The organism is Helicobacter pylori, from assembly GCA_008032955.1.
In the GTDB taxonomy this organism is placed as follows: domain Bacteria; phylum Campylobacterota; class Campylobacteria; order Campylobacterales; family Helicobacteraceae; genus Helicobacter; species Helicobacter pylori_DC.
Window position 1 is genome coordinate 1438245 of sequence record CP032046.1, and the last position, 115343, is coordinate 1553587.

At 39.8% G+C, this 115343-nt stretch carries 100 protein-coding genes, 6 tRNA genes, 1 other RNA gene and 19 pseudogenes (1 of these 126 only partly in view); 56 read left to right on the top strand and 70 right to left on the bottom strand.

What is annotated here, in order from left to right; all coding sequences use genetic code 11:
• Window position 1: 1 nt before the first annotated feature.
• The 4 genes and pseudogenes from secD to D2C72_07025 all read right to left on the bottom strand — a co-directional run bounded on the left by secD (window position 2) and on the right by D2C72_07025 (window position 6097).
• Window positions 2-1579, bottom strand: a complete 1578-nt coding sequence (secD, locus tag D2C72_07010; GenBank protein QEF43984.1) for a protein translocase subunit SecD — start codon at window positions 1577-1579, stop codon at window positions 2-4.
• Complete coding sequence (gene yajC, locus D2C72_07015) at window positions 1580-1873, bottom strand: preprotein translocase subunit YajC (GenBank protein ID QEF43985.1); 294 nt, start codon at window positions 1871-1873, stop codon at window positions 1580-1582.
• Between the two features lie 47 nt (window positions 1874-1920).
• The gene (gene nhaA, locus D2C72_07020) at window positions 1921-3237 is read right to left on the bottom strand and encodes a sodium/proton antiporter NhaA (protein QEF43986.1); all 1317 of its coding nucleotides are present in this window, start codon (window positions 3235-3237) and stop codon (window positions 1921-1923) included.
• A gap of 23 nt (window positions 3238-3260) precedes the next feature.
• Window positions 3261-6097 (bottom strand): annotated as a pseudogene (locus D2C72_07025) (RecB-like helicase).
• 250 nt (window positions 6098-6347) lie between these two features.
• Between D2C72_07025 and rpsB the strand changes: the two are divergent.
• Together rpsB and D2C72_07035 are read left to right on the top strand one after the other, a co-directional pair.
• Window positions 6348-7142, top strand: coding sequence for a 30S ribosomal protein S2 (rpsB, locus tag D2C72_07030; protein QEF44203.1), 795 nt, complete (start codon window positions 6348-6350; stop codon window positions 7140-7142).
• A complete protein-coding gene (locus D2C72_07035; GenBank protein QEF43987.1) occupies window positions 7142-8209 on the top strand; it encodes an elongation factor Ts in 1068 nt (355 codons plus the stop codon). Before rpsB ends, D2C72_07035 begins: the two co-directional genes overlap by 1 nt.
• Window positions 8210-8658: 449 nt before the next feature.
• On the opposite strand, the pseudogene D2C72_07040 reads toward D2C72_07035, so the two are convergent.
• The 5 genes and pseudogenes from D2C72_07040 to flgB all read right to left on the bottom strand — a co-directional run bounded on the left by D2C72_07040 (window position 8659) and on the right by flgB (window position 12040).
• A pseudogene (locus D2C72_07040) lies at window positions 8659-10505 on the bottom strand (penicillin-binding protein 2).
• 6 nt (window positions 10506-10511) lie between these two features.
• Window positions 10512-10638: pseudogene (locus D2C72_07045) on the bottom strand (transcriptional regulator).
• A gap of 24 nt (window positions 10639-10662) precedes the next feature.
• Complete coding sequence (gene fliE, locus D2C72_07050; protein QEF43988.1) at window positions 10663-10992, bottom strand: flagellar hook-basal body complex protein FliE; 330 nt, start codon at window positions 10990-10992, stop codon at window positions 10663-10665.
• A 127-nt stretch (window positions 10993-11119) separates the two neighbouring features.
• Window positions 11120-11605, bottom strand: a complete 486-nt coding sequence (gene flgC / locus D2C72_07055) for a flagellar basal body rod protein FlgC (protein ID QEF43989.1) — start codon at window positions 11603-11605, stop codon at window positions 11120-11122.
• 12 nt (window positions 11606-11617) lie between these two features.
• Window positions 11618-12040, bottom strand: coding sequence for a flagellar basal body rod protein FlgB (gene flgB, locus D2C72_07060; GenBank protein QEF43990.1), 423 nt, complete (start codon window positions 12038-12040; stop codon window positions 11618-11620).
• A 255-nt stretch (window positions 12041-12295) separates the two neighbouring features.
• On the opposite strand from flgB, the gene D2C72_07065 reads away from it, so the two are divergent.
• Complete coding sequence (locus D2C72_07065) at window positions 12296-13423, top strand: cell division protein FtsW (GenBank protein QEF44204.1); 1128 nt, start codon at window positions 12296-12298, stop codon at window positions 13421-13423.
• 24 nt (window positions 13424-13447) lie between these two features.
• Here the strand turns inward: D2C72_07065 and D2C72_07070 are convergent, their stop codons facing one another.
• Entirely contained in the window at window positions 13448-14455 is a 1008-nt protein-coding gene (locus D2C72_07070) for an ABC transporter substrate-binding protein (protein ID QEF43991.1), read from the bottom strand.
• Window positions 14456-14696: 241 nt separating this feature from the next.
• Between D2C72_07070 and D2C72_07075 the strand changes: the two genes are divergently transcribed.
• Together D2C72_07075 and D2C72_07080 are read left to right on the top strand one after the other, a co-directional pair.
• Window positions 14697-15293, top strand: coding sequence for a peroxiredoxin (locus tag D2C72_07075; GenBank protein ID QEF43992.1), 597 nt, complete (start codon window positions 14697-14699; stop codon window positions 15291-15293).
• A 139-nt stretch (window positions 15294-15432) separates the two neighbouring features.
• On the top strand, window positions 15433-16248 hold the full coding sequence (locus D2C72_07080; GenBank protein ID QEF44205.1) for an ABC transporter substrate-binding protein: 816 nt from the start codon (window positions 15433-15435) through the stop codon (window positions 16246-16248).
• A gap of 488 nt (window positions 16249-16736) precedes the next feature.
• On the opposite strand, the gene mrdA is transcribed toward D2C72_07080, so the two are convergent.
• The 9 genes and pseudogenes from mrdA to D2C72_07125 form a co-directional block, all read right to left on the bottom strand.
• Window positions 16737-18503 (bottom strand): penicillin-binding protein 2, encoded by a 1767-nt coding sequence (gene mrdA / locus D2C72_07085; GenBank protein QEF43993.1) that lies wholly within the window; start codon window positions 18501-18503, stop codon window positions 16737-16739.
• On the bottom strand, window positions 18484-18927 hold the full coding sequence (locus D2C72_07090; GenBank protein ID QEF43994.1) for a hypothetical protein: 444 nt from the start codon (window positions 18925-18927) through the stop codon (window positions 18484-18486). The genes mrdA and D2C72_07090 overlap by 20 nt, the downstream gene beginning before the upstream one ends.
• 11 nt (window positions 18928-18938) lie before the next feature.
• Window positions 18939-19565 carry a YihA family ribosome biogenesis GTP-binding protein gene (locus D2C72_07095; protein ID QEF43995.1) on the bottom strand — a complete coding sequence of 209 codons (627 nt, stop codon included), beginning with the start codon at window positions 19563-19565 and terminating at the stop codon, window positions 18939-18941.
• Complete coding sequence (lptA, locus tag D2C72_07100; GenBank protein ID QEF43996.1) at window positions 19562-20119, bottom strand: lipopolysaccharide transport periplasmic protein LptA; 558 nt, start codon at window positions 20117-20119, stop codon at window positions 19562-19564. Before lptA ends, D2C72_07095 begins: the two co-directional genes overlap by 4 nt.
• Window positions 20119-20712 (bottom strand): hypothetical protein, encoded by a 594-nt coding sequence (locus D2C72_07105; GenBank protein ID QEF43997.1) that lies wholly within the window; start codon window positions 20710-20712, stop codon window positions 20119-20121. Before D2C72_07105 ends, lptA begins: the two co-directional genes overlap by 1 nt.
• Entirely contained in the window at window positions 20687-21181 is a 495-nt protein-coding gene (locus tag D2C72_07110) for an HAD family hydrolase (GenBank protein QEF43998.1), read from the bottom strand. The genes D2C72_07105 and D2C72_07110 overlap by 26 nt, the downstream gene beginning before the upstream one ends.
• Window positions 21178-22125, bottom strand: a complete 948-nt coding sequence (locus tag D2C72_07115; GenBank protein ID QEF43999.1) for a septal ring lytic transglycosylase RlpA family protein — start codon at window positions 22123-22125, stop codon at window positions 21178-21180. Before D2C72_07115 ends, D2C72_07110 begins: the two co-directional genes overlap by 4 nt.
• A pseudogene (locus D2C72_07120) lies at window positions 22125-23248 on the bottom strand (LysM peptidoglycan-binding domain-containing protein). The gene D2C72_07115 and the pseudogene D2C72_07120 overlap by 1 nt, the downstream one beginning before the upstream one ends.
• 83 nt (window positions 23249-23331) lie before the next feature.
• Entirely contained in the window at window positions 23332-24096 is a 765-nt protein-coding gene (locus D2C72_07125) for a YchF/TatD family DNA exonuclease (GenBank protein QEF44000.1), read from the bottom strand.
• A gap of 74 nt (window positions 24097-24170) precedes the next feature.
• Between D2C72_07125 and ribE the strand changes: the two genes are divergently transcribed.
• From ribE to D2C72_07145, 4 genes are read left to right on the top strand one after another with little or no spacing between them, the layout of a single operon-like run.
• Complete coding sequence (ribE, locus tag D2C72_07130) at window positions 24171-24791, top strand: riboflavin synthase (GenBank protein ID QEF44001.1); 621 nt, start codon at window positions 24171-24173, stop codon at window positions 24789-24791.
• Window positions 24792-25064: a FlhB-like flagellar biosynthesis protein gene (locus D2C72_07135; GenBank protein ID QEF44002.1), complete on the top strand. Its 273-nt coding sequence runs from the start codon at window positions 24792-24794 to the stop codon at window positions 25062-25064.
• Window positions 25065-25082: 18 nt separating this feature from the next.
• A complete protein-coding gene (locus D2C72_07140) occupies window positions 25083-26066 on the top strand; it encodes a methionine ABC transporter ATP-binding protein (protein QEF44003.1) in 984 nt (327 codons plus the stop codon).
• 1 nt (window position 26067) lies between these two features.
• A complete protein-coding gene (locus D2C72_07145; protein QEF44004.1) occupies window positions 26068-26715 on the top strand; it encodes an ABC transporter permease in 648 nt (215 codons plus the stop codon).
• A gap of 190 nt (window positions 26716-26905) precedes the next feature.
• On the opposite strand, the gene D2C72_07150 is transcribed toward D2C72_07145, so the two are convergent.
• The 3 genes and pseudogenes from D2C72_07150 to D2C72_07160 all read right to left on the bottom strand — a co-directional run bounded on the left by D2C72_07150 (window position 26906) and on the right by D2C72_07160 (window position 28948).
• Window positions 26906-27337 carry a hypothetical protein gene (locus D2C72_07150; protein ID QEF44005.1) on the bottom strand — a complete coding sequence of 144 codons (432 nt, stop codon included), beginning with the start codon at window positions 27335-27337 and terminating at the stop codon, window positions 26906-26908.
• Between the two features lie 9 nt (window positions 27338-27346).
• A pseudogene (locus D2C72_07155) lies at window positions 27347-28008 on the bottom strand (PAP2 family protein).
• Window positions 27939-28948, bottom strand: a pseudogene (locus D2C72_07160) (undecaprenyl/decaprenyl-phosphate alpha-N-acetylglucosaminyl 1-phosphate transferase). The pseudogenes D2C72_07155 and D2C72_07160 overlap by 70 nt, the downstream one beginning before the upstream one ends.
• Here D2C72_07160 and D2C72_07165 point away from each other — a divergent pair.
• From D2C72_07165 to flgG, 5 genes and pseudogenes are all read left to right on the top strand, one after another.
• Window positions 28875-29072, top strand: a pseudogene (locus D2C72_07165) (hypothetical protein). The pseudogenes D2C72_07160 and D2C72_07165 sit on opposite strands and share 74 nt — an antisense overlap.
• A 14-nt stretch (window positions 29073-29086) precedes the next feature.
• Window positions 29087-29875, top strand: a complete 789-nt coding sequence (gene pdxJ / locus D2C72_07170; protein ID QEF44006.1) for a pyridoxine 5'-phosphate synthase — start codon at window positions 29087-29089, stop codon at window positions 29873-29875.
• A gap of 1 nt (window position 29876) precedes the next feature.
• Window positions 29877-30800 carry a 4-hydroxythreonine-4-phosphate dehydrogenase gene (locus D2C72_07175; protein QEF44007.1) on the top strand — a complete coding sequence of 308 codons (924 nt, stop codon included), beginning with the start codon at window positions 29877-29879 and terminating at the stop codon, window positions 30798-30800.
• 63 nt (window positions 30801-30863) lie between these two features.
• Entirely contained in the window at window positions 30864-31886 is a 1023-nt protein-coding gene (gene tsaD, locus D2C72_07180) for a tRNA (adenosine(37)-N6)-threonylcarbamoyltransferase complex transferase subunit TsaD (GenBank protein ID QEF44008.1), read from the top strand.
• Window positions 31887-32723: 837 nt separating this feature from the next.
• Window positions 32724-33512, top strand: coding sequence for a flagellar basal-body rod protein FlgG (gene flgG, locus D2C72_07185; protein ID QEF44009.1), 789 nt, complete (start codon window positions 32724-32726; stop codon window positions 33510-33512).
• On the opposite strand, the gene D2C72_07190 is transcribed toward flgG, so the two are convergent.
• From D2C72_07190 to D2C72_07240, 11 genes and pseudogenes are all read right to left on the bottom strand, one after another.
• Window positions 33509-33607: a flagellar biosynthesis protein FlgG gene (locus D2C72_07190; protein ID QEF44010.1), complete on the bottom strand. Its 99-nt coding sequence runs from the start codon at window positions 33605-33607 to the stop codon at window positions 33509-33511. The genes flgG and D2C72_07190 overlap by 4 nt on opposite strands.
• Before the next feature lie 3 nt (window positions 33608-33610).
• A complete protein-coding gene (locus tag D2C72_07195; GenBank protein QEF44011.1) occupies window positions 33611-33910 on the bottom strand; it encodes a flagellar biosynthesis protein FlgG in 300 nt (99 codons plus the stop codon).
• Window positions 33911-33963: 53 nt separating this feature from the next.
• Window positions 33964-34247 (bottom strand): annotated as a pseudogene (locus D2C72_07200) (ubiquinol-cytochrome C chaperone).
• 141 nt (window positions 34248-34388) lie between these two features.
• Complete coding sequence (locus D2C72_07205; protein QEF44012.1) at window positions 34389-34508, bottom strand: DUF3944 domain-containing protein; 120 nt, start codon at window positions 34506-34508, stop codon at window positions 34389-34391.
• Window positions 34509-35092: 584 nt separating this feature from the next.
• Window positions 35093-35854, bottom strand: a complete 762-nt coding sequence (locus D2C72_07210; protein QEF44013.1) for a DUF3944 domain-containing protein — start codon at window positions 35852-35854, stop codon at window positions 35093-35095.
• Between the two features lie 259 nt (window positions 35855-36113).
• On the bottom strand, window positions 36114-36383 hold the full coding sequence (locus D2C72_07215; protein ID QEF44014.1) for a hypothetical protein: 270 nt from the start codon (window positions 36381-36383) through the stop codon (window positions 36114-36116).
• A 143-nt stretch (window positions 36384-36526) separates the two neighbouring features.
• The gene (locus D2C72_07220; protein ID QEF44015.1) at window positions 36527-36856 is read right to left on the bottom strand and encodes a DUF3944 domain-containing protein; all 330 of its coding nucleotides are present in this window, start codon (window positions 36854-36856) and stop codon (window positions 36527-36529) included.
• Between the two features lie 129 nt (window positions 36857-36985).
• Window positions 36986-37402: a N utilization substance protein B gene (locus tag D2C72_07225; protein QEF44016.1), complete on the bottom strand. Its 417-nt coding sequence runs from the start codon at window positions 37400-37402 to the stop codon at window positions 36986-36988.
• Window position 37403: 1 nt separating this feature from the next.
• Complete coding sequence (locus D2C72_07230) at window positions 37404-37874, bottom strand: 6,7-dimethyl-8-ribityllumazine synthase (GenBank protein QEF44017.1); 471 nt, start codon at window positions 37872-37874, stop codon at window positions 37404-37406.
• A gap of 9 nt (window positions 37875-37883) precedes the next feature.
• Window positions 37884-38714 (bottom strand): 3-deoxy-8-phosphooctulonate synthase, encoded by an 831-nt coding sequence (gene kdsA, locus D2C72_07235; protein ID QEF44018.1) that lies wholly within the window; start codon window positions 38712-38714, stop codon window positions 37884-37886.
• Window positions 38701-39366 carry a carbonic anhydrase gene (locus D2C72_07240; GenBank protein QEF44019.1) on the bottom strand — a complete coding sequence of 222 codons (666 nt, stop codon included), beginning with the start codon at window positions 39364-39366 and terminating at the stop codon, window positions 38701-38703. Before D2C72_07240 ends, kdsA begins: the two co-directional genes overlap by 14 nt.
• A 118-nt stretch (window positions 39367-39484) precedes the next feature.
• Between D2C72_07240 and D2C72_07245 the strand changes: the two genes are divergently transcribed.
• A complete protein-coding gene (locus D2C72_07245; GenBank protein ID QEF44020.1) occupies window positions 39485-40168 on the top strand; it encodes an orotidine-5'-phosphate decarboxylase in 684 nt (227 codons plus the stop codon).
• Window positions 40169-40999 carry a pantoate--beta-alanine ligase gene (gene panC / locus D2C72_07250; GenBank protein QEF44021.1) on the top strand — a complete coding sequence of 277 codons (831 nt, stop codon included), beginning with the start codon at window positions 40169-40171 and terminating at the stop codon, window positions 40997-40999.
• 13 nt (window positions 41000-41012) lie between these two features.
• Here the strand turns inward: panC and D2C72_07255 are convergent.
• From D2C72_07255 to D2C72_07295, 9 genes and pseudogenes are all read right to left on the bottom strand, one after another.
• A tRNA-Glu gene (locus D2C72_07255) sits at window positions 41013-41088 on the bottom strand.
• A gap of 59 nt (window positions 41089-41147) precedes the next feature.
• A tRNA-Asp gene (locus tag D2C72_07260) sits at window positions 41148-41224 on the bottom strand.
• Window positions 41225-41273: 49 nt separating this feature from the next.
• Window positions 41274-41349, bottom strand: a tRNA-Val gene (locus D2C72_07265).
• A 42-nt stretch (window positions 41350-41391) separates the two neighbouring features.
• Window positions 41392-41466 (bottom strand) — tRNA-Glu (locus tag D2C72_07270).
• 12 nt (window positions 41467-41478) lie between these two features.
• Window positions 41479-41554, bottom strand: a tRNA-Lys gene (locus tag D2C72_07275).
• 699 nt (window positions 41555-42253) lie between these two features.
• Complete coding sequence (locus tag D2C72_07280; protein QEF44022.1) at window positions 42254-44356, bottom strand: outer membrane protein; 2103 nt, start codon at window positions 44354-44356, stop codon at window positions 42254-42256.
• A 322-nt stretch (window positions 44357-44678) separates the two neighbouring features.
• A complete protein-coding gene (locus D2C72_07285) occupies window positions 44679-46319 on the bottom strand; it encodes a molecular chaperone GroEL (protein ID QEF44023.1) in 1641 nt (546 codons plus the stop codon).
• Window positions 46320-46343: 24 nt separating this feature from the next.
• On the bottom strand, window positions 46344-46700 hold the full coding sequence (locus D2C72_07290) for a co-chaperone GroES (GenBank protein ID QEF44024.1): 357 nt from the start codon (window positions 46698-46700) through the stop codon (window positions 46344-46346).
• Window positions 46701-46790: 90 nt separating this feature from the next.
• A pseudogene (locus D2C72_07295) lies at window positions 46791-46995 on the bottom strand (hypothetical protein).
• On the opposite strand from D2C72_07295, the gene D2C72_07300 reads away from it, so the two are divergent.
• From D2C72_07300 to D2C72_07325, 6 genes are all read left to right on the top strand, one after another.
• Entirely contained in the window at window positions 46976-48655 is a 1680-nt protein-coding gene (locus tag D2C72_07300) for a DNA primase (GenBank protein ID QEF44025.1), read from the top strand. The pseudogene D2C72_07295 and the gene D2C72_07300 sit on opposite strands and share 20 nt — an antisense overlap.
• Window positions 48652-49704 carry an ATP-binding protein gene (locus D2C72_07305; protein ID QEF44026.1) on the top strand — a complete coding sequence of 351 codons (1053 nt, stop codon included), beginning with the start codon at window positions 48652-48654 and terminating at the stop codon, window positions 49702-49704. The genes D2C72_07300 and D2C72_07305 overlap by 4 nt, the downstream gene beginning before the upstream one ends.
• Window positions 49705-50064: 360 nt before the next feature.
• On the top strand, window positions 50065-50892 hold the full coding sequence (locus D2C72_07310; protein QEF44027.1) for a hypothetical protein: 828 nt from the start codon (window positions 50065-50067) through the stop codon (window positions 50890-50892).
• Window positions 50893-51038: 146 nt separating this feature from the next.
• Window positions 51039-51320: a competence protein ComB gene (locus D2C72_07315; GenBank protein ID QEF44028.1), complete on the top strand. Its 282-nt coding sequence runs from the start codon at window positions 51039-51041 to the stop codon at window positions 51318-51320.
• A complete protein-coding gene (locus D2C72_07320) occupies window positions 51320-51583 on the top strand; it encodes a competence protein ComB (GenBank protein ID QEF44029.1) in 264 nt (87 codons plus the stop codon). The genes D2C72_07315 and D2C72_07320 overlap by 1 nt, the downstream gene beginning before the upstream one ends.
• Before the next feature lies 1 nt (window position 51584).
• Window positions 51585-53948, top strand: coding sequence for a VirB4 family type IV secretion/conjugal transfer ATPase (locus D2C72_07325; protein QEF44030.1), 2364 nt, complete (start codon window positions 51585-51587; stop codon window positions 53946-53948).
• 30 nt (window positions 53949-53978) lie between these two features.
• Here D2C72_07325 and ffs read toward each other — a convergent pair.
• Window positions 53979-54076: signal recognition particle sRNA small type (gene ffs / locus D2C72_07330), an RNA gene on the bottom strand.
• Between the two features lie 104 nt (window positions 54077-54180).
• On the opposite strand from ffs, the gene D2C72_07335 reads away from it, so the two are divergent.
• From D2C72_07335 to nspC, 3 genes are all read left to right on the top strand, one after another.
• Window positions 54181-55590 carry a hypothetical protein gene (locus D2C72_07335; GenBank protein QEF44031.1) on the top strand — a complete coding sequence of 470 codons (1410 nt, stop codon included), beginning with the start codon at window positions 54181-54183 and terminating at the stop codon, window positions 55588-55590.
• Window positions 55591-55689: 99 nt separating this feature from the next.
• Window positions 55690-56655: a chemotaxis signal transduction protein CheV gene (locus tag D2C72_07340; GenBank protein ID QEF44032.1), complete on the top strand. Its 966-nt coding sequence runs from the start codon at window positions 55690-55692 to the stop codon at window positions 56653-56655.
• Entirely contained in the window at window positions 56652-57869 is a 1218-nt protein-coding gene (gene nspC / locus D2C72_07345; protein QEF44033.1) for a carboxynorspermidine decarboxylase, read from the top strand. The genes D2C72_07340 and nspC overlap by 4 nt, the downstream gene beginning before the upstream one ends.
• A 32-nt stretch (window positions 57870-57901) precedes the next feature.
• On the opposite strand, the gene lpxE is transcribed toward nspC, so the two are convergent.
• Both lpxE and eptA read right to left on the bottom strand, forming a co-directional pair.
• Window positions 57902-58477, bottom strand: a complete 576-nt coding sequence (lpxE, locus tag D2C72_07350; protein ID QEF44034.1) for a lipid A 1-phosphatase LpxE — start codon at window positions 58475-58477, stop codon at window positions 57902-57904.
• A 10-nt stretch (window positions 58478-58487) separates the two neighbouring features.
• Window positions 58488-60053: a phosphoethanolamine--lipid A transferase EptA gene (gene eptA / locus D2C72_07355; protein ID QEF44035.1), complete on the bottom strand. Its 1566-nt coding sequence runs from the start codon at window positions 60051-60053 to the stop codon at window positions 58488-58490.
• 180 nt (window positions 60054-60233) lie between these two features.
• Between eptA and D2C72_07360 the strand changes: the two genes are divergently transcribed.
• A complete protein-coding gene (locus D2C72_07360) occupies window positions 60234-60326 on the top strand; it encodes a hypothetical protein (GenBank protein QEF44036.1) in 93 nt (30 codons plus the stop codon).
• Here D2C72_07360 and D2C72_07365 read toward each other — a convergent pair.
• The 3 genes and pseudogenes from D2C72_07365 to D2C72_07375 form a co-directional block, all read right to left on the bottom strand.
• Window positions 60298-60506 (bottom strand): annotated as a pseudogene (locus tag D2C72_07365) (hypothetical protein). The gene D2C72_07360 and the pseudogene D2C72_07365 sit on opposite strands and share 29 nt — an antisense overlap.
• A 166-nt stretch (window positions 60507-60672) precedes the next feature.
• Window positions 60673-62745 carry an outer membrane protein gene (locus D2C72_07370; protein QEF44037.1) on the bottom strand — a complete coding sequence of 691 codons (2073 nt, stop codon included), beginning with the start codon at window positions 62743-62745 and terminating at the stop codon, window positions 60673-60675.
• Window positions 62746-63282: 537 nt separating this feature from the next.
• Complete coding sequence (locus D2C72_07375; GenBank protein ID QEF44038.1) at window positions 63283-64563, bottom strand: citrate synthase; 1281 nt, start codon at window positions 64561-64563, stop codon at window positions 63283-63285.
• Between the two features lie 204 nt (window positions 64564-64767).
• On the opposite strand from D2C72_07375, the gene icd reads away from it, so the two are divergent.
• Complete coding sequence (gene icd, locus D2C72_07380) at window positions 64768-66045, top strand: isocitrate dehydrogenase (NADP(+)) (protein ID QEF44039.1); 1278 nt, start codon at window positions 64768-64770, stop codon at window positions 66043-66045.
• Between the two features lie 61 nt (window positions 66046-66106).
• The gene (locus D2C72_07385) at window positions 66107-66640 is read left to right on the top strand and encodes a DUF1523 family protein (GenBank protein ID QEF44040.1); all 534 of its coding nucleotides are present in this window, start codon (window positions 66107-66109) and stop codon (window positions 66638-66640) included.
• Here the strand turns inward: D2C72_07385 and bioD are convergent.
• Together bioD and D2C72_07395 are read right to left on the bottom strand one after the other, a co-directional pair.
• Entirely contained in the window at window positions 66617-67273 is a 657-nt protein-coding gene (gene bioD / locus D2C72_07390) for a dethiobiotin synthase (GenBank protein QEF44041.1), read from the bottom strand. The genes D2C72_07385 and bioD overlap by 24 nt on opposite strands.
• A 3-nt stretch (window positions 67274-67276) precedes the next feature.
• On the bottom strand, window positions 67277-68977 hold the full coding sequence (locus D2C72_07395) for a hypothetical protein (protein QEF44042.1): 1701 nt from the start codon (window positions 68975-68977) through the stop codon (window positions 67277-67279).
• A 109-nt stretch (window positions 68978-69086) separates the two neighbouring features.
• Between D2C72_07395 and D2C72_07400 the strand changes: the two genes are divergently transcribed.
• The 14 genes and pseudogenes from D2C72_07400 (at window position 69087) to D2C72_07465 (ending at window position 81308) form a co-directional block, all read left to right on the top strand.
• A complete protein-coding gene (locus D2C72_07400; GenBank protein ID QEF44043.1) occupies window positions 69087-69500 on the top strand; it encodes a universal stress protein in 414 nt (137 codons plus the stop codon).
• Window positions 69501-69523: 23 nt separating this feature from the next.
• Window positions 69524-69799 (top strand): ATP-dependent Clp protease adaptor ClpS, encoded by a 276-nt coding sequence (locus D2C72_07405; protein ID QEF44206.1) that lies wholly within the window; start codon window positions 69524-69526, stop codon window positions 69797-69799.
• Window positions 69799-72023 (top strand): annotated as a pseudogene (locus D2C72_07410) (ATP-dependent Clp protease ATP-binding subunit). Before D2C72_07405 ends, D2C72_07410 begins: the two are co-directional and overlap by 1 nt.
• Entirely contained in the window at window positions 72013-72366 is a 354-nt protein-coding gene (gene panD, locus D2C72_07415; GenBank protein ID QEF44044.1) for an aspartate 1-decarboxylase, read from the top strand. The pseudogene D2C72_07410 and the gene panD overlap by 11 nt, the downstream one beginning before the upstream one ends.
• A gap of 2 nt (window positions 72367-72368) precedes the next feature.
• On the top strand, window positions 72369-72671 hold the full coding sequence (locus D2C72_07420) for a nucleoid-associated protein, YbaB/EbfC family (protein QEF44045.1): 303 nt from the start codon (window positions 72369-72371) through the stop codon (window positions 72669-72671).
• Entirely contained in the window at window positions 72671-73666 is a 996-nt protein-coding gene (locus D2C72_07425; GenBank protein QEF44046.1) for a PDZ domain-containing protein, read from the top strand. Before D2C72_07420 ends, D2C72_07425 begins: the two co-directional genes overlap by 1 nt.
• Before the next feature lie 7 nt (window positions 73667-73673).
• Window positions 73674-74729: a P-type conjugative transfer protein TrbL gene (locus tag D2C72_07430; protein ID QEF44047.1), complete on the top strand. Its 1056-nt coding sequence runs from the start codon at window positions 73674-73676 to the stop codon at window positions 74727-74729.
• Between the two features lie 35 nt (window positions 74730-74764).
• Complete coding sequence (locus D2C72_07435) at window positions 74765-74857, top strand: comB7 lipoprotein (GenBank protein ID QEF44048.1); 93 nt, start codon at window positions 74765-74767, stop codon at window positions 74855-74857.
• Window positions 74854-75597, top strand: coding sequence for a virB8 family protein (locus tag D2C72_07440; GenBank protein ID QEF44049.1), 744 nt, complete (start codon window positions 74854-74856; stop codon window positions 75595-75597). The genes D2C72_07435 and D2C72_07440 overlap by 4 nt, the downstream gene beginning before the upstream one ends.
• Window positions 75597-76589, top strand: coding sequence for a conjugal transfer protein (locus D2C72_07445; protein ID QEF44050.1), 993 nt, complete (start codon window positions 75597-75599; stop codon window positions 76587-76589). Before D2C72_07440 ends, D2C72_07445 begins: the two co-directional genes overlap by 1 nt.
• Window positions 76582-77717, top strand: a pseudogene (locus D2C72_07450) (TrbI/VirB10 family protein). Before D2C72_07445 ends, D2C72_07450 begins: the two are co-directional and overlap by 8 nt.
• Window positions 77718-77786: 69 nt before the next feature.
• Window positions 77787-79199, top strand: a complete 1413-nt coding sequence (locus D2C72_07455; protein ID QEF44051.1) for a mannose-1-phosphate guanylyltransferase/mannose-6-phosphate isomerase — start codon at window positions 77787-77789, stop codon at window positions 79197-79199.
• Between the two features lie 40 nt (window positions 79200-79239).
• Window positions 79240-80385, top strand: a complete 1146-nt coding sequence (gene gmd / locus D2C72_07460; GenBank protein QEF44052.1) for a GDP-mannose 4,6-dehydratase — start codon at window positions 79240-79242, stop codon at window positions 80383-80385.
• Window positions 80378-81308 (top strand): annotated as a pseudogene (locus tag D2C72_07465) (GDP-L-fucose synthase). The gene gmd and the pseudogene D2C72_07465 overlap by 8 nt, the downstream one beginning before the upstream one ends.
• A 55-nt stretch (window positions 81309-81363) precedes the next feature.
• On the opposite strand, the pseudogene D2C72_07470 reads toward D2C72_07465, so the two are convergent.
• The 9 genes and pseudogenes from D2C72_07470 to D2C72_07510 all read right to left on the bottom strand — a co-directional run bounded on the left by D2C72_07470 (window position 81364) and on the right by D2C72_07510 (window position 93688).
• A pseudogene (locus D2C72_07470) lies at window positions 81364-81496 on the bottom strand (anthranilate synthase component I).
• Window positions 81497-81694: 198 nt separating this feature from the next.
• Window positions 81695-81937, bottom strand: a complete 243-nt coding sequence (locus D2C72_07475; GenBank protein ID QEF44053.1) for a hypothetical protein — start codon at window positions 81935-81937, stop codon at window positions 81695-81697.
• A 351-nt stretch (window positions 81938-82288) separates the two neighbouring features.
• A complete protein-coding gene (gene hypE, locus D2C72_07480) occupies window positions 82289-83287 on the bottom strand; it encodes a hydrogenase expression/formation protein HypE (GenBank protein ID QEF44054.1) in 999 nt (332 codons plus the stop codon).
• A gap of 11 nt (window positions 83288-83298) precedes the next feature.
• A complete protein-coding gene (gene hypF / locus D2C72_07485) occupies window positions 83299-85551 on the bottom strand; it encodes a carbamoyltransferase HypF (GenBank protein QEF44055.1) in 2253 nt (750 codons plus the stop codon).
• Entirely contained in the window at window positions 85548-86540 is a 993-nt protein-coding gene (locus tag D2C72_07490; GenBank protein ID QEF44056.1) for an agmatine deiminase, read from the bottom strand. Before D2C72_07490 ends, hypF begins: the two co-directional genes overlap by 4 nt.
• A gap of 58 nt (window positions 86541-86598) precedes the next feature.
• Window positions 86599-87291 carry a site-specific DNA-methyltransferase gene (locus D2C72_07495; protein ID QEF44057.1) on the bottom strand — a complete coding sequence of 231 codons (693 nt, stop codon included), beginning with the start codon at window positions 87289-87291 and terminating at the stop codon, window positions 86599-86601.
• Entirely contained in the window at window positions 87269-88573 is a 1305-nt protein-coding gene (locus D2C72_07500; GenBank protein ID QEF44058.1) for a DNA cytosine methyltransferase, read from the bottom strand. Before D2C72_07500 ends, D2C72_07495 begins: the two co-directional genes overlap by 23 nt.
• 41 nt (window positions 88574-88614) lie before the next feature.
• Window positions 88615-90104, bottom strand: a pseudogene (putP, locus tag D2C72_07505) (sodium/proline symporter PutP).
• A 26-nt stretch (window positions 90105-90130) separates the two neighbouring features.
• Complete coding sequence (locus tag D2C72_07510) at window positions 90131-93688, bottom strand: aldehyde dehydrogenase family protein (GenBank protein ID QEF44059.1); 3558 nt, start codon at window positions 93686-93688, stop codon at window positions 90131-90133.
• Between the two features lie 328 nt (window positions 93689-94016).
• On the opposite strand from D2C72_07510, the gene D2C72_07515 reads away from it, so the two are divergent.
• From D2C72_07515 to D2C72_07560, 10 genes and pseudogenes are all read left to right on the top strand, one after another.
• Window positions 94017-94226, top strand: a complete 210-nt coding sequence (locus tag D2C72_07515; protein QEF44060.1) for a hypothetical protein — start codon at window positions 94017-94019, stop codon at window positions 94224-94226.
• A 301-nt stretch (window positions 94227-94527) separates the two neighbouring features.
• Complete coding sequence (locus D2C72_07520) at window positions 94528-95565, top strand: hypothetical protein (GenBank protein ID QEF44061.1); 1038 nt, start codon at window positions 94528-94530, stop codon at window positions 95563-95565.
• Entirely contained in the window at window positions 95566-96279 is a 714-nt protein-coding gene (locus D2C72_07525; protein QEF44062.1) for a hypothetical protein, read from the top strand. It abuts the gene before it with no gap.
• 10 nt (window positions 96280-96289) lie between these two features.
• Window positions 96290-98711 (top strand): annotated as a pseudogene (locus D2C72_07530) (hypothetical protein).
• Entirely contained in the window at window positions 98708-99277 is a 570-nt protein-coding gene (locus D2C72_07535; protein QEF44063.1) for a hypothetical protein, read from the top strand. Before D2C72_07530 ends, D2C72_07535 begins: the two are co-directional and overlap by 4 nt.
• A gap of 15 nt (window positions 99278-99292) precedes the next feature.
• A complete protein-coding gene (locus tag D2C72_07540; protein QEF44064.1) occupies window positions 99293-99553 on the top strand; it encodes a type VII secretion protein in 261 nt (86 codons plus the stop codon).
• Window positions 99554-99562: 9 nt separating this feature from the next.
• Window positions 99563-100948 (top strand): HNH endonuclease, encoded by a 1386-nt coding sequence (locus D2C72_07545; protein QEF44065.1) that lies wholly within the window; start codon window positions 99563-99565, stop codon window positions 100946-100948.
• Window positions 100918-101338, top strand: a pseudogene (locus tag D2C72_07550) (SMI1/KNR4 family protein). Before D2C72_07545 ends, D2C72_07550 begins: the two are co-directional and overlap by 31 nt.
• Window position 101339: 1 nt before the next feature.
• Entirely contained in the window at window positions 101340-101687 is a 348-nt protein-coding gene (locus tag D2C72_07555; GenBank protein ID QEF44066.1) for a hypothetical protein, read from the top strand.
• A pseudogene (locus tag D2C72_07560) lies at window positions 101617-104114 on the top strand (DNA translocase FtsK). The gene D2C72_07555 and the pseudogene D2C72_07560 overlap by 71 nt, the downstream one beginning before the upstream one ends.
• 95 nt (window positions 104115-104209) lie before the next feature.
• On the opposite strand, the gene D2C72_07565 reads toward D2C72_07560, so the two are convergent.
• The 10 genes from D2C72_07565 to D2C72_07610 all read right to left on the bottom strand — a co-directional run bounded on the left by D2C72_07565 (window position 104210) and on the right by D2C72_07610 (window position 112273).
• Window positions 104210-105007: an urease accessory protein UreD gene (locus tag D2C72_07565; GenBank protein QEF44067.1), complete on the bottom strand. Its 798-nt coding sequence runs from the start codon at window positions 105005-105007 to the stop codon at window positions 104210-104212.
• Window positions 105007-105606: an urease accessory protein UreG gene (gene ureG / locus D2C72_07570; GenBank protein QEF44068.1), complete on the bottom strand. Its 600-nt coding sequence runs from the start codon at window positions 105604-105606 to the stop codon at window positions 105007-105009. Before ureG ends, D2C72_07565 begins: the two co-directional genes overlap by 1 nt.
• A gap of 28 nt (window positions 105607-105634) precedes the next feature.
• On the bottom strand, window positions 105635-106399 hold the full coding sequence (locus tag D2C72_07575; protein QEF44069.1) for an urease accessory protein UreF: 765 nt from the start codon (window positions 106397-106399) through the stop codon (window positions 105635-105637).
• 23 nt (window positions 106400-106422) lie between these two features.
• Window positions 106423-106935 carry an urease accessory protein UreE gene (gene ureE, locus D2C72_07580; GenBank protein QEF44070.1) on the bottom strand — a complete coding sequence of 171 codons (513 nt, stop codon included), beginning with the start codon at window positions 106933-106935 and terminating at the stop codon, window positions 106423-106425.
• Between the two features lies 1 nt (window position 106936).
• Window positions 106937-107524 carry an acid-activated urea channel gene (locus tag D2C72_07585; GenBank protein QEF44071.1) on the bottom strand — a complete coding sequence of 196 codons (588 nt, stop codon included), beginning with the start codon at window positions 107522-107524 and terminating at the stop codon, window positions 106937-106939.
• 191 nt (window positions 107525-107715) lie between these two features.
• The gene (locus tag D2C72_07590) at window positions 107716-109425 is read right to left on the bottom strand and encodes an urease subunit beta (protein QEF44072.1); all 1710 of its coding nucleotides are present in this window, start codon (window positions 109423-109425) and stop codon (window positions 107716-107718) included.
• 3 nt (window positions 109426-109428) lie between these two features.
• A complete protein-coding gene (locus D2C72_07595) occupies window positions 109429-110145 on the bottom strand; it encodes an urease subunit alpha (protein ID QEF44073.1) in 717 nt (238 codons plus the stop codon).
• A 252-nt stretch (window positions 110146-110397) separates the two neighbouring features.
• A tRNA-Val gene (locus D2C72_07600) sits at window positions 110398-110473 on the bottom strand.
• Window positions 110474-110493: 20 nt separating this feature from the next.
• A complete protein-coding gene (locus tag D2C72_07605) occupies window positions 110494-110913 on the bottom strand; it encodes a lipoprotein signal peptidase (protein ID QEF44074.1) in 420 nt (139 codons plus the stop codon).
• A gap of 46 nt (window positions 110914-110959) precedes the next feature.
• Window positions 110960-112273 carry a phosphoglucosamine mutase gene (locus D2C72_07610; GenBank protein QEF44075.1) on the bottom strand — a complete coding sequence of 438 codons (1314 nt, stop codon included), beginning with the start codon at window positions 112271-112273 and terminating at the stop codon, window positions 110960-110962.
• A 112-nt stretch (window positions 112274-112385) separates the two neighbouring features.
• Here D2C72_07610 and D2C72_07615 point away from each other — a divergent pair, with 112 nt between their 5' ends.
• Window positions 112386-112655, top strand: a complete 270-nt coding sequence (locus D2C72_07615; protein ID QEF44076.1) for a 30S ribosomal protein S20 — start codon at window positions 112386-112388, stop codon at window positions 112653-112655.
• A gap of 123 nt (window positions 112656-112778) precedes the next feature.
• Window positions 112779-113837, top strand: coding sequence for a peptide chain release factor 1 (gene prfA, locus D2C72_07620; protein QEF44077.1), 1059 nt, complete (start codon window positions 112779-112781; stop codon window positions 113835-113837).
• 155 nt (window positions 113838-113992) lie between these two features.
• On the opposite strand, the pseudogene D2C72_07625 reads toward prfA, so the two are convergent.
• Window positions 113993-114177 (bottom strand): annotated as a pseudogene (locus D2C72_07625) (hypothetical protein).
• 57 nt (window positions 114178-114234) lie between these two features.
• Here D2C72_07625 and D2C72_07630 point away from each other — a divergent pair.
• Together D2C72_07630 and D2C72_07635 are read left to right on the top strand one after the other, a co-directional pair.
• Window positions 114235-115035, top strand: coding sequence for an outer membrane protein (locus tag D2C72_07630; GenBank protein ID QEF44078.1), 801 nt, complete (start codon window positions 114235-114237; stop codon window positions 115033-115035).
• A gap of 168 nt (window positions 115036-115203) precedes the next feature.
• Window positions 115204-115343 carry the beginning of a dentin sialophosphopreproprotein gene (locus D2C72_07635; protein ID QEF44079.1) on the top strand. 1633 nt of this gene lie beyond the right edge of the window, so 140 of the gene's 1773 nt are visible here — the first part of the coding sequence; it begins with the start codon at window positions 115204-115206; the stop codon falls past the right edge of the window.

The window sequence follows — 115343 nt, forward strand, 5'->3', positions numbered from 1 at the left end:
CCTAAGCTCTTTTATTCACGCCAAACCAAAAGTAAAGGCTTTTTGTTTGAGTGAGTTTAGGTAAAAGGGCTTGATAAATCCCTTGCGTGCCTATAATAGCGGTGATAATAGAGGCTAAAATCCCAATGCCTGTGGTTAGGGCAAAGCCTTTAATCGCTCCTGTGCCATAAGCGTATAATAACACCGAAGCGATCAAGGAAGTGATATTGGAATCAAAAATCGCCCGACTCGCATTGATATAGCCTAAATGGATCGCCTTAACAACACCCTCTCCTTCTCTTAACACTTCTCTAATGCGTTCGTTGATAATGATATTAGCATCCACGGCAATCCCCACGGTTAAAACAATCCCTGCCATTCCCGGTAAAGTCAGAGTCGCTCCAAAAATCGCCATGACCGCCACAATCAAAAAAAGATTGACCACTAACGCCATGCAAGCGATCACCCCAGCCATGGAGTAATAAAGCGCCATAAAGCCCATCACCAAAATAAAACCCCCAATAAGGGCGATAATGGAGGTTTTAATGCTGTCTTTCCCTAAACTCGGGCCTACAATCCTTTTTTCTAAAACTTGAATGGGTGCGCTCATCGCCCCACTCCTTAAAGCGATCGCTAAATCGCTCGCTTGAGCCACGCTAAAATTCCCGCTAATCTGCCCGCTCCCCCCGCCAATGCGTTCTCTGATCACCGGGGCTGAATAAACCTTATTGTCTAAAACGATCGCCATGCGTTTGCCCACATTCGCGCCTGAAAAATCCCCAAAAATCTTGGCCCCTTGCGCATCAAGCGTGAAGCTCACCACCGGCTGGTTGTTTTGATCATACACCACTTTCGCATCCGTAAGCATTTCGCCATCTAAAATAGGGATCGCTTTGAGTAAGATTTTACCCCCCATTTCCGCATCAGACAACAACACGCTGCCTAATTTTTGAGCCTCTAAATCCGTCATTGTCATCGCATCTTTATTATGCTCTTCATCCACTGCCATCATTTGCAAATGAGCGGATTTAGAAATCAAGTCTTTAGCGCGCCGTTCTTCTTCTAAAGTCTTAATGCCGGGCAATTGCACCGAAATTTCTTCTTTACCTTGCTGAATGACTACAGGCTCTGCCAAACCAAATTGATCCAAGCGGTTACGAATGATCCCTATCACTTGCAAAATCGTGTTTTTACGCAATTCTTCTTGCTCTAAAGGGGTGAGCTTCACGCTATAAAACTCCGCTTCTTTTTTGATTTCAAACTGGCTATGGCCTTGCAACTCCACTAAAAGCGCGTCTAATTTTTTCGCTTCATCTTCATCTAAAAGCTCAAAACTGATCCCTTCTAAACTGGATTTAATGTCTTTAAGCAAGATATTTTGCTTTTTAGCGTTGTATTCTAAAGCGGACGCTAGGCTTAAATACTTGTTTTTTAAAGCTTCATCGGTTTGTACCCATAAAAGCATGTTCAACCCCCCCCTTAAATCCAACCCTAAAGTGATTTTAGGGCCTTTAGTTTCTAGTAAAGAAGGCACAGAAAACCCTACCCCTAAAAGAAGCGCGCAAATAAAAACGATTAAACGAGGGTTAAAAAGTTTCATTCAGTTGTTATTTGGCGTTGTTTCTTCATCTAATTTGAACGCTACATAGTTTTTAGAAAGTTTAGCGGTGGTGTCATCATTGAGCTTCACGCTAAAAAAATTCGCTTCCGCCTTAAGCACCTCAACAATCAGCCCTCCTTGAGTAACGATTTTATCGCCCTTAGTCAAACCCTCTATCATTTCTTTATGCTTTTTTTGCTGTTGGCGTTGCGGACGAACAATCAAAAAATAAAAAATAAGAAACAACACCACAAGGGGTAAAAGCGTCGTTAGAATTTCTTTAGTTTGTCCCATTAAATTTCCTTAAAAGATGTTTTAATCTCAAATTATAGCATTTTTCACTATTTCTTTAAAGCCGCTCTTTTGTCTAGCGCGAATAAATACAAAGCCCCTATGATCCCAGAAATCAAAGATCCGAGTAAAATCGCAATTTTTGCCACTTCCATAGCGTCCTCATGCTCGCTCGTGAAAGCCAGATTAGAAATAAACATAGACATGGTAAAGCCAATCCCTGCTAAAAGCCCAGCCCCTAAAATATGCCACCAGCTGATGCCTTTAGGGCGCGCGGTGATTTTAAGCTTTTCGCCTATGAAAGTGATTAGGAAAATCCCTAAAGGCTTGCCCAAGCAAAGCCCTAAAATAACCCCTAAAAGCACCTTATCCACTTCTAAATTGATGCTAGAATCAACGCTCACCCCTGCGTTTGCAAACGCAAATAAGGGCATGATGAAATACCCGCTAATGGGGGCTAAAAAATGCTCCAATCTTTCTAAGGGGCTTTGTAAAGCGCTCGCTTTTTCTTCAATAGAATGCAAGATTTCTTGTTGCTCTTTGGTTAAAAGCGCTCCTGAACTCGTTTCTGCGTATCGTTTGCCTAATTCCAAAAGCTCTACATTTTTAGAATCTTTAGGGATTTTCACCGGTATCATAAAAGCTAGAACCACCGCAGCGATCGTCGCATGGATACCGCTTTGATGCACGCAAAACCAAAGCAACACCCCTAAAAGCAAGTAAGGGATGAGCGATCGGATATTCAGGCGGTTTAATACGGCTAAAACAAGAACCACCCCTAAAGCCCCTAAAAGCCATGCGAATTTTAAATTCGTGGTATAAAAGAGCGCGATCACCACAATAGCCCCCAAGTCATCAGCCACCGCTAGAGTGATTAAAAAAACCTTTAAGGCGGTTGGCACCCTCTTGCCTAAAAGCATGATCACGCCTAAAGCGAACGCAATATCCGTCGCCATAGGGATCCCAAAACCATGCTGAGAAGGCGTATTAGCGTTAAGAAAAAAATAAATCAATCCTGGAGCTATCATGCCCCCTATGGCTGCGATCACAGGGAAAGAAGCTTTTTTGAAACTGGATAATTCCCCAAACAACAATTCTCGCTTGATTTCTAAACCTATCATTAAAAAAAATAACGCCATTAAGACATCATCAATCCAGTTGTGCAAACTAAAGCCGATGAAAAAATCCCCTATTTGGAACCCAAAAGGGGTGTGCCATAGCGCAAAATAACTTTCTTTCAAAAACGAATTAGCCACCACCATCGCTAAAACAGCGTTCAAAAAGAGGAAAATCCCTCCAAAAGACTCGCTTTTAATGAAGTTTTTAAGCGTCAAACTGAGCGCGTTTTCTGTTTTTTTGAGATTCATAGACAACCTTAAAATTTTTATTTTCAAACCCATAACTTTTCAAGCAGTCTTTTATGAGCGTAAATGATGCCCGCTTGTATCTTAAAATGGGGGGCTTGAGTTTGCAAAAACGCAGCGTAATGAGACACTTGCGCTTTATGGCTTTGCTGGTAATTTTGAGAGCTTTTATAATCTAAAACATACAAATTTTGCCCCTTATCCCACAACAAAACATCAATCCTAGACACAACCCCTTCAAATAAAAAAGCCGCTTCACCCCTTAAGGCATAATTTTTAAAAAGAGCTTGTATCTCTGTATCGTTTTCAAAAAGCTCTAAACTCTCTTCTAACGCTTGATGATCCAAACCATAAAAACCATGATGGTAGTTTAAATATTCTAAAACGCTTTTTTTAGGAATGTTGTAAGCGTATTGGTATTCTAATCCCTTGTGCAAAGCGATACCAAAATTGATCGCTTCTTGGTCGTTATTCTTTTCATAATCGCTAGGCTCTTCTTCTATCTCTTGGACTTGCTCGCCATAGGCATGGGGCTTGATGAGAGTGCTTGTAATTAAAGGCTCTTTTCTATGAGAAACAACCGGCGTAATTTCTCCCTCTTCTAAAGGCGCAAGATCCAATTTTTCGTGCATTGTTTTGTTTTTGCTTTCTTTTTTGCTTTCTTTTTTGTCTTTGGCCACGACAATCAGCCCTAACTCAGCCCTAGTGAATGCGACATAATACACATTAATTTCTTCATGATCTTTAGCCGCTTCTTCTTTGTCTAAAGCCCTAGCGTAATCTTTATCCACGACCTCACGATTTTTCATTCTGTAATAAAGGCGAAGAAGCTCTGCGCCGTCATATTCTTCAAGGAGTTGATTGGAATGGCTTGAATTAGGCTTGCCCAAGCGTTCGCACACGATCACATAAGGGAATTGCATGCCTTTAGATTTGTGAATGGTCATGATCTGCGCGCCTTTTGAATGGGAAGAAGCGATCGCTTTAGCCTCTAATTTTTCTAAAAATCCATCGGCGTCTTCGCACCCAACCGCTAATTCCAAGCAGATTTGCGCACACTCTCCATAAAGCTCAAACAATTCCATCACCTTCCACACAAAGCCCGCAACGCTCTCTTTTTTAGGGTTAAAACTAGGTAAAGCGATCGCATCATCATGCAAGTATCCAGCGAGTTTTAAAACGCTGTGTTTATAAAAGGGCTTGTAAGGTTCTTCCGCTAAAGCGTATTCTAAAGCGTTCTTAATGATTTTAGATTCTACAAATTGAGACAATTTTGCACTAGATTCCGTGCTTGGGCAAATTTCGCTCAAATACTCTTGCAAATAATTTTTGATTTCTAAAGCGTCCTTATTGGTGGCGCATAAAATGGTAATGTCTTTAGGATCAATACGATGCTCTAAAAGGTTTTGGGCTTCTTGTAAGACCTGATCTAATAGCAATTCTCTTTCATCAGCCACTAAAGAGACTTTAACATAGCCGTCTGTAACATGTTTATTTTGAGAAGTTTTAGGGTATTTTTGCTCCAAATAAGCGGTGGGGGAATTTTGATAAGCCTTTTTAAAAATGGTATTCACATAATTAATGATCAAAGGCACACTGCGGTGGTTGAATTGTAAATTATCGTGGTAAAAATCCTTAGAAACGCTTTCAAACAAGGAGCTAAAACTCCCCCTAAAGGCATAAATGCTCTGCTTGACATCGCCCACAAAAAACACGCTCCTGTGCCATTTTGCTTGCCCTATCCCGGCTTTAATCTCATCAATAAAAGGGGCTAAAATCTTATAATCGTTCAAGCTCGTGTCTTGAAATTCATCAATCAAAATGTGCGCGATCTTGCTGTCCAACCTGAAATAAAAAAACTCCGCCGGCATTTCTTCATAACCATTCAATAAGGCATGAACCTTATCTTTAATCGCATCAAAATCTAAGGCTTGGATTTTAGAAGTGGCGTTACTATAAAGCTGGATGAATTTAGGGAATTTTTTAAATATTGCGGTTTCTTTGGCTTCATAATAGCGTTTTAAATCGTTTTCAATCTCTTCGCATTCGCTCTCTAAAGTGGGGATTTCACTTTTAAGTTTTTTGAAAGATTGATATTCGCTCTTTTTTTTAAGCCAGGTTAAAGAGCTGTTTAAAAATCCCCTAAAACTATCGCATTTAATGGCTGTTTTAGCCCTATCTGACGCTGTTTCTATGCTTTGAATTTGGTTGTTTAAACTTCTTAGTTTTTCTAAAAAACCCTCTTCATCAAATGCAGGCTCTTTCTTGTTAGGATCAAATAAATAGAGCTTGTTTTTTAAAAAACGCAACCGCTCTAAAATAGAATCGCTTGTGTAATTATCATAGCTTAAGCATTGAGCGATAAAAACGCTCAATTCTTCAAGCTGTTCGTTATTTAAAGTGCTCAAAAAACCCTCATTAAGCTGTCGTTGGTGCGCTTTGGTGTCTTCATTGACTTCAAAATTCGCGCTCAACCCCACAAACCAGCAAAATTTCCTTAAAATGCTTTGAAAAAACGCGTCAATGGTGCTAATCCTGATTCCAGCGTTTAAAAAGCGTTGGTAGATTTTTTGAGCGCTATTTCGCACCAAGCTAGGGTCTAAATGGTATTTTTCTTCTAATTCTTTTAGGATATTTTGGGATTTTTCTTTTCCGCTCTCAAGGTTTTCTTTTTGCAAGATTTTAAATAGTCTAAAATGCGCTCTTTCATTTCGGCGGTGGCTTTTTTAGTGAAAGTGAGCGTTAAAATCTCGCTAGGATTAGCCCCCTTAAACAATAGGGCTAAAAACCGCACGCTCAAAGCGAAAGTCTTCCCGCTTCCTGCTGAAGCCTTTAAAGCCATGCATTGTCTTTTTGTATCCATTGAGTTCTATCCTAAAATTCTGTTTTGTCTTTATTATAACCTAAAAGCCTTTTTTACTTAAGCTAAAAAACCCTAATCTTTTGCTATAATCATAGGGTTTTGTCGTTTTTTCTATCATTTTAATAGGAACAAGGCAAAGACAGCGTCAAATTCACACATGCTAATCCTTGTATTTAGGTGTTCTTAAGAATTTAAGAATCAAATGAGCATGGAGGAAGAGAACCAAAATAACTTTAAGGAGAATATTCTCATGGTAACCATGAAAGATTTATTAGAATGCGGTGTGCATTTTGGACACCAAACAAGGCGTTGGAACCCTAAAACCAAGAAATTCATTTTTGGCGTTAGGAAAAATATCTATATTATTGATTTGCAAAAAACCTTGCGCTATTTTAGATACACCTATAATATCGTGCGCGATGCGAGCGCTCAAGGCAAGAGCATCATGTTTGTAGGCACTAAAAAACAAGCCAATGAGACTTTGAAAGAATTTGCTGAAAGCATTCAAGTCCCTTATGTCAATTACCGCTGGCTTGGTGGCATGCTGACTAATTTTAGCACCATTAGAAAGTCGGTGAGGAAATTAGAAATCATTGAAGAAATGGAAAATAGCGGTCAAATTGATCTATTGACTAAAAAAGAAAAACTCATGATTTTAAGGAAAAAAGAAAAGCTAGACAAGTATCTTGGTGGGGTACGCCACATGAAAAAAATCCCTGATATGATTTTTGTGATTGATGTGGCTAAAGAAAAAATCGCTGTCGCTGAAGCGAGGAAACTCCATATCCCTATCGTGGCCCCCTTAGACACTAACTGCGACCCTGATTTAGTGGATTACCCCATTCCTGGAAATGACGATGCGATCCGCTCTATTAGATTGTTCTGTAAAGAAATGAGCGAGGCGATTTTAGAGGGGCGAGAACTCATGCAAGAAGAAATCGTCCATGCGGATGAAAATAGCGAAGAAATAGAGTTCGTGAGCAATGAAGAAAAAGAAGAAATGCTCGCTGAAATCCAAAAAGAAATCACTCAAGGAGCCGAATAATGTCAGGAATTAGCGCTCAACTAGTCAAAAAATTAAGGGATTTAACCGATGCGGGCATGATGGATTGCAAAAAAGCCCTTGTGGAAGTGGCTGGGGATTTGCAAAAGGCCATTGATTTCTTGCGCGAAAAAGGCTTGAGTAAAGCTGCTAAAAAAGCCGATAGGATCGCTGCTGAGGGCGTGGTCGCTTTAGAAGTAGCGCCTGATTTTAAAAGCGCGATGATGGTAGAAATCAATAGCGAAACGGATTTTGTGGCTAAAAATGAGGGCTTTAAGGAATTGGTTAAAAAAACTTTAGAAACGATCAAAACCCATAATATCCACACCACAGAAGAATTGCTTAAAAGCCCGTTAGACAACAAGCCTTTTGAAGAGTATTTGCACTCTCAAATCGCTGTGATTGGTGAAAACATTTTAGTGAGGAAAATCGCTCATTTAAAAGCCCCTAGCTCTCATATTGTCAATGGTTATGCGCATTCTAACGCCAGAGTGGGCGTGTTAATCGGTATAAAATACAATAATGAGAAAAACGCTCCAAAAGTGGTGGAACTGGCCCGAAACATCGCTATGCATGCCGCAGCGATGAAGCCTCAAGTATTAGATTGCAAAGACTTTAGCCTTGATTTTGTCAAAAAAGAAACTTTAGCCTTGATCGCTGAAATTGAAAAAGACAATGAAGAGGCTAAACGATTGGGCAAACCTTTAAAAAACATCCCCACTTTTGGGAGCCGCATTGAATTGAGCGATGAAGTTTTAGCCCATCAAAAAAAGACTTTTGAAGACGAATTAAAAGAGCAGGGCAAACCTGAAAAAATCTGGGATAAAATCGTTCCTGGAAAAATGGAAAGATTCATCGCCGATAACACCCTTATTGATCAACGCCTAACCCTTTTAGGGCAATTCTATGTCATGGACGATAAAAAAACTATCGCTCAAGTCATCGCTGATTGTTCCAAAGAATGGAATGATGATTTAAAAATCACTGAGTATGTGCGTTTTGAATTGGGCGAAGGCATTGAGAAAAAGACAGAGAATTTCGCTGAAGAAGTGGCTTTGCAAATGAAGTGAGATTTTAGGAAACGACCTTTAAAGGTTGTTTTCTTTTAATTTTTTAACTTTCTTTATTTAAAATTTTCCATTTTAAGGTGTTTGAAATTTTTGTAATTTTCAATCTCTATGCTTTTAATCATTTGAATTTCGCCTTTTAGTTAGCTTGAATTGATGCCACTAGACATCGGTATAGTTGCTCTAATTTTACATTATTTTGATTAAATTTTGAATACTCACCTGTTGCAAACCTGCGTTTAAATTATAATAGCAAGCTAATCCGCATTCTTTTTGATTTAAGGGTTAGTTTTGATTATTTTTCTAGGGATCATGCAGATCTCATTTTATTTAATTGGGATCAATCTAACTTAAACAGACTTTTTCTAATCTGTCCTCTAAATTTGGCGTTAATGCCACAGAGCCGGCAACTTAAGACTCCTTTTTTGGAGTTTGGATTGAAAAAGAGCCTTTTATTTTATTTTAAAGCGGTTTTTTTCCAACGCGTTTTGAATCGCAATAGAGGGCGATAGATAATTGTAACGCACTAAAATTTCGGTGATTTCTTTAAAAATAGGGGCTGCAATCTTGCTAGCGTAATATTCTTCCTTGCCGTGCGAGCCTAAGATAACCACGCCGATAGTAAAAACCTGCCTTTCATCTTCAGCGAACCCAAAAAAAGAGCTGTTGTAGGATTCTGCGCTATAACTCCCGTTTTTAGCAACCCTAGCCGTGCCGGTTTTGCCCCCTATGTATAGCCCTTCAAATTGAGCGTTTTTGCCTGTGCCATAACGCACCACTTTGATTAAAGTTTCTTTCATTTTCCTAGCACTTTTTGGGCTAATGACTTGAAAAGTGGGTTTGGGGCTAGGGATGTAAATATCGCCATTAGGAGCGGTTTCTCGTTGCACTAAATAGGGGTAGTCAATTTGCCTTCATTAGAAAACACCGCATAAGCCCTTAAAAGTTGCAAAAAAGTCGCGTTCAGCCCATAGCCATAAGAAACGCTCCCCTTTAACACTTCACGCTTGAAAGCGGACAAAGGAGGGATCTTTCCTGTGGTTTCTAAGGATAAGTCAATGCCGGTTTTTTGAGAAAATCCATAGCCTAAAAGTCCGTTATAGAAATCCTCTGGGTTTAAGTTTTTACTGATTTTTATCATGCCCACATTGCTAGATTGGATCAAAATGTCTTCCACAACGGCTTTTTTACTAGGGATAAAGTCGTCTTTAATGGTGTATTTTCCTAATTGGTAATAGCCATGGTTTAAATCAATGCGTTCTTTAGGGTTGATCAAATTCTTATCCAACAGCAAGGAATAAACAATGGGTTTAATCGTGCTGCCTGGCTCAAAAACCTTTTCAGCAACGCTCAAATTCAAGCTTTCATAATCGCTGGTTTTAATGGCGTTAGGATTGAAGCGCTTGCTTGAAGCCAGCGATAAGATTTCCCCGCTTTTAGGGTTGATAATGCCCACCAGGATTTCTTTAGCCTTGAGTTTGTCTTTGGTTTTATCCAATAGGGTTTCAATTTCTCTTTGGAGTTTTAAAGGAATGCTCAAATACACCTCATAGCCATCAAGCCTTTCAACCTCTGTGTAAGAGTGGTTTTGAATAAAGTTAAAACTCACATCTCTTTTGCCTGTTCTTATGCCATTTTGTTGGGCTTTAAGCAAGTGATCTTGAGATTTTTCAACGCCTTTTTTACCGGTAGTTAAAGTGAGCTTGTCTTCTTCTTGTTTTTGCACATAGCCAATGATTGGCTCTAGGCTATTTTGATAAGGGTAATGCCTAGAAACGCCGCTCACTTCAATGTTTAGCCCTTGCTTTTGCCACACCTTATCGTGCGCGTCTTTGAAATTTTGAAAAACCCCAAAGGCTAAAAACTTCTTATTCAAGTCCCTAATATTAGCGGCCATATTGGGCGTGAGATCATAGGCTAGAATAATATAGCCTTTCGTATTGATGGCGTCTTTTAAGGACTTTTTAGGGATATTGCTATAAATAGAAAGGAAATCAATGAAAAAATCTTCTTTATCCGGGTTTAAAAACCTTGTATCAAAGCCCAGTTTGAAAAGGGTTTGCGAAGCGGCCAGGCTGTAGTTGTCTTGACTATAGATAGTCCCCCTAGCCGCAGTGTCTTGTTTGCTCATCACTAGATTAGGCATGTTGGCTTGGGCAAAAAAAGCTTTTTTAAAAGCCACCATTAAAAAAATAAAAAAAAGCAATAAAAAGATTAGCGCCGTAACCACACCCTTGTCTCTTTGGATTTTTAGAAATTGCTCTGGGTTGAAGTAAGGATCAATATTCTTATTATCCATAAGCGCTTACTTGAAAATGGCGTGGCGTTGGATTTTCACAATGCATGGGAGTGCAAATTTTTGATGATAAAATCTATTAAAATGGGGTGCAATAATAACAAACCCTTCTCTTTAAAAAGGACCAAGCGATCATTTAAAGAGACGCCACTTTAAGAGACTAGATCTGCGTTCTCAAAAGCTCTTTATAAGTGCTGATCGCTTTGTTACGCACTTCAAGCATGAGTTTCATGCTCGTTTCGGCCTTCCCTATGGCGATAGCCGCTTGATGTAAATCCTTGATCTGCCCTGTCGCCATGTCGGCTAAGGCTTTATCAGACTGCTCTTGAGTGTTGTTAAGCTCATTGATAGATTGTTTTAAGAGTTTAGAAAACTCCCCACCTTTTTGTTCTTTAAAGGCGTTACCCGATTCTTCTCTTTTAGTCCTGTTGTCCGTGTTAAGCTCAGAGAAAGGACTCAATAAGCTTTTATCATTGTGTATGGCTTGCATAGAACCTCCTTAAGCTCTTTTTTAAAAATTTAACTCTATTAAATATCCTATTCATTTCTGTATTCTACGAATCTTTGGCTAATACTACCTAAATTTCCTTATACTACCATAAATTGTTACAAATCATTCAAGTTTGTAACATGCCAATCGCGTTTTGCGCCATGTTTTTAGCGCTTTGGAAAGCTGCGACATTAGCCTGATAGGCTCTAGTCGCTTCCACTAAGTCCGCCATTTCAACCACCGCATTCACATTGGGGTAAGCCACATAGCCTTGAGCGTTAGCGTCAGGGTGGCTCGGGTCGTATTTCATCAACGGCTCGCTATCATCGCGCGCAATCTTATCCACCACCACGCTTGTAATGGGGATTAAGGGGTTGTCATCGCCTTCATCTAAGGGGTCTTCATAGGGGGTGATTTGATGGTTTTGGGCGATTTTTTGGTTTAAAATCTCGTTGAAATCAAAAGCCCTAAACACCGCTTCTTGCCTCCTATAAGGGCCTCCTTCGCTCGTGCGCGTGGTGTTAGCGTTAGCGATATTAGAAGAAATCAAATTAGCCCTTAAGCGTTGAGCGGACAAGCCATAACCGCTAATATCAAAAGAAGATAAAAACATGCTTTCCCTTAACTATAAATTCTTACTGGAATCAATGGCGTAATTGATCACGCCTCGATACTTTTTTAAGGCCGAACTCAAGGCTAAATACATGGTAGAGTTCTTGCCCATTTCACTCGTCTCTATGTCTAAATCCACGCTGTTGCCATCATTTTTAGCCAAATGCCCGTCTCTAAAAAAAAGGCTCGCCCCATCTTTAACGCTATTTTCAAAGTCTAAATGCCTAGGGTTAGTGTGGGCTAAAGGCAAAACTTTACTGGTTTGGTTTTCAAAAATTTCTGCTTTTTTCTCCGCTAAAACGCTTTCAAAATCCAAATCCTTTGGCCTGTAAAAGGGGGTGTCCACATTAGCGATGTTAGAAGCGATCATATCTTGCCTTAAAGCCCTATAATCCAACGCTTTATAAACCAATCCAAACGCTTTAGAAAAATCCATACAAAACCCCTTTTTTAAACCCTTGCGAATTAATAACATGCAAAAAGCATTCCAAAATCGGCTCGCTTTTTTCTCGCTTTTTCATCAAAGAATGCGATGAATTTCACAGCATGCTTAAAGTTGGAGTGCTAAGCCAATTCAGAGCCATTATAGTGTAAAATACCCCTAAAATACCTTAAAATAACGCCTATTCAAAAACCAAAATAAGGAAATCCTAATGACCACAGACAGAAACCTGTTTTTTTGCGCTTCGCTATTGATTTTTTGGGGGTATTGATGAGCTATTCGCTCTCAACTTACACCACAGTGGTGCTGTATCATTATGGGGAATTCCATTTTTTCATACGCCAGCTTTTAAGTGCGATCATAGGGATTGTTATCATGTGGGGGTTGTCTAGGGTTGATCCTAGCAAGTGGTTTAGCCGTTTGGGGTTTTTTCTCCTTTTTGTCCCATCACTACTCATTATTGGCATGTTTTTTTTGCCAGAAAGCCTTTCCAGTAGCGCTGGGGGGGCGAAGCGATGGATTCGTTTGGGGTTTTTCTCTCTAGCGCCTTTGGAGTTTTTAAAGATTGGTTTCACTTTTTTTCTTGCGTGGAGTTTGTCTCGCACCTTTGTGGCAAAAGAAAAGACTAGTGTTAAAGAAGAACTGATCATTTTTGGGCCTTATTCAGTGGTGTTTGTGGTATTAGCGGTTGGGGTGGGGTTTTTGCAAAACGATTTGGGGCAGATCGTTCTTTTGGGGGCAGTTTTAATCATGCTGTTAGTCTTTTCTGGAGGGAGTGCGCATTTGTTTGGCTTGATTGTTTTAGGGGCGCTTGCGATCAGCGTTTTAGCGATTGTTACAAGCCCTCATAGGATTTTACGCGTGAAATTGTGGTGGTCTAATTTGCAAAATTCGCTTTTCACGCTTTTGCCGGATAAATTAGCGAACGCTCTTAGAATAAGCGACTTGCCCGAATCTTATCAAGTCTTTCATGCAGGCAATGCCATGCATAATGGGGGGTTGTTTGGGCAAGGGCTTGGGCTAGGGCAAATCAAGCTTGGGTTTTTGAGCGAAGTGCATACGGACATGGTCTTAGCTGGGATCGCCGAAGAATGGGGGTTTTTGGGGCTATGCGTTTGTTTTATTTTGTTTTCTGTTTTGATTGTTTTGATTTTTAGGATCGCTAACCGCTTGAAAGAGCCAAAATATTCGCTATTTTGCGTGGGCGTGGTGCTGCTCATCAGTTTTTCTTTGGTGATCAACGCCTTTGGGGTGGGCGGGATTTTTCCGGTTAAGGGCCTAGCGGTGCCGTTTTTGAGCTATGGAGGGAGTTCGCTTTTAGCGAATTGTATCGCTATAGGGCTTGTTCTAAGCCTAGCGCGATACACGAAGGGCTAAAAAATATCGCCCTTTTTTTAAAAATTAATGCCATAAAAAGGGTTCAACTTCTGCATCATTCAAATCAAAAACCACCTTATAATAATCTTTCACCATCGCATTAATATCCACGCCCTTAAACGCTTCAGGGTGGGCTTTTAAAGCGATAAAAAGGCTAATGAGCGGGGCTCTTGGCCCGCCAATATCCATTGTGGGGAGTTTATAAACTTGCTTGTTTTTAATGGCCTTAATAGTGGAAAACTTGGGGTTGTTTAACACGTCTTCAGGCGTGAGCGGACTTACCCACCAAATGAAAATGATTTCAGGGTTTTCTTTAACGATTTTTTCCACGCTAATGTCAGCGCGCCCAAATTTAACATATTTCAAGCCAAAATTGTCTATGCCCCCTTTTTCTAAAATGTCTGAGCTAATGGCCTGATGACCGCTGATTTTATTGGCTTTATGGAAAAGCTCCACGCCCTTTTTCTTTTTAACATTTTTCAAACGCTCAGCAATAAAATCCAAAGTTTCTTGCATTTTGGCGAATTTTTTGGAAGCGTCAATCTCTAAGACCGTGGCTTGAGCTTGCATAGCTTGCATGGCCTCTGCGATCGTTGTTTCTTGGAAAGAAAGGAATGAAATCCCAAATTTTTTCGCATGCTCTACCGCTTTAGGGTTACCCACAAAGGTTACCACAAGATCAGGGCTAAGCTTTTTTAATAATTCCACATTCAATGCGGCTGTGTGATCAGTGCTCATGTGTTTGACTCGTTTAAGATCCTCGCCTTTGAGAGTGGCTTTAACAATGTCATCTTTAAAAGCGTAATCCGAAACGCCCACGACCCTATTCCAAACATTAAGCATGGCAGGCACTTCTACATAGCTCCCTATATAGGCTATTTTAGAAACAGGAAGCTTTATAGTTTGCTCCCCGAAATAATCCTTGACTTTGACTTCTTGCATTGAAGCGTTGCACACATTCAACAATAATGAAGCGACAAGCGTGCCTAAAGAATAAGAGATTAAAGCTTTTTTAAAGCGAGCGATCAGCATGACAATTCCTTTTGTATGATTTATGAAGCGATTATAACACTATTTCAAGGAAATACAAGCAGTAAAAATGAAACTATTTTTCACAAAATCTTAAAATTTAAAAGGAAATATCCTTTCATTAACTTTTTAAGATTATACTCCACCATGTTTCCACTGATTGAGTGGAAAGCATAATTAAATTAAATCTATTTTAGGTTTAATTTTGATCCAACAAAATTTTAAAACACTTAAGGAGTTGTATATGTTAGTTACAAAACTTGCCCCAGACTTTAAAGCACCTGCCGTTTTAGGAAACAATGAGGTTGATGAACACTTTGAGCTTTCTAAAAATTTAGGTAAGAATGGTGCGATTCTTTTCTTTTGGCCAAAAGATTTTACTTTTGTATGCCCTACAGAAATCATTGCGTTTGACAAAAGAGTGAAAGACTTCCAAGAAAAAGGCTTTAATGTGATTGGCGTGTCTATTGACAGCGAACAAGTGCATTTTGCATGGAAAAACACCCCTGTAGAAAAAGGCGGTATTGGTCAAGTAACTTTCCCTATGGTAGCTGATATTACCAAAAGCATTTCTAGAGACTATGATGTGCTGTTTGAAGAAGCGATCGCTTTGAGAGGTGCTTTTTTGATTGACAAAAACATGAAAGTAAGGCATGCGGTGATCAATGACTTGCCATTGGGTAGGAATGCAGATGAAATGCTTCGCATGGTAGACGCTCTCTTACACTTTGAAGAACATGGTGAAGTTTGCCCAGCAGGTTGGAGAAAAGGCGATAAAGGCATGAAAGCAACTCACCAAGGCGTTGCAGAGTATCTTAAGGAAAATTCCATTAAGCTTTAATCGGCTTAATTCTTTTAACCAAGAGAGTTCTTTCTTGGTTAAATCCTTTCTTTTTGATTCTTCGCTTAGTTTTAAAGTTTTCATATCGTTTTATCTTTTTATCATTTTTGAATTAATTTTTTTTAATAAAGGGGTTTTTATGAATATATTCAAGCGTATTATTTGCGTAACCGCTATTGTTTTAGGTTTTTTTAATCTTTTAGACGCCAAACACCACAAAGAAAAAAAAGAAGACCGCAAAATCACTCGTGAGCTTAAAGTGGGCGCTAACCCTGTGCCGCATGCGCAAATCTTGCAATCAGTCGTGGACGATTTGAAGGAGAAAGGGATCAAATTAGTGATCGTGTCTTTTACCGATTATGTGTTGCCTAATTTAGCGCTCAATGACGGCTCTTTAGACGCGAATTACTTCCAGCACCGCCCTTATTTGGATCGGTTTAATTTGGACAGAAAAATGCACCTTGTTGGTTTGGCCAATATCCATGTGGAGCCTTTAAGATTTTATTCTCAAAAAATCACAGACATTAAAAACCTTAAAAAAGGCTCAGTGATTGCTGTACCAAACGATCCGGCCAATCAAGGCAGGGCGTTGATTTTATTGCATAAGCAAGGCCTTATCGCTCTCAAAGATCCAAGCAATCTATACGCTACGGAGTTTGATATTGTCAAAAATCCTTACAACATCAAAATCAAGCCTTTAGAAGCCGCGCTATTGCCTAAGGTTTTAGGGGATGTGGATGGGGCTATTGTAACAGGGAATTATGCCTTGCAAGCAAAACTCACCGGAGCCTTATTTTCAGAAGACAAGGACTCGCCTTATGCCAATCTTGTAGCCTCTCGTGAGGATAACGCGCAAGATGAAGCCATAAAAGCGCTGATTGAAGCCTTACAAAGCGAAAAGACCAGGAAATTCATTTTGGATACCTATAAGGGGGCGATTATCCCGGCTTTTTAAGCCATTTAGGCAAAATTCACCTTTAGTTTGAATGGCGCTTTATAGGCGCTAATAAAAAACTCTTTTCTCATTGAGCATTAAAAACGCTAAAAGTCTTTTTAAAACAAAACGAAAAGAGCTTGCGTTAATCAAGCAACAATTTCTTAAAAAGCGTTATTTCTTAAGGGGGAAATGGCGCAAAATAACCCTCTCTATCCCTTTAAGAAAATCATGATAAAATCTAAAACGATGAAGCCAAATAACTAAAACCCCATTTTTAAAAAGATTAAATAAGATTTTAGCCATCAATATGCGATTAGAATAAAGCCAAAAATACAGCAAGCCTAAATCTCATTAAAGTTTTACGCTTTTAGAGTGTTCTTTAATAAAGGCCAGTTTTTAAACCACCCGTTAGACTGGGTTATAGAGCGATAGAATCAGTTGAAAACAAGTTGGCTGATTGTCTTTAGCGTTTGAGTTAATGCGTTTTTGAAAAGATTTGGAGCTTATTAAAGATAGCCAAGCTCATAGAGTTTATTACTCATTTTCACTAACAAGCCCCCTAGTTTTGATCCCCCTTCCCCATGTTCTACTAGAATAGTGATAGCGTATTTGGGTTTTTCATAAGGCAAAAATGCCGTAATCCACGCATGGGATCGATGGAAATATTCCATATCCTTTTCTTTCATGCGATTGACGATGTTTTGAGCGATTTCTACGACTTGCGCGGTGCCGGTTTTACACGCTAAAGTAACCTTAGAACCTCTTGTGGAATGATAAGCGGTGCCGTCTTTATGGTTGCACACTTCATACATTCCAACGCGCAAGGCTTGGAGCTTCTTTTTTTGAAAGCTATTTAGGGGGTCTTTGAGCGGTTGTTTGTTGTTGATAGCAAAATGAGGCGTCGCCAGTTTGCCTGTCGCAATGAGTCCCGTGTAGGCTAGCACTTGTAAGGGCGTGGCTAAGAAAGAGCCTTGCCCAATAGCGGTAATGAGCGTGTCCCCAACGTGCCAGTCTTGATTGAAGCGTTTGAGTTTCCACAAATTATCCGGCACAATCCCCACAAATTCATTCGGCAAATCAACGCCCGTTTTTTCCCCAAAGCCCACTTCCCTTAAGGTTTTAGAGAGTTTTTCTATAGAGATTTCAAGCCCAAACTTATAAAAATACACATCCACGGACTCCCTAATGGCTTTATACAAATTGGAATTGCCATGCCCTGTTTTTTTCCAGTCCCTGAATTTGCGCTTACCCACTTCAATAAAAGGCGGTGTGGGTATGGTGGTGTTTTCTGTGATATGAAGGTTTTCTAAAAAGCTTAACCCCACGCCCATTTTAACCACAGATCCCGGCGGATACAAGGCGTTAGCGAAGCGGTTTAATAAGGGGTTATAAATATCATCTTGAAGTTTTTGCCATTTGTCTTGACTGATCCCGCCTACAAAATCGTTCAAATTGTATTCAGGGTAACTTCCTGCAACGAGCAATTCCCCATTTTCTGCATCCATCACTAAAATCGCCCCCCTTTTATTTTCAAAGAGTTTGTCCGCTTCTTTTTGCAAGCGTTTGTCTAAACTCAATTGCAAGTGGTTATTGGTGCTTGGCGGCACTACTTCTAAAGTGGCTAATTCCTGATTGAGCGCATTGACACGCATGATTTTATAGCCCACCCTGCCTTGTAAAAGCTTGTTGTATTCTTTTTCAATGCCGGTTTTGCCCACAATCTGGCTGTATTGATTCTCTTCATCGTCTTTTAAATCTTGCAAGCTTGCCACCCCCACATAGCCTAAAACATGCGAAGCTAAAGCGTTATTAGGGTAGTAGCGCTTGTCTAAAGGCAGCACAAAAATGCCTTGAGTTTGGATGAGTTTGGTATAAAGAGGTTGCATGGTGGCATAAGGAATGAGACCTACCACTTTAATGAGGTTATGGTTATAAAGCGAATTTTCTTTTTGGTAATCGTTTAAAAGCGTTTCTTTGGAAAAGTTAGGAAAAAACTTTTGGATGATTTCAATTTTTTCTAAAAGCTCTTTTTGTTTCAATCCGCTAGGCAAAAACACGCCAAACACCAATTCGTTAGTGGCTAAAAACTCATCATTTCTGTCTGTAATATTGCCCCTTGTAGGGACTAAAAATTCCTTTTTGGTCATGTTGCGTTCGGCCAGTTTTTCATAGTATTCTTGATTTTTAACGCTTAAAATAAATAAATTTAAAACCAATAACCCCCAAAACCCTATAAAAACAAAGAGTAAAAGCTTATAGCGAAGATTTTTCATACAAACCCCACAAAGCGCTCTCTATGAACGCAAAAAGAGCGAGAAAACCGAGTATCTTCAAATCCAAAGACACCGAAAAAAAGCGCGATAAATAGAGGTAATAAACCAAAAAGACATGCAAAGTTTTGAATAAAAAGCCGTCATTAAAAAGCTTTAAAGAGTTTTTATAGATGATTTGATGGTAGATTAAAAACAATAAAGCCAAAACGCCTAAAGTCTTTAAATGCATGCTTTCAAACCAAAACAAACAACCAAATACGCTTAGGCTTGGCAGAAAATGGTCATATTTTTTCGCATAAAACAAGAATAAAAACCCAATCATCGGGGGTAAAAAAGGCATTAAGTCTCTTAAAAGGCTATAAAAATAAAAACCAAAAATCCCTAAACATAAGAAAAAAAAGGAATCTTGTTTTAAAGAGAGCATGGTTTTGTGGCTTATAAGGGGTTAGTGAGCAAGTATTTCAAAAGGGTTTGGCGCACTATTTCAAGGGTTGGGTATTTTGAAGAAAGAGCGTTAAAATGGGTGGTATTGATTAAAAAAGGTTTAGGAGCGTTTAAAAAAAGGCGGTGTTGCTCGTTTTTATTCAACTTGTCAAATTTCGTAAAAAGAGAAAGGTAGGCTTGATCGGGCCTTAGAAGGGCTTGAATGTTTTCTTTAGCGTTTTTATCAATTCCTAAATCCAAATGGCGCGCATCCACTAAATGGATAAAAAGTTTGATAGAAACCCTAACGCTCAACAATTCCCATAAAAACCCCTCCCATTCTTTTTTCAAGCTTTTAGAAACTTTAGCGTAGCCAAACCCGGGCAAATCAATCACATTAAAAGTAGTCGTTAAGGCGTTTTCTTTATCTTCCCAAGTGGTGGAAAAAAAATTCGCTAAACGGGTTTTTCCAGGCGTTGCTGAACTTTTGGCGAGATTTTTTCCTAACAAGGTATTAATAAACGAGCTTTTACCTACATTGCTACGCCCTAAAATGACCATTTCAGAAGTCAAGCTCGCAGGGCATTGCGAAAGTTGACCAGAAGAAGTGAGAAAATGAGCGTCTTTAATGGCGATCATGGTTTTTCCTTAGCACCCTTCTTCTTCAATTTAGCCTTACGATTTTCTTCATTAATATCTTCCATATCAAACACGAATTTAGCGGGCCGTTTCGCACTCCCCAACACATCAGCATAACCCTTGGTTTTGTTTAAAATGATTTCATCACCGGTGATGACATTAGATTTCCCCACTTCTCTAACCACCGCATTTTGCAACAATTTGTATTCCCCATTCAGCGCGTTATAAATGAGCTTGTCAGCGCTCCCGCTGATTTCACGATTATCCTCTGTAAAGATGTTAAAATGCGTGTTCCCTGTGGCTTCATAGCGTTCAGGCTTTCGTTTATCGTTTAAAAACACGCTCACTTTATCCGCAAACAACCGGTCTTTACCTTTTTTGATCTGCACATTGCCTTGAATAACGGCGGTTTTTGTTTTGTCGTTCGCTACAAATTGGTTGCCGGTGATCTCTAAAAGCTCTCTTTCTTTTTTCAAACCTTTATTGTCTGTTTTTTGAGCGCTCATCACGCTTAAAATACCAAAACAACACACCAAAAAACACCACCAACGCATTAAAAACCTCCTTTGAAAGTGGGGAATTTTTTCTTTTCTTTCTGGCTTTGTTTGATTTCATCTAAAAACAAATTAGCTTGAATGCTTTGAGCTTCAATAACGGCTAAAGCATGCGAATAAGAAATGTCAAGCCCTTCAATCTTGCTATCCTTTGAAGTGAGAATGAAACGGCCCTTGCCTTTAAAATTTTGCTCCTTATGGTTGTAAATCCCTGTTTCACTCCAAAAACTAGAATCATCGCTTCTTTTATAAGTAACCCCATTAGGGAAGAAATACAAATCCTGCTGCCGTTTGGCTTTAGGAGACTCAACGCTTTCAATGGTGTCTTCATCATAGCGCTTGATTTTGGAATCAAAAAAGATTTCGTAATCATCGTATTGTAGGGCTTTTTTACCCTCTATGGACAGATCAAGGATTTTATCGTTGATTTGAAACGCTTTAAAATTTTCTAATTCAATTTTAGGGATATTTTCTTTAGAGATAACGCTAGTGGGTTGGGAACGCAAAAAGAAAAAGACTAGCCCTATCGTGATGAAAGATAAAACCACAAAGAAGTTTAAAACGCTATTAGAGGTAAAGCTTGAGCGCTTCATCTTGCAAGCCTTCTAATGTTAAAAGATAATCAATCGCTTCCCTAACAGCCCCCTTGCCCCCTGAATTTTGCAACACTTTATAAGCCTTGCTTTTAAGCAAGGGGTGCGCATCAAAAGGGGCGAAACTCAAAGCGCATGCCTTAAACATGCCTAAATCGTTATAATCATCGCCCACGCATGCGATTTCTTGTGCGCTCAATTGCAAGTCTTTTTTGAGTCGCTCTATAACGGCGTTTTTATTTTCAACGCCCATAAAAACAAACTGAACGCCCAAGCTCTCCATGCGTTTTTTCACCATGATTGAAGTTCTTCCTGTAATGATAGCGATTTTTTTGCCTAATTTTTGCCATAGCGTCATGCCAAGCCCGTCTTTGACATTAAAAGCCTTGATTTCGTGAAAATTTTCATCAAAATACAACGACCCGTCCGTGAGCGTGCCATCCACATCTAAAAGCAATAACTTAATCATTCTCTCGTTAAAACCGCATTCTGGTTGTATTTTTTCATAAAATCCCTAGCCTCTTCTTCGCTTTGAAACCCTTGAACTAAAACTTTATACAAATCGTCTTTAAAAGCAACCTTGACGCTGTAATTTGGATTTTCTGCTTGCAATTTATCCGCTAAAGTTTGAGCGCCTATTTGGTTTCTAAAAGCCCCCATTTGCAAAGAAAATTTCCCTCCGCTCACGCTTTTTTCGCTCTCGCCGACTTTAAATTCCTTGTGCAAGATCTTTGAAGAGCTGGCGTTAAAGGATTGTTCGTATTGCGTGGAGATAACCCCACCAAAACCCAAAACAATGAGACGCACGCTGGCCGTGCCTTTTTTAACCATGTCAATATCCCTAGCGGCCGCATTAGACAAATCAATGATGCGATCGCTCACAAAAGGCCCTCTATCATTAATGCGCACAATGGTGCTTAAGTTATTATCAACATTGATGACTTTCACCACGGTGTTCATGGGTAAAGTTTTGTGCGCGGCGGTGTGGGCATACATGTTATAGATTTCCCCATTACTGGTTTTTTTGGCATGGAAATTGGGGCCATACCAGCTCGCAACGCCATCAAATTTTTCGCCTAAATCCACTTCAGTGGGGTAATACCACTTGCCCCCCACTTGATAAGGGCGCATGGTGGCTCTTTGGATCGCGCTAGAATCGCGCATGCCGTTATCTAGTGGCTGATCTTTTGTGTTGCTATCTTGCGAATCGGTATGGTGTTTGAAATGGCGTTCAAAAAAATTGCGTTTATAGGTGGCTTTTTTGGTTGTTGGGTCATAATCCTTAGCGTTTTCATAAGCGCGCAAGCTTTCATGCTTGTAAGACAAATTCTTTATTCCCTCTTTTTTAACCGCACAAGCGCTAATCAAAAAAATAACGCCTAAAAAACAAACTCTTTTCAACGCCCAACCCATTAAAATTCCCTCGTAGCGAGTAACTTTTTGTTAGTGGGGATGATTAAGCGTTGGTGGATAAAAATACTAGAATCTTTGAGGTTATTGGCTAATTGGATGCTAGAAATACTGACTTGATAGCGTTTGGCGATAGAAGATAAGGTTTCTTTAGGCAAGACCACATGGGTGATGAAAGGGCTTTTAGGATTAGCTTGAGCGTTTTTATTTTGTTTGAGCTGGCGTTGTTTGAAAAGGGCGAGTTTTTCATAAGGGATATAAATGGTGTAGGTGGGGTCTTTAGAGGGCAGAATGTTATAGCGGAATTGGTGGTTGTAGGATTTTAAGGTTTCTAAACTCAAATTCAAATTTTTGGCCACTTGGACTAAAGAAGTGTGCCTTTTAAACGGGACGCCCACTAAACTCACCCTCGCCCCACGATTGAGCAGATACTCTTTATCTTTGAGGTTGTCTAGGCTGTTGAATTTTAACGCTAGGCTTAGAATGGAGCGGATATACTCTCGCGTTTCTTTAGGGAGGTATTTTTATCTTCATCCAGCAAGACTTTAATGTCTGAAGTGCCGGCGGCTTTAATAGCGTTTTGAACCTTTCGTAAGCCATAATTATACGCCATAGCGACCAAATACCACTCACCGGTTTGCTTGTAGAGCCGTTTCAAATAAGCGATCGCCGCTTGAGTGCTTTTAATGGGATCTCTCCTTTCATCAATGTAATGATTGACCTTAAGCCCTAACTCTTTGGCCGTGCTTGGCATGAATTGCCAAATCCCTACCGCTTTTTTCCTGCTATAAGCCCTTGATGAAAACTTAGACTCGGCCATGGCTAAAAATAAAAATTCTTGCGGCACGCTCGCTTCTATGAGCATGTTTTTAATGATAGGGATGAATTGGTAATTCACATCAAATCTTTTGACTAACTTTTTCCATTCCTCTTCTTTATTCACCTTTTTTAAAGCGCCTGGCATTTGGGATAAAAAGCTCGCATTGACCCCAAAAGCCTCTAACGCTTTGGTGTCAATATTAGATTCAAAAGCCATCTTCGCATGACTTAAAGAAGCCAACAAAAGCCAATGGGCAACAAAAAAAACCAACCATTTTTGACTAAAACACTTCATTCTTTTTGGCATCATATCCTAATAATTAATCTAGCTTTTAAAATAGCCTTGATTATAACTAAACTTGAATAACGCTTTCTAACACAACCCTAATTTTAGGGGAAGTTAAAAAGCGTTTGAGCGTTATGCGTGCTTAAAGAAGCGAGCTCTTCAGTTTCTATGTGGATGATTTCGGCAATTTTTTGAGCGATTAAAGGGATATAAATGGGGCTATTCCTGGTGCCTCTAAAAGGGTGTGGGGTCAAATAAGGCGAATCCGTTTCTAAAAGAAGCCTGTTTTTAGGGATTTTAGGGAGGATCTCTACCAGTCTTTTAGCGTTTTTAAAAGTGCTAACCCCCCCTATCCCATAATAAAAACGATCGCTCAATTCCAAAAGCATGCTATCAGCGTTAAAGCAATGCAACACCCCAAAAGCCTTAGGATAGCTTTTTAAAAGATTCAAACTATCAAAACTCGCCTCTCTAATATGGATGATCAATGGCTTGTTGTGTTGGATAGAAAATTCAATCTGTTTGGTGAAAACTTCTTTTTGCTTGCTTTTATAATTTTCTCTTTCATTCAATTCAGGCAAGCGGTAGTAATCCAGCCCGCATTCGCCTATCGCCACGCATTTTTGATGCCCAACAAACTTTTCAAACAGGCTTTCATCAAAACTCTCCACATCATAAGGGTGAGCGCCTATGGCAAAAAACACGCCTTCAAATTTTTCGCTAATCCCTACCGCTCTATTCAAATCTTTCATGTCCGCACCCGGAATCACGCATTGCGTAACGCCTTTTTCTAAACTCTCTTTTAACACTTCATCTAAATCGTTTTCATAGTCCTTGTGATCCAAATGGCAATGCGTATCAATAAACATGCTTTTATCCTATGGTTTTATTTAATATGTTACAATACTTAAGCATTCTAACATAAGGAAAATAATCATTAACGATGTTCAGTGGTCTAATCAATCAAATAGCTAAAGTGAAGAGTTTCCACAACAATATTTTAAGCATAGAGAGCGATCTCAATCCCAAGCTTGGCGATAGCATTGCGATTAATGGGGCGTGTTTAACCGCCATAGAAAGTTCAAAAACGCATTTTAGCGTGGAATTGAGCCAAAAAACCCAAAACAGCGTGGCGTTAGAAAATTACAAGGATTTAGTCCATATTGAGCCAGCCCTAAAAGCGAACGCAAGTTTAGACGGGCATTTTGTGCAAGGGCATATTGACGCTATCGGGGTCATTGAAAAAATCATTCACAACGCTAATCAAGTGGATTTTTTCATCAGCGCTTCTAAAGAAACGCTTTTGTTGTGCGTTGAGCAAGGCTCTATCGCCATTGATGGGGTGAGTTTGACTTTAAGCAAGGTAGAAGAAAAGGGGTTTTGGCTAACGATTATCCCTTACACTTTAGAGAATACCCTTTTTAAGACTTATAAACTCAAACGGCGTGTGAATATTGAAACGGACATGTTAGTTCGCAGCGTTGTCTCTATTTTGAAAAAAACAAAGGGGCTTGAAAAAAATTTCTCTTGGAATGAGGCCGACGCTTTGACTTTAGGGTATTAGATGAATAAAACCATAAAAGCCGCCGCCCTAGCCTATAACATGGGGCAAGATCATGCCCCAAAAGTGATCGCAAGCGGGGTGGGCGAAGTGGCTAAAAGGATCATTCAAAAAGCTAAGGAATACGATATAGCGCTCTTTTCTAACCCCATGCTGGTGGATTCGCTCTTAAAGGTGGGATTAGACTGCACGATACCTGAAGAATTGTATGAAAGCGTGGTGCAAGTGTTTTTATGGCTCAATAGCGTGGAAAATAACGCGCAAATGTCCAAGTAAGTCAAAAAGTCAAATAATATGGTAGTAGAATTAAAAAACATTGAAAAGATTTATGAAAACGGATTCCATGCTCTAAAAGGCGTGAATTTGGAATTGAAAAAAGGCGATATTTTGGGCGTGATAGGCTATTCAGGGGCGGGGAAATCCACGCTCATCCGCCTGATCAATTGTTTAGAGCGTCCTAGTTCTGGCGAAGTTTTAGTCAATGGGGTCAATCTGTTAAACTTAAAGCCTAAAGAATTGCAAAAAGCACGCCAAAAAATAGGCATGATTTTCCAGCATTTCAATTTATTGAGCGCTAAAAATGTGTTTGAAAATGTCGCTTTCGCTCTAGAAATCGCCCGATGGGAAAAAACTAAGATCCAATCCAGGGTGCATGAATTATTGGAATTAGTGGGGCTAGAAGATAAAATGCATTTTTACCCTAAACAGCTAAGCGGTGGGCAAAAACAACGAGTGGCGATCGCTAGGAGTTTAGCGAATTGCCCTGATTTGTTGCTTTGCGATGAAGCCACATCCGCGCTGGATTCTAAAACCACGCATTCTATTTTAACGCTTTTAAGCGGCATTCAAAAAAAGTTTGATTTGAGCGTCGTTTTCATCACGCATGAAATTGAAGTGGTTAAAGAATTGTGCAATCAAATGTGTGTGATCAGCAGCGGCGAAATTGTGGAAAGAGGCTCGGTAGAAGAAATTTTTGCTAACCCTAAACATGCCGTTACTAAAGAATTGCTTGGTATCAAAAACGAGCATGGGGATCAAAAATCGCAAGACGTTTATCGCATCGTGTTTTTAGGGGAGCATTTAGACGAGCCGATCATTTCTAATTTGATCAGGCGTTTTAAAATAGACGTGAGTATCATTTCAGGCAATATTGAAGAGCTTACGACTAAAGATATAGGGTATTTAGTGGTGCGGTTTTTAGGCAGTGTTGCAGAGACTCAAAGGGCTTTAGAGTATTTAAACGCTTTAGGCTTACAAGTGGAAAAATTAAAGGATTAAAATGATTTCTCAAATGCTCATTCAAGCCACGCTAGAAACGCTTTATATGGTGTTTGTGGCGAGCTTTTTGGCGGTTGTTTTTGGCTTGCCTTTGGGGGTTTTATTGTTAGTGAGTAAAAAAGGGCATTTGTTAAACAAACCCCTTTTGCATAAGATTTTAGACACTTCCATCAACATGACTCGCTCTTTCCCTTTTATCATTCTCATTATTTTGCTCTTGCCTTTATCGCGCTTTTTGATTGGCACGAGCATTGGCTCTAGCGCAAGCATTATCCCGCTAGCCATTTCAGCCATTCCTTTTGTCGCAAAGCTTTTTGAAAATTCTTTAATGGAAGTAGAGCATGGCAAGATTGAAACCACTTTAAGTTTGGGAGCGTCTCATTTGGAAGTCATTAAAATGATGCTTTTAGAGAGCCTGCCCTCTTTAGTGAATAATATCACCATCACTTTAATTTCTCTAATAGGCTATTCGGCTATGGCTGGAGCGTTAGGGGCTGGGGGATTGGGGGATTTAGCCATTAGGATTGGCTATCAAAGTTATAGGGGCGATGTGCTTTTTTATGCGGTGGTTGTGATCATCGTTTTAGTGCAAATCATTCAAAGCGCAGGGGATTATGTGGTGAAACGCCTAAGAAAGCATAAGTATTAGGGATTTGGTTTTTATTAAATACGAATATTCAAAGCCAACTTTAATACGCTTTGGTTTTTTAAATGGGATTGCTAATCTTTGCTCATGGCGAAACTCAATTCTCTAAAAACGCTTTAAAAGGCTATCATTCAAACTGAATTAGAGCTTTTTACAATCAATATTCAATTAAGTCGTCATGCCAAAATGGGCTTTATTTTGCGCCATTGATAAATTTATCCATCTGTTTTTCTAAGTCTATGATTTGCGTTATCGCTCCCTCTAAAATTTCAAAATTTTGAGCGTTTTTTGGGGCAATGCATGCGAGTTTGTTGGAAGCTTTTTCTAACGATTGGATGTCTTTAAGCAAGGTTTTTAAAACTTCTATGCTTTTAAAATCCTTTTCAAAATAGTCATCAAATTGCTGTTCTGTTTGAGACAAGTTCTCTAAAAAAGCACTTTGAAGGCGTATTTGGGTGCGATCATGTCCGGTTTCTATGCAGGTTTTATAAGCTTGATGGATCGCAGTCAAAACTTCTTGGGCTTTCAAAAAAGCCTTTGAAAGCCCAACGATGATTTCATAATGTTCGCCCTCTGCTTTTAAAAACCCTAAAAAGAGCGAAATGAATAATAATTTTTTTAGCACTTTATCCCTTTACCATTGATAAGAAAAGCTCACCCCATAGCGGCTACTGCCCTTAAAATCGCTAGATATTTCAGGATAGAGCATCCATTGCTTGGGTTTGTAGCGTGAAGTGAACAAATAAGCAAACCCCCATGCGATAAGGCTGCCGATTGTAACTTGCAAGATCGTGTGTTGTCCTGCCACCACTCTGCTAGCATCAGTGAGGATTGCAAGAGCGATCACAGGAAGAGCCGGCTTCCACCCATAGCGATAATACACAAACCCAGCCGCACTAAACACCCCCCAGCATGCCCGCTTGGCATGCCTCTCCAAGAATTACAGCACGGGCGTTTGGCAAATTCCACTCTAGCCCCATCTTTATGGGCGTTGCTAAAAGCTCCTTTAAGGCCATAAATCACGCCTTGAGTGACTAATGTGCCGACCGCTAATTCCCCTAACCCTCTATAATCGCGCATCGCCAAACTGACCGTGCCCACAAAAATAGGCAAAAACCTAAGCACATCGCCAATCTCTTCTAAAATGTATGCCCCCTCATTGATCGGCTCACTCCTTAAAGGATAGACCCATAAGAGCAGGCTCAAAAAAAGACTTTTGAGCTTTTTCATTGAAACGCTCGCTTTTCTAAAGCACAAACTTGCCTGTTCAAACAAGCATAGCCCATTAAATAGCATGCGATAAAGACTAGGCCAATGACAATGAGCGCGTAAGAATTTAAGCGGAATAAGACGCTGATTAAAATAAAAGGCAGGTTGCACAGAATAAGGATAAACGCGCATAAAGGGTTAGGGTAATTGAAAGAGCGTTGTTGCAAGAATTTAAATAAAAGGGTGTGCAAATGCAAGTTATCTGGCATGGTGGCTTTCTGGCGTTTTATTTTGCGCCTTAGGATACTAAAAAGCACCTCTATGACCGGATAAAGCATTAAATTGAGCCCAAAAAACACGCTGATTTTTTGCTCTAAACTCAAATGTAAAAGGGAAATCCCGCACACCAAACCCAAAAATACGCCCCCCCATCGCCTAAAAAAATCTTTCCTAAAGGGAAATTTAACACCATAAACCCAAGCACCATGTAAGCGAGCAAACAAGACAAACTGCTAGGGTCTATATAATGAATGACTAAAAGCGCGATCGTGCAAATCCCTGATGCCAGCCCGTTAAACCCGTCAATGATATTAATAGCGTTACTGATACCCACCAGCATAAAGATAGCGAATAAAAAAGCGATAAAATAAGGCAAGCTAAAAAGGGGCGAAAAATCGCTCACCACTAAAGGCGTTGATGAGATGATGCAAACAACCCCTACGGCTTGCAAAATAAGGCGTATTTTGGGGCTTAATGAAAGGTTAATGTCTTCTAAAAAACCGCTTAAAAAAACTAACAACAAACCCAAGAAAACAAAAAACCCCTTAAAAGGCATCTCAAAAGGTTCAAGATAACAAGCCAACGCAAAAGAAAGAAAGATCCCAAGCCCCCCAGCTCGTGGGGTTCTTGCATGATGAAAGCCTTGTATTTTATTGGCGTTATCCACAAAGAGCATGGATTTTTTAGACCACAAAACAACCAAAGAGCAAATAAATAAACTGGTTAAAAAATATAGCACCCACAACACTTTTATTGGATTTAATTGACATTTTGTTTTGGGTATTATAGCATTTTTAAAAGATAGCTTGATGATAAAATCTTATAAGCATAAGGAGGGGTTTTATGTTACAATTCCAAAATCATTATTATAAAATAAAGGATAGTCATGCGTTTTGGATTGAATATTGATCACATTGTTACTTTAAGGGAAGTGAGAAAGACTTATGAGCCTGAGATTTTAGAGGCTCTGTTTATCGCTAAAAACACCCATAAAGTGGATTTAATCACCATCCATTTGAGGGAAGACAAACGGCACATTCAAAATGAAGATGTTTTGAGACTGCTTGAGATTAGCCCTTTGCCTATCAACATTGAATGCTCTATCAATGCTGAGATCACTGATTTTTTATGCTCTTTAAAAAATAAGCCCAGTAAAGTTACGATCGTGCCTGAAAACAGAAATGAGGTTACGACAGAGGGAGGGTTGGATTGTTCATTAAAGGGTTTGGGGGAAGTGATTAGAGCGTATCACAATAAAGGCATTGAAGTGTCTTTGTTTGTTGATCCTTTAAAAGACGCTCTGCATTTTGCAAAGGAGCATCAAGTCAAACAGGTGGAGTTCCACACTGGGGTGTATGCGAATTTGCACAACGCTTTGTATTCTAACGCTAACAATCAAATCCATGCCATTAGCGCGCTCAAAGACAAAAGCCCCAAAGAATTGAAAGAAGAATTGCACAACGCCTTTTTGCAATTAAGGAGAATGAGCAAAGAAGCGTTTTTTATGGGAATTGTGGTGTGCGCTGGGCATGGGTTGAATTACTCTAACGTGAAAGAATTGTTAAAAATCCCCTCTTTAAGAGAGCTTAATATTGGGCATAGCGTGATTTCAAAAGCGGTTTTAGTGGGATTAGAAAAAGCGATTTTAGAAATGGCGCAACTTATTAAGCGATAAAATGGCTAAAAAGAAAATTGCGATCAGTTGCGGGGATATTCAAGGCGTAGGCTTAGAATTGATTTTAAAAAGCCATAAGGAAGTGAGCGCGATTTGTGAGCCGTTGTATCTCATTGATGGCGAACTTTTAGAGCGGGCTAATCAATTGCTTCATAACGCTTATGAAACCAAAACGCTTAACACGCTCGTTATTGATGCCCCCTTACCCTTATTAAACTCTAGCACGATAGGCAAAGTCAGCGCTCAAAGTGGGGCGTATAGTTTTGAGAGTTTTAAAAAGGCTTGCGAGTTAGCGGATGATAAAGAAGTGGATGGCATTTGCACTTTGCCTATCAACAAACTCGCATGGCAACAAGCTCAAATCCCTTTTGTGGGGCATACCGATTTTTTAAAACAACGCTATAAAGATCATCAAATCATCATGATGCTTGGGTGTTCAAAACTCTTTGTGGGGCTATTTAGCGACCATGTGCCTTTAAGCGCGGTTTCTCAGCTCATTCAAGTAGAGGCGTTAGTTAAGTTTTTATTAGCGTTTCAAAAAAGCACTCAAGCTCAAATCGTTCAAGTGTGTGGCTTTAACCCCCATGCGGGTGAAGAGGGATTATTTGGGGAAGAGGATGAAAAGATTTTAAAAGCCATTCAAGAGGGCAACCAAACGCTGGGCTTTGAATGCTTTTTGGGGCCAATGCCGGCTGATAGTGCTTTTGCTCCCAATAAACGCAAAATAACCCCCTTTTATGTGAGCATGAGTCATGATGTGGGGCTAGCCCCTTTAAAAGCGCTCTATTTTGATGAAAGCATCAATGTGAGTTTGAACGCCCCCATTTTACGCGTTTCCACTGACCACGGCACAGCGTTTGACATTGCTTATCAAAATAAAGCGAACAACAAAAGCTATTTGAATGCGATCAAATATTTGGCTTAAAGATTTTAAAATACAAGCCAACAAAGTATAATTCAAGCTCTAATATTATTCAAAGATAAAGACATGATTTTAAGCATTGAAAGTTCTTGCGATGACAGCTCTTTAGCCCTTACAAGAATAGAGGACGCCAAACTCATCGCTCATTTTAAAATCTCTCAAGAAAAGTGCCACAGCCCTTATGGGGGCGTTGTGCCTGAGCTTGCATCGCGCTTGCATGCTGAGAATTTGCCGCTTTTGTTAGAACGCATTAAAATCAGCTTGAATAGGGATTTTTCCAAGCTCAAAGCCATCGCTATCACGAATCAGCCAGGTTTGAGTGTTACCTTAATAGAAGGTTTGATGATGGCAAAAGCCTTGAGTTTGTCTTTGAATTTGCCCTTGATTTTAGAAGATCATCTGAGAGGGCATGTGTATTCGCTCTTTATCAATGAAAAACAAACCTGCATGCCTTTAAGCGTGCTCTTAGTCTCTGGGGGGCATTCTTTGATTTTAGAGGCTAGAGATTATGAGAATATTAAAATCGTTGCCACGAGTTTGGACGATAGCTTTGGGGAGAGTTTTGATAAGGTTTCTAAAATGCTTGATTTGGGCTATCCAGGAGGCCCTATAGTGGAAAAATTAGCCCTTGATTATGCGCACCCAAACGAGCCTTTAATGTTCCCTATCCCTTTAAAAAACAGCCCGAATCTGGCTTTTAGTTTTTCAGGTTTAAAAAATGCGGTGCGTTTGGAGGTTGAAAAAAACGCCCATAATTTGAACGATGAGGTAAAACAAAAGATTGGCTATCATTTTCAAAGCGCGGCTATTGAGCATTTAATCCAGCAGACTAAACGCTATTTTAAAATCAAACGCCCTAAAATTTTTGGCATTGTGGGGGGAGCGAGCCAAAATCTAGCTTTAAGAAAGGCGTTTGAAAACTTGTGTGCTGAGTTTGATTGCAAGCTTGTTTTAGCCCCTTTAGAATTTTGCAGCGACAATGCCGCCATGATAGGGCGATCCAGTCTAGAGGCTTATCAAAAAAAGCGCTTTGTCCCTTTAAAAAAGGCTAACATTTCGCCAAGAACGCTGTTAAAAAGTTTTGAGTGAATGGATACAAAAAGAAAGTGCATAATAAAACGCCCTAAAATTTATCAATCTTTTATCTGTATTTGAGAGATTAAATTTGAATAAAAGTGCATTAAAACTGAATTAACGAGTAAGCAAAAAGCCTTGAAACGCTTGACGAGAATTGTTTTATTATGGGCAGATTATTAGATTAAATACGGATTAAATCTACAATTTTATAAAAAACCGCTATCATTTAAGTTAAATTAAGGATTATTGTATTATAGTTTTGTCACAGAAAAAAGGGGTTTACAAGATCCTTAAGAGTTGGTAACTCTTAAGGATCTGTATTTAGTGTAGTGGTGTTACGAGCACCATTAACCTGTCATGATTATGATTAGCTTCATGCTTACTCCTTTCTTGTTTAGATTTTAGTGTGTTTCTTGGCATGCATTATTCTTCAAACCATTAGGTTGGTAGCTAATGGTTTCAAATGGCATGCAAAAACACTGCCACGTGTTTTATTATGCCATAAAATAGCCTTATTTAGTCTAAATCCCATTAAATAAGATAAGCGTAAAATGGAATTTCTATAACTACTGATCTCAAGCTGGATTTTGGCGTATTTATTCATGAAAAGCGTGTTGTTGTAAAAACGCTTATAAAATCAAAATAATGCCACTGACAAGGTTTTTATAATGCTTAAAAGCACTAACGCATTCATTTCAAACGCTAAAGGCGTTTATAAGATTTCTGCATGAGACTAGGTTTAAATCTTTTTTAAACCTTTTTATTAAAAAAGCGTTTCAAGTTTAGTCAAATTTAATCTTATTTTGGTTATGATTCTAGGTTGTTAAGTTTTAGTTTAAAGGGAAAATCATGCTCCGTTCTCTCTATAGTGCCACTTCAGGGATGCTCGCCCAACAAACGCACATTGACACCACTTCAAACAATATCGCCAATGTCAATACCACCGGGTTTAAAAAATCTCGTGCGGATTTTAACGACTTGTTCTACCAAGCGATGCAATACGCCGGCACTAACACAAGCAACACGACTTTATCGCCAGATGGCATGGAAGTGGGCTTAGGCGTGCGCCCTAGCGCGATCACTAAAATGTTTTCGCAAGGCAGCCCTAAAGAAACGGAAAATAATTTAGATGTCGCCATTACGGGCAAAGGCTTTTTTCAAGTCCAGTTGCCTGATGGCACCACCGCTTATACAAGAAGCGGGAATTTTAAGCTAGACGAACAGGGTAATCTTGTAACAAGCGAGGGCTATCTTTTGATCCCTCAAATCACTTTGCCTGAAGACACCACGCAAGTGAATATCGGTGTGGATGGCACGGTGAGCGTGACTCAAGGCTTGCAAACGACCTCTAATGTGATCGGGCAAATCACGCTGGCTAATTTTGTCAATCCGGCAGGGCTTCACTCTATGGGGGATAATTTGTTTTCAATCACCAACGCTAGCGGTGAGGCGATTGTGGGCAACCCGGATTCTCAAGGATTGGGCAAGTTAAGGCAAGGCTTTTTGGAATTGAGCAATGTGAGATTGGTAGAAGAAATGACGGATCTAATCACCGCTCAAAGGGCTTATGAAGCCAATTCTAAAAGCATTCAAACCGCTGATGCCATGCTCCAGACGGTCAATTCCCTCAAACGCTAAAAGGGGATTTTACTCTCCTTAACGCTCTTTAATCTCTGCTCCCTTGTTGTTTTTGTGCTTGGGGTGGTTTTGTGTTTTGGAGCGGTTGTTGCCATTCTTTAATTCTTGTGGCTAGGATTTTTAAGGTTTTCAACACCGCTTTTTGGGTTATTGCTTGATTGGTGTTTTCCTTTTATGAAAAAAACAGCCAAAACAGCCAGACCAATGAGAATACAAAAAATAATAACTAAATACCACATTTTCTTTTCATTCGCTTCTTGTTCTGCTTTTAATTTTTTGCGTAAGGTGGCAACCAAAACGCATGCAGGCACGGTTACCCTATAAGCCGGCCCAGCAAGATTGATGCTCACTAACGCGCCTGTAATGACCCAACCAATAGGGCCAGCTAAAATACCCAAAGTTTTTTAAGCGCTACTTTACCCACCACAGACGATAAACCATGCCCCAGAGTTTATCTTACCATTGCATCTGCAACAGCTATAGCCAACGCATAAGAATGAGAGCCGCCCGCTTTAAGCAGCGTTAAAGTAGATGCGATTAAGATTTGTTTGTTCTCACCAATCACTTTATCAATATTTGCCATGCCCAATTCATCGCAAAGTTCTTTAATCTCTCTCCCACTCATTTTTTCTAAACTATCTTTCAAAAGTTTAGAAAGTATGTTTTTCTCAATCAAAGAGGTTGGAGATTCTTCATGGTAATTAACCTCTTTAAATGATCGCACGCATCGCACAAAATCTCTTTGTATAAGACCCCTTCGTTTCTAAAAAATTAATAAAAGTATTGCCCCCATAACACTGCAATTCTTCAGCGATCCTTGTGGGGGTATTTGGCGTAATCGCTACCATACCTTTTGTATTCTGTTGAATTTGTCAATTATTCATTCATTCTTAGTGCGCCATCTTCATCATAAACAAGCGCATCAAACAAATCTTTCAGATCGCTAGAGCTTAATCGCTTTAAAAATGCCAAGTCGCTATCGTATCTGTATGCCATGCAATCCCTTTAATTTTATTTCTACCACTCACTCAAATCCCACCAAACCCCTTTTTTAGTGATTAGTGATTACAGCATCATTTTTTAAAATCATGTCTAACGCCCTAAAAGGCTTAAACACACCCGCTAACTGCGCATGAATATTGCGCTACAAATGCTAATGGGTTTTATTGATTTACAACCAAAGAATAATAATGATTAAAATGTTTTGATATGCTTTATCATTTTGGATAAGATAAATCTGATTTGAAAGCAAGAAACCATACGATTTCTTTGGGTAGGGCTAACCTGCTAACTTAATGAAACGCTATTTTGATTTTTGACACAAGGAAACCCCCTCCTTTAACCCTCTAACCCTTACTTTTTATCGTTTTTATGTTCGTGGTTAGCGTTGCATTGATTGGCTTGGTTTTGGCTATTTTTTTGACAACTTTCGTTGTTTTGATTTTTAGCATCACCTTTTTGATTGTGGTTTTGATTACTGCAACTATTACTCATTTTGTCTCCCTTTTAAATTAAAATAAAAACCAGATGCATTTTCGCACCTAGGTTTCCATTCTATACCTTTTTCCCTAAAAAAAAGCTTAAATGGATTCTATTTGTAACGACTTCTTATCTTCACTGGCTTGCTGTGTTTTTAGGCGTAAAGTGGCGACCACAATGCATGCCGGTATGGTTACCCTATAAGCCGGCCCTGCAATATCAATCGCTGTCCATACGCCTGTAATGATCCAGCCAACAGGGCCTGTTAAAAAGCTCAGAGTCCTTGTAAGCACTTGATTGCCCGCAAGCGATAAACCACGCCCTAGAATGGTTTTTGCAACCGCATTCGCAACAATGACCGCTAATTGATAAGATTTAAAGCCTCCCATTTTAAACAGCGTTAAAGTCGCCGCGCTTAAGGCTTGTCTGTTTAAATTGTCCGTGTTTTTTATGGACAATTCATCGCACATCTCTTTCACTTCTTCATCATCCATTTCTTCCAAACTTCTTTCTAAGATTTTAGAAAGCATGTTTTGTTCAATTAAAGTCGTTTCGGTTTTCTTGTTGTAATTGACCTTTAATTTATCGCACACATCGCATAGGATCTCTTTGTATAAGACCCCTTCGCCTTTAATGAAACTCGCAAAACTATTGCTCCCATAGTATTGCAATTCTTCAGCGATTCTTTCTGCGTATTTAGCGTAATCATCGCCATGCCTTTTGTATTCTATGGAGCTTGTCAGTTTTTCATTGTGTCTTTTTTCGCCGTCTTTACCAAAAACAAGCACCTCAAACAAATCCAATAAATCACTAGATTCCAATTGCTTTAAAAATTCCAAATCTCTATCATATTTGTATGCCATATTATTCCTTTATATTGTTTTATCACTTATTAAAAACAAACGACTTTTCGCGCTCCATCGCTGTTTTTCTAAAGTGGTTACTGATTTTAATATCATTTGTCTAAAACTACACTTAATATTCTAAAAAGGCTTAAACTCAAAAACCCAACGCTCTTAAGATTGCTTTAAGGCATCAATTCTTTTAAACGCTAAAAATAAAACCCAGGCATTTTATAGCATCTAGGTTTATATTGTATTTTTAAAAAAGGTTTAAAAAGAGTTAAAGAAGATTTTTAATTTCGTTTGCTTGTGCTTTTAGGCGTAAAGTGGTAACCAAAATGCATGCCGGTATGGTTACCCTATAAGCCGGTCCTGCAATATCAATCGCTGTCCATACACCTGTAATGATCCAGCCAACAGGACCCGTTAAAATGCTTAGCCCTCTTGTAAGAGCGGCATTTGCCCCTAGAGACAACCCTCTTTGAAAAATCGCCTTTATCACGGCATTTGCAACAATTAAAGCTAATTGATAGGATTTGAAACCCCCCATTCTAAAAGCGTTAAAGCAGCTGTGCTTAGGGCTTGCTTGCCTAATTTATTGGTGTTTTTCACTCCTAATTCATCGCAAAGCTCTCTAATCTCCTCATCGCTCATTTTTTCCAAACTTTTTTGTAAAATACTAGAAAGCATGTTTTATTCAATCAAAGTTGTGTCAGATTTTTTGTTGTAATTGACTTTTAATTTATTGCACACTTCACACAAAATTTCTCTGTATAAAACCCCTGTACCTCTCAACGCGCTCGCAAAGCTATTAGCCCCATAATGCTGTAACTCTTCAGCGATTCTTTCTGCGTATTTAGCGTCATCATTGCCATGTCTTTTGTATTCTTCTGAAAGCGTTAATCCTTCAGTAAATCTTTTTTCGCCATCTTTGTCATAGACAAGCACATCAAACAAATCTTTCAAATCATTAGAGCTTAATCGCTTTAAAAATTCCAAGTCGCTATTTGTATGCCATATTATTCCTTTAATTTTATTTCTACCGCTCGCTCAAATCCCACCAACCCCCTCTTTAGTGATGAGTGATGAGTGATTAGTGATTAGTGATTAGTGATTAGTGCATTATTTTTTAAATTTAAGCATAAAACGCCCTCAATTCAAGGGTTTTTGAGCGAGTTTTTTGCTCAAAGAATCCAAGATAGCGTTTAAAAATTTAGGGGTGTTAGGCTCAGCGTAGAGTTTGCCAAGCTCTATGCATTCATTGATGATAATAGGGTTTTGTGTGGGCGTGAAGCCAATTTCATACGCTCCTAAGCGTAAAATCGCCTTTTCCATGCTCCCTAATCGTTTGAAATCCCAGTCTTTTAAATGCGGTTCAATAAGAGCGTCAATTTCATTGATTTTTTCTAACACGCCATTAAAAAGGCTTAAAGCGAAAGCGAGCTGGTTGTTTTTAATCTTTTTTTCTTCCAACATGCTAGAAGCGATTTTTTTAATTTCTTCATTACCGCTCTCAAACGCATACAACAATTCAACCACAGCCCCCCTGGCTTGAGTTCGTGTCGCCATTTTAACCCTTGAGAGTTTGGCACAAGCTCAACAATTCAATGAGGGTGCTCATCGCTTCAAAGCCCTTATTGCCGGCTTTACTGCCCGCTCTTTCAATCGCTTGTTCAATATTGTCCGTGGTCAGCACGCCAAAGCTTACCGGCATGCTGTATTTTAGCATCGTGCTAGCAATGCCCTTAGTCGCTTCCGCGCTCACGTAGTCAAAATGCGGAGTCCCCCCTCTAATAATGGCTCCTAAAACGCACACGCCATCGTATTTTCCACTCTCTAACAATTTGTCTAAAATCAAAGGCAATTCATAAGCCCCAGGCACTAGCACGAGATCTAAAAGATTCTCATCGCCCCCATGCCTTTTAAAGCAATCCATCGCCCCTTCTTTTAATCTGTCTGTGATGATATGGTTGAAGCGCGAGGTTAAAATAGCGACTCTTTCATTCCCTTGTAATTGCAATTTCCCTTCTATGATTTGCATGAAATTCCTTTAAAATAAATTTTGGATTTTTAACATGTCGGTTACTAAATATTCTAGCTCATCAGGTTTGAGCATGTTCGCCCCATCGCTTAGGGCGTTTTTAGGATCAATGTGCGTTTCAGCGAACAACCCATCAATCCCTACCGCAGCCGCAGCTCTGGCTAAAATAGGGGCAAAAGAGCTGTCCCCTGAACTTTTCCCGTTCGCTCCCCCAGGCATTTGCACGCTATGGGTAGCGTCAAAAATCACAGGGGCAAACTCTTGCATGATTTTTAAAGAACGCATATCCACCACTAAATTCCCATACCCAAAGCTGCTCCCCCTTTCACACAACCACACGCCATTTTTTAACGCCGTTTCATAAGTGGGGCTTTGAATGCTTTTATCCCTTGTTTTAAGGGCTTTTAAGACAGAATATTGCATGTCTTTTGGGTTCATGAATTGCCCTTTTTTGATATTGACAATAGCGTTAGTTTGGCTCACTTCTACAATCAGATCCGTTTGGCGACACAAAAACGCCGGGATTTGTAAAATATCCGCTACTTTGGCTGCCACGCTTGCTTGATAGCTCTCATGCACATCGGTTAAAATTTTATAGCCAAATTCCTCTTTGATGGTTTGTAACATTTCTAAGCCTTTTTCCAAACCAGGCCCTCTGTAACTCTCTAAACTCGTGCGGTTCGCCTTATCAAAACTCGCTTTGAAATAAAAATCCAATCGCTCGTTGTTGGCTAGGGGTTGTAATTTAATAGCGATACTTCTTAGATTTTCTAAACTCTCAATGACGCATGGCCCAGCGATTAAAACGGGTTTGGGGGTTTTTGTTTCAGGGGTTTTCATGACTTATCCTTTGTTTAATGGTTTCTTCAATCGGCTCAAAAAAATGGCTTTCAAAATTATAATTATAAATCCTGCCTGTTTCTATAATGTAGTGCCAACCAAAAATTTTTAATTCGTTATTCATCACTCTTTCTTGAATGAAATCATAGCTTAAGAGGTTGTTGAGTTGCAAGCGCACGTTCAAACGCTCTGTAAGCCATGAACGCTTGGCGAAATGGTTGCTGAATTGCGGGTGATCTTTTAATTCTTCTTTAATAGGCTCTAAAAATTGTATCCAGTTTGCAATGTAAGGGGTTTTAGCTTTGGTGGTTTCATCGTTGATCAAATGAATGCTCCCGCAAGCCCCACAATCGCTATGCCCGCAAATGATTAAGTTTTGAATGCCCACATGCGCAATAGCGTATTCAATGCTTGCAATAGTAGAAAGGGATTCTTTATAGCTTGTTTTAGGGGGGATCACATTGCCCATGTTGCGGATCACATACAATTCGCCCGGTTTGGTGCCTGTGATTAGATTAGGCACGACTCGTGAATCCACGCAAGAAATGAACAAAGTGTGGGGCTTTTGCTTGGTTTTTAAGCTTTCATAAAGCTCTTTAAGCTCTTCGTATTCATTCTCTTGAAACTCTAACGCTCCTAAAAACGCTTTCACTCTTTAACCCTTAAATCTCATTTTCTTAAACTTGGTTTTTTTGAAACGCTTATCATAGCTAAAATTCTTCCATTTCTTTTTGTTATAATGGCGTTATTTTACACTTTAAAGGGCTTTCATGCAATTGTGTGTCGCATTGGATTTAGAAAAAAAAGAGGACAACCTTTCCTTATTGCAAGAATTGAAGGGCTTAGATTTATGGGCTAAGGTGGGGCTTAGATCTTTTATAAGAGACGGGGCTGTTTTTTTAGATGAAATCAGAAAGATTGATGAAAATTTTAAGATTTTTTTGGATTTGAAGCTCTATGATATTCCTTATACTATGGCAAATGCCGCTCTAGAATGCGCGAAATTAGAAATTGACATGCTCACCGTGCATTTAAGCAGCGCTAAAAGCGCGCTAACCATTTTAATGCAACGCTTAAACGCTCTTAAAAAACGCCCCTTGATCATGGGCGTGAGCGCTTTAACTAGCTTTAGCGAAGAGGAATTTTTGAGCGTGTATAACGCCCCTTTAAAAACTCAAGCGATAAAATTGAGCGCTATGGGTAAAGAGAGCGGGATTGATGGGGTGGTGTGTTCGGTGCTTGAAAGTTTAGCGATCAAAGAGGCTTTAGGTAAGGACTTTTTGACTTTAACCCCTGGCATAAGGCTCAATAAAAGCGATAAAGAGGATCAAGAAAGGGTGGCGAACGCTAAAGAAGCCAAACAAAATTTAAGCGATTTTATCGTGGTGGGCCGCCCCATTTATCAGGCTAAAGAGCCTAGAGAAGTAGTTTTAGAGCTTTTAAAGGATTGTTAAATGCGAGCGTTAGAAACGATTGCTGCTTTAAGAGAATATCGTAAAAGTTTGGAAGAAAGCGTGGGGTTTGTGCCGACTATGGGGGCTTTACACAGAGGGCATCAAAGCTTGATAGAAAGGAGTTTGAAAGAAAATTCCCACACGATTGTAAGCGTTTTTGTCAACCCCACGCAATTTGGGGCTAACGAAGATTTTAGCGCTTACCCGCGCCCTTTAGAAAAGGATTTGGCTTTGTGTGAAACATTAGGCGTTAGTGCGGTGTTTGCACCTAAAATTGGCGAAATGTATCCCTATGAAGCAGAGCAACGCCTGAAACTCTACGCCCCTAAATTTTTATCCCGCTCTTTAGAGGGTGCGGTGCGTCATGGGCATTTTGATGGGGTTGTTCAGGTCGTGTTAAAATTGTTCCATCTTACTAATCCCACTAGAGCGTATTTTGGTAAAAAGGACGCCCAACAGCTTTTAATCATCCAGCATTTAGTCAAAGATTTGCTTTTAGACATTGAAATAACGCCATGCGAGATTGCGCGAGATAGCGATCATTTGGCTTTAAGCTCTAGGAATGTGTATTTGAATGCAACAGAAAGAAAACAAGCCCTAGCCATTCCAAAAGCTCTAGAAAATATCCAGCAGGCCATAGATAGGGGCGAAAAAGCGTGCGAAAAACTGAAAAAACTAGGGCTTGAAATTTTAAAAAATTTAGAAGTGGATTATTTGGAATGTTGTAACCACAAACTAGAGCCTTTAAAAACCATAGAGCCAACTAACACGCTCATTTTGGTGGCGGCTCGTGTGGGTAAAACCAGGCTTTTAGATAATTTGTGGGTGTAGTTTGAAATCTTTGTGGCGACCCTTGAAAGATTTGAACTTCCGTTTCCACCGTGAAAGGGTGGTATCCTTGGCCACTAGATGAAAGGGTCATTTTTAACGATTAACTATTATATGAAAAAGCGTAGGAAATGATTTTAAAAGCGTTTGGTGGCGGAGCGGACGGGACTCGAACCCGCGACCCCCTGCGTGACAGGCAGATATTCTAACCAGCTGAACTACCGCTCCCTATCAAAACCCCATAGCCTAAAAACGCATGCTTGAAGCTAAGTCAAAATGGTGGTCGCTATAAGACTCGAACTTATGACATCTACCTTGTAAGGGTAGCGCTCTACCAACTGAGCTAAGCGACCACAATATTGAGATAAAATCCAACTAAATCTATACTAAAAGAGTGGTGACTCCTAGGGGATTTGAACCCCTGTAACCACCGTGAAAGGGTGGTATCCTAACCACTAGATGAAGGAGCCACTACGCTCAAATGGTGACCCGTGTTGGATTTGAACCAACGGCCCATTCCTTAAAAGGGAATTGCTCTACCAGCTGAGCTAACGGGTCTCACAAAAAGATAATGATACAATTTTTTTTAACGCTTGTCAAGAATAATTGAAAAATATTGCGGTTTTCAAAGAAATGACACGCTCTTAAAACGGCATAACAGCTTTTTGCTTAAATAAAAAATTGGTTGCGCTTTAATGCCATAAGGATCACAATAGACGCCATGCGTTTTAATGTTGGTTAGTGTTAGTTTTGGGGTTTTAAAAAAGCTTTATCAAGATCTAACAAATCTTATTAGGATTTAATGCTTTTTTTGTTTAAAAAATTTCATTTTTAAAAAATGGGGTTTTGTTTTATTGTTTTAGATCTTATTTTATAATAAAACTCATTTTATTGAGTTTTGTTTTATTTTCTTGAGAATATAGGAAGTATTTTGGAATAACTATCCCCCTTTTACCCCACTAAACCCCCTAAAGAAGTGCTTTTTTAAGAGATTACCGCTTAATTAACGCCAAGTTTCCCACTAACTAATCACTAAAAACGCTAAAAAGGATTTCTCATCAAACCCCCCAAAAAAGGGAGTTCAAACAAAGGGAGTTCAAAAAAAATAATTTAAAAAACCCCCAAAAAAAAGAGAGTTTAAAAGAAAGACTTTAAAAAAGAAAGACTTTAAAAAAGAAAGACTTTAAAAAAGAAACCCCCAAACAAAGGCTTCAAAAGAAACCCCTTAAAAAAGGGAGTTTCACAAAGAGCCAAACATTAGTAAGCAAACACGTAATTCAAATACACGCTATAAAGCCTGCGGTATTGGAGTTGAGTGCCTAGTAAAGAATAGTAATTGGTGTTGATCGTGGGGATCTTCACGCCCAATTCCACGCCATGCTGAGCCGCATGATCGCTCGCTTTCTTTTTGTTTTTAGCCAGGTTCATCCTCAAGCCCAAGTTGAATAAGAATTGGAAATTCGCCACATTCATTTTAGCGCTATAGAAATTATTGAATGTCGCTAAATTCACGTATTGGGAATTGAGCCACGAAGTGCCGGCTAACGCAATCCCTCCAAACACCCCAAAAGAAATCTTGCTGTTTTTGGTGGCTTTATCATTGATGAAGTTATAAAGGACATCTGTCCCTACCCCATAAGTGAACACATCAGAAGCTGAATTGAAAAAGCTGGATTTGATATAGGCATGGTTGTAATCAAAAAAGCCGTAATACCTTAATCCCCACCTTCTCTTTTCACCAAAAAATTGTTTATACCCTATTTGTACACCGATCCCATTCATGGCACCATTGTTGGTTTGAGAGCTGATTAATCCAACGCGTCTGAAAGGGTTATGCCCTAATTCTTGCGTGGCGCTTAATAATTGCGAATAAGCGCTTTGGTTGACTTGATAAACGGTCTTTAAGCCCCCGGGGTTATTAGGGTTAGTGGATTGGCTTATCAAATTTTTAAGGAATGGGGAATTGGGCGTGTTTGAAGCGGTCGTGGTGATGCTGTTATAAGTGTTGTTTAAATTACTGAGACTGCCTCTAAAATCAAGTATCGTGCGCGCCAATAACTCAGATTGCTTGATTTGCTCGGCTTGAGTGCCAAAATGCGCAAGGCTGTTATTTAAAGCCGTTATGGTCTCTTCCACATACGCGCAACCCGCTCCCCAAGTGTTGTTAGTAACCCCTTCATTAGGCAATGTCCCACCCCCATTGCGGCAAGCTGCCAAGTAGTTTGTAACGAAATGACTAGGGATAGTGCTGAGATTGGTTTTGACTTGATCGGCTAGTTCAAGCATCTTGGCTTGCGCTTGCGCGTGATTGAGCATGTTTTGAGCGAAAGCCCTATCAGCAGAGGTGTAAGGATTGAAATCTTGCGGCGCGTTTTGATTGCTTTGCTGGTTAAGGCTTTGAGCTTGCGCGACGATTTCTTGGGCGTTTTTGATCATGTTAGTAACGGCGCTAAATTCAGTGGCAAAGATTTGGCACGCATTCCCGCTTGTATTGATGTTCCATGGGCTACCATTACCCGGAGCGTTTTCATCATGCGTGGATCGCACCAAAGGGCATTGGGTGTTAAGGACATTCATGATCGTGCTGGCTTGTTCTAAAAGGTTTTGAGCGGTATTGGTGAAGGTAAAGCTTTGCGTTTCTTTGTTGTTGCTACCAGTGCTAGTTACACCATTATTATTGCCATTTTGTTGGCAGAATTGATCCACACCCCCATTAATATTAGCAGTTTGTTTGCATTCGTAGGTGTAGGTTACGGTCACTTCTGTGCCTTTCCCGTCCAAGACAGGAAACCCACTCCCACTCTTTAAAGCCTGTTGGATAGCTTGATAGGCTTTATTGAGTTTTTCAAATTCTCGGATAGACATGGATTTACCAGGACCAGTCGCTTCATACCGGTTGCAAGTGATGCTCGTTGTCTGGCTTCCTGGTTGGTTATTGAAAATAACGCTACCAGGCCCACTCCCTGTGCCATTCCCATTCCCGCACATTATCGCATAGCCTATCACGTTCCACAAGCCCACCGCCGCATTGAGCGCTAAAGAGACGGCTTGATACGCCGGGGAATTGTCTTTTTCGCCAGTCAACCCTTGCGTGTTCGCTTTTAAATTATCGATCGCAGCATTGATTTCTGAAGGGCTGCTCGCGTTCGTTACCGCCTGATTGAGATTGTTAAAATTGTTTAAAAGATTGCTCAAATTTTCATAAGTGTCTGAAAGTCTTTTCAATTCGCCGGTGTTTTTCACCATTTGAGCGGCTTCGCCAATTTGATAGCCGGCGCTTATAAAAAAGCCGTTGTCTTCAGCGTTTAAAAGCGATGAAGCGAGAGAGAGAGAGAGAGTAAAAGGGTTTTTTTCATAAATATCCTTTGAAATTAAATTGAGTGATTGGAATTTTATACATTAAGTAAGAATGTATTAAAAGCATTGTAGCATGAAATCGTTTTTTTTTTTTGTCATTTGGAGAAAATTTTAGAATCTTGCATTTTTTGCGCGTTTGTTTGGGTGGTATTGGAAAGAGTTTTTAGATTTTGTTTTAATGGAGCGCTAACGATAAAAGCTTAACAGAGATTTTTTGTTGCGCGTTTTTCAAAGCGAGCGGTTTTGTGAGATAAAAAGCCCCCCAAAAAAGGGATTTTAGAAGGGGGGGATTTTAAAAGCAGATCATACTAAAAAGCAAGGGGGCTTACATCATGCCGCCCATGCCTCCCATACCGCCCATGCCACCCATATCAGGCATTGCTGGGGTTGCTTTTTCTTCTTTAATTTCATGCACGGTGGCTTCTGTGGTTAAAAGCAGGCTTGAAACCGAAACCGCATTTTGTAAGGCGATCCTTTCTACTTTTAAGGGGTCAATAATGCCTTCTTTAAACATATCCACATACTTGCCATTGCTAGCGTTAAAACCAAAATGCCCTTCGTGTTTTTGCACTTCATTCACGACCACACCGCCATCATAACCGGCATTGATAGCGATTTGAGCTAATGGGGCTTTAATGGCGCGCATGATGATTTCATAGCCCACTTTTTCATCATCGTGTAAATTCAAATGCACTTTTTGAGCCGCACGAATGAGAGCCGCACCGCCGCCAATAACAATGCCTTCTTCAACAGCCGCTTTAGTCGCGCTCAACGCGTCATCAACCCGATCTTTTTTCTCTTTCATTTCCACTTCACTCGCAGCGCCCACTTTAATCACAGCCACACCGCCAGAGAGTTTGGCCAATCTTTCTTGCAATTTTTCTTTGTCATAATCGCTTGTCGTGCTTGCAATTTGGGTTTTGATTTGCGCGACTCTGTCTTTAACATCATGGCTATGGCCTTTGCCATCTACGATCGTGGTGTTGTCTTTGTCAATCACAATCCTTCCGGCTTTGCCTAAAAACTCCACTTCAGCGTTTTCTAGACTCAAGCCTAATTCTTCGCTAATAACTTGACCGCCGGTTAAAACAGCGATGTCTTTGAGCATTTCTTTTCTTCTGTCCCCAAAGCCTGGAGCCTTAACCGCTGCGATATTCAACACGCCTCTTAATTTATTCACCACTAGAGTTGTTAAAGCTTCGCCCTCAATGTCTTCAGCGATGATTAAAAGCGGTTTGCCCTCTTTCATGGTTTTTTCTAGTAGCGGGAGAATGTCTTTCATGCTAGAGATTTTTTTATCCGTTAAAAGGATGTAAGCGTTATCCAATTGAGCGGTCATTTTCTCAGCATTTGTTACAAAATAAGGGGAGAGGTAGCCTCTATCAAATTGCATGCCCTCTACGACATCTAATTCATCTTCAATGCCCTTAGCTTCTTCAACGGTGATCACGCCGTCTTTACCCACTTTTTCCATAGCGTCAGCGATGAGTTTCCCGATATTGTGATCGGAGTTTGCAGAAATGGTCGCTACTTGGGTGATTTCTTCTTTACCGCCTACTTTTTTGCTCGCTTTTTTAAGCTCATTAATAATGGCTTCAGCGGCTTTATCCATGCCTCGTTTCACTTCAATAGGGTTAGCCCCAGCCGTGATATTCCTCAAGCCCTCTTTAAAAATGCTATAAGCAAGCACGGTCGCTGTGGTCGTGCCATCGCCGGCGGCATCAGCGGTTTTGCTCGCTACTTCTTTAACGAGTTGAGCGCCCATGTTAGCCACCGGGCAACTTAATTCAATCTCTTTAGCCACGCTCACGCCGTCTTTGGTGATGCTTGGAGCGCCATAGCTTTTTTGGATCAACACATTCCTGCCTCTTGGCCCCATGGTTACTTTGACAGCGTCATGGAGTTGCCTCACGCCTTCAAACAAAAGGTTTCTTGCACTATCTGAAAATTTGATTTCTTTTGCCATTTTGTATCCTTAATAATAATGTTTTTAGTGTTTTTTGTGATCATGACAGCAAGATTCATGCTCTTTAGCATGTTGATGGTCATGACTATTTGTATGACAACAAGAGCCTGAACTCACAATGCCTAGAATGTCTTCTAGTTCTAACACCATGTATTCAGTGCCGTCTAAAACGATTTCTGCGCCTTTGTATTTGCCAAAAGCGATCACATCGCCTTCTTTAACGCATTTGCAACCCTCGCTGATTTTATGGCTAACCGCTTTGACTACGCCCATTAAAGGCTTTTCTTTAGCGTTATCAGGGATGATGATGCCTGAACTGGTTTTGTTCTCTTCTTCAAGTCTTTCTACTAAGACCCTTTCTCCTAATGGTTGAAACTTCATTTCAGTTCTCCTAAGTTTTGATAAATAAAATAGAAATTTAGCGCTTAGTATTCTTAAGCGACATAACTATAGCGCATTTTTAGGGATAAGTCAAGCCATAAAAACAAAGCTAATAATATAACTATAAGGATTATTAAGTCTATTTGTATAAAGTTTCATTAGTTTAAAAATATAAGGATTAGAAAAGGGGGCGTTATCAATAAAGATTTTATTTATTGAGTATAATTCATTCAAGCGAGTTACAACAAGAAAGCACGATGAAGAAAGCATGAAAAATGATTCTTAAAAGTTCCATTGATCGCCTTTTGCAAACGATAGATATTGTAGAAGTCATTAGCTCTTATGTGGATTTGAGGAAATCAGGTTCTAATTACATGGCTTGTTGCCCTTTTCATGAAGAAAGGAGCGCGAGTTTTAGCGTCAATCAAATTAAAGGGTTTTACCATTGCTTTGGGTGTGGGGCGAGCGGGGATAGCATTAAATTTGTGATGGAATTTGAAAAGCTTTCGTTTGTGGAAGCATTAGAGAAATTAGCCCACCGATTCAATGTGGCTTTAGAATATGGCAAAGGCGTTTATTACGATCATAAAGAAGACTACCACCTTTTAGAAATGGTGAGCTCGTTGTATCAAGAAGAGCTTTTTAACGCCCCGTTTTTTTTGAATTATTTGCAAAAAAGAGGGCTTAGCATGGAGAGCATCAAAGCGTTTAAGTTAGGCTTATGCACGAATAAAATTGATTACGGCATTGAAAATAAAGGCTTGAATAAGGACAAGCTCATTGAATTAGGCGTGCTGGGCAAGAGCGATAAAAAGGATAAAACCTATTTGCGCTTTTTGGATCGCATCATGTTCCCTATTTATAGCCCTAGCGCTCAAGTGGTGGGTTTTGGAGGGCGCACCTTAAAAGAAAAAGCGGCCAAGTATATCAATTCGCCTCAAAATAAGCTTTTTGATAAATCCAGTTTGCTCTATGGCTATCATTTGGCTAAAGAACGCATTTATAAACAAAAGCAAGTCATCGTTACAGAAGGGTATTTGGATGTGATTTTATTGCACCAGGCGGGTTTTAAAAACGCCATAGCCACGCTTGGGACAGCTTTAACGCCATCGCATTTGCCCTTGCTTAAAAAAGGCGAGCCAGAAATCCTCTTGAGCTATGATGGGGATAAGGCAGGGCGAAACGCGGCTTATAAAGCGAGCTTGATGTTGGCTAAAGAGCAAAGAAAAGGGGGGGTGATTTTGTTTGAAAACAACCTAGACCCAGCGGATATGATCGCTAATGGCCAGATTGAAACCTTAAAAGACTTGTTATCGCGCCCCATGGCTTTCATTGAATTTGTTTTAAGGCGCATGGCGGGTTCTTATCTTTTAGACGATCCTTTAGAAAAAGATAAGGCCCTTAAAGAAATGTTAGGGTTTTTAAAAAACTTTTCCTTGCTTTTACAAAATGAATACAAGCCCTTAATCGCTTCTCTTTTACAAGTGCCTTTGCATGTTTTAGGGGTTAGAGAGCGAACTTCTTTTCAGCCTTTTTACCCCAAAACAGAAAAACCCAATCTTGCTCAAAAGTTCGCGCATGTTCCTAACACGATGAGTTTGGAATTTTTAGAAAAATTAGTGATCCGCTATCTTTTAGAAGACAGGAGCTTGTTGGATTTGGCGGTGGGCTATATCCATAGTGGGGTATTCTTGCATAAAAAACAAGAATTTGACGCTTTGTGTCAAGAAAAATTGGACGACCCTAAATTAGTTGCGTTATTATTAGATGCGAATTTACCTCTAAAAAAAGGGGGGTTTGAAAAGGAATTGCGTTTGTTGATTTTGCGCTATTTTGAGCGCCAACTCAAAGAAATCCCTAAAAGCCCGCTTTCTTTTAGCGAAAAAATGATCTGTTTAAAAAAGGCTCGCCAGGCCATTATGAAATTAAAACAAGGAGAATTAGTCGCCATATGAAAAAAATAAAAGCTTTAGCCCTATTTAGTGGGGGGTTGGATAGTTTGTTGTCCATGAAATTACTCATCGATCAAGGCATTGAGGTAACCGCTTTGCACTTTAATATAGGGTTTGGGGGGAATAAAGATAAAAGAGAGTATTTTGAAAACGCCACCGCGCAAATCGGGGCTAAGCTCCTAGTGTGCGATATTAGAGAGCAGTTTTTTAACGATGTGTTGTTCAAGCCCAAATACGGCTATGGGAAATATTTCAACCCTTGCATTGATTGCCATGCCAACATGTTTAGGAACGCTTTTTATAAAATGCTTGAATTGAACGCGGATTTTGTTTTGAGCGGGGAAGTGTTGGGGCAACGCCCTAAATCCCAAAGGAAAGAAGCGCTCAATCAGGTGAGGAAATTAGTCAGAGAAGTGGGCGAAGAGGCTCGTTTTGATCCCGTTTTAGACCGAACGCAAGCAAGCGGTGAAAAACCGCAATTTTTAGACGAATTGCTCTTAAGGCCCATGAGCGCTAAACTCTTAGAGCCTACTTTTATGGAAAAAAAGGGTTTTGTTGATAGAGAAAAGCTTTTAGATGTGAGTGGTAGGGGGCGAAGCAGGCAATTGCAAATGATCAAAGATTACGGCTTGAAATATTATGAAAAGCCAGGTGGGGGGTGCTTGCTTACGGACATTCAAGTGAGTAATAAGATTAAGAATTTGAAAGAATACAGAGAAATGGTGTTTGAAGACAGCGTGATCGTCAAAATTGGGCGCTATTTTGTCTTACCCCATAACGCTCGTTTGGTGGTGGCAAGGAATGAAGAAGAAAACCATAAATTGGATATTCAACACCCCTTAATGGATAAGATTGAATTACTAGGCTGTAAAGGTCCTTTGAGTTTGGTGGATAAAAACGCCAGCCAAGAAGATAAAGAATTGGCCGGCCGTATCGCTCTAGGCTATGCTAAGACTTTAAAAGATCAAGCTTATCTCATTCAAATAGGGGATGAAAAGCGCGAACTTTACCCTTTGGATAAAGAGAGCACTAGAGAGTATTTATTCGCGTGAAGTGCCCAACCGCTAAAGACGATTAGGCTTCCTAGGCTGATGTTGCCCATAGGGAGAGTTTGGTTCTCACTCTGTGTCCCTATAGTAGGGATTTTACAGAGTTTGAGCTCCAACGCATTCCCTATAGGTCTCACACATCATATCTCCAAAGGCGTAACTTTGTGCACTTCCTGCGCTAGATACGAATGTATGGGGATATGATACCATGAATTGGTAGCATTCATCCCAACCGCTAAAGACGACTGGGATTTCTGCTAAGGAGTCTTAAAAGGGAGTTTTTGAGAGTTTTTAGGGGTTTTCTTTTTATGCTATAATGGAAAAAGTTCTGATCAGTGTTAAGCGATTTGCTAGGAGGTCTGTATGCAAGAGTTTTTAGGTTTTGGTGTGGTGGGGAATTTTGCAGGGCATTTGGAGCAAGCAGGAGAGAGCCATAGTTTTATTAACATGAAAAGCGAAGAAAAGGACGCCCCTAAGGGGTTGTTCCCTTTTTATATCCCGTATGAGAATTGCTATTTGGGGCGTTGTTGCATTAATAACCATAAGATTATTTTGCCTGGTGATTTGGATTTGAAAGTGCAAGCAGAGCCAGAAATCGCTTTAGAATGCGATGTCAAATACGATGAAAAACATTTGGTAACCAAGCTTGTGCCTAATTTTTTCATGGCGTTTAATGACGCTTCTGTGCGTAATTTAGACGCCGCAAAGCTCTCCCAAAAAAAGAATTTTTCACCGGCTTCTAAAGGTATAGGGCAGAAATTGCCTATTGACAGGTTTGTTTATGGGGGGGTGTGTAATAATTTTTCTATCGCGTCTTTTTTGAAATACGATAATGTTTGGCATGTTTATGGGGAGAACAGCAAATTGCTCAAATACGAGTTTTTTTATCAAAAACTCTTAGATTGGATTAAAAACCAATTAAACTACCAACAAGATGGCGATTCTTTAGAGGCTCTAAGGCCTTTTTTAGAGCGCCATAATTTCCCTACCAAAATGATTTTTGCGATCGGGGCTACCCCTTATATGCCTTTTGCGCAAGAGCATTTCTTACAAAAAGGCGATGAGGTGGTGATTGTTGCTTACAACCATTTACAATACAGTTTTGAAAAGATTCAAAACCTCTTAGAAGAGGACGCCCTACAAACCAAGGAACACGCTAATCTTTCTTATGTCTATCAAATCGTAGAGTAGTAAGGCTTTTTTCTCTTTAGCTTTGCTTTTTTACCCCTTTTAAAGATAAAACCACCCCTTTTGACCCCCTTTTAGAGGATTTTTATGGTTTTTTTGAGATAATTAAACCTTAGAAAGTTAATTAAAATTAAACAAAAAGGGTTATGATGTCCGCTCATTTTTTGAAAATCATTTTTTTAGTAGGCATGTGCGTTTCAAGTTTGTTCGCTGAAGGATTAGAAGGGTTTTTTAACGCCCTAGAAGCCCAGCTCAAAAGCCCCATCGCTAAGGGGATTTTAATGGTGATTTTCATAGGGATCGCCATTTATGTGTGGAGGAATTTGGACCGGTGGAAAGAGATCTTATTCACGATCCTTGGCGTGGTGTTTGGGATTTTTTTATTCTTTAAAGCCCCGAGTTTGGCGAATTGGTTTATGGGAATTTTTTAATGATTATCCTATCAGCGAGCGTGAAGAATTTGCGTGAAATTTCGGTTAAAGAAAAGTTTTTATGGCTGAACGCTAAATCTTATTTGATTTCTGTTTTTGCGCCTTTTATCTTGCTCCCTTGGATTGATTTGTTGAGCGCTTTTTTATTGTATTTAGGGTTTTTAGCGCTCTTTAGCGTGCTGGAATTTTTTGATGAAGATATTGCAGATATTATTGTGGCTAAAAGCAAAATAAAAACTAAAACCAAATGTTATAGAGCGTAGGATGTTAGAAAAGCTTTTGAGCGCTATCAAACAAAAGGTTTCAAACTATTTTTTAGGGGTTTTGCCTAAAAGCTATTCCATGAGCGAAGAAAACAACATTTTAGGCTTGTATGATGAGCATTTTTTACTCACTAAAAACGAAAATTTAGTGGGCATCCTCCGTTTAGAAGGGGTTAGCTACACCCATTTAAGCACAGAGCAATTGCAAGATCTCTTCACCGAGCGCCAAATGGCGTTGGATTCTTTAGAAAAAGTCGTGGTGCGCCTGGTGGTTAAAAGGCGTAAAATTGATCACCAACAAAACATTCAAGCTGATTCTAAATACTTGCAAGCGATTTTGAATCAATTTGAAAACAAAGAAGTGTATGAAAATCAGTATTTTTTAGTTTTAGAAAGCATGCATTCTTTGCAGGGCGTTTTAGAACATAAGAAAAAATCCTTAATGCATGCCAATAGGGAAAATTTTAAGGACATCCTCTCTTATAAAGCGCATTTTTTGCAAGAAACTTTAAAAAGCTTAGAAATCCAGCTCAAAAACTATGCCCCCAAACTCTTAAACTCTAAAGAGGTTTTGAATTTTTACGCAGAATATATTAATGGGTTTGAACTCCCTTTAAAGCCTCTAGTAGGAGGGTATTTGAGCGACAGCTATATCGCTAGTTCTATCACTTTTGAAAAAGATTACTTCATTCAAGAGGGTTTTAACCAAAAAACCTACAACCGCTTGATTGGCATTAAAGCTTATGAGAGCGAACGCATCACTTCTATAGCGGTGGGAGCGCTTTTATACCAAGAAACGCCTTTAGACATTATCTTTTCTATAGAGCCTATGAGTGCGCATAAAACGCTGAGTTTTTTAAAAGAGAGGGCCAAGTTTAGCATGTCCAATCTCGTTAAAAACGAGCTGCTAGAATACCAAGAATTAGTCAAAACCAAACGCCTATCCATGCAAAAATTCGCCCTAAACATTCTTATCAAAGCCCCCAGTTTAGAGGATTTAGACGCTCAAACAAGCTTAGTTTTAGGGCTTTTATTTAAAGAAAACTTAGTGGGCGTTATAGAAACTTTTGGCTTGAAAGGGGGGTATTTTTCCTTTTTCCCTGAACGCATCCATTTAAACCACCGCTTGCGTTTTTTAACCTCTAAAGCCCTAGCGTGTTTAATGGTGTTTGAAAGGCAAAATTTAGGCTTTAAGGCTAATTCATGGGGGAATAGCCCTTTGAGCGTGTTTAAAAATTTGGATTATTCCCCTTTTTTATTCAATTTCCACAACCAAGAAGTGAGCCACAACAACGCTAAAGAAGTCGCTAGAGTGAATGGGCATACTCTAATCATAGGGGCTACTGGGAGCGGTAAAAGCACGCTGATTAGCTTTTTAATGATGAGCGCTTTGAAATACCAAAACATGCGCCTTTTAGCTTTTGACAGGATGCAAGGGCTGTATTCTTTCACAAAATTTTTTAAAGGGCATTACCATGACGGCCAATCTTTTAGCATTAACCCCTTTTGTTTAGAGCCTAATTTACAGAATCTAGAATTTTTGCAATCCTTCTTTTTGAGCATGTTGGATCTCGCCCCTTCAAGGGATAAAGAAGCCTTAGAAGACATGAATGCGATTTCTGGCGCGATTAAGAGCCTTTATGAGACCTTATACCCTAAAGCTTTTAGTTTGCTAGACTTTAAAGAAACGCTTAAAAGAACCTCATCTAACCAACTGGGCTTGAGTTTAGAGCCGTATTTGAATAACCCCCTTTTTAACGCTTTGAATGACGCGTTCAACTCCAACGCTTTTTTAAATGTGATAAACCTAGATGCGATCACCCAAAACCCTAAAGACTTAGGGCTTTTAGCCTATTACTTGTTTTATAAGATCTTAGAAGAGTCCAGGAAAAACGACAGCGGGTTTTTGGTTTTTTTAGACGAGTTTAAATCCTATGTGGAAAACGATTTGTTGAACACTAAAATCAACGCTTTAATCACGCAAGCCAGGAAAGCTAATGGCGTGGTGGTGTTGGCTTTGCAAGACATTTACCAACTCAGCGGAGTCAAAAACGCCCATAGTTTTTTAAGCAACATGGGGACTCTCATTTTGTACCCGCAAAAAAACGCTAGGGAGTTGAAACACCATTTTAATGTGCCTTTGAGCGAAACTGAAATTTCTTTTTTAGAAAACACGCCTTTGTATGCCAGGCAGGTTTTAGTCAAAAATCTGGGTAATGGGAGTTCCAACATGATTGATGTGAGTTTGGAGGGCTTGGGGCGTTATTTGAAAATCTTTAATTCAGATTCTAGTCATGTCAATAAAGTGAAAGCGTTACAAAAAGACTACCCTACAGAGTGGCGTGAGAAACTTTTGAAGAGCTAGTTTAAAAAAGTCAATATCATTTTGAAGCACTCCTATTCAGATGGCTAAGGCACACAAGAAATTAGGGGACTCTGCTGTATTCCTACCCTGAAGCGTTACCCTAAATTCCTATTGCATAGGTCTAAATAAGAGCTTAGGGATCATTTTAGCCATAAAAAGCTTATGTTTTCATTAAAAATGTTATGATACGCTCAAATAGTCAAGCAAAAAAATGTCAATTAAAAGGGTTAGATTGAAAATATTCGTTCTGTTGATGTCGGTAATTTTAGGAATATCATTAACAGGTTGCATAGGCTATCGTATGGACTTAGAGCATTTTAACACGCTCTATTATGAAGAAAGCCCTAAACAAGCTTATGAATATTCCAAACAATTCACTAAGAAAAAAAAGAACGCTCTTTTATGGGACTTGCAAAACGGCTTGAGCGCTTTATACGCAAGGGATTATAAGACTTCTTTAGGGGTGTTGGATCAAGCCGAGCAACGCTTTGATAAAACCCAAAGCGCTTTCACAAGAGGGGCTGGTTATGTGGGCGCTACCATGATTAATGATAACGTGCGCGCTTATGGGGGGAATATTTATGAGGGCGTTTTAATCAATTATTACAAAGCGATAGACTACATGCTTTTGAACGATAGTGCGAAAGCTAGGGTGCAATTCAACCGCGCGAATGAACGCCAGCGCAGGGCTAAAGAATTTTATTATGAGGAAGTGCAAAAAGCCATTAAAGAGATCGATTCTAGCAAAAAGCACAATATTAATATGGAACGCTCTAGGGTAGAAGTGAGCGAGATTTTAAACAACACCTATTCTAATTTAGACAAATACGAAGCTTATCAAGGCTTGCTTAACCCGGCGGTTTCGTATCTTTCAGGGTTGTTTTACGCTTTAAATGGGGATAAGAATAAGGGGTTAGGCTATCTTAATGAAGCTTATGGGATCAGTCAAAGCCCTTTTGTAGCCCAAGACTTGGTTTTTTTCAAAAACCCTAACAGGAGCCATTTCACTTGGATCATTATTGAAGATGGTAAAGAGCCGCAAAAAAGCGAATTTAAAATTGATGTGCCTATTTTTATGATCGATTCGGTTTATAACGTGAGTATAGCCTTGCCCAAGCTAGAAAAAGGGGAAGCGTTTTATCAAAATTTCACTCTTAAAGATGGAGAAAAAGTAACCCCCTTTGACACTTTGGCCTCAATAGATGCGGTGGTCGCTAGCGAGTTTAGGAAGCAATTGCCCTACATTATCACCAGAGCCATTTTATCGGCTACTTTTAAGGTAGGCATGCAAGCGGTGGCGAATTATTATTTGGGGTTTGTTGGAGGGTTAGTAACTTCGTTGTATTCAGGCGTTAGCACCTTTGCAGACACCAGAAACACGAGCATTTTTGCCCATAAAATCTATCTTATGCGTATCAAAAACAAAGCTTTTGAAAATTATGAAGTTCGAGCTGATTCTATTGACGCTTTTTCGTTTTCATTAAAGCCTTGTAAAAGATCGCTTGAAAGCCCTAAAGTCATTGACGCTAGGGAATTGCTTTCAGGGTTTGTAACAGCCCCACAAGTCTTTTGCTCTAACCGCCATAATATTTTATATGTGCGCAGCTTTAAAAACGGGTTTGTTTTGAGTCATTTAAAATGATTTAAAAAACCCCAAAGATAGTTTTTAAGTGTCGTTGGCATTAAACACAAACACGATATAATTATAAAACGATACGAAAACCTAAATTAAGGGGAAGTCATGGCTGATAGTTTAGCGGGCATTGATCAAGTTACGAGTTTGCATAAAAATAACGAGTTGCAATTGTTGTGTTTCAGGCTGGGTAAAAATAAGGATTTGTATGCGGTCAATGTCTTTAAGATCCGTGAAGTGGTGAAATACCATGGCAATCTCACAATCATTAGCCACGAAAACAATTCGCTCGTTGAGGGGTTAATCATTATAAGAGAGCTCACCATTCCCTTGATTGATATGAAAAAATGGTTTTATTATGACAGCCAAAACAAAAACAAGGATTTACGCCCTTACAGGATAGAAAAAGACAAGGGCGAAGACGATATTATCATGATCTGTGAGTTTTCTCGCTGGACTATAGGGGTTAGGATCTATGAAGCGGATAGGATTTTGAGCAAGAAATGGACTGAAATGGAGCAAAGTGCTGGGCTAGGGGGATCTGCAGGCAATAACAAGCTCGTGAGCCGCACGCGCTATTTTGACGGACGCTTGGTGCAAGTGGTGGATATTGAAAAAATGCTTATAGATGTGTTCCCTTGGATTGAAGATGAAAAACACAGCGATTTAGAGACGCTTTCTAAAATCCATTCTAACCAATGCGTTTTGCTCGCTGATGACTCCCCAAGCGTTTTAAAAACCATGCAAATGATTTTAGACAAGCTAGGCGTTAAGCATATAGATTTTATCAATGGTAAAACCTTACTAGAGCATTTATTCAACCCAACAACCGATGTGAGTAATATTGGCCTTATCATCACCGATTTAGAAATGCCAGAAGCGAGCGGTTTTGAAGTGATCAAGCAGGTTAAAAACAATCCTTTGACTTCAAAAATCCCTATCGTGGTCAATTCTTCTATGAGCGGCAGCTCTAATGAAGACATGGCCAGGAGTTTAAAAGCCGATGATTTCATCTCTAAGTCTAACCCTAAAGACATCCAGCGGGTGGTTAAGCAATTTTTGGAATTAGCATGAAAAAATACAGCGCTATCCCCACCCCTTGCTATGTGCTAGAGAGCGAACGCTTAGAAAAAAACGCCAAGATTTTAGAAATCGTGCGCCAACAAAGCGGGGCAAAGATCTTGCTCGCTTTAAAGGGGTATGCGTTTTGGCGTGAGTTTGGGATTTTGAGACAAAAATTGAACGGGTGTTGCGCGAGCGGTCTTTATGAGGCTAAGCTCGCTTTTGAAGAATTTGGGGGGCGAGAGAGCCATAAGGAAATTTGCGTTTATAGCCCGGCTTTCAAAGAGGCTGAAATGAGCGCGATTTTACCCCTAGCGACAAGCATCATTTTCAACTCTTTTTACCAATACGCTACCTATAAAGACAGGATTTTAGACAAAAACAAGCAATTAGAAAACTTGGGCTTAAGCCCCATTAAAATGGGCTTGAGAATCAACCCTCTCTATAGCGAAGTAACCCCAGCGATTTATAACCCATGCTCTAAAGTGAGCCGGTTAGGGATTACGCCTAGCGGATTTGAAAAGGGAGTCAAAGAGCATGGCTTAGAGGGGGTGAGCGGGTTGCATTTCCACACGCATTGCGAACAAAACGCTGACGCTTTGTGCCGGACTTTAGAGCATGTAGAAAAGCATTTCAAGCCTTATTTAGAAAACATGGCGTGGGTGAATTTTGGTGGGGGGCATCATATCACTAAGAGCGATTATAATGTGAATTTGCTCATCCAAACGATTAAGGATTTTAAAGAGCGTTATCATAATATAGAAGTGGTTTTAGAGCCTGGGGAAGCCATAGGGTGGCAATGCGGGTTTTTAATCGCAAGCGTGATAGACATCGTTCAAAACGATCAAGAAATCGCGGTTTTAGACGCTTCTTTTAGCGCTCACATGCCCGATTGCTTAGAAATGCCTTATCGCCCTAGCATTTTTAAGATTTCCGTAGAAAATGATGAAGAGCTTATTGAAGTTGAAAAGGGTGAAAATCAAGGGGCGTTTTCTTACTTTTTAGGCGGCCCTACTTGTTTAGCGGGGGATTTTATGGGGAGTTTTAGCTTTGAAACGCCTTTAAAAAGGGGCGATAAAATCGTGTTTCAAGACATGCTCCATTATACGATTGTCAAAAACAACTCGTTTAATGGCGTGCCGCTCCCAAGCTTGGCTAAACTGGATCAACAAGGGTTTAAAATCCTTAAAAACTTTTCTTATGAAGATTATAAAAACAGGAATTAAAGCTTTAATTAAGTTTTTTTAATTAAGTTTTTTTAATTAAGTTTTTTGGGGCTTGTAAAAAGAGCCACGCACAACATTCCAACGCCAAGCCCGGCCAACACCGCGCCAATGGTATGCATGTCTAAATAAATGCGAGCGAGCATGGTTAAAGGGATTAGGGGTAAGAGCCACAAGTATTTTTTAAAAGAATAGCGGCGCATTAAAAACGCCACCGCCAAACCCACCATAGACGAATGCCCGCTTGGCATGTTGAAATTACCCCCATAAGGGCGCTCGCCCAAACGCCGCTCATTGATCGTTACATGGTTTAAGGCTCTTTTGGTGGTGTGCGTGAGAATGGTTGTAGCGATAGAAGCGTTAGCGACTTGAAAAAACCCTACCGCATCTCTTTGAATTAAAGGGATAGCCACAGATAAAATCGTAGGGATAAAGCGCGCGTAATGCTCGGTGAAATGAAACACCAAAGGCACGCTCTGCTGTTTAGGGACTTTAGGGAAGGGTGCAAAAATACCCAATAAAATCAAACCCAAACTGAGCGCTAACAAAGTTTTAGAAAAGCTTTTAGGCAGGCTTTCCAAAAATTTTTGTTTAAATAAGAATATTTTCATGCGTGTTATTTTACTCTTTTTTGTGTTTGAGCAGGTCTAAAGAAGGGCGATAAACAACGCTAGGGTTTTTAAAATCCAAAAACACCCCTAAAACGCTATGGAAAATCACGTTTTGATTAATGGGGGTTTGGGTTTGAATGATGGAATGCTTCTCTTTAAAAAGATCATTGGCATAAAGAATAAAGGGGATCTCGTATTGCTCTTTAGGAGCGATGCTTTTAGGAATGCCATGCAAATAGAACGCTTCTTCGCCCAAACTTTCGCCATGATCGCTTAAATAAATCATTAAGGCGGGTTGCTTGGCTTTTTCAAGCATGCTAATGATTTTATCTAGCAGATAGTCGTTGTAAAAAATGGTGTTATCATAGGCGTTAATCAGGCTTTCTTTGGAGCAAGAAGACAGATCAGCGCTTGAGCAATAGGGCTTAAACACCCTAAAATTTAAAGGCACTTTGTTGTCATAGTTGGGGCCATGCGAGCCGGCAAGGTGTAAGATGAGCAAGACATTTTCGTTAGAGCGTTCTTTTAAAAGGTTGGGTAAATTATAGAGTAAGGATTCATCATAAGGAGCGATCGCTTCGCAATTGGGGCATTTTTGAATCAATTCGTAGTTTTTACGATAGCTTGTAACCTTAACATTCTTTTCGCCATCGTTTGCGCTATACCAAAAGACTTTGATACCGGCTTTAGTCAAGTAAGTTGGCAAATTTTCATAAGCGTTATTTTTAAAAGAAGAATCTAAAATGCATTCCAAACTCGCTGTCGTGTAAGTGGCGCAAGAAGTGGCGTTGAAAAGAGTGAGTTCATTATCGGCTAAACGCTTGCTTAGTCTTGGGGTGGTGGGTTTTTCATAGCCATAAAGGGCGTAATTATGCTTCCTAGCGCTTTCGCCAATGACTAGCACCACAAACGAATTGGAATGATTGGGCGAAAAAAGAGGGAGCGGCTTGATAGTGGGGGCGAAAAATTTAAGAGCGCTCACTCTAAAAGCGTTCACGCTATAAGCGAAGGGCAAAATTAAGCCCCCTATGAATTTCGCATGCTTGTCAAACCACAGCCAATTTTTAGCGTTAGCTAAAGCGCTAGCGATAAAAATAAACACTAACGCTAAGATCGCTAAAAAGGGCGCTTTTTTAGAAGAATTTTTGATGGGGATTTTATAAATGATATAGCTGGGTAATACCCCAAAAACAACGATAAAAAGGAATAATTTAACGCTCAAAAAGCCTAAAACTTCATGCGTGTTGGTGTTTAAGACATTACCCATCATGCTCTTATTTAAAAACACCTTATAGGTGCTAATGAAATAGAAAGCAACAGAATTGAGCCAACTAAAAACTATTGCGCTCCAACGCATCAAAGAAGCAGAGATCAAGCCTAACGCCAAAAAAAGAGCGCCATTAACGCAAAAAAGCACCACAACCATCATGGCGATAAAACTAACCTGGTTGCTTTCTTTATAAACATAAGCGAATAAGGGGAAATGGTATAAAACGCCAAAAATAAGGCTATAGAGCAAACCAGCTTGCAGACAACTTAGGGGCTTTAAAAACTTCAGATGGAATAATGATGTCAAACACGCCCCTTAAAATCAATCAATCTTAGGATTATATCGTAGGTATGGGGATTTTATGGTTTATTTTAAAGTGGAAAGTGCGTTTTTTAGGGTGGTTGTATTTAAGGGCTTTAAAGCACGTTTGTTGCAGGATTTTATCGCACCTTATAGTTAGGATATGGGGCAAACAAGGAGCATGCCATGAAGCGTAAAAGTGGCAAACACTCTTGGAAACTATTATACCTTGAAATTTCTTTTTCTTGGTTTAAGGCAGTGTTTTTGATGAAACGCTAATTTCTAAGAGCGTTCCCCTAAGCCTAAAAAGCTTAGGGGTTTCCTTATGTGAAGCGGGTTTGTCCTTGACTTTGGGGCGTTTTCATTGGGTTATAAAAATGATCGCTTGAATAACGCTAATTTTTATTTAGATTGTAAAAACGCCTTTGAGTGTTTTTTATGATTAACGCTTGAAGTCAAAAAACTTTATTTGGTGGAAAAAATTAAAAGAGTTTAGAAAAATAAAAGCTTTATGGAAAGATTAAAAAGCGAGTGAGAAGTCAGCGAAAAAAGATTAAACCCCCCAAAAAAGAGAATTTAAAGAGAGGGTTCAAAAAAGAAATCCCTTAAAAAGGGGTTTAAGCTTTTAGTAAGCAAACACATAGTTGAGATACACGCTATAAAGCCTTCTGTATTGCAAGGTAGTGCCTAGCAAAGAATAGTAATTCGTGTTGATCGTGGGGATCTTCACGCCTAACTCCATGCCATGTTGCGCGCTATGTTCAGCGCCTCTTCTCTTATTTCTGGCGAGATTGGTCCTTAAGCCCAGATTGAATAAGAATTGGAAGTTAGAGGTGTTGATTTTAGCTTTGTAGTAATTATTCACATTCGCCAAATTCACATACTGAGAATTAAGCCATGAAGTCCCGGCTAGTTGGATACCGCCAAACGCACCAAAAGAAATCTTATTGTGTTTAGTGGCTTTATCGTTGATGAAATTCACTAGCAAATCGCTCCCCACGCCATAAGTCCAAACATCAGAATCGGAGTTGAAAAATTGGGATTTATTATAGGTGTGGTTGTAATCCACAAAGCCGTAGTATCTCGCACCCCATCGTTTGTTTTTCCCAAAGAATTGCTTATAGCCCACTTGAAAGCCGATCCCATTCATCGCGCCGTTATTGGTGGTAGAAGCGGCGATTAGCCCGGCGCGTCTGAAAGGGTTACTGCCGAGTTCTTGACTCCTGGATTGCACTTGAGAATGGATGTTGGAGTCAATATAGTAGTTGTCCTGTATGCCTTGCGGGCTATTAGGGTTAGTCTTTTTGCTCACCACATTTTGTAAAGATTGCGCATCAGGCAAGCTAGAGAGCACCGCTGTGATGCTGTCATAGTGTTCGCCTAGCTTTTTGTATTGGCCGCTGAAATTCGCTAAAGTATAGGCGAGGTTTTTCGCGTTATGGATTCGCTCGGCTTGGTCGCCAAAATGAGCGATGCTGTCTTTTAGATTCGTTACGGTCTCTCCCACATACGCGCAACCGGCTCCCCAAGTGTTACCGGTCACTGTGCCGGATGGCGTGCCACGGAGATTGCCGTCGCTACCCTTTTCATGGCATACTCCTAAAGAGTCTTTTACGAACTCTGTAGGGATTCTTTCAAAGTCTTTCACCACTACTTGGGCGCGGTTTAAAATCTCCGCTTGTGCTTTGGCGTTAGCGAACATGCTTTGGGCGAAGTTGGCGTCTTTATAGGGGTTGAATGTCTTCCCGGTGTCTAGGTTGTGCTGGTTTTGCGCGTTTGCAGCAACGATTTTGGATTGCTCTACAGCTATTGCAGCGTTTTTGATCATGTCTTGAATCGCGCTGATTTCATTTTTAAAAATCCCGCACGCGCTCCCATCGCCTTTCAAATATATTCCTTCCCATAAACTACCACTACTCGCACCACCTGCACCACCATTATTGATCCATGGGCATGCGCTATTAAGGGTAGTTATAATGGTGCTAGCCTGTTCTAAAAGAACTTGAGCGTTATTTTTTGTAACAATTTCTTCTCCATTATTACTACTCGTGTTTCCATTACTTTTATTGATTGTAAATTTGAGTTCTGTGTTGGTGTCGCTTAAAGCAGGAATATCTTTTCCGCTGCTTCCAAAAGCCTTTTGGATGATTTGATAAGCTTTATTGATTTTCGCGTAATTTTCAGTGGATAAAATGCTGTATGGTCCTGGTTCATAATTAGTAGTGCCACAAGTAATGGTAGTCCCTCCCCATTGATTTGTTGGTGTGTTTTCAAAGGTTTGAACGCCCCCATTTTTATCTTTGTCAGAGCCAGGGCCACAAGGGCTGATCGCATAGCTCATGACTTGCCACAAGCCCGCTGCCGCATTTAGCGCTAAAAGCACCGCTTGATACGCCGGGGAATTCTTTTTATCATTGATTAAATTCTTCGCGCTCGCGTTCAAATTGCCCCTTGCGTTGTTGATAGCGTTGGGGTCGGCGGACTGCCTGATGAGAGTGTTTAGGGTGCTGTAACTCGTTAAAAGATTGTTCAATCTTTCATAGCTGTCTGAGAGATCTTGAATGCCTTTGGTGTTTTTCACCATTTGAGCGGATTCACCGATTTGATAGCCCGCGCTCACAAAAAAGCCGTTGTCTTCAGCGCTTAAAGCGGAAACTAAAAGCGATCCTAAAGTTAATGACAGAAATCTTTTCTTCATGTTTTTCTCCTTTTCTTTATTAAAATAAGATTGAAATTGTTAGTAAATCTTGCGGAAGTGTGTCTTTAAGTAAGACCATACCGCAAGCTTTCGTTAATATAGCATAAATTAATGGGATTTTGATATTAATTAGGCGTTTTTGCCCTTTCAAAAAAAAAAAAAAGGTTTTGTGGTGTTTCTAAACAAATATTAAACCAATAAAGGTCATTTTAAAAGAAATGAGATTGTTTAATAGGGGGTAGCTATATAAAAGGGGGTTTTTAACTTTGGTTGTTTTGGGTTTGTTGCAAGAATGATTTCTCAAATTGTAAAAAGGATTTCCTTAAATTTTCTTAAGAGGAGCGTTTTGCAATCATTTTCCCCAAAAACTCAAGGGTTTGCTTGTAAAAGTGGGGTTGTCCTTGAGTTTTGGGGCGTTTGCATGCGGTTATTAAAAATTATCGCTCGCTTCGTGCGAGATCCTTACTCTTTAAAAAGACTTTGAGCGTTTTTTAAAACTATCATCAACGCTCTGTTAGGGCAAAATTAGGACAAAGCCTAATCCCCTACATAGACTTGTCTTGGGCGCGTGATCCTAGCTTGCGGGCTTTTGACATGCTCTAATAATTGAGCGCACCAGCCCACGGTTCTGCCAATGACAAACACCGGCGTGAAAAAACGCACCGGGATTTTTAAAGCCCTTAAAATCGTGCCGGAGTAAAAATCCACATTAGGGTAGAGATTCCTTTCAATGAAATACTCATCTTTTAGGGCGATTTCTTCTACTTTTGCGGCGATTTCGCTCAACCTCTCGTCCATTTTAACGCCTTTTTGGTGCAGTTCGTCTTTTAAGCCTTTTAAGATTTTGGCACGTGGATCGTAGCTTTTATACACCCTATGCCCAAAGCCCATGAGTTTGAAATTGTCGTTTTTGTCTTTCACTCGCGCGATGTATTTATCCACATTTTTCACATCGCCGATTTCTTCTAATTGTAAAAGCACTTTTTCATTCGCCCCGCCATGCAAATGCCCCCATAAAGCGCTAATGCCAGCACTTATAGCTGCATAAGGATGCACGCCGGTGCTAGCGACATTCCTTACCGTGGTAGAAGAGGCGTTTTGCCCATGATCAGCGTGCAAAGTTAGGATTTTATCAAAGGCTTCCACTTCTAGGGGCGTGATTTCTACTTCGCCTTGAGTGGTGTGTTTCAAGCGGCTATAAGGATACCCTCTCAGCATGAAAAGGATATTTTCCACATAAGAGCGCGCGATGTCCGGATAAATAATGGGTGCTCCCACTTCATTACGATAGCAAATGGCCGCAAGCGTGGGGATTTTAGCGACAATCCTTCTGGCCATCGTTTGGTAATCTTCTTCAGTGTGCATGTTTTGGTGCGTGGAATAAAGGGTGGATAAAATAGACACGCCGCTAGAGAGTTTCGCCATAGGGTGGGCGTTACTAGGGAAAGCTGAAAACATGTTCAATAAGCTCTCATGCACAAAGCTTCTGTGGCGTAATTCCAATTCAAATTCCAAGCTTTCATCTTGATTTTTGGGTAATTCCCCTGTGAGCAATAGCCTGCACACATCTACATATTTGTATTTGGCGACTAAATCTTCTATTCTGTGCCCTCTGTAATACAATTCGCCTTTTTTGCCATTGATATAGCTGATTTTAGATTGGCACCCGGCGGTAGAAGAATACCCTGGATCGTAAGAAAAAAACCCAGTCGTTTCAAAAAGTTTGGAAAAATCCACCGCTTTAGGTCCACGAGTGCATTCAATCGTTTCAAATTCATAGCGTTCATTATTTTCATTATTGATTAAAGTAACAGACATTGTGATTCCCTTAAGTTTTGATAATATTCAACTCCTAATTATAAGCCAAAAAATTAAATGATTTCTTTTAAAAACATTCCGTTTTTTCAAGTTATTTCCAACCGCTACTTTTAAACACGCATTCAAAAAAAAAAAGATTTTTAGGGGTTATATAGTATTTTTGCGCTAGTATAGTTACTCAAACTTTAGAAATAAGGATAAACAATGGCTTACAACCCTAAAATTTTACAAAAGCCTAAAGAGGGCGAAGAAATTACGATTAAAGACAACAAATTGCATGTGCCAAACCACCCCATTATCCCTTTCATTGAGGGCGATGGCATTGGATCAGACATTACCCCAGCGATGATTAAAGTCGTGGATAGTGCGGTTCAAAAAGCGTATAAAGGCGAGAAAAAAATCGCATGGTATGAAGTGTTTGTGGGCGAAAAATGCTATCAACAATTTAAAGATCATAAGGAATTAAGCCCTGAAGAGCAATGGCTCTTGCCGGACACTATTGAAGCGATCAACCATTATAAAGTCTCTATTAAAGGGCCTTTGACCACGCCTATTGGTGAAGGGTTTAGATCTTTGAATGTGGCGTTACGCCAAAAAATGGACTTGTATGTGTGCTTGAGACCGGTAAGGTGGTATGGGAGTCCTAGCCCGGTGAAAGAACCACAAAAAGTGGATATGGTGATTTTTAGAGAAAATTCTGAAGACATTTATGCGGGTATTGAATGGCAAGAAGGCAGTGCGGAAGCGAAAAAACTCATCCATTTTTTACAAAATGAACTAAAGGTTAAAAAAATCCGCTTCCCTGAAAGCAGCGGCATAGGGGTAAAACCCATTAGTAAGGAAGGCACAGAGAGGCTGGTTAGGAAAGCGATTGAATACGCTATTGATAACGACAAGCCAAGCGTAACTTTTGTGCATAAAGGCAATATCATGAAATACACCGAAGGGGCGTTCATGAAATGGGGCTATGCGCTCGCTCAAAAAGAATTTAACGCTCAAGTCATTGATAAAGGCCCATGGTGTTCTTTGAAAAACCCTAAAACCGGTAAAGAAATCATCATTAAAGACATGATCGCTGACGCGTTTTTGCAACAAATTCTCTTGCGCCCTAGCGAATACAGCGTCATTGCGACCATGAATTTGAATGGGGATTATATCTCTGATGCGTTAGCGGCGATGGTGGGGGGTATTGGTATCGCTCCTGGGGCTAACCTCAATGACACGGTGGGCATGTTTGAAGCTACCCATGGCACCGCTCCTAAATACGCTGGGCTGGATAAAGTCAATCCGGGGTCTATTATTTTGAGTGCGGAAATGATGTTAAGGCATATGGGCTGGGTGGAAGCGGCTGATTTGATCGTCTCTGCGATGGAAAAAGCGATTAAAAGCAAGAAAGTAACTTACGATTTCGCTCGTTTAATGGATGGGGCTAAAGAAGTGAAATGCTCTGAATTCGCTAGCGTGATGATTGAAAACATGTGAAAGAGCGTTTTTTAGGATCTGGTGTTTGAATGCGAAAAAAAGGCTAATACTATCATAAGGAATGAAGTTGATAAAATTTGTGCGTAATGTGGTTTTGTTCATTTTAACGGCGATCTTTTTAGTGCTCATGCTTTTGGTGAGCTATTGCATGCCCCATTATAGCGCGGCTGTCATTAGTGGGGTGGAAGTCAAAAGAATGAATGAAAATGAAAACGCGCCCAATAATAAGGAAGTAAAAACCCTTGCTAGAGATGTCTATTTTGTGCAAACTTACGACCCTGAAGATAAAAAAAGCGTAACCGTTTATCGTAACGAAGACACACGCTTTAGCTTCCCTTTTTATTTTAAGTTTAATTCGGCTGATATTTCAGCCCTCGCTCAAAGTTTAGTCAATCAGCAAGTGGAAGTGAAATACTATGGCTGGCGGATCAATTTGTTTAACATGTTCCCTAATGTGATTTTTTTAAAGCCCTTAAAAGAGAGCACTGACATTTCAAAGCCCATTTTTAGCTGGATTTTATACGCTTTGCTGTTAGGGGGCTTTTTTATCAGTGTGCGTTCTGTTTGCACTTTATTTAAGGGCAAAGCTCATTAATTCTTTTAGGCTTTGTTGGAAAATCACAATGGGGTTATTGGAGCGTTTATTAAAAAGCTCAATATAGGGCAAACTGATGCTGTAAAAAGCGGTGTTGTTTTCTCTCAAATTGATAGCGATTTTATAGTCTAGTTGGTGGGATTTCAATAAAAAGTCATTCAACAAACAATCATTGATTAAGCCCAAATTGTCATGGCTAATCAAAAGCATTTTGGCTTTTAATTTTAGGGCCAAATCCAGCATGTTTTCTTTTAAATTGATAGGCACGCATAACCCTCCAGCCCCTTCAACGATGACTAAATCGTAAGTTTTGGTGAAATTGTGAAGGCGTTGGGTTAAATGATTGGTGTCAATGGGGGCGTTTGGATCTTCTTCTTGTTGGGCGATGAGGGGGGCTGAAGCTTTATGATAACGATAGAATGAAATGTCTTTTAAGGTTAAAGAGCGATCCAAAAGGCGGTTATCTTGCAAGAACAGATGCGCGTCGCTAGAGTGGTTAATGGCGTCATTAACGCCCGTTTCAATGGGCTTTAATAAAATCGTTTTAACGCCACAAGCGTTGCAATATTTTGCTAAGAGCCTAGCGCATGTGGTTTTTCCGGCATTGGTGTTAGTCGCGCTGATAAAGAGCATGGTTTAACTTTTAAACTGATAAGCACCATCAAAGATTTGAGAAGTCAATACATTTTTGATTTGTGGTAACTTCACATTCTTTAGCGCTTCTCTTGGAACTTCAATCACCAACTCCTCAAACTCTTGGTTGCTTAAAGGGTTATCAATATCAAAAATGAAATTCAAGGTATTGTGGAGCGAGTTATAGGTAACCTTGTCAATTAACGCATAGAGTAGTCTAATTCCCTCTGCTTGCTCTATCGCTGTTACGATGCTTTTAGATAGTCTAGGGCTGATGCTATCAAGTTGTGTCGCTAAATCTGAGATAAAGCAATAACCTGCATCGGTGTCAATGGTGTTAGCAATCAATGTCCTACTCACTTTTTTGCCTTGTCTTAAAGCTTTAACAAGGTTATTGACTTTAATGTTATGGTTGTAGCTTTGTCTAAATCTTTTACTCATAGCACATTTTCGTTGTTCTCTTGTTTTAATTGCTTGTTGCTCCCAATTTTCTATCTCATCAACATTGAAAGTCTTGGGATACCCATACGCACGAAGCCTACTTTGTGTCCTTTTAATAAATCCTTTAATTTCATTTTCAAATGTGTCTGTAAGGTTGCCAATAGTGTAGGGCATATAAGTTGCTTTGATTTGTGTCTTAACAATGTCTTTAAAAGCTATACCATAATTGTCTTTTTCAGGGTTTTTATCAAAGAATGTATAGACTTTATTTTTTAGCCTTGTGAGAGAATTTGGTAATTTGCTAGGGACAGAGAATGTGATGTCGGTAAATTTAGCCTCTACCTTACCAAATCTTTTTGGTGTAGCATTCACCAATTCCACATAGTATCTGTCTTTGTTATTATAGACACTATTTTCACAATAACAAATCGCCGCTTGATTGAATTGTCTCGCCCATAATAACAAATGATTTCTTAAATAAAATGTGCTACTAGGTTCATTGACAAACACGAAAAAGCTAGTCTCTTTATCAGGGATAATGTCGTCTTTTAAGCTTTCTTTCCAATAACCGATTACTTGAATATAACCAATGAAATTTCGCTTACTATCCAATAGTCCTTTTAGCTGTCGTGTCCTTTCCATATTGTCTTTTTGAGTGTAGAGGTATCTTGCGACAAATTCTTTACTAGACATAAGGTCTTTCATTGTGGTTTCACTTTTAGGGTTTAAGAATTTGCTAATAAAAGACTTGCCTAATGCTGTGGATAGTTTGAGAGCGATAGTCCTATACTCTCTCAAAAAGGCGTCAGCAAGATAAGAAGCATCTATGGAGTTAGGGTCATCATTCCAATTTTTAGATACTTTGTCTAGTTGAGATGTCTTATAACCGCTCTTATAAGCTTCAACTAGTTTTTCTCGTTCCTCTTCAGTAAAGTCCTTTTCAAAGGCAGGTTTAAAAGGTCTAAACGCAGAGATAGTCCCAAAAGGTAGTCCGCTTTTGATTTTATTGACAATGCTATTGAGATTAGCGCTCTCAATCGTGGAAGCTTTAATAGTCTCTTGTTGGTTTTTAAGTCGTGAGAGTTCCCTGCCATAAGCGTCTAAAGTTTCGCTTAAAGATAAGTTGTCTTTCACTCTCACTTTAGGTTTATTTTGTCTAGCTAATTTCTTGTCCGCTAACGCTTTATCAATAGATGCAGTCAAAGTAGGAAGTCTTTTAGGTTCATCATCAACAAATTCTAAAAAGTCGTAATTCAATAACATTTTGTGTCCTTTTCTTTAAACGAGATTGTAGCGCTTTATCTTTGAGCTTTCAGCGGGTCATTAGGGTTTATTTGGTATAATATCAAAACTTCATTTAAGGTTGGTTCTTATGAATATTTTATTTGGGATTAGCGACACGCAAGAATGTTATAACGCTATTAAATTCGCTGTCAAATTAGCCCATTCGCTTAAAGAGGTCCGTTTCACCTTGTTGCATGTGAGCATGGAAGTGTTTATTTATAGCGAAAGCGGGATGATGGATTACGGCCAAACAGAAGCCTTAGAAGAAGAAAAAGCTAAGGCTTTGTTAAAGCAATTTGAAGACGCTTTCAAAAAAGAAAATATAGAGTGCGAGAGCGTTTTAAAAAGCGGTGATTTGATTGACGTGGTCTTGGATATGGCTAAGGATTATGATTTGTTATTGATCGGGGCGAGCGAATCCAATTTGTTGTATCGTTTGTTCATTTCACACCAAAATAGCTTGGTTGAACAATCCAGTATCCCTGTTGTGATCGCCAAGTAGCATGGATAAGCGGCATGAACGGCATGAAAATGTATAACATACCCACCCCCACCATGGCGCAAGTGATCATGGTTGATGACCCCATTACGACAGCGGAATTTGTCATCTCTGCTTTGAGGGATTTTTTTGACAAGTCTTTAGAAGAGGCCAAAGCCCTCACATCAAGCATCCATCGTGATGGCTGTGGGGTTTGTGGCGTCTATCCTTATGATATTGCCAGGCATAGGGCAGCATGGGTTAGGGATAAGGCCAGAGCGTTAGAATTCCCCTTAAAATTATTGGTAGAAGAGATAAAATAATGGCTAAATTCAATCAAGATCTCAATGAAGTTCTCAACCAAGCTTTAAATTTAGCCTTGGATCTTAACCACGCCCTTTGCACCACAGAGCATGTGCTACTAGTCATTTTAGAACATGAGAGCGGGGCAAAGATTATTGGCGCTTTAGAAAGAGATGACTATGATAAATTAAAACAAATCCTTAAAGACTATTTGTTGCAATATGTGCCTTTAAAGAGCGATCCAGCCAAAATGCCTGCTAGGAGTTTTGTGCTATTAAGAATGCTTAAAAGAATGTATGCGAGTTGTTTTGAGAGCGTGGGCGTGGAAGAATTGCTTATTTTAATGCTGGATCACCCCGATTGTTACGCTTCAAAACTCATGGATAGTTTTGGCATCGCTCATTTGTATTCTAATCCTGCTTTATTGGATTTGGATAACCATGGTATTCCTAATGACATTAATGATAATGAAGAAGCGCCCAAAAACACTCCCCTAAAAAATACACTAAAAATTTGAGCGCTTTAGCTCAAGAGAACGCTTTAGATCCAGTCATTGGCAGAGAAGAAGAGATTTTAAGAGTGATAGAAATTTTAGGGCGCAGAAAAAAGAATAACCCGCTTTTAATTGGCGAAGCGGGCGTTGGGAAAACCTCTATCGCTGAAGCTTTGGCTTTAAAAATCGCTCAAAAAGAAGTGCCGGAATTTTTGCAAGAATATGAGGTTTATTCTTTGGATTTGGCTTTAATGGTGGCTGGGGCAAAATACAGAGGGGATTTTGAAAAACGCTTGAAAAAAACGCTCAAAGAAATCCAACAAAACGGCCGCATCATTTTATTCATTGATGAAATCCACACCCTTTTAGGCGCAGGGAGTAGTAACGCTGGGAGCTTGGATGCGGCGAACATATTAAAACCGGTTTTAACGGATGGGAGCTTGAAATGTTTAGGAGCGACCACTTTTGAAGAATACCGCAGCGTGTTTGAAAAAGACAAGGCTTTTAACAGGCGTTTTTCAGTCATAAAAGTTGAAGAGCCTTCTAAAGAGGCGTGTTACTTGATTTTAAAAAAGATCGCTCCTCTTTATGAAGAGCACCACCAGGTGCGTTATGATGAGAGCGTGTTTAAGGCATGCGTGGATTTAACGAGTGATCACATGCATGATAAATTCTTGCCGGATAAAGCGATTGAATTATTAGATGAGGTGGGATCGAGGAAAAAAATCAACCCTAAAAAGGGCAAAAAAATCAGCGTTGATGACGTGAAAGAAACGCTCGCTCTCAAGCTTAAAATCCCCAAAATGCGTTTGAGCAGCGATAAAAAAGCCCTTTTAAGGAATTTAGAAAAATCGCTTAAAAATAAGATTTTTGCCCAAACCGAAGCGATCAGTCTTGTCAGCAATGCGATTAAAATCCAGCATTGCGGGCTTTCTGCAAAAAATAAGCCTGTGGGGAGCTTTTTATTCGTGGGGCCTAGTGGGGTGGGGAAAACAGAATTGGCTAAAGAATTGGCCTTGAATTTGAATTTGCATTTTGAACGCTTTGACATGAGCGAATACAAAGAAGCCCATAGCGTGGCAAAGCTCATCGGGAGTCCTAGCGGTTATGTGGGGTTTGAGCAAGGGGGGTTGTTGGTGAATGCGATTAAAAAGCACCCGCATTGTTTGTTGCTTTTAGATGAGATAGAAAAGGCCCACTCTAATGTGTATGATTTGTTGTTGCAAGTGATGGATAACGCCACTTTGAGCGATAATTTAGGCAATCAGGCGAGTTTTAAGCATGTGATTTTGATTATGACTTCAAATGTGGGGAGTAAGGATAAGGATACGCTAGGGTTTTTTAGCACTAAAAACACCAAGTATGATAGAGCCGTTAAAGAGCTTTTAACCCCTGAATTACGATCCAGGATTGATGCGATCGTGCCGTTTAACGTGCTCAGTTTGGAGGATTTTGAACGCATTGTTTCTGTGGAATTAGACAAATTAAAAGCCCTAGCGCTAGAGCAAGACATAGCCTTAAAATTCCATAAAGAAGTTTTGAAATGCATCGCGCAAAAAAGCTACCAAACGACTTTAGGAGCGAGAGAAATTAAAAAAATCATTCACAATGAGATCAAAACCCCATTAAGCGATCTACTGCTCTTGCAATCGCTTAAAAAACCTTGTAAGATCGCTTGCTTGCTAGAAAAAAACCAATTGGTTTTAAAAGAAATCAAGCGTGTGCAAAAGGTGAAAGAAAATGACTTTTGAAATGCTTTATAGTAAAATCCATAGGGCTACTATCACAGACGCTAACCTCAATTATATAGGCTCGATCACCATAGATGAGGATTTAGCCAAGCTCGCCAGGCTTAGAGAGGGCATGAAAGTAGAAATCGTGGATGTCAATAACGGCGAACGCTTCAGCACCTATGTGATTTTAGGGAAAAAAAAGGGCGAAATTTGCGTCAATGGCGCAGCGGCCAGAAAAGTGGCCATAGGCGATGTGGTGATCATTTTAGCTTATGCGAACATGAATGAAGATGAAATCAATGCGCACAAGCCATGCATTGTATTAGTCAATGAAAAGAATGAAATTTTAGAAAAGGGTTAGAGATGGATTTTAGTCAATTGGGCGGGTTAAGCGGGTTGTTAGACGGCATGAAAAAAGAGTTTTCCCAACTAGAAGAAAAGAATAAAGACACGATCCACACTTCCAAAAGCGGTGGGGGAATGGTGAGCGTGAGTTTTAATGGGTTGGGGGAATTAGTGGATTTGCAAATTGATGACAGCCTGTTAGAAGATAAAGAGGCGATGCAAATCTATTTGATGAGCGCTTTGAATGATGGGTATAAAGCCGTAGAAGAAAACCGAAAGAATTTAGCCTTTAACATGCTAGGGAATTTTGCTAAATTGTGATGCTTCACAAAGCCTTTATCGTTCTATGGTTTTTTTTGAATGGCTTAGGGGCTTATGATTTCAAGCATTGTCAAGCGTTTTTTAAAAAAGCGAGCCTTCAAAATGGAGGCGTGGCTTTAAAGGAGTTGCCTAGAGGCGTGTATTTGTATTATTCTAAAACCTACCCTAAACACGCTAAAGTCATCAAATCCGATCCCTTTGTAGGGCTGTATTTGTTGCAAGGCGCGCCAAGCGAGTATGTTTATACATTAAGGGATTTAGACAAAGACGCCCTTATAAGACCCATGGCTAGTATAGGGACTAATCAAGCCACAGAAGCGCGATTATTGGTAGGGCAAAAAGGCTATGATCGCTACGCTCAAATTTCGCAAAAGACTCAAAAAAATGGCGTTATCAGCAATATTTGCTATCAAATGTTAGGGCTAGGAATAGGGGGGAATGGCTTTATAGAAACGAAATTTATCAAGCGCTTTTTAAACCAAAAAGAGCCTTATTATGGGGATATTGGGGTGCGTTTAGAAGAACATCATAAGCGTTTAGTGGTAGTGCAATTTGATCCCTTTTTCCCTAAAAACCCTTTTTTAAAAAACGATGAAATCCTAGCAATCAATGATTACAAGATCCATTCGTTAGCGGAGTTTGAATGGGTGGTGAGCAATCTTAAATACCAAAGCCTTGTAAAAGTGAGAATCAAACGAAACCACAAAATCAAAGAAGTAACGCTCAAAGTCAATAAGCGTTATGGGGGGTTTTTACTCAAAGACACTTTTTTAGAGCGCTATGGCATCGCTTTAGATGAGCGTTTCATTATCACTAAAATAGGCAGTCATTTGCCCAAAGGCTTGGATTTTTTAAAGCTTGGGGATAGGATTTTATGGGTGAATCGTAAAAATGTAGCGTCCAACCCGAAAGCTTTAAGAGAAGCGTTAAGTGCGCCTAAAATTGAATTATTAGTCTGGCGTAAAGGCTTTGAATTTTACATTAAAGTCCGTTGAAACATTGATGAAAAATGACGCTTATGAGATTATCCTTTCTTGGTTTATCACGCCTCTCACGGCGATTTTAGGGCGTTTCGCTGAATTTTTCCTCTACACTTTGCATGCACAATTGGTGTTTAATAGCGTGGTCGCTTTGGCGTTCATGCTCTTTGCTTATAGGAGTTTGAAAGAACAGAATTTTTTCAGCGCTAGCGCGCTAACAGAAGCGTTATTGTTTGTGGGGTTTTTTGCACTGTTTAATTACGCTTTAAAAAACCCTTCGCGCTTTTATGAATTGTTTCAAAACGCTATTTTTATTGCACCTAACATGATCACACAAAGCCTTTCTCAAAGCTTGAGTAACTTTTCTAACCATGCGCTTTCTTTAGATTTTATCTTTAATCATGGTTTTTATGCCCTTAGTTTTATCAGCGATTTGAGCCATAATGAAATGTCTGTGTGGCTTTTTTTAAGCATCTTGCAAGCGCTTTTTTTAAGCGTTCTGTTTGCGATTATCATTTTAGTGTATTTGGAAGTGCATGTGTGGTGTTCTTTAGGGGCGCTGTTTTTAGCGTTTGGGTTTTTCAAAACCTGGAGGAGCGTTGTGGTTATATGCCTAAAAAAGTGCTTCGCTCTTGGGTTTTACAAGCCTTTTTTGTTGTTGGTGGGGTTTTTGAACGTGTCGGTTACTAAGGCTTTAATAGACGCTCATATGCAAGAAAAACAAGACTTAAGCCTTTTATTGATGGTAGCGTTATTTTTGTGTTGCGTTTTTATCATAGGCGTGCCTTTTTTCATCAACGCTTTGTTTAGGGTGCAAAACAGCCTTAAAGAAACTTACAAACTCGCCACCAATTTGAGTGCCAACCTCAGCCAAAACGCCCTTAATTCCTTACAATACATCACGACCTCGCTCGCTCCCTCTAGCGTTTCTACTTCTACAAGCGGTAGCGTTTCTAAAGAAAAAGAAACGCATTCCCCCACATTTAAGGTAGAAACCACTCAATTAGATGTAAAAATCCCAAATTTCAAGCAAAAAAAGGTTAAAAAGGATACAATAAATACAAAAAATGAAATTTAAATAAATAGGAATTTAATGAGAATTTTTTTGTTATCATGGGACTTGTGTTTTTTGGTTGCACCAGTAAGGTGCATGAGATGAAAAAAAGCCCTTGCACATTGTATGAAAACAGGTTAAATCTCGCATGAGAGAAAAGCCTTTCAATAGCGAGCAATTGATCTATTTAGAAGAGCTTTTAAGCCACCAAGAAAAGCATTTAGAAAACAAGCTTTCTGGTTTTTCGGTAAGTGATTTGGACATGCAAAGCGTGTTCAGATTGGAGAGAAACCGCTTGAAAATCGCTTACAAGCTCTTAGGCTTGATGAGTTTTATCGCTCTTATTTTAGCGATCGTGTTAATCAGTCTTCTACCCTTACAAAAAACCGAACACCATTTCGTGGATTTTTTAAACCAGGACAAGCATTACGCCATTATCCAAAGAGCGGATAAAAGCATTTCTAGTAATGAAGCGTTGGCTCGTTCGCTCATTGGGGCGTATGTGTTAAACCGAGAGAGCATTAACCGCATTGACGATAAATCGCGCTATGAACTGGTGCGCTTGCAAAGCAGTTCTAAGGTGTGGCAACGCTTTGAAGATTTGATTAAAACCCAAAACAGCATCTATGCACAAAGCCATTTAGAAAGAGAAGTCCATATCGTCAATATTGCGATCTATCAGCAAGACAATAACCCCATTGCGAGCGTTTCCATTGCGGCTAAACTAACGAATGAAAACAAGCTCGTGTATGAAAAGCGTTATAAGATCGTATTGAGTTATCTGTTTGACACCCCGGATTTTGATTACGCTTCCATGCCTAAAAACCCTACCGGCTTTAAAATCACTCGCTACAGCATCACTGAAATCGCGCCGACTAACAGGGGCGATTGATGCGTAAGGTTTTATATGCCCTCATGGGCTTTTTGTTGGCTTTTAGCGCTTTAAAAGCCGATGATTTTTTAGAAGAAGCGAACGAAACAGCCCCGGTGCATTTAAACCACCCCATGCAGGATTTAAACGCCATTCAAGGGAGCTTTTTTGATAAAAACCGCTCAAAAATGTCCAACACTTTGAACATTGATTACTTTCAAGGGCAAACCTATAAAATCCGCTTGCGTTATGCGATGGCGACCTTATTGTTTTTTTCAAAACCCATTAGCGATTTTGTTTTAGGGGATAAGGTGGGCTTTGACGCAAAAATCTTAGAAAGTAACGATCGCATTTTGCTCATCAAACCCCTACAAATTGGCGTGGATTCTAATATCAGCGTGATTGATAATGAGGGTAAGATTTTTTCTTTCTATGTGTTTTCTACCACTTTCACTAGCTCCAAACACCCTAATTTACAGGTTTTCATAGAAGATAAAAATTATTATTCTAACGCTTTTTTGAAGCCCCAAAAAGAAAATAAAGAAAATGCCCTTGAAAACGCCCCCACAAACGACAACAAGCCCTTAAAAGAAGAACCCTTAAAAGAAGAAAAAGAAGAAACTAAAGAAAAAGAAGAAGAGACTATAATTATTGGCGATAACACCAACGCGATGAAAATTATTAAAAAAGACATTCAAAAAGGCTATAAGGCTTTAAAAAGCTCTCAAAGGAAATGGTATTGTTTGTGGGCTTGTTCTAAAAAATCCAAACTCTCCTTAATGCCTGAAGAAATTTTTAACGACAAGCAATTCACTTATTTCAAATTTGACAAAAGATTAGCGCTCTCTAAATTCCCGGTGATTTATAAGGTCGTTGATGGCTATGATAACCCGGTGAATACAAGGATTGTGGGCGATTACATTATCGCTGAAGACGTTTCGGCTAAATGGACTTTAAGGTTGGGTAAGGACTATCTGTGCATCCGTTTTGTCAAAAGGAGCAAAGGTGAATAAGTGGATTAAAGGGGCGGTTGTTTTTGTAGGGGGTTTTGCAACGATTATAACCTTTTCTTTAATCTACCACCAAAAGCCAAAAGCCCCCCTAAATAACCAACCCAATCTTTTGAATGACGATGAGGTGAAATACCCCTTACAAGACTACACCTTCACTCAAAACCCACAGCCAACTAACACAGAAAGCTCTAAAGATGCTACCATTAAAGCCTTACAAGAACAGCTCAAAGCCGCTTTAAAAGCCCTAAACTCCAAAGAAATGAACCATTCCAAAGAAGAAACTTTTACTAGCCCGCCCATGGATCCAAAAACAAACACAACCCCCCTAAAAAAGATTTTTCTCTAAAGCAATTAGATTTACTGGCCGCTCGCATCACCCCTTTCAAACAAAGCCCTAAAAATTACGAAGAAAACCTGATTTTCCCCATGGATAACCCTAATGGCATTGATGGTTTCACTAACCTTAAAGAAAAAGACATCGCCACTAATGAAAACAAGCTTTTACGCACCATTACAGCTGACAAAATGATACCCGCTTTTTTGATCACACCTATTTCTAGCCAGATCGCCGGTAAAGTCATCGCGCAAGTGGAAAGCGATATTTTCGCTCACATGGGCAAAGCCGTCTTAATCCCCAAAGGCTCTAAAGTCATAGGCTATTACAGCAACAATAACAAAATGGGCGAATACCGCCTGGATATTGTATGGAGTCGAATCATCACTCCCCATGGCATCAATATCATGCTCACTAACGCTAAAGGGGCGGACATTAAAGGCTATAACGGCTTAGTGGGGGAATTGATTGAAAGGAATTTCCAACGCTATGGCGTGCCGTTACTGCTTTCTACGCTCACTAACGGCTTATTGATTGGGATCACTTCGGCTTTAAACAACAGAGGCAATAAAGAAGAGGTGACTAATTTCTTTGGGGATTATCTTTTATTGCAATTGATGAGGCAAAGCGGCATGGGGATCAATCAAGTGGTCAATCAAATTTTAAGAGACAAAAGCAAGATCGCCCCCATTGTGGTGATTAGAGAGGGGAGTAGGGTCTTCATTTCGCCCAATACTGATATATTCTTCCCTATACCCAGAGAGAATGAAGTCATCGCTGAGTTTTTGAAGTGACTCAAAAATGCCAGTTTAAAAACGCTATAATAACCCTAAAAAACAAAAGAGAGCCTAGCAAGAAAGCCCATGAAAATTAAAAATGTCTTATTGAGTGGGGGGAGCGGCAAACGCTTATGGCCTTTAAGCCGTAGCCTATACCCTAAGCAATTTTTAAAGCTTTTTGATCATAAAAGCTTGTTTGAATTGAGTTTTAAAAGAAACGCTTCCTTAGTAGATGAAACGCTCGTCGTGTGCAATGAAAAGCATTATTTTTTAGCCCTAGAAGAAATAAAAAACGAAATCAAAAACAAGAGCGTGGTTTTTTTACTAGAAAGTTTGAGTAAAAACACCGCTAACGCCATTGCTTTGAGCGCTTTAATGAGCGATAAAGAAGATTTACTCATCGTTACACCAAGCGATCATCTGATTAAAGACTTTCAAGCGTATGAAAATGCGATAAAAAAAGCGATTGGTTTAGCCCAAAAAGGTTTTTTAGTCACTTTTGGGATTAGCATTGAAAAACCCAACACCGAGTTTGGGTATATTGAAAGCCCTAACGCTCTAGATGTCAAGCGATTCATTGAAAAGCCAAGCCTAGAAAAAGCGATAGAGTTTCAAAAAAGCGGAGGGTTTTATTTCAATAGCGGCATGTTTGTTTTCCAAGCGGGCGTTTTTTTAGACGAACTAAAAAAGCATGCCCCTACTATTTTAAAGGGGTGCGAAAGAGCGTTTGAATCGTTAGAAAACGCGTATTTTTTTGAACAAAAGATCGCTCGTTTGAGCGAAAAGAGCATGCAAGATTTAGAAGACGTGAGTATTGATATAGCCTTAATGCAGCAAAGCCACAAAATCAAAATGGTAGAATTGAACGCCAAATGGAGCGATTTAGGGAATTTTAACGCCCTTTTTGAAGAAGCGGCTAACGAGTCTAAAGAAAATGTCAGCTTGAATCAAACGCCTATTTTTGCCAAAGAGAGCGAGAATAATTTAGTGTTTTCTCATAAAGTGAGCGCTCTTTTAGGGGTTGAGGATTTAGCGATCATTGACACTAAAGACGCTCTTTTAGTCGCTCATAAAGACAAAGCTAAGGATTTAAAAGCCCTAGTGAGCGAGATAGAAATAAATAACCAGGAATTATTGCAAACGCACACTAAAGTGTATCGCCCTTGGGGGAGTTATGAAGTCTTGCATGAGAGCGGTTGTTACAAGGTTAAGATTTTAGAAGTCAAACCAAACGCAAGGCTTTCTTTGCAAAAGCATTTCCACAGGAGCGAACACTGGGTGGTGATTAGCGGGATGGCGAGCGTGGAGTTGGATCACCAATCGTTTGAATTGCAAGCTAATGAGTCCACTTATATCCCTAAAAACACCCTACACCGCCTAGCTAATTATGGCAAAATCCCTTTGATTATCATAGAGGTCCAAGTGGGCGAGTATGTCGGCGAAGACGATATTGTAAGGGTTGATGACGATTTTAACAGGCAGAATCAAAACGCCTAATGAAAAGATTTAATAAATAAAATTCAATAAAGGAAAAATAATGAAGGAAAAAATCGCTTTAATCACCGGGGTTACCGGGCAGGACGGGAGCTATCTGGCTGAATACTTGCTGAATTTGGGCTATGAAGTGCATGGGTTAAAAAGGCGCTCTTCTAGCATCAACACTTCTAGGATCGATCATCTGTATGAGGATTTGCACAGCGAACACAAAAGGCGTTTTTTCTTGCACTATGGGGATATGACCGATAGCTCCAACCTCATCCATTTGATCGCTACCACTAAGCCCACAGAGATTTATAATTTAGCCGCTCAAAGCCATGTGAAAGTCTCTTTTGAAACCCCAGAATACACCGCTAACGCTGATGGTATTGGCACGCTAAGGATTTTAGAGGCCATGCGGATTTTGGGCTTAGAAAATAAAACGCGCTTTTATCAAGCCAGCACGAGCGAATTGTATGGCGAAGTCTTAGAAACCCCGCAAAATGAAAACACCCCCTTTAACCCACGAAGCCCCTATGCGGTCGCTAAAATGTATGCCTTTTACATCACTAAAAATTACAGAGAGGCTTATAACTTGTTTGCGGTTAATGGCATCCTTTTTAACCATGAGAGCAGGGTAAGGGGCGAAACTTTTGTAACCCGTAAAATCACACGAGCCGCTAGCGCGATAGCGTATAACTTAACGGATTGCTTGTATTTAGGGAATTTAGACGCTAAAAGAGACTGGGGGCATGCCAAAGATTACGTGAAAATGATGCATTTAATGCTCCAAGCGCCCATCCCCAAAGATTATGTGATCGCCACAGGGAAGACCACGAGCGTGCGCGATTTTGTGAAAATGAGCTTTGAATTTATCGGCATTGATCTAGAATTTCAAAATACAGGGATTAAAGAAATCGGTTTGATTAAAAGCGTTGATGAAAAAAGAGCGAACGCTTTACAATTAAACTTAAGCCATTTAAAAACGGGCAAAGTCGTGGTGCGTATAGACGAGCGTTATTTCAGGCCTACTGAAGTGGATTTGCTCTTAGGCGATCCCACTAAGGCTGAAAAAGAGCTGGGCTGGGTTAGGGAATACGATTTAAAAGAGTTGGTTAAGGACATGTTAGAATACGATTTAAAAGAATGCCAGAAAAACCTTTACTTGCAAGATGGGGGCTATACTTTAAGGAATTTTTATGAATGAGATCATTTTAATCACCGGTGCTTATGGCATGGTGGGGCAGAACACGGCGTTGTATTTTAAAAAAATAAGCCTGATGTTACTTTACTCACCCCTAAAAAGAGCGAATTGTATTTATTGGATAAAGACAACGTTCAAGCTTATTTGAAAGAATACAAGCCTACAGGCATTATCCATTGCGCCGGGAGAGTGGGGGCATTGTGGCGAACATGAACGATCTTTCAACTTACATGGTTGAGAATTTACTCATGGGCTTATATCTTTTTTCTAGCGCTCTAGATTTGGGCGTGAAAAAAGCCATTAATCTGGCGAGCTCTTGCGCTTATCCTAAATACGCCCCTAACCCCTTAAAAGAGAGCGATTTATTGAACGGCTCTTTAGAACCAACGAACGAAGGATACGCTTTAGCCAAACTCTCTGTGATGAAGTATTGCGAATATGTGAGCGCTGAAAAAGGCGTTTTTTATAAAACTCTAGTGCCTTGCAACCTTTATGGCGAGTTTGACAAGTTTGAAGAAAAGATAGCGCACATGATACCAGGGCTTATTGCTAGGATGCACACCGCTAAATTAAAAAATGAAAAAAATTTTGCGATGTGGGGCGATGGCACGGCCAGGAGAGAGTATTTAAACGCTAAAGATTTAGCCAGATTCATCGCTCTCGCTTATGAGAATATCGCTTCAATCCCTAGCGTGATGAATGTCGGCTCTGGCGTGGATTACAGCATTGAAGAGTATTATGAAATGGTCGCTCAGGTTTTAGACTATAAGGGCGTGTTTGTTAAGGATTTATCCAAACCAGTGGGCATGCAGCAAAAGCTTATGGATATTTCCAAACAAAAGGCTTTAAAATGGGAATTAGAAATCCCTTTAGAGCAGGGCATCAAAGAAGCTTATGAGTATTATTTGAAGCTTTTAGAGGTTTGAAATAAAATCAAGGCTCTTATAGGGTTATAAAAACGCTCCGCCATTAAGCGTCAGGCTAGCGGTAGTTGCGATATTGTGATCGCTTTAGCTTCAAACAAACTTGAGCCATTAAAAAGGGGTTTGGTCGCTTTACTCTCAATCTCAAACGCTTTCAAAAAGCAAGGCGTGTTAACGCTTTAATTTTTCATAAAGAGCTAGGGAAAGTAAGGGGCTTTTATTGGGCTAATCATCAATATCTTTACGCTAAAAATAAACTTTTACAAGAGATAGTTTTGAATAGCATGAAAATCTGTCTATTATTCTATGTGAGCGGGCAATTCTCTCTATTGAACTGAATGTCCTAGATTTCTATGCTGTCTGTTTTAGAGATGATTATCAGTTGGTTTTTATCTTCTTCCAATTCCAAAATCCCAAGTCCCTTTATCAGTCTTTATACTAACTTCTTTTATATGCTGACAACGAAGTATATAAAATTGATAGCTATCGCCAAATCTTAGCGTTTTATTAATCTTGAAATAAGGAAATCCATCGTTATCACAATTCCCACGATTGATTTTTGCACTCATTATAGTGATACTACCAACATTTGAAATGATGCTTATCCAATAAGGATTGTATCCAAAAGTCATTCTAAGATCTATTGGTGGTTTTTTTGGCAGTTTTTCATCAAACGCTTCTCTTATCTTTTCCTTTATCTTTTCTTTTTTTATTGTCTCTTCCTCTTTTATCTTTTTTTTTAATTCCTTTCTCTTTTATTATCTTTACTATCTTTTTTTTGCGTAATCACTCTTACACCCAGAAAAAAACACAGCAAACCCAAAAATGACTGCTAATATCAAGCCCGCTTTTTTATAACCCACCACTAACACCCTCTTATTGTAAGTTTTCTCAAATGGATTGAGTATAGTAGACTTAGCTTAGGTGATCTCTAAAAAATTTTAGAGGGCAAAGGCGGTAGGGTTTTAAAAAGCACTCTAGCTTTAACAAATCCTAGGCAATAATTCGCCCTCTGGCATCTCTAAAATCCTTTCAAAACCCCATGCGTTCTTTAAAACCACGCTAGGATAGGGGTTTTCAAACACTTTGCCAATCACGCAAGCGTTTTTGGCTTTCTCGTTACTTTTTAAAATTTCTAAGGCTTTAGGGGCGTCTTTTTGATTGAGTGCTAAAACAAACACCCCCTCATTGGCTAGCGTGTAGGGTTCTAGCCCTAAAATCTCGCAAATCCCTTTAGTTTCTTCTTTTAAGGGGATTTTTTCTTCTTCTATAACGATTTTCACTCTAGAGCTGTTCGCCCATTCGTTCAGCACGCTCGCTAACCCGCCCCTAGTCGCATCTCTTAAAGCATGAATTTTGAGATCGCTTAAAAATAAGGGTTTTAATAAGGGATAGAGCAGTTGGCAATCGCTTTCTAGATTGGTTTTAAGCTTGATTTCATTACGCACCGCAAACAGGCTTGCCCCATGATTGGCGATAGTGTCGCTTAGGATAATGGCTTGTCCTGGTTGTAAATGGCACGAAGAAATCCCTGGCTTGATGATTTTACCAATGCAGGTTGTGTTGATAAAAAGCTTATCCACGCTCCCCTTTGGCACGACTTTAGTGTCTAGGGAGAGGAGTTTTAAGTTGGCTTTAAACAATTCTTTTTGTATGGATTGTAAAATTTGTTTTAAAAGAGGGATTTCTAAGCCTTCTTCTAAAATAAAACCCATATTCAAATACAAAGGTTCGCCCCCTTGCACGCTCACATCATTCGCGCTCCCGCAAACGCAAAGCTTGCCTATATCGCCTCCATTAAAAATTAAGGGTGTGATGACAAAACTATCCGTGCTTACGCAATATTCCCCACTAGCTTCAAATTTAGGAGCGTCTTCATCAAACGCAATAATCCATTCTTTTAAATAGGGCATAAAGATTTGCTCAATTAAAGCGTTTGTTTCTTTCCCTCCGTTCCCGCATGCTAGAGTTACGCTATCCATTTTTATCCTTTTTATCCTTTTTTGATGATTGTAGGGTTGAAATACGCCATTAAGGCTTGACCGACAGGGATACTGCTGTCATTAGGGGGGAAATGCTTGTGGAAAAAATACTCCCTTTGAAGCTTTTTGAATCGTTGGGCTAATTGTTCGCACAACAATTGGTTGCAAAACACGCCCCCACTGCACACCACCACATGCTCTTTAAAAGGCGCAATCAAAGCGGTAATGATTTCTACTAAGCTGTTAAAAAATTTCTTAGCGATGCGTTTGGGTTCTAAAACGCCCAAATCCTTTTCAAACGCTTGATAAAATGCTTTCAAACCCACCACGCTGTTTTTGATTTCAAAAGGGTAAAAAGTGATCTCATCGCTTTGTAAGGCTAGATTTTCTAAAACCTGCCCGCTCTCGGCTTCAAAACTGATCGTTCCCACTAAATCCAAACTAAACGCCACTATATCAAACAAACGCCCTATGGAATTGGTGGCGACGCTTTGAATTTTTTTGTCATGCATTTGTTTAAAAATTCCTAATTCGTCTTCTTTGAAATGCTTTTGAACGCGTTTTAAAAGCTTGTTGAGTTGGTGCTTTAAAGCGATTTCTAAAACTAGGCGTCTAGGCTCTTTGATCGCTTTTTGCCCCCCTAAAAGCCAAAATTCTTCAAACCTGGCGATTTCTTCAATGCGTTCCAAATCCCCCACAAAACACTCCGCCCCATAAACCTTATTTTCATAAGCCCCACTCCCGTCCCAAACAATACCTATAAAGGGGTGATTTAAATGCGGATCTTGTAATAATGCGTCTAAGATACTCGCTAAAAAGTGGGCATGGTGGTGCTGGACTTGCAATAAGGGCGTATTAAAATCAAAAGCCATTTTAGTGGTGGTGTAGTTTTGATGCTTGTCGCAAGCTAAGAGCGTGGGCTTGAAATCATAGGTTTTTAAGAAAAAATTCAAAGTTTCTTTAAAATGTTTTTCATTTTCTAAAACGCTCAAATCCCCACAAAAAGGCGAGAGTAAAAGAACAGAAGTCCCGCTATCTAATAAGCTAAAATGCCCTTTTTGCTCCGCTCCAAGCGCTAAAATCTTTTTTGGCGGATGGTTAGAGCGTTTGGGCAAAGTGAGGTAAAGGGGGGCAAACCCTCTAGCCAAACGCATGGGGCGAATGGCATTATCCACGCGCTGTGCGATACTATCATCAATCCTGTGGATGATAGCGCGATTGTGCGTGAGCTTAAAATCAAAAATAAAATGAAGCGAATTAATTTCTTTTTCATCGCTCGCTAAAGGGAGGGAGTTAAAATTCGCGCTCGTGAATACAATAGGGGAATCCAATAAATCCAGTAATAAAGCATGCAAAGGGGTATAGGGCAAAATGACGCCATAAAAGGGGGAGTTTTTAGCGATATTGGGGGCTAATTTTACATTAGGTTTTTTACGGGCTAAAAGAATGGGGGTGCTTACCGAATTTAAGCTTTCGCATTCTAATGCGTTCAAAAACGCATGCTGCTTGGCTGCGTTTAGATCTTTAAACATGAGCGCGAAAGGCTTTAGGGGGCGGTTTTTTAAAAGCCGTAACCTTTCTATGGTTTGAAAATTCCTCGCATCGCACAAGAGAGCAAAGCCCCCCAAACCTTTAAGAGCGATGATTTTACCCTTTTGAATGTCTTTAGCGCATTCTAAAAGAGCGTCATCATTCTTTAATTGTTTATAATTGGGTGCGATACCGCACTTTTTGCAGCTGATGCCTTGAATGTGGAATCGTTTGTTGGTGGCGTCTTTATAAACGGATGCGCAAAATCCGCAGAGCTTGAAAGGTTCTAGGGCGGAGTTTTCTCTGTCATAGGGTAGGGCGTTTAAAAGGCTGTATCTCGCTCCGCACTTCGCGCAAGAATTGAAAGCGTAATGAAAATAGGGGGAGTTTTTATCTCTAATCTCGCGCAAGCAATCCTCACACACGCCTAAATCTTTAGGGATTTGACTGAGCAAATTTAAGGGGTGGTTCTTGCTTTCTAAAATCCTAAAATCATTGAAATGAAGCGCCTTATCATAGGGGCTAATAATGATTTTTTCCACCAACGCTAAGGGGGGCAATCCTTTTTTTAGGGCGTTTAAAAAAGACTCTGTTTTGTGAGCGGGTAAGACGATTTCTAAAGCCGCTTGGGCGTTACGCGCAAAGCCTACAAGCCCTAATTTTTGAGCCAGGGTATAAACAAAAGGGCGCATGCCCACGCCCTGAACCACGCCAAAAAGCGTGATTTTATTCAATAAAGCTGCATCGTTACACAATGCAAACTCCCATGCTGTTTGATTAGAGTATTACAATCAACCCCTATCACTTCTAAGGGCGTGTGTTGTCTTAAGGTTTCTAAAATGAGCGCGTCTTTAGGGTCGTTGTAGGTGGGGACGATTAAAGCGTTATTGCACAATAAAAAATTCACATAAGTTGCCGGTAAGCGTTGTTGGTTTTCATCAAAAATGGCTTTAGGGATTTCTAGGGGGATGAGTTTATAAGGCGTGCCGTCTAGTTTTTTAAAGGTTTTTAATTCTTCTTGCATTTTTTTTAAGGCTGTGTAATGCTCATCGTTTTCATCCTCGCATGCGCTATAAACAATGGTGTCTTTATTTAAAAAACGAGCGAGCGTGTCGGTATGGCTATCGGTATCATCGCCCTTTAAATAGCCATAAGAATACCACAGCACTTGTTTAGCCCCTAATTCCTTTTTAAGCATGGTTTCTATTCCATTTTGATTCAAATGGGGGTTACGATTTTTTTCTAGCAGGCATTGGGTGTTGGTCAAAATGCTCCCGGCCCCATCGCTTTCTATGCTCCCGCCCTCTAAAATATAGGGCATCGTTTTTAAAGGGTGTTTTAAAAACCCTAAATGCTTGAGCTTGGAATTCACTAAATTGTCTAAATTGGACGGGTATTTTAACCCCCAGCCATTAAAACCAAAGTTCAAGCACTCTAAAACGCCATGATTTTCAATGCTGATCGCTCCAAAATCCCTAGCCCATGTGTCGTTGGTTTCAATTCTTGCGATCTCTACACCGGGTAAGTTTTTAAGCGTTTCATAACCGATAATATCGTTAGTATGGACGCACACTAACACTTTAGCGTGTTTGGCTATAGTTTGAATGATGTGTAAAAAGCTCTCTCTGGCCTCTTCAATACAATACGCCCAATCGCCAAACTCATGGGGGAACGCCATTAAAATCGCTTGGATTTTTTCAAACTCCGCTAACATTCTTTTCATTAAAAATATCCTTTTAAGCAACTATAACACAATCTCATTCAAATAGCGTTTTTAAAAGCTAGCTCAAACGCTTTTGGGCGGTTTGAAAATATTCTTTTTCTGATTCTATACCGATAAAATTTCGTTTTAAATTTTTACACGCTAAGCCGGTGGTGCCGCTCCCCATGAAAGGATCTAGCACGATGTCATTAGGGTTTGTGTGGATGGAAACGATTTTTTCCATTAAGGCTAGGCTTTTTTGCGTGGGGTGTTTCACTCTTTCAACCCCGCTCACCACAGGGCTTTTTAAGATCAAGGGCCGTAAATATTTTTCATTTTTAGGTTTGTTAAACACCCATTTGGCTTTCTTTTTAACCGCCCATAGGGCAAATTCCGTGTCTTGGACATAGCGCCGGTGGATGTTTCTTGGCATGGGATTATTTTTAACCCACTGGATGAAATCTTTGACCACAAAGCCGTTTTCTTCTAAAAAATCAGCGATATAGCTTATGAACCTGTAAGAGCAAAAAATCACCATGCAGCCGTTTGGATTGACTAAGGGGGCGTAGCGTGCGATCCATTCTAAAAGCTTGAAATTTTTATCCCATTCCCCAAAGTCTATGCCCTGTCTTTTAGCGCTCTTTAGGGTGGAAAAATTGTTTTTAACCGAAATGTTGTAAGGAGGGTCTGTGATGATCGCATCCACTTTTAAATTTTGCTGGTGAAAATCCTTGATGATTTCAAAGGCGTTAGCGTGATAAATTTGTATCATTTCTTGCGCTTTTTAAGATCGCTTTGCCTAAGGCTAGGGCTAGAAGAGGAGGCACAGCGTTACCGATTTGCTTGCAAACGCTCGTTTTATTGCCATAAAAGATATAATCATCGCTAAAACTCTGTATTCTGGCGGCTTCTCTGGGCGTGATAGAGCGGTGCAATTCAGGGTGAGAGTTGGTGCCATTGCTCGGGGTGTCAAAGCGTGTGTCTATGGTGGGGCTGATTTTGTTCCAATTCAAGCGCCCCCATGTGCTTTTGAATTGCTGTTTGCCATGCAAGTTCTTAGGCAAGCATTCTTTGCCTTGCTCTTTATTGATGAGCTTTAATTTCTCTAAAGCGGCTTGCGAGTGGTTGGTGGCTTGGTGGTTGTATAATTTAGGGCTATCTTTTCGCATTAAGGCTTGATAGCTTGATTGGACAGGGTTTAAATAATCGCTCTCAAACGCCCCTTCATTAGAACAAAGATAGGCTAAATCGCTTATCGCATCTTGGACATTCTCAAACGCGCTTTGTCCTTCTTTTAAATCTTTAATCCATTCTTGCATATGCTTTGGATAAGTTCTAAAACTATGATAAAAATCCGCACTATCATACTCGCCCCAACTAAGTGGTTTTAACGAGCCTATCACTTCTTTTAAAGTTTTTTCTTCTTTAAAATCAGGAAAAAATTCTAACGCGCTTATAAAATCTTTAAACTCTTTACAAACCCCTATCACTAAAGTTCTTGTTCGGCTTGAATTAGCCCCAAAATTTTTAAAATTAATTACCTCATTATAGAGCATATAATCACCACTCAAATTTTGCTCTATCATAGTTCCTATTTCTAATAAATTATCATTTTTGTCTATACAACCTGTTTTATAAAAACTAGGGACATTTTCTAAAATAAAAAATCGGGGCTTGATTTGTTTGATCAAATCAACGCTCTCAATCACCAAAGAATTCCGTTTGATTTCATCGTTTTTCTTTTTATGATTGGCCACACTCATGCCTTGACAAGGTGGGGTTGCTACCACTAAATCAACCCTATCATTACCAAAATTTTTAGAATAAAATCCAATTCGTTTTAAAATTTTTTCTTTTATCTCTAGCTCTTTAATGTCCCCACAAATATACCCTTCATCAAATTGGCATTTATTGTTGATTCTTTGGATATTCAATCGTTTTTCTAAAATTTCATTGGTAGCAACGCATTCAAACCCTTCTTCTAAAAGCCCATAGCACCCCACTCCTGCCCCAGAAAATAAAGAAACATAGGTTAAGGTTTGATTAAAGAGCATAAGGGGGATTTAAAGATTGGATCAAACTCATTTGAAGCACCTCAACGCCTCAAGCTCTCAATCTCTTTAAGCATGGTTTCAAAAGCCTCTTTAGTGCCTGCTCGCACGCTAGAAAACAAACTAAACGCAACAATGGCTATGCTCGCCACAATAAAGCCCGGAACGATTTCATAAATATCCAAAAAGCTTTTGCCAAATTTATCGTATAAAATCACCGTGCTAGCTCCAGAGAGCATGCCAGCAATCGCGCCAATGCGCGTCATTCTTGACCAAAAAAGCGAAAACAAAATCACGGAGCCAAAACTCGCGCCAAAGCCAGCCCATGCGTAACTCACGATGCTGAGGATGCTAGCGTTTTTATCCGTTGAAATGAAAAAAGCGATGCAAGCCACCCCTAAAACCGAAAGCCTAGAAATGGCCATCACTAATTTTTGGGGGGCGTTTTTATTGAAAATCGTCGCATAGAAATCTTCAGCAATGGTAGAAGAGCTTACAAGCAGTTGCGAACTGGCCGTGCTCATCACTGCCGCTAAAATCGCGCTCAATAAAATGCCTGTGATCCAAGGGTTAAAGAGCAATTGACTCATCACAATGAAAATCTTTTCAGGGTCTTCTAAACTCAAATCAAATTTATGCACATACGCAACGCCTAAAAGCCCCATAGCGCATGCCCCGATCAAAGAAATGACCATCCAAGAAATCCCAATAGCGGTCGCTTTAGGCACATCTTTAATGGAGCGGATAGACATGAAGCGCACTAAAATATGGGGTTGCCCAAAATAGCCCAACCCCCAAGCGAGGCTTGAAATAATGGCGACTACGCTAGAGCCTTGCAAGAAAGAAAGGTTTTCAGGCTTGATTTCTCTAATGATTTTAATCCCCTCTCCAATCCCGCCAAGATGGATTATCATAACGATCGGCACCACGATTAAAGCGCTCATCATCAAAAGCCCTTGAATCAAATCCGTCCAGCACACCGCCTTATACCCCCCTAAAAAGGTGTAAGAAACAATAATCAGCGTGCCAATGCTTAAAGCGTAGTTGTATTGAATGCCAAAGGTCGCTTCAAAGAGTTTGGCCCCACTCACTAGCCCTGAAGAAATATAAAAAATAAAAAAGATTAAAATCACAAAAGCTGAAATCAAGCGCAAGATGTGTTTGTCATCGCTAAAGCGCGTTTCAAAATAATCTGAAATGGTAATAGAATTAGCGATCACGCTCGTATAAATGCGTAAGCGTTTGGCCACAAAAACCCAGTTAATCAATGCTCCTAAACTCAGCCCTATGGCGATGTGTGAATTGATAAGCCCCCCACATATAAAGCTCCAGGTAATCCCATTAAAAGCCACCCGCTCATGTCACTCGCCCCCGCGCTCAAAGCGCTAATCACAGGCCCCATAGAACGATCGCCTAAGAAATAATCCTCAGTCGTTTCGTTTTGTTTGTAAAAATAAAAACCAATATAGAGCATTAACAGCGAATAAACGACAAACATCGTAACAATAGGGGTGCTTAAAACAACATGTCCCATTTTGATCTCCTTATTTAATACAATATTTATTTTTCAGCACAGCATGATTTGTGGCAAGTGGGTTGCCTTAAAACCCTTGAGCCTAAATTCCCGTAACGATGATAAGAGATGCTAACCGATCGCTCTAAGTGGTAATACAGCAATTCAAAACGCCCGTTCAAGCAAGGTTTAGCCGTGGCTAAAACCATCCCTAAAGCGCTCGCTTGCTTGTGCAATAAATCCAAATCGCTTTTTAAATAACGGATACGATTGAAAGCGTTCAATTTCTCGCTGAATTTTTGCAAGCTTTCATAAACAACAGGGGCGTTTGCTTGGAGCGTTTTTAAGCATTCTAAGAAAAATGTTAAATCCTTGTTCGCTCGTTCGTTTTCTGCACTGATTGTTAAAGGGGTTTGAGAAATGAGGCATGCTAGAGCCACGCCCAACATGTCGCTTAAGGTGTCCTTTTCGGTGATGCGATAGCCCACGCTTTTAACCTTAGTGTAGGAAAAGAGGTTGTCTTCGCCTCTGATTTTGACATAGTCTCTAGTCTGGCTGAATTCATGTTTATAATGATAAGCGTAGCTCTTTGCCATAAAAATCGCGCGTTTTAATTCATGCGTGTGTTCGTCATAGCCTTTTTGAGTCAAGCCCTCTAAAGCTTCGCTTAAGGGGTTTTTTAGGGCGTGTTCGTCTTCTTCATCTTGGTGGATATTCACAAATTGCGTGATATAGTTGAAAATGCCTACCTTCCTCCCAAACCCCACAGCGGATTTTTTAATCCCCCCAAAAGGCTGGCGCAAAACAATCGCCCCTGTGGTGGGCTTGTTGATATAGATATTACCGGCTTCAATGCGTTCTAAATAATATTCCCACTCCCTTTCGTCCAAAGACTCTAACGCGCTAGTCAGCCCGTAACCGGTAGAATTGACTATCTCTATCGCTTCGTCTAAATCTTGCGCTTTCATCACGGATAAAATGGGTGTAAAAAGCTCAGTTTGGTGCGTGAAATCGCCTTTTTTAGTGCCGTATTTGATGCTTGGTTTCATCAAATAGGGGTTATCACCAACAAAGCTTGCCGGGATTTCGTAATTTTCATAGCTTTTTAATTCATCTATGGCTTTAATGACCTTTTCATTAGGCTTGTCCGCTAGAGTGCCGATTTTGTTTTTAAAATCAAAAGGATCGCCCACGCTAAGGCTTAGAGTCGCGTCTATTAGAGTCTTTTTGAAATTCTCATCTTCATAAACTTCTTTTTCCAACACTAAAAGCGAAGTGGCAGAACATTTTTGCCCCGAATTGCTGAAAGCTGAATGGATAACGTTCTTAATCGCCTGATCCCTGTCTGCCATTTTGCTCACAATGGTGGCGTTTTTACCGCCCGTTTCAGCGCTCAAGGCTAAAGTGGGGTTAGCTTCTAACATTTTATAAGCGGTGTCTTCGCCCCCGGTTAAAATGGCAAACTGGATGCTTTCATCTTTTAAAAGATGCTCACTAATATCGCTCCCTTTAGAGGGCAAGTAAATGAGCGCATCTCTAGGCACGCCCGCATCCCAAAAGCACTCACAAAGCTTATAACCGGTCACGCTAGACAAACTTGAGGGCTTGTAAATCACCCGATTGCCAGCGGCTAGAGGGGCAGCGATAGTGCCTACAGAAATGCCCACAGGGAAATTCCATGGGGCGATGACCACGCCCACGCCTTTGGGGGTGAATTGCGTTTTTTCATTTTGCTCTTGTAACACCCTTAAGCTGTAAGGGTAAAACTCTAAAAAGTCAATGGCTTCACTCACTTCAGCGTCCGTTTCAGCGAAAGTCTTACCCACTTCCAAAGCGGAAATCCCTACTAAATCGCCCCTCCTTTCTCTAAAAAGCTGGGCGGTTTGACTCAATAAAGCATGGATTTCTGTGAAGCTTTTTTGACTGAAATGACTCTTATCGCTTTTAGCCACTTCTAGGGCTTTTAAAATCGCTTCCTTATCCGCTAAATGCACGCTGGCGATTTTTTTATGATGGATCTTATCAAAGACTTCTAAAGGGGTTAAATTAGGATCTTCAAACCTCCCATCTATTTCTGGGTAAAGCTCTAAAATAGGGGCGTTATGCATTTTCTCGCGCACTTTTTTAGCCCATTCTCGGTTGGCTTTTAAGATAAAATCGGTATCGCTTTCGTTTTTAAAGGAGTGGTTTGGGTAGGTGGTATGGCCGGTTTGCTTGGCGTTTCTGTCTTGGGTCCTGTGGGTGGCGTTGTCTAAAGTGGCGATTCCTTTAAGGCTGTTTAAAAAGCGTTGCTCTTGGTCTTTCCATTCGCTCGTGCCTACTTTGAGATTGAAGAAAGCTTTCATGAAATTATCGCTTGAAGTGTTTTCATCTAACCTTCTCACCAAGTAAGCGATCGCATTATTGAAATGCGCTTCATCGCACACCGGCGCATAAAGAATGAGTTTGTGCATCTCTTTTAATTCCTGGCTCGCTTGCAAGCTCATGCCCTCTAGCATTTCAAAGCTAAAATGCTCCAACACAACAGGGTCATTAAGGGCATGGATGCGCGTATAAACATAAGCGATTTCAAAAATATTGTGGCTCGCTGCGCCAATATGGATGTATTTATAATTATCGCCCTCTAAAACAAAATCCAGCATTTTGTTGTAATTAGAATCGGTGTCTTGTTTATTGGAAAATGTGGGTAACGCCCAGTCTTTCATAGAAGCGATCGTCTCTTCGCTCTCCATGTTCGCTCCCTTAACAAAGCGGATTTTAATGGGCTTTAACCCTTTTAAAACCCTTTCTTTAGAAAAAGCGTGCAGTTTTTTCAAATATTCATAAGAATCAGGGATATAAGCTTGTAACACAATGCCGGCGTTCAAATCAAATTTGGCGATAGATTCCATAAAAGACTCCACTGTTAGCTCTAAATCCCTAAATTCCTCCATATCCAAGTTGATGAATTTAGGCATGCCTTGCTTTTTTTCTTCTTCTAAAGCTAAAGCATAAAGAGCGTCTAGGCGTTTGACAATCTCTTTTTTAGAGTATTCAAAATCAAGGATATTGATTTGAGAAAAAATCGTCGTGATTTTAATGGAAATGTATTGGATGTAGTTGGATTTTAGGGCTTGAGAGTATTTTTCAAAACGCGCAGACGCTTCTTCTTCGCCTAAAACTTCCTCGCCGATAAAATTCACGTTCAAAATGATTTTTTCATTTTTTCTTTTTAAAATCCGCTCTTTCAATTGGCTCTCTTCTTGATCCAAGACCATCGCTTTTGTGTCGCTTCTGATTTTATTGACAAAGAAAGGCACGCTCATATCAGGCAGCATTTTCCCAAAGCTTAAAAACCCCATTAAAAGCCATTTTTCAAACGAGGAAAAAATCTCACGGCTTTTGTATTTGTCCAAAACATGCTCAATCATTTCAAAGCGGGCTTTATTGTCCAAGCATCTAAAACTCCGATCCATAAGCTCTATGAGCATGACTTTGTTTTCAGGGTTGTTTAAAAGCTTTTGCATTTTAGAGTGGAACGCTTTTTCTTGCTCGCTCAAATGGCTACTGATACTATCTTGCAGTTTTTTAGCTAATTCTAATGAATCGTCAATGATTTTTTGCATGAGCTTACCTTTTATTTAAGAATTTGGCTTGATTGTAGCATGTTTTAATCGGGTTTTTTAAGCGGTCATTTTTAATAATGCTTTTTAATTTGTGATTGTTTTCATACTAAATGAATTTAATTATTAAAATTGATTTTTTTAAAAGTGGTAATTATTTACCGCTTAAGACAAAAATTAGAGGAATTTTTTATCGTTTAAAAAGTTCATTTACTTTTCGTTTAAAAATAAATTTTATCATTCTCGCCGTGTAATTTAAAAGCTTCAAACCAATGAAACGATTTTAAATTAAACGGATTGATAAAAAATTTTACAAAACAAAGGATATAAAATGAAAACAATTAAAAATGGTATTATGATCGGCACACTCGGCATGTTGTTATTGAGCGGTTGCTCTAGCTTTGATGCTCAGCGTTTCGCTTGTCTCCCTAAAGACCATTCTTCAAAAGACGCTTCCACCAAAAAAGAAGCGCAATACATACCTAAGGGCTTTTTTGACCCTTATTCTTCTAACTTAAACCACTGGGATTCTACATTCTAGGGGTTTATTAGAGGGGGCGAAAAAAGGGGGGAAATAAAGCTCATTTTAAGTTTTCTCAAATTACAATAACAATCTTTTTAACACTGATATAATATAAAAGGAGATATTCTTATGAGTGGCACTCATATTGTAGAAAATACGAATATTTCAAGAACGACTGCTTCCACCCCCCCCCAATAATGAAGAGCTTTTAGAACTTGTTAGAGATGTTAGAGAACTTAAAGATCGCATTAAAAAATTAGAAGATCTTAAATTAGAAGACTTTGAACCCCTTAGAAAACTCTCTCATTTTATAGGCAATTTGTTTGGAAAATCCTCTAACGACACCCAAGAAAACCCAAAAGACGCTCAAAAAAAAGAGGAAGCGCTTAAAAAAGTCCAAGAAGAAAACGCCGAGCTGAATAGCAAAATCGCCGGGTTATCCACAGAAAAAGACAAGCTAGAAAGAGAAAGTAAAAATCTAACCACAGAAAAAGAAAACCTGACTAAAGACAAAGCCGAATTACAAAAGCAAGTGAAAGCGTTACAAGACTCTAAGCAAGTTTTAGAAAATGTAAAAACCGATCTGACTAACGAAAACACCAAGCTAAAAAATGAAAAAACAGAGCTGAATAGCAAAATCGCCGGGTTATCCACAGAAAAAGACAAGCTAGAAAGAGAAAGTAAAAATCTAACCACAGAAAAAGAAAACCTGACTAAAGACAAAGCCGAATTACAAAAGCAAGTGAAAGCGTTACAAGACTCTAAGCAAGTTTTAGAAAATGTAAAAACCGATCTGACTAACGAAAACACCAAGCTAAAAAATGAAAAAACAGAGCTGAATAGCAAAATCGCCGGGTTATCCACAGAAAAAGAAAACCTAACCACAGCACTATCAGCAGCAAAAACCCAAGCCGAACAAACGAGCCAAAAACTAAAAGAGTTAGAGCAAAGGCACGCTCCATACCAAAAATTAGAAAAACTCTATGAAGTCTTTTTGGAAGTCAAAGATCGCTTGAATTTTAATTTTGTAGCAACAACTCACAGCGCAATGGATTTGATCGCATCTGTTCTTAGCGATAGCAAATACTATTTAGAAAGCCTTTATAACAAAGCGAGCCAAGAATTAAGCGATAAGAGGAGCGATAAAGGCGAGAAATTAGCTGAATTGTTTGATTTGCTTTTTGAATATATTAAGGATAGTAAATTTGAGCGTTTGAAAGAGCCAAGCGCTTATGACTATTCTTGCAAAACGCTATACCCAGAGCAAAACTCTTCTCAAAAGATACAAAGAGTGGTTTTAAGAGGCTATAAACACAATCATAAAGTGTATCACACTATCGTGGATATGGGATCATAAATGGGAACGCTCATTGAAAAATGGTTTGGCTTCTCTCAAATCAGAGAAGAATTAGAAGCGCGTATCGGTGAGTTAGAAAATGAAAACACCGAATTGTTAAGAGAAAGAGAATACTTAGCTGCAGAAACTAGCGAGTTAAAAGACGCTAACAATCAATTACGGCAAAAAAACGACAAGTTATTCATAACAAAAGACAAGCTAACCAAAGAAAACACCGAGCTAGAAAACAGAAACGCCGCGCTGACTGAAAAAACCGCCGATCTGAAAACCGAAAATGACAAGCTCAACCACCAAGTTATCGCGCTCAATAAAGAGCAGGATAGTCTCGAACAAGAGCGAGCGAAATTACAAGATGAGCATGGGTTTTTAGAAAAACGATGCGCCAATTTAGAGAAAGACAACCAACGCCTAACCGACAAGCTCAAACAATTAGAAAGCGCTCAAAAAAATTTGGAAAACACTAACAACCAGTTACGGCAAGCTAAAGAAAAAATAGCCACAGAAAAAAGCGAGTTGGAGCGAGAAATCGCGCGTTTGAAGAGTTTAGAGGGTATGGAAGCCAAAAGCGATCTGGACTTACACAACAGGCGTTTAGCGAGTGCAAACGAGGATTTAAAACGCCAAAACCGAAAATTAGAAGAAGAGAACATCGCCCTCAAAGAGAGGGTTGATGGCTTGAAAGAGCAACTCTCAAAACCACAAAAACCACAATAAAGGAAATATCATGGTAAAACCCTTACAAAGTTTAGAACTGCCTCTTGGCCACCCCTTAGTAGAGAAATTGTGCGATCGGTCTTTAAAGGATGGAGTCAAATTCAATGAAAAAAGTGAGCCGAATTTCAAAGATGAAGTGTCAGAAGAAGAGAAAATCAAATTCAAACAAGCGCTGCGGGTGCTTCATGCGATCGTCAATAATGAGACTTCTTTAAGGTATCTTTCTGAGGACAATCAAAAATTCCTAGAGGATTTAGCGCAAGCTAAAAAGATCGCTAATGAGCAAATAGAAAAAACCTTAGAGATCGTTTCTACTAGCGATGTGGATGTGGATTTTGAAGCATTTAAAGATTTGATGCTCAATGTGGATAGTGTAGCGGTAGGCCTTAAGAGCTATAGCCAAAGCCAATTGCTTGATTTGGACGGAGGGCATTGGGATTTAGAGGCGCCTAGCGTGCCTAAAGAAAGCGTAACCTTTAGGTTTGATAATTTAGACCCTAACGGCAAAGAAATGGATTTTTATGCGCGCTCAAGTTTGAAGGATTTAAAAAAGAGCGTTTTCGTCGCTATTGACTTTGGGACTAAAAGCACGACCGCAAGCTATATGGATAAGAACGGGAAATACCGCTTGCTCTCTATTGGCGGGCTAGTAGATGACGCAAGCCTAACAAAGTTTGAAAACCCCACGATCGTGGAGTTTAGACACAGAAAAAAATTTATACAGGATACGACGTGCTAAAGCACCGCCCTTTCACAGGACACAACGATATAGAAGTGGCGCATGAAGCCCAAAAGAACGCTGCAGACGTTAAAGGGAATGATTTGTATCGGTTTTTTCTAAATTGAAGCAATGGGCTGGAGCGGATGAAAAACAGAATTTTAAGGATTTAATAGAGGATTTTTCTTTAGAAAGCTTCACTAATTGCACGAGTTTTAACCCCATAGAAATCTACGCTTACTACATCGGCCGCTGCATCAACAACATGCATAATGGCATGTTTTTGAAATACTTTTTATCCTACCCCATCAAGTATGAAAAGCATCAGGCTGAAAAAATCAGAGAGAGTTTTGAAAGAGGCTTGAAAAAATCCTTACCCCGGCATGTTTTTGACGATGAAAAAACGGCTAAAACTTTCAAAGTGGAATTGAGAGCGAGCGAGCCTTGCGCATATGCCATTAGCACTTTAAAAAGCTATGGGTTTTTTAAATCAGAGAAGTTAGACAAGCCGGTTTATTACGGGGTGTTTGATTTTAGGGGCGGGACGACGGATTTTGACTTTGGCAAATGGGAAAAAAGCGCTAACCCTAAATTCCTTTACAAGATGACGCATTTCAGCAGCGGAGGGGATAAATATTTAGGCGGTGAAAACTTATTGGAATTGTTGGCTTGGGAAACATATGCCAAAAATTTCCAAACGCTAAAAGAAAAAGATATTGTCATCGCTAAGCCCAACTATGACAGGATCGATACGCAACGCTTTGGATCGTTTATGCAAAATTCCAGGGAAGCGCGCTTGAACTTGCAAACGATCGCTTCTAATTTACGCCCTTTTTTAGAAAATCTAGACGCTGATATTATAGAAGCGATAGAAGAAAATGAAGAGTTTAACATAGAGGGTTTTGAAAAGGATTTTAAAGCCATGCTGTTGGATAGGAATGGGGTAGAAGCAGAATGCGATCTTAAAGTTGATTGCAAAGAGCTTTTAAACCTCTTAAAAGACAAGATCAATGAAGGCGTTGCCAACTTCTTTGCCGGATTTTCTAAAGTGATGGCTGAAAACATTGATGATCAGTGTCGGGCGTTTCACATTTTCTTAGGCGGGAATGCGAGCCGTTCAGTGTTAGTCAAACAAGCGTTTGAAAACGCCAAAGAAAAGCAGCTCAAAGATTACCATCAAAAGACTTCTAAAAATGATTTTAAATTCATCATTTATGAGCCGCTAGGCACAGAAGCCTCAGACAAACAGATTTTAGAGCTTACAGGAGAAGACGTTTCTAACACGCCCGCTTATTTGAAGCCCACTTGCAAAACCGGGGTGGCTTTCGGGCTTTTAGAGAGCAGGGACAAGGCTAAAGGGATTGAAATGCCCTCTATAAGCTCCAATCCTGTGTTTAAATACGATTTAGGCATTGAGATAGAGGGGAAATTCCACGCTAAAATCCATAGGGATTCTTTAAAGCCTAATGAATACCAGATTTTCCAAACTAAAGAGGAATGGGGAGGCTTTGATGGGTTAGAGATATGCTACAGCGATAAAACTCTAGCCAACACCAACACTTTAAACATTCAAGACACGCAAATGATTTCCATAGCGTTAGAAGAGGTTGAAGAAGTGGACGTGAAGGTGTGTTGCGTGGATTCCCAAAGCATTAAAGTGGGGCTGTTTAAAGACGGCCAATTGATCTATGAAAGCGAGGTAGAAAAATTATGATGACTAAGAACGCTTACGCGTTTGTCGTGATTGAAAAAAGCATTATGGTGTTTAAACGCGCCAAAGATAAGGGGCTAATCCCTATCACTGAAGGCTTTGTGCCTTTAGAAGAGGGTTTTTTGAAAAGTTTTAAAGAGCGTTGCAACGTGGAATTTTTAGAAAATTTAGACCTTTTGTTTTTGTATGACTACCAGTTTTCAAGCGAGGTTTTTTCCTTGTGTAAGGATTTGAAAAATTCCATTTGGGACAGGAAGCTTGTGGTGGAACTGGTGGAGTCTTTGGAGAATTTTAAGGGCTTGAATTTGTCTCTTAAAATAGAAGACAGGCATTCTAACAGCTTGGGTAATGGCGCTCAAAAATTGCTCACCAACGCTGATTTGGGGAGCACCCACAAAGCAATCGTGATAGACAGCATGAAAACATACCACCAAAGCCAGCAAGAAAAATACAAAAGAGAAAGAGGCGAAACGCTAGAGATTCGCCCCACAACACCCCCTAGCTATGGGGGTGGGAGCATTAGAATCAGCGGCGATAAAAAGCCTGATTCCAATGAAGAAAATTTTTAAAAGAAAGGACAACCGATGAGCAGAGTGCAAATGGATACCGAAGAGGTTAGAGGGTTTGTGGAACATTTAGAACGCTTTAAAGAGTTGCTGAATGATGAGGTGAATGGCTTGAGCAGTCATTTTCATAATTTAGATTCATGGCAAGACGCTAGGAGAGACAAATTTAGCGAGGTGTTAGACAACTTGAAAAGCACTTTCAACGAGTTTGATGAAGTCGCGCAAGAGCAAATCGCATGGCTTAAAGAGAGGATTAGGGTTTTAGAGGAAGATTATTAGGGGTGGTTTATGGCTGAATGGAAAACGGACACAGAAGAAGTCAAAAAGGTTGTTGGAAGATGCAGGGAATTTAAAAGATCCTTGCAAGAAGAAAAATGCAGTCCATTTATCAAAGACCTTGATAGTTACGCACTAAAAATCATAGTAGAGCGCAGAAAAATTGAAATGCAATTGGAAAAAGCCATAGGAGAATTAAAAAAAGCCAGAAAAAAGCGAAAGGGCTTTTGGGGATCTGTTTTAGATTTTTGTGGAGGTGTTTGTGATGCAGTCTCGACTATTTTCCCTCCTGCTAAATTAGGCACTAAAGCTTGTGAAAAGGGCTTAAACCTTATGGAAGACAATATAGAAAGATGGGAACACAATGTGAGGTTATTAGAACGAATGCTTGAAATCTACTCGAATCAAGCCAAAGCGAGCGTGGATCTTGTGAATCAAGCTTGGGAGGGCGTTAAAAAGAGGTTGCATTTTTATACCGATAAGCACCAGGAATTTATCAGGCGTTTGAAACAAGCGAGCGATGCGATAGATAACGAATACAACTTTCCAACCCCAGGCGTTTTAATGGAATACGATTTTGAACGGCCTACTTTCTCTTATAACCCTAAAAAAAGCGTTTTTAATGAGTGCTTGAAGGGTTTGAGGGAAAATTTCGCTTCTTTATGCGCTGATTTGAAAGACAAGATCAACGCTTTTTCTCATAGGGAGCACGTTATGGCCTCTAAAGAGCGAGAATTTGAAAAGAGTTTAGAGGATTTGATGCCAAGCGTTTTAAGCGTGCCTTCTTATAACGAAAGCTTGACTTTAGCCAAAAATCGTTGCGTTAAAAATTGTAAGAAAGCTTTAGAAGATTTTGCAGAAAAAATCAAAGAAACCCCCAACGATTCAAACGCTGTGAATGAAGCTTTTGATAGCTTGGAAACAGAGTTGGAGCGTGCTACGGAAAATTTGAGCCAAAAAATCGATCCCATTTTAGAACGCAATGAAGATTATACGCAAAAAGCGTTGGAGTATAGGGAGTTTTTAGAAAGCCGTAAAGAGGACTTTATTGTAGATGAAAAAAACCCCTATCCGGAAGAAGTCAGCTTTAATGAGTGGCGTTTGGCGGAATTTGATAGCGTTTTTAGCGCCATTGTGCCTTTAGAAGATTTAAATAAAACCGCATGCGCTCATCATGCCCTAAAGGCTTTACAAGCCGCGCTTAAAGACAACGATTTGGGCTTTGATGCGACAGATTTGGAACAGATCGCAAAAGGATTCATCCCTAGGGGCTATTTGTGGCATTTTGACGCGAATGTTTTAGGGAATGTGGTGCTGGTGAGAGAAGAGTTATTATTAGGCGTGAAACACATGAAAGGATATTCACTATGGACAGAATTTCTACAGAAACAGAATTGAATTGGGAATTTGTAGAGCCGCTCAATGACAATGTGCTGAATGGGTTAGAAGAGCGATTAAAAATAGGCTTGAGCGATGCGTTTAAGGACTTTGTCAAACGATCAAACTATGGTTTTAGCCAATGGCGTTCTTTTATGGTGGGCAATGAGTCTTACACATTCAAGCATGTTTTGAACTTCAATTTAGAGAGCTTGTTCATTGATTTCATGCAAAGCTTGAAAGAATGGTTAGAACCTGAAGAAATCGTTTTTGCTAATGATGGGTATGGAGGGTATTATCTTTGGAATACCACCACTGATGTGGTGCTGTTTTTAGACACCGATAATGGCTCAAAAAAAAGCGCTATTAAATCTTAAAATGTTTTTAAAAAAACTGGAATCAAGGGGTTAAAATGTTTTCTCATGAAGTTTTTTTGGAGGGTTGCACCAATGAGTTAAGAAGGATTTGCGACTATTTCGTAGAAAACGCCATGCAAGATGATTTAGGGCAGAAACTTAAAAGTGAGGCGCTAGAGGAGATGCTAAAAATCGCGCATGATTTAGAAAATTTAGAGCAAGACACTCAATACGAAATGAGAAAAATCAACGAGCAACTTGAAGAAGCCAAGCGTTTGGAGAAGCAAATTCATATGAATTTCCATTCACCAAGCGAAATTGATAGGCTTATGCGTGAAGCCAAAGAGCATGAAAGAGAAGCCAAGAGGCGCTATGATGAATATCTTAAGGATAAAGATGATTGATGTGGGTAATTTATTAAAAGAACTGGACGACGCCTTAGATAAAGTTGTTGCTAAAAAAGAGCCAGAGAGTTTTCTCAAGCCGATCGTCTCACAAATAGAGGACTATCAAAAGAGTATCAGGCAAGTTCAAGTGCAATTCACAGACGCGCCAAAATTCAATGAAGAGGGCACTTACCCTAAATTTTTGAGCTGTGGTTTATTGCATGTTAGGGGCAAAAATGGCGCTAATATGGAATTTTTATTGCCTAAAGTTTATCCTTTCCCCCCTAAAAGCTTGTATATAGAGCATGAAAAAGACGGGCAGTTTTTGAGAGAAATGCTCATGCGCTTACTCTCCAACGCGCCTTTAGTGCAACTGGAAGTGATTTTGATTGATGCGTTGAGTTTGGGGGGCATTTTCAATCTGGCCAGAAGGCTTTTAGATAAAGACAATGACTTTATTTACCAGCAAAGGATTTTGACCGAAAGCAAGGAAATAGAAGAAGCCCTAAAGCATTTGTATGAATATTTAAAGGTTAATTTGCAAGAAAAATTAGCCGGTTATAAAGATTTTGCGCATTATAATGAAGAAGCCACAGACCGCTTGCCTTTAAAAGCGCTTTTTTAAGCGGGGTAGATGCTTTGAGTAAAGACGCGTTTTATTATCTGGAAAAAATCATGCGTTTTGGCTCTAAAAATGGGGTTTTGAGCTTTGTCAATCTGGAGAGCGAAAAAAACAATCAATCCGCAGAAGATTTGAAACGCTATGCAGAGTTTTTTAGGGATACGACAAGTTTTGAACGCTTAAAATATCTTAATGTAGAAGTGATCAACGATCAAGGTATTAAATCCCAGCACATGAAAGACTTCGCTGATAAAATCAAAGCGTATTACGAGAAAAAGAAAGCAGTTAAAAGGGAGTTGAAAGACTTACAAAAAGACGAAAAATTTTGGACTGAAAGCTCTCAGTTTAAAGTGTCTGTGCCGGTGGGGTGGGATATTAACCACAAAGAGGTGTGTTTTGAGATCGGTAACGTGCAAAACCACACGCTCATTTGCGACCACAGCGGGAGCGGGAAATCCAATTTCTTGCATGTGTTGATCCAAAATCTAGCTTTCTACTACAATCCCGATGAAGTCCAACTCTTTTTGTTAGACTATAAAGAGGGGGTGGAATTTAACGCATACACAGATCCGATTTTAGAGCATGCGAGGTTGGTGAGCGTGGCGAGTTCAATCTCTTATGGCATCACTTTCTTGAAATGGCTTTGCGATGAAATAAAAAAAAGAGCCGAGCTGTTCAAGCAATTCAACGTGAAAGATTTGAGCGATTACCGAAAGCATGAAAAAATGCCCAGACTGATTGTGGTAATTGATGAATTTCAGGTGCTTTTTAGCGATAACTCCACTAAAGGGAAAGAGGGCGTGGAACGATCTTTAAACACTCTGCTTAAAAAGGGTCGCAGCTATGGGGTGCATTTAGTTTTAGCCACTCAGACCATGTGCGGCGGTGAAATTGATTCAAGCTTTAAGGCTCAAATCGCCAACCGCATCGCTTTGCCTATGGACGCAGAAGACAGCAATAGCATTTTGAATAATGACGATGCGACTTGTGAGCTTGTCAGGCCAGAAGGCATTTTCAACAACAACGGAGGGCATCAAAAATACCACACCAAGATGAGTATCCCTAAAGCCCCTGATGATTTCAAACCTTTTATCAAAAAAATCCATGAAGAATTTAACCAAAGAAATCTCGCGCCCATAGATCGTAAAATCTATAATGGCGAGACACCTTTAAAAATGCCCAACACCCTTAAGGCTAATGAAATGCGTTTGCATCTGGGCAAAAAAGTGGATTATGAGCAAAAGGACTTGATAGTGGAGTTTGAAAACAACGAATCGCATTTGTTAGTGGTGAGCCAAGATTTAAACGCTCGCATCGCTTTAATGAAGCTTTTGTTCCAAAACATTAAGAACGCGAACAAAGAATTAGTTTTTTGCAATAAAGAAAAACGCCTGATAAGGTTTTTTGATGTGCAAAAAGAATATGGCATCACGCCTGTAGAAAATATCTTAAGCGTTTTAGACACCGCTATGAATCCTAATAGCGCGCTTGTGATAGACAATCTCAACAAAGCGAAAGAATTGCACGACAAAATAGGAGTGGAAAAATTAAGATCGTTTTTAGAAAAAGCCACAGACAACGAGCAGTATTGCGTCATTTTTGCGCATGACTTTAGGCAAATTAAAAGTAATTACCATTTTGACAAGTTAAGAGATTTGTTAAACAACCACTTCAAGCAATGCCTGGCCTTTAGGTGCAATGGGGAAAACTTAAACGCTCTCAAAAGCGATTTACCTTCATTGAAAAACGAACTCAACGCGCTATTGATAGAGCTTTCTAAAGACAGCGTTACTGAGTTTAGGCCCTTCAGCTTACAAGATTAAAAAAAAAGAGAGTTAAAAAAAGAGAGTTAAAAAAAGAGAGTTAAAAAAAGGGGGGGGTAAAAAGACTAAAGGAATTTAATCTTTTTGAAGTGCTTTTAAATCTTTGGCGTAATCGTTTGGGTGATAAAGCGAGCGATTTTTTCTCTTAAATGCAACAAGGGTTCTGAACCTTTCGCTAAAGCTTTTAGGCATAAATGAGAACTAGCGATTTCGCTCACGGCTCCATCCACTCCTTTGCTCTCTTCAATGCATTCTCGCGCGCCAGACAGCTCTATGGGGCAATTGACAAGCACCAAATTCAAATAATGTGTATAGCCATCAAACATGCACATGTTATTCATGTCGGTGGTTTTGGGATCTAAAATCGTATTATCATAATAGATGGGCTTCTCATCTTGTAAAATAGCGATTTTGGTGTGCAGGCGGTTGAATTTAAACAACTCATTGCGCGCCACTCGCCCAGCGACAATGATTTCACTATAAAGCAATTGGGAGCTAGAGCGTAAAGAAATCGTGGTATTGCCCTTAAAATGCGCGTTTTCAAAGGGGATTAACGGGAAAGGCGCGAAGTCTAAAAAGGCGTTTTCCCCCACAACGATATGCATGTCTCTGCTGGCAAACCCGTCTTCAGTGTTATGGATTTTTTCAAAGGATTGCGAAGTGATCCTTAGTTTGCAATTTTGACCGATGCTTAATTGCATGTCTTGTGCATCGCCTTTCATTAAGCCAGGGCTTACCGCTAAAAGCATGATTTCAGCTAAATCGTCTTTAGGGTAAAAGGGCGCCATGAGCTTAAAGGGGGGCGTGAAGAAATTGTCTTCAATCACGCACCGCCCATCAGCCCCTATTTTGGTTTTTAGCCTGAGCTTGGATTCTTGAGCGTAAGTGTTCATCAATCTTCCAATAAAGCGTTGCGCTTAATCCATGCGATCACATCGTCTAGGCCTTCTTTAGCGCGGATATTCGTAAAAATGAAGGGTTTTTCGCCGCGCATCTTTTTAGAATCCCTTTCCATGACTTTCAAGTCCGCTCCCACATAGGGGGCTAAGTCAATCTTATTGATGACAAGCAAGTCTGATCGCGTGATTCCTGGTCCGCCTTTTCTGGGGATTTTATCGCCCTCAGCCACATCAATCACAAAGATCGTAAAGTCCGCTAGCTCTGGGTTGAAAGTCGCTGAAAGGTTGTCGCCTCCGCTTTCAATCAAAAGCAGTTCCAAATTAGGGAAACGGCCATGCATTTCTTCTACCGCTTCTAAATTCATGGAAGCGTCTTCTCTAATAGCGGTGTGTGGACAGCCCCCCGTTTCTACGCCAATGATCCTCTCTCGTGGCATTACTGAATTTTTACACATAAACTCCGCGTCTTCTTTAGTGTAAATATCGTTAGTGATGACCGCCATGTCATAATCCTTTGACATGTGGCGCGTTAAAGCTTCAATCAAGGCGGTTTTACCGCTTCCTACAGGACCACAAACTCCAATTTTTACCATAAAATTCCTTTCAATTTGAGATTAAAATTCAAGACATATAAAGGCGCGAGTATAAACTCTCGTGTTGCATCGCCTTAATGTCGTTTTGAACGCTTGCCGCACACAGGTGGCTTTCGTCTAGTTCTAGGGTTTTTTCTATGAGCTGGTTAAAAAGGCTTTGCAAGCTCAATAAGATTTTTTGCCCGTCGTTTTGAGATAGTGGGACGCTTTTAACGCAGTTGATTACCATGTTGGAAGTTTGCGCATAAAGATAATGCCTTAAAGCCTTTTTCAATTCAATCCCCAAACTCGCCGCAAAAACGCCATAGCTAGTGGCATGGGTGGGATCTTTGGTTTGTTGAGCGTAAGCGTTGAAAAATTCGCCCATGTCTAATTCGTTCATAGCTTGTAAGGTTTTAATGAAACGATTGCCTAGCTTTTGATTGGCTAATCGTAATTCCATGGGGCTTGTGGATAGCCTAATGATTTCTTCAATCCCTAAGATTTTTTCTAAATCTTGTTGGAGGGCACTTTCATAGGTGAGTTTTAAGCTCAGCATTTCCGTGTAAAGGAACTGGCTAGAGAGATTGGCTTTTAAATACTCTAAAGCACTTTCTTTATGGGTAACCCTTTTTTGCTGAATATAAGTTTCTAGCCCAAAAGAATGCGTGTAAGATCCAATAGGGAACACCGCATCATTGACTTGCAAAATCAGAAATTCATTATCCACATGAGCATTGTTGTCTGTCTTTGGGGTTTTTGGGGGTATACCCACGCTTTTTTCAGTGCTTTTCACGCTCTTTCCTTTATCCATTCTGTTATTTTTCTATTTCTTTTCTATTTCATGACCACTTTAAAATCGCTCGCTAGTGAGACCTTAAAATTAGGCTCACTATGGGGCATGCTCACGGTTAAGCGTTCTTTGGAATCCAGTTTTGAACTTAAAACACGATTTTGAACCCCTAGCTTTTCTAATAACGCTAGCGTGGGCTTTTCAAATGGTGTTTTAAATTCAAATTGAGACTCGCCATAGTATAAAGCCGCATGGCGGTTCCCTATTTCGTAGCATATTTTCGCTACTTCTGCCACGCTCTTGGCTTGGATATGAATGACTTCAGAATCCAAGATATTAACGGCGATAATTTCCTTCTCTTCTTTAAATAAAATATCCCCTTGAGAGAGACCCAACTTGGGAGCGTCTTTAAGGCGTATGGCTATGTCTTTGCCTTGCCTGGTTTTAAAACGAGCGATTTTTTTCCTCGTTTCAAACCATTCTAAATCCACATAATCCACATTGAAATCCAAGGGGTTTAAATCCCTTAGATTGCCCATTAAACGCTCTATGATCATCTCACACCCAGTGTTGGATAAAGAGTAACCAAGCAGGGATCCAAGCGGTTAAAATACCCTCAATGATAGCAAGCCATGGAGTGAATTTCCCTAAAGGGATTTTCAAGATGTTTTCAATGAAAGCGGTAAGCCACAAAACACCCCAAGCCAACCAAATGATCGCCCACCAATCGCCTTCAGTGATGCCTAACACTTTGTGGTCATCAAGCATATCGCTATAGTGGGATAAAATTGCAGCAGGAACAGTGTTGATCGCTACGAATAAGCTATACCAAGAATAAGGCCTCCAATCCAAACCAAAAGTGTGGTTGATGGCCGCATACAAGTAGGTAAAACCAAACAATAACCCAGTCGCTGGCCCATAGAAATTAGTCAAATGGTGCGATACTTGAGCAATATCTTCAGCACCTTCTACAGGGGCTGTAGGGTTGAGAGCGGAATAAGTGATGACAACCACATTACAAATAATGGAAAGTCCGCCCACAAAAAAGTTCATCACCGCAGTGCTTTTAGGATCGACTTTGGTTAATCCGCAAATCCCATTGCTGATTAAAACAATCCCAACATATAACAATACAAGTCCTAGCATTGCCTTTTCCTTCCAAACAAAAATTTTTACAACAAACGCACCTTACGAATAACTTTTGTTGCTTGAGCTAATCATAAAGAAAAATAGTAAATTGACAAAAAATAAAAACAAAAAAAGCCCCCAATTTTTTGATAAACAAAAAATCAGAGAGCTAAAAACTAAGGATTTAAGGAGCGTTGCTCCTAAAAATCCTAGAAAATGCTAAAGAGTTGCGCCAAGCTCACTTTATTGGCTGGTTTAGAAGTGACTTCTTTGCCATCCACGAACACATGGTAAGTTTCAGGATTGACTTCAATGTGAGCGGTAGTGTCGTTGAATTGCATGTCTTTTTTAGTGATGTTTCTGCAATTTTTTACCGGCAACACTTGTCTTTCAAGCCCTAATTCTTCTTTAATGCCTTTGTCATAAGCTGCTTGAGACACAAAAGTGATGTTTGCATCGTATTTAGCTTTACCATGATGAGCGAACATTTCTCTGTAATAAACCGGTTGTGGGGTAGGGATAGAAGCGTTCGCATCACCCATTTGACTTAACGCAATGAACCCGCCTTTAATGATCATGTTGGGTTTCACGCCAAAGAATGCTGGACTCCACAATACCAAGTCAGCCACTTTGCCCACTTCTACAGAACCTACATACTCGCTAATCCCATGAGCGATCGCTGGGTTAATGGTGTATTTAGACAAGTAGCGTTTGATCCTGAAGTTGTCGTTATCGCCTTTTTCTTCTTTCAAGCGGCCAAATTCTTTTTTGTTTTTGTCAGCTGTTTGCCAAGTCCTAGTGATAACTTCACCCACACGACCCATCGCTTGAGAGTCAGAACTAGTGATGGAGAAAATCCCCATGTCATGCAAAGTGTCTTCAGCCGCAATGGTTTGAGGGCGAATCCTTGAATCAGCGAACTGAACATCTTCTTTAATGCTTTTATCCAAGTGGTGGCACACCATAAGCATGTCCATGTGTTCGGCTTCTGTATTCACAGTGAAAGGGATAGTGGGGTTAGTGGAAGCGGGTAGAATGTTGTGTTCACCGGCCACTTTAATAATATCAGGAGCGTGTCCGCCACCAGCGCCTTCAGTGTGGAAAGTGTGCATAGTGCGTCCGGCAATAGCAGCCATAGTGTCTTCTACACAACCAGCTTCATTCAAAGTGTCTGTGTGGATAGCGACTTGCACATCGTATTTGTCCGCAACATCTAACGCATGATTGATTGCAGAAGGAGTGGTGCCCCAGTCTTCGTGGATTTTAAAGCCAATCGCACCAGCTTCAATTTGATCGGCTAAGCTCGCGTCGTTAGAAGCGTTACCTTTAGCTAAGAAACCTAAGTTCATAGAATATTCTTCAGCCGCTCTGAGCATCCATTTTAAATTTCTTCTGCCTGGAGTGATAGTAGTCGCATTAGTGCCATCAGCAGGACCGGTTCCGCCACCAATCATGGTTGTTACACCGCTTGCAAAAGCTGTAGGGATTTGTTGGGGGGAGATGAAGTGGATGTGTGTGTCAATACCACCAGCAGTTACGATCAAACCTTCACCGGCTAAGGCTTCAGTAGCAGGGCCCACGCTAAGATTGTTTTTAACGCCATCTTGCATGTCTTTGTTACCGCCTTTACCGATGCCAGCGATTTTGCCGTCTTTAATACCAATATCCGCTTTGTAAATACCGGTGTAATCCACGATTAAAGCGTTAGTGATGATTAGATCTAGCTCTTCTTTGCTAGGGTTGTTAGATTGGCTCATGCCTTCTCTTAGGGTTTTACCGCCACCGAATTTAAGCTCTTCGCCATAAATGGTGTAGTCATGTTCTACTTCAGCGATCAAGTCTGTATCGCCCAATCTCACTTTATCGCCTGTAGTAGGACCATACATAGAAACATATTCTTTTCTGCTAATCTTTTTCATTTCTTACTCCTTAATTGTTTTTACATAGTTGTCATCGCTTTTAGCGCCATGAAAACCACGCTCTTTAGCTCTGTGTAAAGCAATTTTTTTGCTTTCGTTGTCTGCTTGCCTATCAACCAACGCGTTAAATCCAAAGATTCTTCTGTTACCGCCAATGTCAATCAATTCTACGGATTTTTCTTCGCCAGGCTCAAACCTTACCGCTGTCCCGCTCGCAATGTCTAAGCGTTTGCCGAAAGTTTTTTCTCTGTCAAAGTCTAGGCATCTATTCACTTCAAAGAAATGGAAGTGTGAGCCGATTTGAACCGGTCTGTCGCCAACATTTTTAACTTTCACGCTAACGGCTTTTTTGCCTTCGTTGATAGTGATGTCTTCATTTTTTAAGAACAACTCACCAGGAACTAATTTACCATTGGCCTCAATAGGGGTATGCACGGTTACGAGTTTGGTCCCATCAGGAAACATCGCTTCAATACCCACTTCATGGATCATGCTTGCCACGCCATCCATCACATCATCTGGTTTTAAAAGAGTGCGTCCTTCTTGCATCAATTCAGCCGCAGTCTTTTTACCAGCTCTCGCTTCTTCCATAATATGGGCACTAATCAAAGCTACCGCTTCTACATAGTTAAGCTTAATGCCTTTTTCTTTGCGTTTTTTAGCCAATTCTCCAGCGTAGTGGAGCATCAACTTGTCTAACTCTTTTGGGGTGAGTTTCATCTCATTCTCCTATTCTTAAAGTGTTTTTCCTTGAAGACATAACGAAATCAAGGCTAGATGTAATTGTAGCAATGTTTTGATTTACTAAGATTAACAGAAGCGTTCATTAACTAATTATTATTTAAAATGAATTAGTGTTATAGTTTTGAAGCGCTATAAAAGCGTTATTGGAAGCGCGTTTAATACCCCTTTAGAATTTATATAAAGATCAAAAACTCGCAAAAAAAATGAGAATTAAAATTGGAGTGATAATGGTGGCCACGACTGGACTTGAACCAGCGGCCACTACCATGTCAAGGTAGTGCTCTACCAACTGAGCTACGCGACCTTTTATTTTAAAAAGAGTGATTATGCCTTAATTTTGTTTTGTTTTTGCTTAAAAAAGAATTGTCTTAACAATAAAACGCCCACGCCCACATCTATCATGACATCAGCGAAATTAAAAATGGCAAAATCAAACCCATAATGATAATACACATAATCCACCACGCCCCCATGCACAAACCGATCCAAAACATTAGAAACCCCAGCGCCAAACACCATGCCAAACTCTATCGCATGGCTTTTAAAAAGCTCCTTTTGGCGCATTAAAAAGATAAAAAGCCCTAAAATCAAAAGGATTTGCAAGTATTTCAAACCCCCCTCTAAAAAACTGAGCAAGGAAAACGCCACGCCTTTATTGAACACCAAAACAATATCTATAACCAAACTTTCATAGCGAAACCCCTCTAAAATAGCGTATTTAATCGCTTGATCCACGCCAAAAATAAGGAAAAAACCCCTATAAAAACCAACAGGCTTTTTTTAGTGGTTTTTAGCACAAATGCCCTTCAAAAAACTCTTTTAATTCTTGCATTTTGGATTCTAAAAGTTTTTCATCTTTAGCTTCTAAAAGGATTCGCAGTTTGTTTTCAGTGCCGCTATAGCGGATCAAATGGCGGATTTCTAGCTTGTCTAATTCTTTTAAAAGAGCGCTATAACCTTTCAGGCTTTCTAAAGGGGGCTTTTTTTGGATATTCAAATTTATTAGGCTTTGGGGGTATAATTCAAAGGGGTTTAACGCAACAGAGCTCACTTGCTTACTTTCTAACACTAACGCGCTCACTTGCAAAGCACACACCAAGCCATCGCCTGTTTTAGCGTAATCGCTAAAAATGATATGCCCGCTTTGCTCGCCTCCAAAATTGGCTTTGTTCAATCGCATGCATTCGCTCACAAACTTATCCCCAATCGCGCAATGCTTCAATTCTAAATCTTGGGATTTTAAGTATTCTTTAAGGGCTAAATTGCTCATGCTCGTAGCGACAATCGCTTGAGAAGAAAGGGCGTTTTTAGATTTTTGATAAACCCCTAACACCCCTAAAAGCTTATCCCCATGCACGATATTCCCTAAATTATCCACCACCACTAGCCTGTCAGCATCGCCATCAAAAGCAAAGCCTAGATCTGCGCGGTATTTTTTCACTTCCTGACTCAACTGGTTGGGGTGTAAAGCCCCGCATTGCTCATTAATATTACACCCATTAGGCTCATCATTAATCACTAACACATCAGCCCCAAGCTCGCTAAAAACGACCGGAGCCACCTTATAAGCCGCACCATTAGCGGTATCTAGCACGATCCTTAAACTCTGTAAATTCAAATGTTTGGGGAAAGAGTGTTTTAAATGCACGATATAGCGCCCTATGACATCGTCTATCCTTTTAGCGCTACCGACACTCTCGCCCACTTTATAACTAGAATGCAGCAATTCTTCATCATGAAAGATTTCTTCAATCGCTCTTTCTTCTTCTTCTTTAAGCTTATAACCATAAGAATTGAAAAACTTGATACCATTATCTTCAAAAGGGTTGTGGCTCGCGCTTATCATAATGCCCGCATCACAGCGCATGTCTTCGGTTAAAAACGCAATCGCAGGGGTGGGCATAGGCCCTATTTGAATCACATTATAGCCTATGGAAGTTAAAGCGCTCACTAAAGCGTTTTCTACCATATAGCCGCTTTTTCTAGTGTCTTTACCAATTAAAATTTTATTCGTTTGAGAATGTTTTTTAAAATACAACCCGGCAGCAACGCCCAAACGCATCACAAACATGGGGGTGAGTTTCACCCCTGCTTTACCCCTCACGCCATCAGTCCCAAAATTTTCATCGTTATAAAATACCTTTTAAACTATTTTTAATCAATTTTTAGATAGAATTATGCCAAATTTTATATTACAAAGGGATTAAAACAAGGCTATGGCAAATCATAAGTCCGCAGAAAAGCGAATCAGACAGACCATTAAAAGAACCGAACGCAACAGGTTCTATAAAACTAAAGTTAAAAATATCATTAAGGCCGTGCGTGAAGCGGTCGCCATCAATGATGTAGCAAAAGCTCAAGAGCGTTTGAAAATCGCTAATAAAGAGTTGCATAAATTTGTCAGCAAGGGGATTTTAAAGAAAAACACCGCTTCTAGGAAAGTCTCAAGGCTTAACGCTTCAGTGAAAAAAATCGCTCTCGCTTAGTTTTGGGGCGTTTTTAACTTCTTCAAGCTCAGTAGTGGGTTTTTATTATTGGGCTTCTTTTTAAGTTTTGCGTTTTTTAGATTGTTGTATTTTTTATTCACATCTTTTTATAGGTAGTCTTGCATGTCTATTCTAGCTGAAAAGCTTTCTTCCATTCTCAAACGATACGACGAACTCACAGCGTTGCTTTCTAGCGCTGAAGTAATTAGCGATATTAAAAAACTCACCGAATTGAGCAAAGAGCAAAGCTCCATTGAAGAAATCTCCATAGCGAGTAAAGAGTATTTGAGCGTTTTAGAAAATATCAAAGAAAATAAAGAGCTTTTAGAAGACAAGGAATTGAGCGAACTGGCTAAAGAAGAGTTAAAAATTCTAGAAATCCAAAAAAGCGATCTAGAAACTGCCATTAAGCAACTCCTTATCCCCAAAGACCCTAACGATGATAAAAACATCTATTTAGAGTTAAGGGCCGGCACGGGGGGCGATGAAGCGGGCATTTTTGTAGGGGATTTGTTTAAGGCGTATTGCCGTTATGCGGATTTGAAAAAATGGAAAGTAGAGATAGTGAGCTCTAGCGAAAACAGCGTAGGGGGCTATAAAGAAATCATCGCTTTGATTAAGGGCAAGGGCGTGTATTCAAGGCTCAAATTTGAAGCAGGCACGCATCGAGTCCAAAGAGTCCCCGAGACAGAATCTCAAGGGCGAATCCACACTTCCGCTATCACAGTAGCGATCATGCCTGAAGTGGATGATGTGGAAGTTTCTATCAACCCTAGCGATTTAAAGATTGAAGTGTTTCGCGCTGGCGGGCATGGGGGGCAATGCGTCAACACCACAGACTCTGCGGTGCGCATCACGCACCTTCCCACCAATATCAGCGTGAGCATGCAAGATGAAAAATCCCAGCATAAAAACAAGGATAAAGCCCTAAAAATCTTAAAAGCGCGCCTTTATGAAAAACAAATTGAAGAGCAGCAACTCGCTAACGCCAAAGACCGAAAGGAGCAAGTGGGTAGTGGGGACAGGAGCGAAAGGATCCGCACCTATAATTACCCGCAAAACCGCTTGAGCGAACATAGAATCAATTTAACTCTGTATAGTTTAGAAGAAATCATGCTTTCAGGGAATTTAGATGAAGTGATCAACCCTTTAATCGCTCATGCTCAAAGCCAGTTTGAATAAGACCATTACTAAAACGATAAAACAAAGCGATAAAACAGCCTTTTTAAAGATAGCCACCCATTAGACCAAAAACCCTAAAAGCTCTAAATTTTCGCCCCACACAAAAATAGCGTAAAAGCTTCCATAAAATATAGTTAAATATAATTTTAAATTATTTATATATATAAATACATTTTTAAAAAATAAAACGATTTATTTAACCCATTCTTAACGAAAAATTCACTTTTTTGTGATATAACTCAAAAGCTTAATATTTGTAAGAGCGAATTGTATTCTGTAGAAGCGAATGTATTCAAGGACAACTCTCAAATTTTGATGATCCCCTATATTTTTGCGCCATAGCATGAATGCAATAAAAAAAGAAATCCTTAGGATTTCTCACATTAAGGAGTTTTAAATGAAAAAAGTTTTTTTAGGTATGGCATTAGCCATTAGTGTTTCCATGGCAGAAAAAAGCGGTGCGTTTTTAGGAGGGGGGTTTCAATATTCTAATTTAGAAAACCAAAACACCACCCGCACCCCAGGCGCTAACAATAACACCCCGATAGACACTTCAATGTTTAGTAACAATCAAACAGCTCCAACCCCCCAAACGCAGAGCGCTTCTAAATTGGATACTAAAGTCAATCCAAGCGTGACTAACACCAATAATTACGGGCAAATGTATGGGGTAGATGCGATGGCAGGGTATAAGTGGTTCTTTGGTAAGACCAAACGCTTTGGCTTTAGGACTTATGGATACTACAGCTATAACCATGCGAATTTAAGCTTTGTAGGCAGTAAGCTTGGAATCATGGATGGCGCATCTCAAGTGAATAACTTCACTTATGGCGTGGGCTTTGATGCACTCTATAACTTCTATGAAAGCAAAGAGGGCTATAACACAGCAGGGTTGTTCTTAGGCTTTGGATTAGGAGGGGATTCGTTCATCGTGCAAGGAGAGAGCTACTTGAAATCTCAAATGCAAATTTGCAACAACACCGCCGGCTGTTCAGCGAGCATGAACACGAGCTATTTCCAAATGCCTGTGGAATTTGGCTTTAGGAGCAATTTCTCTAAACACAGCGGGATTGAAGTGGGCTTTAAATTGCCTTTATTTACCAACCAATTCTATAAAGAAAGGGGTGTAGATGGATCGGTAGATGTGTTCTATAAAAGGAACTTCTCTATCTATTTCAACTACATGATCAACTTCTAAGCCTTTCTCTTCTTTCCAACAGAGGGTTTTTTAAAAACTAAAGAAGCGCTTAAAACAGAACTTTTTGTTTTTTAGGTTTTATTTTTTACTTTGGCTTGTTTTTAAAAGTCATTTTGATTTCTAAAAATAGTCTATAATGCTTCCAACAGATATTTTTTAAGGTTATAAATGAAAGCTATAAAAATACTTTTTATGATGACACTCAGTTTAAACGCTATTAGCGTGAATAGGGCGTTGTTTGACTTAAAAGATTCGCAATTAAAAGGGGAATTAACGCCAAAAATAGTGAATTTTGGGGGTTATAAAAG

Excerpts from the sequence above, each read along its gene's own strand:
- secD (QEF43984.1), bottom strand. The coding sequence starts at position 1,579 with ATGAAACTTTTTAACCCTCGTTTAATCGTTTTTATTTGCGCGCTTCTT.
- yajC (QEF43985.1), bottom strand. The coding sequence starts at position 1,873 with ATGGGACAAACTAAAGAAATTCTAACGACGCTTTTACCCCTTGTGGTG.
- nhaA (QEF43986.1), bottom strand. The coding sequence starts at position 3,237 with ATGAATCTCAAAAAAACAGAAAACGCGCTCAGTTTGACGCTTAAAAAC.
- rpsB (QEF44203.1), top strand. The coding sequence starts at position 6,348 with ATGGTAACCATGAAAGATTTATTAGAATGCGGTGTGCATTTTGGACAC.
- D2C72_07035 (QEF43987.1), top strand. The coding sequence starts at position 7,142 with ATGTCAGGAATTAGCGCTCAACTAGTCAAAAAATTAAGGGATTTAACC.
- fliE (QEF43988.1), bottom strand. The coding sequence starts at position 10,992 with ATGCAAGCCATACACAATGATAAAAGCTTATTGAGTCCTTTCTCTGAG.
- flgC (QEF43989.1), bottom strand. The coding sequence starts at position 11,605 with ATGTTTTTATCTTCTTTTGATATTAGCGGTTATGGCTTGTCCGCTCAA.
- flgB (QEF43990.1), bottom strand. The coding sequence starts at position 12,040 with ATGGATTTTTCTAAAGCGTTTGGATTGGTTTATAAAGCGTTGGATTAT.
- D2C72_07070 (QEF43991.1), bottom strand. The coding sequence starts at position 14,455 with ATGCTGATCGCTCGCTTTAAAAAAGCTTTAATCTCTTATTCTTTAGGC.
- D2C72_07075 (QEF43992.1), top strand. The coding sequence starts at position 14,697 with ATGTTAGTTACAAAACTTGCCCCAGACTTTAAAGCACCTGCCGTTTTA.
- D2C72_07080 (QEF44205.1), top strand. The coding sequence starts at position 15,433 with ATGAATATATTCAAGCGTATTATTTGCGTAACCGCTATTGTTTTAGGT.
- mrdA (QEF43993.1), bottom strand. The coding sequence starts at position 18,503 with ATGAAAAATCTTCGCTATAAGCTTTTACTCTTTGTTTTTATAGGGTTT.
- D2C72_07090 (QEF43994.1), bottom strand. The coding sequence starts at position 18,927 with ATGCTCTCTTTAAAACAAGATTCCTTTTTTTTCTTATGTTTAGGGATT.
- D2C72_07095 (QEF43995.1), bottom strand. The coding sequence starts at position 19,565 with ATGATCGCCATTAAAGACGCTCATTTTCTCACTTCTTCTGGTCAACTT.
- lptA (QEF43996.1), bottom strand. The coding sequence starts at position 20,119 with ATGCGTTGGTGGTGTTTTTTGGTGTGTTGTTTTGGTATTTTAAGCGTG.
- D2C72_07105 (QEF43997.1), bottom strand. The coding sequence starts at position 20,712 with ATGAAGCGCTCAAGCTTTACCTCTAATAGCGTTTTAAACTTCTTTGTG.
- D2C72_07110 (QEF43998.1), bottom strand. The coding sequence starts at position 21,181 with ATGATTAAGTTATTGCTTTTAGATGTGGATGGCACGCTCACGGACGGG.
- D2C72_07115 (QEF43999.1), bottom strand. The coding sequence starts at position 22,125 with ATGGGTTGGGCGTTGAAAAGAGTTTGTTTTTTAGGCGTTATTTTTTTG.
- D2C72_07125 (QEF44000.1), bottom strand. The coding sequence starts at position 24,096 with ATGTTTATTGATACGCATTGCCATTTGGATCACAAGGACTATGAAAAC.
- ribE (QEF44001.1), top strand. The coding sequence starts at position 24,171 with ATGTTCAGTGGTCTAATCAATCAAATAGCTAAAGTGAAGAGTTTCCAC.
- D2C72_07135 (QEF44002.1), top strand. The coding sequence starts at position 24,792 with ATGAATAAAACCATAAAAGCCGCCGCCCTAGCCTATAACATGGGGCAA.
- D2C72_07140 (QEF44003.1), top strand. The coding sequence starts at position 25,083 with ATGGTAGTAGAATTAAAAAACATTGAAAAGATTTATGAAAACGGATTC.
- D2C72_07145 (QEF44004.1), top strand. The coding sequence starts at position 26,068 with ATGATTTCTCAAATGCTCATTCAAGCCACGCTAGAAACGCTTTATATG.
- pdxJ (QEF44006.1), top strand. The coding sequence starts at position 29,087 with ATGCGTTTTGGATTGAATATTGATCACATTGTTACTTTAAGGGAAGTG.
- D2C72_07175 (QEF44007.1), top strand. The coding sequence starts at position 29,877 with ATGGCTAAAAAGAAAATTGCGATCAGTTGCGGGGATATTCAAGGCGTA.
- tsaD (QEF44008.1), top strand. The coding sequence starts at position 30,864 with ATGATTTTAAGCATTGAAAGTTCTTGCGATGACAGCTCTTTAGCCCTT.
- flgG (QEF44009.1), top strand. The coding sequence starts at position 32,724 with ATGCTCCGTTCTCTCTATAGTGCCACTTCAGGGATGCTCGCCCAACAA.
- D2C72_07190 (QEF44010.1), bottom strand. The coding sequence starts at position 33,607 with ATGGCAACAACCGCTCCAAAACACAAAACCACCCCAAGCACAAAAACA.
- D2C72_07205 (QEF44012.1), bottom strand. The coding sequence starts at position 34,508 with ATGGCATACAGATACGATAGCGACTTGGCATTTTTAAAGCGATTAAGC.
- D2C72_07210 (QEF44013.1), bottom strand. The coding sequence starts at position 35,854 with ATGGCATACAAATATGATAGAGATTTGGAATTTTTAAAGCAATTGGAA.
- D2C72_07215 (QEF44014.1), bottom strand. The coding sequence starts at position 36,383 with ATGGGGGGTTTCAAATCCTATCAATTAGCTTTAATTGTTGCAAATGCC.
- D2C72_07225 (QEF44016.1), bottom strand. The coding sequence starts at position 37,402 with ATGGCGACACGAACTCAAGCCAGGGGGGCTGTGGTTGAATTGTTGTAT.
- D2C72_07230 (QEF44017.1), bottom strand. The coding sequence starts at position 37,874 with ATGCAAATCATAGAAGGGAAATTGCAATTACAAGGGAATGAAAGAGTC.
- kdsA (QEF44018.1), bottom strand. The coding sequence starts at position 38,714 with ATGAAAACCCCTGAAACAAAAACCCCCAAACCCGTTTTAATCGCTGGG.
- D2C72_07245 (QEF44020.1), top strand. The coding sequence starts at position 39,485 with ATGCAATTGTGTGTCGCATTGGATTTAGAAAAAAAAGAGGACAACCTT.
- panC (QEF44021.1), top strand. The coding sequence starts at position 40,169 with ATGCGAGCGTTAGAAACGATTGCTGCTTTAAGAGAATATCGTAAAAGT.
- D2C72_07285 (QEF44023.1), bottom strand. The coding sequence starts at position 46,319 with ATGGCAAAAGAAATCAAATTTTCAGATAGTGCAAGAAACCTTTTGTTT.
- D2C72_07290 (QEF44024.1), bottom strand. The coding sequence starts at position 46,700 with ATGAAGTTTCAACCATTAGGAGAAAGGGTCTTAGTAGAAAGACTTGAA.
- D2C72_07300 (QEF44025.1), top strand. The coding sequence starts at position 46,976 with ATGATTCTTAAAAGTTCCATTGATCGCCTTTTGCAAACGATAGATATT.
- D2C72_07305 (QEF44026.1), top strand. The coding sequence starts at position 48,652 with ATGAAAAAAATAAAAGCTTTAGCCCTATTTAGTGGGGGGTTGGATAGT.
- D2C72_07310 (QEF44027.1), top strand. The coding sequence starts at position 50,065 with ATGCAAGAGTTTTTAGGTTTTGGTGTGGTGGGGAATTTTGCAGGGCAT.
- D2C72_07315 (QEF44028.1), top strand. The coding sequence starts at position 51,039 with ATGTCCGCTCATTTTTTGAAAATCATTTTTTTAGTAGGCATGTGCGTT.
- D2C72_07320 (QEF44029.1), top strand. The coding sequence starts at position 51,320 with ATGATTATCCTATCAGCGAGCGTGAAGAATTTGCGTGAAATTTCGGTT.
- D2C72_07325 (QEF44030.1), top strand. The coding sequence starts at position 51,585 with ATGTTAGAAAAGCTTTTGAGCGCTATCAAACAAAAGGTTTCAAACTAT.
- D2C72_07340 (QEF44032.1), top strand. The coding sequence starts at position 55,690 with ATGGCTGATAGTTTAGCGGGCATTGATCAAGTTACGAGTTTGCATAAA.
- nspC (QEF44033.1), top strand. The coding sequence starts at position 56,652 with ATGAAAAAATACAGCGCTATCCCCACCCCTTGCTATGTGCTAGAGAGC.
- lpxE (QEF44034.1), bottom strand. The coding sequence starts at position 58,477 with ATGAAAATATTCTTATTTAAACAAAAATTTTTGGAAAGCCTGCCTAAA.
- D2C72_07360 (QEF44036.1), top strand. The coding sequence starts at position 60,234 with ATGAAGCGTAAAAGTGGCAAACACTCTTGGAAACTATTATACCTTGAA.
- D2C72_07370 (QEF44037.1), bottom strand. The coding sequence starts at position 62,745 with ATGAAGAAAAGATTTCTGTCATTAACTTTAGGATCGCTTTTAGTTTCC.
- D2C72_07375 (QEF44038.1), bottom strand. The coding sequence starts at position 64,563 with ATGTCTGTTACTTTAATCAATAATGAAAATAATGAACGCTATGAATTT.
- icd (QEF44039.1), top strand. The coding sequence starts at position 64,768 with ATGGCTTACAACCCTAAAATTTTACAAAAGCCTAAAGAGGGCGAAGAA.
- D2C72_07385 (QEF44040.1), top strand. The coding sequence starts at position 66,107 with ATGAAGTTGATAAAATTTGTGCGTAATGTGGTTTTGTTCATTTTAACG.
- bioD (QEF44041.1), bottom strand. The coding sequence starts at position 67,273 with ATGCTCTTTATCAGCGCGACTAACACCAATGCCGGAAAAACCACATGC.
- D2C72_07395 (QEF44042.1), bottom strand. The coding sequence starts at position 68,977 with ATGTTATTGAATTACGACTTTTTAGAATTTGTTGATGATGAACCTAAA.
- D2C72_07400 (QEF44043.1), top strand. The coding sequence starts at position 69,087 with ATGAATATTTTATTTGGGATTAGCGACACGCAAGAATGTTATAACGCT.
- D2C72_07405 (QEF44206.1), top strand. The coding sequence starts at position 69,524 with ATGAAAATGTATAACATACCCACCCCCACCATGGCGCAAGTGATCATG.
- panD (QEF44044.1), top strand. The coding sequence starts at position 72,013 with ATGACTTTTGAAATGCTTTATAGTAAAATCCATAGGGCTACTATCACA.
- D2C72_07420 (QEF44045.1), top strand. The coding sequence starts at position 72,369 with ATGGATTTTAGTCAATTGGGCGGGTTAAGCGGGTTGTTAGACGGCATG.
- D2C72_07425 (QEF44046.1), top strand. The coding sequence starts at position 72,671 with ATGCTTCACAAAGCCTTTATCGTTCTATGGTTTTTTTTGAATGGCTTA.
- D2C72_07430 (QEF44047.1), top strand. The coding sequence starts at position 73,674 with ATGAAAAATGACGCTTATGAGATTATCCTTTCTTGGTTTATCACGCCT.
- D2C72_07435 (QEF44048.1), top strand. The coding sequence starts at position 74,765 with ATGGGACTTGTGTTTTTTGGTTGCACCAGTAAGGTGCATGAGATGAAA.
- D2C72_07440 (QEF44049.1), top strand. The coding sequence starts at position 74,854 with ATGAGAGAAAAGCCTTTCAATAGCGAGCAATTGATCTATTTAGAAGAG.
- D2C72_07445 (QEF44050.1), top strand. The coding sequence starts at position 75,597 with ATGCGTAAGGTTTTATATGCCCTCATGGGCTTTTTGTTGGCTTTTAGC.
- D2C72_07455 (QEF44051.1), top strand. The coding sequence starts at position 77,787 with ATGAAAATTAAAAATGTCTTATTGAGTGGGGGGAGCGGCAAACGCTTA.
- gmd (QEF44052.1), top strand. The coding sequence starts at position 79,240 with ATGAAGGAAAAAATCGCTTTAATCACCGGGGTTACCGGGCAGGACGGG.
- D2C72_07475 (QEF44053.1), bottom strand. The coding sequence starts at position 81,937 with ATGACTTTTGGATACAATCCTTATTGGATAAGCATCATTTCAAATGTT.
- hypE (QEF44054.1), bottom strand. The coding sequence starts at position 83,287 with ATGGATAGCGTAACTCTAGCATGCGGGAACGGAGGGAAAGAAACAAAC.
- D2C72_07490 (QEF44056.1), bottom strand. The coding sequence starts at position 86,540 with ATGAAAAGAATGTTAGCGGAGTTTGAAAAAATCCAAGCGATTTTAATG.
- D2C72_07495 (QEF44057.1), bottom strand. The coding sequence starts at position 87,291 with ATGATACAAATTTATCACGCTAACGCCTTTGAAATCATCAAGGATTTT.
- D2C72_07500 (QEF44058.1), bottom strand. The coding sequence starts at position 88,573 with ATGCTCTTTAATCAAACCTTAACCTATGTTTCTTTATTTTCTGGGGCA.
- D2C72_07510 (QEF44059.1), bottom strand. The coding sequence starts at position 93,688 with ATGCAAAAAATCATTGACGATTCATTAGAATTAGCTAAAAAACTGCAA.
- D2C72_07515 (QEF44060.1), top strand. The coding sequence starts at position 94,017 with ATGAAAACAATTAAAAATGGTATTATGATCGGCACACTCGGCATGTTG.
- D2C72_07525 (QEF44062.1), top strand. The coding sequence starts at position 95,566 with ATGGGAACGCTCATTGAAAAATGGTTTGGCTTCTCTCAAATCAGAGAA.
- D2C72_07535 (QEF44063.1), top strand. The coding sequence starts at position 98,708 with ATGATGACTAAGAACGCTTACGCGTTTGTCGTGATTGAAAAAAGCATT.
- D2C72_07540 (QEF44064.1), top strand. The coding sequence starts at position 99,293 with ATGAGCAGAGTGCAAATGGATACCGAAGAGGTTAGAGGGTTTGTGGAA.
- D2C72_07545 (QEF44065.1), top strand. The coding sequence starts at position 99,563 with ATGGCTGAATGGAAAACGGACACAGAAGAAGTCAAAAAGGTTGTTGGA.
- D2C72_07555 (QEF44066.1), top strand. The coding sequence starts at position 101,340 with ATGTTTTCTCATGAAGTTTTTTTGGAGGGTTGCACCAATGAGTTAAGA.
- D2C72_07565 (QEF44067.1), bottom strand. The coding sequence starts at position 105,007 with ATGAACACTTACGCTCAAGAATCCAAGCTCAGGCTAAAAACCAAAATA.
- ureG (QEF44068.1), bottom strand. The coding sequence starts at position 105,606 with ATGGTAAAAATTGGAGTTTGTGGTCCTGTAGGAAGCGGTAAAACCGCC.
- D2C72_07575 (QEF44069.1), bottom strand. The coding sequence starts at position 106,399 with ATGGATAAAGGAAAGAGCGTGAAAAGCACTGAAAAAAGCGTGGGTATA.
- ureE (QEF44070.1), bottom strand. The coding sequence starts at position 106,935 with ATGATCATAGAGCGTTTAATGGGCAATCTAAGGGATTTAAACCCCTTG.
- D2C72_07585 (QEF44071.1), bottom strand. The coding sequence starts at position 107,524 with ATGCTAGGACTTGTATTGTTATATGTTGGGATTGTTTTAATCAGCAAT.
- D2C72_07590 (QEF44072.1), bottom strand. The coding sequence starts at position 109,425 with ATGAAAAAGATTAGCAGAAAAGAATATGTTTCTATGTATGGTCCTACT.
- D2C72_07595 (QEF44073.1), bottom strand. The coding sequence starts at position 110,145 with ATGAAACTCACCCCAAAAGAGTTAGACAAGTTGATGCTCCACTACGCT.
- D2C72_07615 (QEF44076.1), top strand. The coding sequence starts at position 112,386 with ATGGCAAATCATAAGTCCGCAGAAAAGCGAATCAGACAGACCATTAAA.
- prfA (QEF44077.1), top strand. The coding sequence starts at position 112,779 with ATGTCTATTCTAGCTGAAAAGCTTTCTTCCATTCTCAAACGATACGAC.
- D2C72_07630 (QEF44078.1), top strand. The coding sequence starts at position 114,235 with ATGAAAAAAGTTTTTTTAGGTATGGCATTAGCCATTAGTGTTTCCATG.